General features: G+C 66.9%; 106 protein-coding genes, 3 tRNA genes, 1 pseudogene and 1 riboswitch (1 of these 111 only partly in view). Of the genes and pseudogenes, 46 read left to right on the forward strand and 64 right to left on the reverse strand.

Translation table 11 applies throughout. From position 1 onward, the window contains the following. Positions 1–186: 186 nt before the first annotated feature. From AC50X9_RS05780 to AC50X9_RS05810, 7 genes are all read right to left on the reverse strand, one after another. The gene (locus AC50X9_RS05780) at positions 187–1,128 is read right to left on the reverse strand and encodes a type IV toxin-antitoxin system AbiEi family antitoxin (protein ID WP_494891244.1); all 942 of its coding nucleotides are present in this window, start codon (positions 1,126–1,128) and stop codon (positions 187–189) included. 118 nt (positions 1,129–1,246) lie between these two features. Continuing rightward, positions 1,247–1,540: a DUF503 domain-containing protein gene (locus AC50X9_RS05785; RefSeq protein WP_494891246.1), complete on the reverse strand. Its 294-nt coding sequence runs from the start codon at positions 1,538–1,540 to the stop codon at positions 1,247–1,249. Between the two features lie 75 nt (positions 1,541–1,615). Continuing rightward, on the reverse strand, positions 1,616–1,933 hold the full coding sequence (locus AC50X9_RS05790; RefSeq protein ID WP_494891248.1) for a putative quinol monooxygenase: 318 nt from the start codon (positions 1,931–1,933) through the stop codon (positions 1,616–1,618). Between the two features lie 174 nt (positions 1,934–2,107). Beyond that, positions 2,108–2,710, reverse strand: coding sequence for a hypothetical protein (locus AC50X9_RS05795; RefSeq protein WP_494891249.1), 603 nt, complete (start codon positions 2,708–2,710; stop codon positions 2,108–2,110). A gap of 12 nt (positions 2,711–2,722) precedes the next feature. Further along, positions 2,723–3,268 carry a DUF1990 domain-containing protein gene (locus tag AC50X9_RS05800; protein WP_494891250.1) on the reverse strand — a complete coding sequence of 182 codons (546 nt, stop codon included), beginning with the start codon at positions 3,266–3,268 and terminating at the stop codon, positions 2,723–2,725. Continuing rightward, positions 3,265–3,675 carry an MmcQ/YjbR family DNA-binding protein gene (locus AC50X9_RS05805; RefSeq protein ID WP_494891251.1) on the reverse strand — a complete coding sequence of 137 codons (411 nt, stop codon included), beginning with the start codon at positions 3,673–3,675 and terminating at the stop codon, positions 3,265–3,267. The genes AC50X9_RS05800 and AC50X9_RS05805 overlap by 4 nt, the downstream gene beginning before the upstream one ends. A gap of 40 nt (positions 3,676–3,715) precedes the next feature. After that, positions 3,716–4,141, reverse strand: coding sequence for a CoA-binding protein (locus AC50X9_RS05810; RefSeq protein ID WP_494891252.1), 426 nt, complete (start codon positions 4,139–4,141; stop codon positions 3,716–3,718). Between the two features lie 313 nt (positions 4,142–4,454). On the opposite strand from AC50X9_RS05810, the gene AC50X9_RS05815 reads away from it, so the two are divergent. The 7 genes from AC50X9_RS05815 to AC50X9_RS05845 all read left to right on the forward strand — a co-directional run bounded on the left by AC50X9_RS05815 (position 4,455) and on the right by AC50X9_RS05845 (position 12,507). After that, positions 4,455–5,309 carry an ABC transporter ATP-binding protein gene (locus tag AC50X9_RS05815; RefSeq protein WP_494891254.1) on the forward strand — a complete coding sequence of 285 codons (855 nt, stop codon included), beginning with the start codon at positions 4,455–4,457 and terminating at the stop codon, positions 5,307–5,309. A gap of 128 nt (positions 5,310–5,437) precedes the next feature. After that, complete coding sequence (locus tag AC50X9_RS05820) at positions 5,438–6,481, forward strand: aliphatic sulfonate ABC transporter substrate-binding protein (protein ID WP_494891256.1); 1,044 nt, start codon at positions 5,438–5,440, stop codon at positions 6,479–6,481. Next, on the forward strand, positions 6,481–7,392 hold the full coding sequence (locus AC50X9_RS05825; protein WP_494891258.1) for an ABC transporter permease: 912 nt from the start codon (positions 6,481–6,483) through the stop codon (positions 7,390–7,392). The genes AC50X9_RS05820 and AC50X9_RS05825 overlap by 1 nt, the downstream gene beginning before the upstream one ends. Beyond that, positions 7,368–9,419 carry an acetate--CoA ligase gene (gene acs, locus AC50X9_RS05830; RefSeq protein ID WP_494891260.1) on the forward strand — a complete coding sequence of 684 codons (2,052 nt, stop codon included), beginning with the start codon at positions 7,368–7,370 and terminating at the stop codon, positions 9,417–9,419. Before AC50X9_RS05825 ends, acs begins: the two co-directional genes overlap by 25 nt. Before the next feature lie 9 nt (positions 9,420–9,428). Further along, complete coding sequence (sfnG, locus tag AC50X9_RS05835) at positions 9,429–10,658, forward strand: dimethylsulfone monooxygenase SfnG (RefSeq protein WP_494891262.1); 1,230 nt, start codon at positions 9,429–9,431, stop codon at positions 10,656–10,658. Next, positions 10,658–12,013, forward strand: coding sequence for an O-acetylhomoserine aminocarboxypropyltransferase/cysteine synthase family protein (locus AC50X9_RS05840; RefSeq protein WP_494891264.1), 1,356 nt, complete (start codon positions 10,658–10,660; stop codon positions 12,011–12,013). The genes sfnG and AC50X9_RS05840 overlap by 1 nt, the downstream gene beginning before the upstream one ends. Then, positions 12,010–12,507 carry a CoA-binding protein gene (locus tag AC50X9_RS05845; RefSeq protein ID WP_494891266.1) on the forward strand — a complete coding sequence of 166 codons (498 nt, stop codon included), beginning with the start codon at positions 12,010–12,012 and terminating at the stop codon, positions 12,505–12,507. Before AC50X9_RS05840 ends, AC50X9_RS05845 begins: the two co-directional genes overlap by 4 nt. Before the next feature lie 164 nt (positions 12,508–12,671). On the opposite strand, the gene AC50X9_RS05850 is transcribed toward AC50X9_RS05845, so the two are convergent. The 4 genes from AC50X9_RS05850 to AC50X9_RS05865 all read right to left on the reverse strand — a co-directional run bounded on the left by AC50X9_RS05850 (position 12,672) and on the right by AC50X9_RS05865 (position 16,232). Further along, positions 12,672–13,454: a serine/threonine-protein kinase gene (locus AC50X9_RS05850; RefSeq protein WP_494891268.1), complete on the reverse strand. Its 783-nt coding sequence runs from the start codon at positions 13,452–13,454 to the stop codon at positions 12,672–12,674. Beyond that, positions 13,451–13,999, reverse strand: a complete 549-nt coding sequence (locus AC50X9_RS05855) for an RNA polymerase sigma factor (RefSeq protein WP_494891270.1) — start codon at positions 13,997–13,999, stop codon at positions 13,451–13,453. Before AC50X9_RS05855 ends, AC50X9_RS05850 begins: the two co-directional genes overlap by 4 nt. Positions 14,000–14,107: 108 nt before the next feature. After that, a complete protein-coding gene (locus tag AC50X9_RS05860; RefSeq protein ID WP_494891272.1) occupies positions 14,108–14,593 on the reverse strand; it encodes a hypothetical protein in 486 nt (161 codons plus the stop codon). 349 nt (positions 14,594–14,942) lie between these two features. After that, positions 14,943–16,232, reverse strand: a complete 1,290-nt coding sequence (locus tag AC50X9_RS05865) for an adenylosuccinate synthase (protein WP_494891274.1) — start codon at positions 16,230–16,232, stop codon at positions 14,943–14,945. Positions 16,233–16,512: 280 nt separating this feature from the next. Continuing rightward, positions 16,513–16,616: riboswitch (SAM riboswitch) on the forward strand. Between the two features lie 12 nt (positions 16,617–16,628). On the opposite strand from AC50X9_RS05865, the gene AC50X9_RS05870 reads away from it, so the two are divergent. After that, positions 16,629–17,837, forward strand: a complete 1,209-nt coding sequence (locus AC50X9_RS05870) for a cobalamin-independent methionine synthase II family protein (RefSeq protein ID WP_494891276.1) — start codon at positions 16,629–16,631, stop codon at positions 17,835–17,837. A 171-nt stretch (positions 17,838–18,008) separates the two neighbouring features. After that, the gene (locus AC50X9_RS05875) at positions 18,009–18,641 is read left to right on the forward strand and encodes a uracil-DNA glycosylase family protein (protein ID WP_494891281.1); all 633 of its coding nucleotides are present in this window, start codon (positions 18,009–18,011) and stop codon (positions 18,639–18,641) included. 148 nt (positions 18,642–18,789) lie between these two features. Here the strand turns inward: AC50X9_RS05875 and AC50X9_RS05880 are convergent, their stop codons facing one another. From AC50X9_RS05880 to AC50X9_RS05890, 3 genes are all read right to left on the reverse strand, one after another. Further along, a complete protein-coding gene (locus tag AC50X9_RS05880) occupies positions 18,790–19,218 on the reverse strand; it encodes a DUF3151 domain-containing protein (protein ID WP_494891285.1) in 429 nt (142 codons plus the stop codon). Between the two features lie 2 nt (positions 19,219–19,220). Further along, complete coding sequence (gene fbaA / locus AC50X9_RS05885) at positions 19,221–20,240, reverse strand: class II fructose-bisphosphate aldolase (RefSeq protein ID WP_494891287.1); 1,020 nt, start codon at positions 20,238–20,240, stop codon at positions 19,221–19,223. A gap of 186 nt (positions 20,241–20,426) precedes the next feature. Beyond that, entirely contained in the window at positions 20,427–21,179 is a 753-nt protein-coding gene (locus tag AC50X9_RS05890; RefSeq protein WP_494891289.1) for a TrmH family RNA methyltransferase, read from the reverse strand. A gap of 52 nt (positions 21,180–21,231) precedes the next feature. Between AC50X9_RS05890 and AC50X9_RS05895 the strand changes: the two genes are divergently transcribed. Beyond that, positions 21,232–22,086, forward strand: a complete 855-nt coding sequence (locus AC50X9_RS05895; RefSeq protein WP_494891291.1) for an HAD-IIA family hydrolase — start codon at positions 21,232–21,234, stop codon at positions 22,084–22,086. A 9-nt stretch (positions 22,087–22,095) separates the two neighbouring features. On the opposite strand, the gene AC50X9_RS05900 is transcribed toward AC50X9_RS05895, so the two are convergent. The 4 genes from AC50X9_RS05900 to pyrE all read right to left on the reverse strand — a co-directional run bounded on the left by AC50X9_RS05900 (position 22,096) and on the right by pyrE (position 25,385). Further along, complete coding sequence (locus AC50X9_RS05900) at positions 22,096–23,139, reverse strand: thioesterase domain-containing protein (protein ID WP_494891293.1); 1,044 nt, start codon at positions 23,137–23,139, stop codon at positions 22,096–22,098. 68 nt (positions 23,140–23,207) lie between these two features. Then, complete coding sequence (locus AC50X9_RS05905; protein ID WP_494891295.1) at positions 23,208–23,819, reverse strand: hypothetical protein; 612 nt, start codon at positions 23,817–23,819, stop codon at positions 23,208–23,210. A 112-nt stretch (positions 23,820–23,931) separates the two neighbouring features. Continuing rightward, on the reverse strand, positions 23,932–24,705 hold the full coding sequence (locus AC50X9_RS05910) for a GAF and ANTAR domain-containing protein (RefSeq protein ID WP_494891297.1): 774 nt from the start codon (positions 24,703–24,705) through the stop codon (positions 23,932–23,934). Positions 24,706–24,800: 95 nt separating this feature from the next. Further along, positions 24,801–25,385, reverse strand: coding sequence for an orotate phosphoribosyltransferase (pyrE, locus tag AC50X9_RS05915; protein WP_494891299.1), 585 nt, complete (start codon positions 25,383–25,385; stop codon positions 24,801–24,803). 174 nt (positions 25,386–25,559) lie between these two features. On the opposite strand from pyrE, the gene acsA reads away from it, so the two are divergent. Genes acsA through AC50X9_RS05940 form a run of 5 tightly spaced genes read left to right on the forward strand, consistent with a single transcriptional unit; the run spans position 25,560 to position 31,241 of the window. Beyond that, entirely contained in the window at positions 25,560–27,467 is a 1,908-nt protein-coding gene (gene acsA / locus AC50X9_RS05920; protein WP_494891301.1) for an acetate--CoA ligase, read from the forward strand. Continuing rightward, entirely contained in the window at positions 27,464–28,501 is a 1,038-nt protein-coding gene (pdhA, locus tag AC50X9_RS05925) for a pyruvate dehydrogenase (acetyl-transferring) E1 component subunit alpha (protein ID WP_494891303.1), read from the forward strand. The genes acsA and pdhA overlap by 4 nt, the downstream gene beginning before the upstream one ends. Beyond that, positions 28,498–29,478, forward strand: coding sequence for an alpha-ketoacid dehydrogenase subunit beta (locus AC50X9_RS05930; protein WP_494891305.1), 981 nt, complete (start codon positions 28,498–28,500; stop codon positions 29,476–29,478). The genes pdhA and AC50X9_RS05930 overlap by 4 nt, the downstream gene beginning before the upstream one ends. Beyond that, on the forward strand, positions 29,471–30,967 hold the full coding sequence (locus AC50X9_RS05935) for a dihydrolipoamide acetyltransferase family protein (protein ID WP_494891307.1): 1,497 nt from the start codon (positions 29,471–29,473) through the stop codon (positions 30,965–30,967). The genes AC50X9_RS05930 and AC50X9_RS05935 overlap by 8 nt, the downstream gene beginning before the upstream one ends. A gap of 31 nt (positions 30,968–30,998) precedes the next feature. Next, positions 30,999–31,241, forward strand: a complete 243-nt coding sequence (locus AC50X9_RS05940) for an acyl carrier protein (RefSeq protein ID WP_494891309.1) — start codon at positions 30,999–31,001, stop codon at positions 31,239–31,241. An 8-nt stretch (positions 31,242–31,249) separates the two neighbouring features. Here the strand turns inward: AC50X9_RS05940 and AC50X9_RS05945 are convergent, their stop codons facing one another. Then, positions 31,250–31,837 (reverse strand): dihydrofolate reductase family protein, encoded by a 588-nt coding sequence (locus AC50X9_RS05945; RefSeq protein WP_494891311.1) that lies wholly within the window; start codon positions 31,835–31,837, stop codon positions 31,250–31,252. Positions 31,838–31,870: 33 nt separating this feature from the next. Next, positions 31,871–33,112 carry an FAD-dependent oxidoreductase gene (locus AC50X9_RS05950; protein WP_494891313.1) on the reverse strand — a complete coding sequence of 414 codons (1,242 nt, stop codon included), beginning with the start codon at positions 33,110–33,112 and terminating at the stop codon, positions 31,871–31,873. A 329-nt stretch (positions 33,113–33,441) separates the two neighbouring features. Between AC50X9_RS05950 and nadE the strand changes: the two genes are divergently transcribed. Next, positions 33,442–34,278 carry an NAD(+) synthase gene (nadE, locus tag AC50X9_RS05955; protein WP_494891315.1) on the forward strand — a complete coding sequence of 279 codons (837 nt, stop codon included), beginning with the start codon at positions 33,442–33,444 and terminating at the stop codon, positions 34,276–34,278. Here nadE and AC50X9_RS05960 read toward each other — a convergent pair. Beyond that, the gene (locus AC50X9_RS05960; RefSeq protein ID WP_494891317.1) at positions 34,235–34,744 is read right to left on the reverse strand and encodes a zinc-binding dehydrogenase; all 510 of its coding nucleotides are present in this window, start codon (positions 34,742–34,744) and stop codon (positions 34,235–34,237) included. The two genes, nadE and AC50X9_RS05960, sit on opposite strands and share 44 nt — an antisense overlap. 487 nt (positions 34,745–35,231) lie before the next feature. Then, positions 35,232–36,017: an IclR family transcriptional regulator gene (locus AC50X9_RS05965; RefSeq protein WP_494891319.1), complete on the reverse strand. Its 786-nt coding sequence runs from the start codon at positions 36,015–36,017 to the stop codon at positions 35,232–35,234. Positions 36,018–36,217: 200 nt separating this feature from the next. Between AC50X9_RS05965 and AC50X9_RS05970 the strand changes: the two genes are divergently transcribed. From AC50X9_RS05970 to AC50X9_RS05985, 4 genes are all read left to right on the forward strand, one after another. Then, positions 36,218–36,967 carry a CoA transferase subunit A gene (locus tag AC50X9_RS05970; protein ID WP_494891321.1) on the forward strand — a complete coding sequence of 250 codons (750 nt, stop codon included), beginning with the start codon at positions 36,218–36,220 and terminating at the stop codon, positions 36,965–36,967. 32 nt (positions 36,968–36,999) lie between these two features. Further along, the gene (locus AC50X9_RS05975; RefSeq protein ID WP_494891323.1) at positions 37,000–37,686 is read left to right on the forward strand and encodes a CoA transferase subunit B; all 687 of its coding nucleotides are present in this window, start codon (positions 37,000–37,002) and stop codon (positions 37,684–37,686) included. Then, on the forward strand, positions 37,683–38,867 hold the full coding sequence (locus AC50X9_RS05980) for an acetyl-CoA acetyltransferase (protein ID WP_494891325.1): 1,185 nt from the start codon (positions 37,683–37,685) through the stop codon (positions 38,865–38,867). Before AC50X9_RS05975 ends, AC50X9_RS05980 begins: the two co-directional genes overlap by 4 nt. A 165-nt stretch (positions 38,868–39,032) precedes the next feature. Then, positions 39,033–41,846, forward strand: coding sequence for a helix-turn-helix transcriptional regulator (locus AC50X9_RS05985; protein ID WP_494891327.1), 2,814 nt, complete (start codon positions 39,033–39,035; stop codon positions 41,844–41,846). A 12-nt stretch (positions 41,847–41,858) separates the two neighbouring features. Here AC50X9_RS05985 and AC50X9_RS05990 read toward each other — a convergent pair whose 3' ends face one another. From AC50X9_RS05990 to AC50X9_RS06010, 5 genes are all read right to left on the reverse strand, one after another. Beyond that, positions 41,859–42,680: a hypothetical protein gene (locus AC50X9_RS05990; protein WP_494891329.1), complete on the reverse strand. Its 822-nt coding sequence runs from the start codon at positions 42,678–42,680 to the stop codon at positions 41,859–41,861. A 124-nt stretch (positions 42,681–42,804) separates the two neighbouring features. Continuing rightward, the gene (locus tag AC50X9_RS05995; RefSeq protein ID WP_494891331.1) at positions 42,805–45,159 is read right to left on the reverse strand and encodes a hydantoinase B/oxoprolinase family protein; all 2,355 of its coding nucleotides are present in this window, start codon (positions 45,157–45,159) and stop codon (positions 42,805–42,807) included. A 63-nt stretch (positions 45,160–45,222) separates the two neighbouring features. Continuing rightward, positions 45,223–47,349, reverse strand: coding sequence for a hydantoinase/oxoprolinase family protein (locus AC50X9_RS06000; RefSeq protein ID WP_494891333.1), 2,127 nt, complete (start codon positions 47,347–47,349; stop codon positions 45,223–45,225). A 27-nt stretch (positions 47,350–47,376) separates the two neighbouring features. Continuing rightward, the gene (locus AC50X9_RS06005) at positions 47,377–47,817 is read right to left on the reverse strand and encodes an acetone carboxylase subunit gamma (protein WP_494891335.1); all 441 of its coding nucleotides are present in this window, start codon (positions 47,815–47,817) and stop codon (positions 47,377–47,379) included. 52 nt (positions 47,818–47,869) lie between these two features. Continuing rightward, positions 47,870–49,798 (reverse strand): hydantoinase/oxoprolinase family protein, encoded by a 1,929-nt coding sequence (locus AC50X9_RS06010; protein WP_494891337.1) that lies wholly within the window; start codon positions 49,796–49,798, stop codon positions 47,870–47,872. A gap of 266 nt (positions 49,799–50,064) precedes the next feature. Between AC50X9_RS06010 and AC50X9_RS06015 the strand changes: the two genes are divergently transcribed. The 6 genes from AC50X9_RS06015 to AC50X9_RS06040 all read left to right on the forward strand — a co-directional run bounded on the left by AC50X9_RS06015 (position 50,065) and on the right by AC50X9_RS06040 (position 56,907). Continuing rightward, positions 50,065–50,406, forward strand: a complete 342-nt coding sequence (locus AC50X9_RS06015) for an iron chaperone (protein WP_494891339.1) — start codon at positions 50,065–50,067, stop codon at positions 50,404–50,406. Between the two features lie 38 nt (positions 50,407–50,444). Next, the gene (locus tag AC50X9_RS06020) at positions 50,445–51,500 is read left to right on the forward strand and encodes a zinc-dependent alcohol dehydrogenase family protein (RefSeq protein ID WP_494891341.1); all 1,056 of its coding nucleotides are present in this window, start codon (positions 50,445–50,447) and stop codon (positions 51,498–51,500) included. A gap of 180 nt (positions 51,501–51,680) precedes the next feature. Further along, entirely contained in the window at positions 51,681–51,998 is a 318-nt protein-coding gene (locus tag AC50X9_RS06025; protein ID WP_494891343.1) for an NIPSNAP family protein, read from the forward strand. Between the two features lie 9 nt (positions 51,999–52,007). Beyond that, positions 52,008–54,734 (forward strand): PEP/pyruvate-binding domain-containing protein, encoded by a 2,727-nt coding sequence (locus AC50X9_RS06030; protein ID WP_494891345.1) that lies wholly within the window; start codon positions 52,008–52,010, stop codon positions 54,732–54,734. Positions 54,735–54,826: 92 nt separating this feature from the next. Then, on the forward strand, positions 54,827–55,912 hold the full coding sequence (locus tag AC50X9_RS06035; RefSeq protein WP_494891347.1) for an alpha/beta hydrolase: 1,086 nt from the start codon (positions 54,827–54,829) through the stop codon (positions 55,910–55,912). A 56-nt stretch (positions 55,913–55,968) separates the two neighbouring features. After that, a complete protein-coding gene (locus AC50X9_RS06040; RefSeq protein WP_494891349.1) occupies positions 55,969–56,907 on the forward strand; it encodes an alpha/beta fold hydrolase in 939 nt (312 codons plus the stop codon). Between the two features lie 253 nt (positions 56,908–57,160). On the opposite strand, the pseudogene AC50X9_RS06045 reads toward AC50X9_RS06040, so the two are convergent. Beyond that, a pseudogene (locus tag AC50X9_RS06045) lies at positions 57,161–57,649 on the reverse strand (glycosyltransferase family 2 protein); the annotation flags it as partial. 158 nt (positions 57,650–57,807) lie between these two features. Here AC50X9_RS06045 and AC50X9_RS06050 point away from each other — a divergent pair. Further along, the gene (locus AC50X9_RS06050; protein WP_013599688.1) at positions 57,808–58,011 is read left to right on the forward strand and encodes a cold-shock protein; all 204 of its coding nucleotides are present in this window, start codon (positions 57,808–57,810) and stop codon (positions 58,009–58,011) included. A 230-nt stretch (positions 58,012–58,241) separates the two neighbouring features. Here AC50X9_RS06050 and AC50X9_RS06055 read toward each other — a convergent pair whose 3' ends face one another. From AC50X9_RS06055 to AC50X9_RS06085, 7 genes are all read right to left on the reverse strand, one after another. Continuing rightward, positions 58,242–59,618: an MFS transporter gene (locus AC50X9_RS06055; protein ID WP_494891352.1), complete on the reverse strand. Its 1,377-nt coding sequence runs from the start codon at positions 59,616–59,618 to the stop codon at positions 58,242–58,244. A gap of 130 nt (positions 59,619–59,748) precedes the next feature. Beyond that, positions 59,749–60,201: a MaoC family dehydratase gene (locus AC50X9_RS06060; RefSeq protein ID WP_494891354.1), complete on the reverse strand. Its 453-nt coding sequence runs from the start codon at positions 60,199–60,201 to the stop codon at positions 59,749–59,751. A gap of 1 nt (position 60,202) precedes the next feature. Next, complete coding sequence (locus AC50X9_RS06065) at positions 60,203–61,402, reverse strand: thiolase family protein (protein ID WP_494891356.1); 1,200 nt, start codon at positions 61,400–61,402, stop codon at positions 60,203–60,205. After that, positions 61,402–62,178, reverse strand: a complete 777-nt coding sequence (fabG, locus tag AC50X9_RS06070; RefSeq protein ID WP_494891358.1) for a 3-oxoacyl-ACP reductase FabG — start codon at positions 62,176–62,178, stop codon at positions 61,402–61,404. Before fabG ends, AC50X9_RS06065 begins: the two co-directional genes overlap by 1 nt. 51 nt (positions 62,179–62,229) lie before the next feature. Further along, the gene (locus AC50X9_RS06075; protein WP_494891694.1) at positions 62,230–63,384 is read right to left on the reverse strand and encodes an acyl-CoA dehydrogenase family protein; all 1,155 of its coding nucleotides are present in this window, start codon (positions 63,382–63,384) and stop codon (positions 62,230–62,232) included. A 41-nt stretch (positions 63,385–63,425) separates the two neighbouring features. After that, positions 63,426–63,866 carry an acyl-CoA thioesterase gene (locus AC50X9_RS06080; protein WP_494891360.1) on the reverse strand — a complete coding sequence of 147 codons (441 nt, stop codon included), beginning with the start codon at positions 63,864–63,866 and terminating at the stop codon, positions 63,426–63,428. Next, on the reverse strand, positions 63,859–65,112 hold the full coding sequence (locus AC50X9_RS06085) for a CaiB/BaiF CoA transferase family protein (protein WP_494891362.1): 1,254 nt from the start codon (positions 65,110–65,112) through the stop codon (positions 63,859–63,861). Before AC50X9_RS06085 ends, AC50X9_RS06080 begins: the two co-directional genes overlap by 8 nt. 174 nt (positions 65,113–65,286) lie before the next feature. Here AC50X9_RS06085 and AC50X9_RS06090 point away from each other — a divergent pair, with 174 nt between their 5' ends. Together AC50X9_RS06090 and AC50X9_RS06095 are read left to right on the forward strand one after the other, a co-directional pair. Next, positions 65,287–66,198: a LysR substrate-binding domain-containing protein gene (locus AC50X9_RS06090; RefSeq protein WP_494891364.1), complete on the forward strand. Its 912-nt coding sequence runs from the start codon at positions 65,287–65,289 to the stop codon at positions 66,196–66,198. 122 nt (positions 66,199–66,320) lie between these two features. Then, positions 66,321–67,499 carry an acyl-CoA dehydrogenase family protein gene (locus AC50X9_RS06095; protein ID WP_494891366.1) on the forward strand — a complete coding sequence of 393 codons (1,179 nt, stop codon included), beginning with the start codon at positions 66,321–66,323 and terminating at the stop codon, positions 67,497–67,499. Positions 67,500–67,580: 81 nt separating this feature from the next. Here AC50X9_RS06095 and AC50X9_RS06100 read toward each other — a convergent pair whose 3' ends face one another. Next, positions 67,581–68,714, reverse strand: coding sequence for an acyl-CoA dehydrogenase family protein (locus AC50X9_RS06100; RefSeq protein WP_494891696.1), 1,134 nt, complete (start codon positions 68,712–68,714; stop codon positions 67,581–67,583). Positions 68,715–68,978: 264 nt separating this feature from the next. On the opposite strand from AC50X9_RS06100, the gene AC50X9_RS06105 reads away from it, so the two are divergent. The 3 genes from AC50X9_RS06105 to AC50X9_RS06115 all read left to right on the forward strand — a co-directional run bounded on the left by AC50X9_RS06105 (position 68,979) and on the right by AC50X9_RS06115 (position 72,227). Beyond that, positions 68,979–70,751 carry an AMP-binding protein gene (locus tag AC50X9_RS06105; protein ID WP_494891368.1) on the forward strand — a complete coding sequence of 591 codons (1,773 nt, stop codon included), beginning with the start codon at positions 68,979–68,981 and terminating at the stop codon, positions 70,749–70,751. A 36-nt stretch (positions 70,752–70,787) separates the two neighbouring features. Beyond that, positions 70,788–71,294, forward strand: a complete 507-nt coding sequence (locus AC50X9_RS06110) for a MarR family winged helix-turn-helix transcriptional regulator (RefSeq protein WP_494891370.1) — start codon at positions 70,788–70,790, stop codon at positions 71,292–71,294. Between the two features lie 78 nt (positions 71,295–71,372). Further along, complete coding sequence (locus AC50X9_RS06115) at positions 71,373–72,227, forward strand: LuxR C-terminal-related transcriptional regulator (RefSeq protein WP_494891373.1); 855 nt, start codon at positions 71,373–71,375, stop codon at positions 72,225–72,227. A 123-nt stretch (positions 72,228–72,350) separates the two neighbouring features. On the opposite strand, the gene AC50X9_RS06120 is transcribed toward AC50X9_RS06115, so the two are convergent. Continuing rightward, entirely contained in the window at positions 72,351–73,751 is a 1,401-nt protein-coding gene (locus AC50X9_RS06120; protein WP_494891375.1) for an MFS transporter, read from the reverse strand. Between the two features lie 169 nt (positions 73,752–73,920). On the opposite strand from AC50X9_RS06120, the gene AC50X9_RS06125 reads away from it, so the two are divergent. After that, the gene (locus AC50X9_RS06125) at positions 73,921–74,349 is read left to right on the forward strand and encodes a DUF1761 domain-containing protein (RefSeq protein ID WP_494891380.1); all 429 of its coding nucleotides are present in this window, start codon (positions 73,921–73,923) and stop codon (positions 74,347–74,349) included. 266 nt (positions 74,350–74,615) lie between these two features. On the opposite strand, the gene AC50X9_RS06130 is transcribed toward AC50X9_RS06125, so the two are convergent. The 4 genes from AC50X9_RS06130 to AC50X9_RS06145 all read right to left on the reverse strand — a co-directional run bounded on the left by AC50X9_RS06130 (position 74,616) and on the right by AC50X9_RS06145 (position 79,109). Then, positions 74,616–75,395: an enoyl-CoA hydratase gene (locus AC50X9_RS06130; protein WP_494891382.1), complete on the reverse strand. Its 780-nt coding sequence runs from the start codon at positions 75,393–75,395 to the stop codon at positions 74,616–74,618. A gap of 156 nt (positions 75,396–75,551) precedes the next feature. After that, positions 75,552–76,544 carry a 3-hydroxyisobutyrate dehydrogenase gene (gene mmsB / locus AC50X9_RS06135; RefSeq protein WP_494891384.1) on the reverse strand — a complete coding sequence of 331 codons (993 nt, stop codon included), beginning with the start codon at positions 76,542–76,544 and terminating at the stop codon, positions 75,552–75,554. Further along, positions 76,537–77,610 carry an enoyl-CoA hydratase/isomerase family protein gene (locus AC50X9_RS06140; protein ID WP_494891386.1) on the reverse strand — a complete coding sequence of 358 codons (1,074 nt, stop codon included), beginning with the start codon at positions 77,608–77,610 and terminating at the stop codon, positions 76,537–76,539. The genes mmsB and AC50X9_RS06140 overlap by 8 nt, the downstream gene beginning before the upstream one ends. Beyond that, a complete protein-coding gene (locus AC50X9_RS06145) occupies positions 77,610–79,109 on the reverse strand; it encodes a CoA-acylating methylmalonate-semialdehyde dehydrogenase (protein ID WP_494891388.1) in 1,500 nt (499 codons plus the stop codon). The genes AC50X9_RS06140 and AC50X9_RS06145 overlap by 1 nt, the downstream gene beginning before the upstream one ends. A gap of 196 nt (positions 79,110–79,305) precedes the next feature. Here AC50X9_RS06145 and AC50X9_RS06150 point away from each other — a divergent pair, with 196 nt between their 5' ends. Then, positions 79,306–80,112 (forward strand): exodeoxyribonuclease III, encoded by an 807-nt coding sequence (locus tag AC50X9_RS06150; protein WP_494891390.1) that lies wholly within the window; start codon positions 79,306–79,308, stop codon positions 80,110–80,112. A 25-nt stretch (positions 80,113–80,137) separates the two neighbouring features. Beyond that, complete coding sequence (locus AC50X9_RS06155) at positions 80,138–81,064, forward strand: DUF8083 family protein (protein WP_494891394.1); 927 nt, start codon at positions 80,138–80,140, stop codon at positions 81,062–81,064. A 30-nt stretch (positions 81,065–81,094) separates the two neighbouring features. On the opposite strand, the gene AC50X9_RS06160 is transcribed toward AC50X9_RS06155, so the two are convergent. From AC50X9_RS06160 to AC50X9_RS06200, 9 genes are all read right to left on the reverse strand, one after another. Further along, positions 81,095–82,144 carry a LacI family DNA-binding transcriptional regulator gene (locus tag AC50X9_RS06160; RefSeq protein ID WP_494891399.1) on the reverse strand — a complete coding sequence of 350 codons (1,050 nt, stop codon included), beginning with the start codon at positions 82,142–82,144 and terminating at the stop codon, positions 81,095–81,097. 135 nt (positions 82,145–82,279) lie between these two features. Continuing rightward, positions 82,280–83,257, reverse strand: coding sequence for a carbohydrate ABC transporter permease (locus tag AC50X9_RS06165; RefSeq protein ID WP_494891401.1), 978 nt, complete (start codon positions 83,255–83,257; stop codon positions 82,280–82,282). Then, positions 83,254–84,219, reverse strand: a complete 966-nt coding sequence (locus tag AC50X9_RS06170) for a carbohydrate ABC transporter permease (RefSeq protein ID WP_494891403.1) — start codon at positions 84,217–84,219, stop codon at positions 83,254–83,256. The genes AC50X9_RS06165 and AC50X9_RS06170 overlap by 4 nt, the downstream gene beginning before the upstream one ends. A gap of 97 nt (positions 84,220–84,316) precedes the next feature. Beyond that, on the reverse strand, positions 84,317–85,666 hold the full coding sequence (locus AC50X9_RS06175) for an ABC transporter substrate-binding protein (RefSeq protein ID WP_494891405.1): 1,350 nt from the start codon (positions 85,664–85,666) through the stop codon (positions 84,317–84,319). A gap of 245 nt (positions 85,667–85,911) precedes the next feature. Next, the gene (locus AC50X9_RS06180) at positions 85,912–86,523 is read right to left on the reverse strand and encodes a hypothetical protein (protein ID WP_494891407.1); all 612 of its coding nucleotides are present in this window, start codon (positions 86,521–86,523) and stop codon (positions 85,912–85,914) included. Then, entirely contained in the window at positions 86,520–87,083 is a 564-nt protein-coding gene (locus AC50X9_RS06185; protein ID WP_494891698.1) for a DUF6286 domain-containing protein, read from the reverse strand. Before AC50X9_RS06185 ends, AC50X9_RS06180 begins: the two co-directional genes overlap by 4 nt. Before the next feature lie 131 nt (positions 87,084–87,214). After that, positions 87,215–87,595 carry a hypothetical protein gene (locus AC50X9_RS06190; RefSeq protein WP_494891409.1) on the reverse strand — a complete coding sequence of 127 codons (381 nt, stop codon included), beginning with the start codon at positions 87,593–87,595 and terminating at the stop codon, positions 87,215–87,217. Beyond that, entirely contained in the window at positions 87,592–87,783 is a 192-nt protein-coding gene (locus AC50X9_RS06195; RefSeq protein WP_024367397.1) for a hypothetical protein, read from the reverse strand. Before AC50X9_RS06195 ends, AC50X9_RS06190 begins: the two co-directional genes overlap by 4 nt. Further along, on the reverse strand, positions 87,780–88,244 hold the full coding sequence (locus AC50X9_RS06200) for an Asp23/Gls24 family envelope stress response protein (RefSeq protein ID WP_494891411.1): 465 nt from the start codon (positions 88,242–88,244) through the stop codon (positions 87,780–87,782). Before AC50X9_RS06200 ends, AC50X9_RS06195 begins: the two co-directional genes overlap by 4 nt. A gap of 153 nt (positions 88,245–88,397) precedes the next feature. Between AC50X9_RS06200 and AC50X9_RS06205 the strand changes: the two genes are divergently transcribed. The 4 genes from AC50X9_RS06205 to AC50X9_RS06220 all read left to right on the forward strand — a co-directional run bounded on the left by AC50X9_RS06205 (position 88,398) and on the right by AC50X9_RS06220 (position 90,999). After that, positions 88,398–89,054, forward strand: a complete 657-nt coding sequence (locus tag AC50X9_RS06205) for a CG0192-related protein (RefSeq protein ID WP_494891413.1) — start codon at positions 88,398–88,400, stop codon at positions 89,052–89,054. A gap of 4 nt (positions 89,055–89,058) precedes the next feature. Next, positions 89,059–89,712, forward strand: a complete 654-nt coding sequence (locus tag AC50X9_RS06210; protein WP_494891415.1) for a class I SAM-dependent methyltransferase — start codon at positions 89,059–89,061, stop codon at positions 89,710–89,712. Positions 89,713–89,789: 77 nt separating this feature from the next. Continuing rightward, positions 89,790–90,257, forward strand: coding sequence for a hypothetical protein (locus AC50X9_RS06215; RefSeq protein WP_494891421.1), 468 nt, complete (start codon positions 89,790–89,792; stop codon positions 90,255–90,257). Positions 90,258–90,684: 427 nt separating this feature from the next. Further along, positions 90,685–90,999, forward strand: coding sequence for an alpha/beta fold hydrolase (locus tag AC50X9_RS06220; protein WP_494891424.1), 315 nt, complete (start codon positions 90,685–90,687; stop codon positions 90,997–90,999). Positions 91,000–91,200: 201 nt separating this feature from the next. Here AC50X9_RS06220 and AC50X9_RS06225 read toward each other — a convergent pair whose 3' ends face one another. From AC50X9_RS06225 to AC50X9_RS06250, 6 genes are all read right to left on the reverse strand, one after another. Further along, a complete protein-coding gene (locus AC50X9_RS06225; RefSeq protein WP_494891426.1) occupies positions 91,201–92,073 on the reverse strand; it encodes a hypothetical protein in 873 nt (290 codons plus the stop codon). Positions 92,074–92,463: 390 nt separating this feature from the next. Continuing rightward, positions 92,464–92,539, reverse strand: a tRNA-Phe gene (locus AC50X9_RS06230). 48 nt (positions 92,540–92,587) lie between these two features. After that, positions 92,588–92,661: transfer RNA gene (locus tag AC50X9_RS06235), tRNA-Asp, on the reverse strand. Positions 92,662–92,757: 96 nt separating this feature from the next. Then, positions 92,758–92,830: transfer RNA gene (locus AC50X9_RS06240), tRNA-Glu, on the reverse strand. A gap of 148 nt (positions 92,831–92,978) precedes the next feature. Next, entirely contained in the window at positions 92,979–93,617 is a 639-nt protein-coding gene (locus AC50X9_RS06245; protein WP_494891700.1) for an FMN-binding negative transcriptional regulator, read from the reverse strand. Between the two features lie 57 nt (positions 93,618–93,674). After that, positions 93,675–94,277: a LysE/ArgO family amino acid transporter gene (locus tag AC50X9_RS06250; RefSeq protein ID WP_494891428.1), complete on the reverse strand. Its 603-nt coding sequence runs from the start codon at positions 94,275–94,277 to the stop codon at positions 93,675–93,677. Positions 94,278–94,346: 69 nt separating this feature from the next. Here AC50X9_RS06250 and AC50X9_RS06255 point away from each other — a divergent pair, with 69 nt between their 5' ends. The 4 genes from AC50X9_RS06255 to AC50X9_RS06270 all read left to right on the forward strand — a co-directional run bounded on the left by AC50X9_RS06255 (position 94,347) and on the right by AC50X9_RS06270 (position 97,681). Continuing rightward, positions 94,347–95,228 carry an ArgP/LysG family DNA-binding transcriptional regulator gene (locus AC50X9_RS06255; RefSeq protein WP_494891430.1) on the forward strand — a complete coding sequence of 294 codons (882 nt, stop codon included), beginning with the start codon at positions 94,347–94,349 and terminating at the stop codon, positions 95,226–95,228. Positions 95,229–95,325: 97 nt separating this feature from the next. Continuing rightward, the gene (locus AC50X9_RS06260; RefSeq protein WP_494891432.1) at positions 95,326–96,243 is read left to right on the forward strand and encodes a DMT family transporter; all 918 of its coding nucleotides are present in this window, start codon (positions 95,326–95,328) and stop codon (positions 96,241–96,243) included. 21 nt (positions 96,244–96,264) lie between these two features. Next, positions 96,265–96,738 (forward strand): metallopeptidase family protein, encoded by a 474-nt coding sequence (locus tag AC50X9_RS06265; protein ID WP_494891434.1) that lies wholly within the window; start codon positions 96,265–96,267, stop codon positions 96,736–96,738. A gap of 10 nt (positions 96,739–96,748) precedes the next feature. Then, on the forward strand, positions 96,749–97,681 hold the full coding sequence (locus tag AC50X9_RS06270; RefSeq protein WP_494891436.1) for a cation diffusion facilitator family transporter: 933 nt from the start codon (positions 96,749–96,751) through the stop codon (positions 97,679–97,681). 15 nt (positions 97,682–97,696) lie between these two features. Here AC50X9_RS06270 and AC50X9_RS06275 read toward each other — a convergent pair whose 3' ends face one another. The 5 genes from AC50X9_RS06275 to AC50X9_RS06295 form a co-directional block, all read right to left on the reverse strand. Beyond that, positions 97,697–98,446, reverse strand: a complete 750-nt coding sequence (locus tag AC50X9_RS06275) for an ABC transporter permease (RefSeq protein ID WP_494891702.1) — start codon at positions 98,444–98,446, stop codon at positions 97,697–97,699. A 193-nt stretch (positions 98,447–98,639) separates the two neighbouring features. Continuing rightward, complete coding sequence (locus tag AC50X9_RS06280; protein WP_494891438.1) at positions 98,640–99,722, reverse strand: ABC transporter ATP-binding protein; 1,083 nt, start codon at positions 99,720–99,722, stop codon at positions 98,640–98,642. Positions 99,723–99,741: 19 nt separating this feature from the next. Continuing rightward, the gene (locus tag AC50X9_RS06285; RefSeq protein ID WP_494891440.1) at positions 99,742–100,890 is read right to left on the reverse strand and encodes a LolA family protein; all 1,149 of its coding nucleotides are present in this window, start codon (positions 100,888–100,890) and stop codon (positions 99,742–99,744) included. 32 nt (positions 100,891–100,922) lie between these two features. Next, positions 100,923–103,787 (reverse strand): PEP/pyruvate-binding domain-containing protein, encoded by a 2,865-nt coding sequence (locus tag AC50X9_RS06290; protein ID WP_494891442.1) that lies wholly within the window; start codon positions 103,785–103,787, stop codon positions 100,923–100,925. 38 nt (positions 103,788–103,825) lie between these two features. Continuing rightward, complete coding sequence (locus AC50X9_RS06295; RefSeq protein WP_494891444.1) at positions 103,826–104,863, reverse strand: universal stress protein; 1,038 nt, start codon at positions 104,861–104,863, stop codon at positions 103,826–103,828. 461 nt (positions 104,864–105,324) lie between these two features. Here AC50X9_RS06295 and AC50X9_RS06300 point away from each other — a divergent pair, with 461 nt between their 5' ends. Beyond that, the gene (locus AC50X9_RS06300; protein ID WP_494891704.1) at positions 105,325–105,951 is read left to right on the forward strand and encodes an FAD-binding protein; all 627 of its coding nucleotides are present in this window, start codon (positions 105,325–105,327) and stop codon (positions 105,949–105,951) included. Positions 105,952–106,024: 73 nt separating this feature from the next. On the opposite strand, the gene AC50X9_RS06305 is transcribed toward AC50X9_RS06300, so the two are convergent. Then, positions 106,025–106,618 (reverse strand): copper resistance CopC family protein, encoded by a 594-nt coding sequence (locus AC50X9_RS06305; protein WP_494891446.1) that lies wholly within the window; start codon positions 106,616–106,618, stop codon positions 106,025–106,027. A gap of 109 nt (positions 106,619–106,727) precedes the next feature. On the opposite strand from AC50X9_RS06305, the gene AC50X9_RS06310 reads away from it, so the two are divergent. Then, on the forward strand, positions 106,728–108,170 hold the full coding sequence (locus AC50X9_RS06310; RefSeq protein ID WP_494891448.1) for an NCS2 family permease: 1,443 nt from the start codon (positions 106,728–106,730) through the stop codon (positions 108,168–108,170). A gap of 174 nt (positions 108,171–108,344) precedes the next feature. Continuing rightward, positions 108,345–109,298 (forward strand): formimidoylglutamase, encoded by a 954-nt coding sequence (gene hutG / locus AC50X9_RS06315; RefSeq protein WP_494891450.1) that lies wholly within the window; start codon positions 108,345–108,347, stop codon positions 109,296–109,298. Positions 109,299–109,304: 6 nt separating this feature from the next. Here the strand turns inward: hutG and AC50X9_RS06320 are convergent, their stop codons facing one another. Continuing rightward, on the reverse strand, positions 109,305–110,213 hold the full coding sequence (locus AC50X9_RS06320) for an HAD family hydrolase (protein ID WP_494891452.1): 909 nt from the start codon (positions 110,211–110,213) through the stop codon (positions 109,305–109,307). Further along, positions 110,210–112,008, reverse strand: the 3' portion of a protein-coding gene (locus AC50X9_RS06325; protein WP_494891454.1) for a phosphoribosyltransferase domain-containing protein. It continues 814 nt past the right edge of the window; the window shows 1,799 of its 2,613 coding nt (coding positions 815–2,613); the start codon falls outside the window, past its right edge; the stop codon is at positions 110,210–110,212. The genes AC50X9_RS06320 and AC50X9_RS06325 overlap by 4 nt, the downstream gene beginning before the upstream one ends.

Raw genomic sequence — 112,008 nt, forward strand, 5'->3', positions numbered from 1 at the left:
CAACAGGCCCCGCCCGCACGCCCAAAACCGCAGAATCAGCCGGAACGGGAATTAGCCCCTGACCCGACCGCCAACCCGGCCATCATGAAAAATCCGGGCTAGCGTCCGCTTCTCCCCTCCCATCGGCTGCTCCGTAACTGCCCTTTTGAACCCTCAGAACGGCAGTTACGGAGCAGTCGCTTTGGGTCACCGGCCCGGACGCCAGCCCGCCTGGACCAGCGCGGCGCGCACCTTGGCCACGGCGGCCTTGGCGTCGTTGGGCATGTGCCGCTTCGAGATCCGGATCTCTGTCCAGCCGAGGGCCGCGTAGCGCTCGGAACGGGCGATGTCCCGGATAATCTGGCCCTCATCGCCGTGGAGTTCCCCCTCGTACTCGATGCCAATCCGGTATTTCCGATAGGACAGGTCTGGCTGGTGGTGCCGCGTTCCGTTGTCATCGATAATCGGCACGTTCAGCTCCGGTTCCGGCAGGCCGGCCCGAACCATGGCCAGCCTCAGCAGCGATTCCTGCGGCGAATCTGAACCCACTCGAATGAGTTTGAGTGCCTCCCGTGCCCGACGGATTCCCCGCTTTCCCTTATGGCGGTCGATCATCCGCTGCAGATCACCGAGGCTGCAGAGCGGCAGCTCCCTGCCCTCCAGCTCGCGCCGGGGTACCCGGACGCAGCTGTCGCCGGCCACGACGAGTTCATCCACGGTCAGCATTTCGGCAAGATCCAGCCAGGTTCGCTCCGGGGTGGTGACCGGAACCCCCTCATGGATCGTGATTTCGTCGTCGTAGAGCTTCATCCGATGAACGATCACATGCGGCCGGTTAAGATGGGCTGCACCCTCGGGCCTGATCAGGTGGTACATCTGCGGTCCCTCCTTCGCTAGCCGCGCCGGTAGCGAACCAAGCTCCGCCGCGGTGAGGTGCGACGCGGCGCATCGCTCATTGACCTCGATGAATGGCCGCACTCTCACGCTCAAGGGAAGCCCCGGCGTCGGAGGCAGGGATCGGATCCCTCTGCCCAGCACTGCGAGGGACGGGTGGCGGAGCCGCTTGGACGACACTCCCGCCCTCGCCGCTTCGGCAACGGTGAAGGGGCGTCCCGTGAGATTTTCCGGCAGCGGGCGTGCGGTTTTCATGGCTTTATCAGAGCAGAACCACGTGATCGCCGCAGAAGTTATCCACACCGCCCAACCGCTGCTCCACAAGTGCCGTTATGAGGCCTCATAAGGGCGTCAGCGGAGCAGTCGATGGGGTTCAGTCGTCGCTGCGGAGTTCACGCTGGCGGGCGCTGAGCAGCTCCAGTTCCGGGCGCGCCGCTACGAAGCGTTCGACGGCGGCCAGCACCTCGACCAGGTGCGCACGGTCCGCCGCGACCAGTCCGACGCCGATGACGGTCCGCCGGTACTGGTCATGGAGTCCGGCTTCGGCGACGGATACCTCGAAGCGGCGCTTAAGCTCTGCGAGCACCGGGCGAACCACCGAGCGCTTCTCCTTCAGGCTGTGGACATCGCCGAGGAGGACATCGAATTCAATCCAGCCGATCCACATGCCCCAAGCGTATCGGTTGCTCCGTAACGGCCCTTCTGGGGCCTCAAAAGGGCAGCTACGGAGCAACCGACGGGGTTAGACGGTGAGTTCGCCCATCCGGTCCCAGCTCTCGCCGTCGAGCTGGCGGCTGATGATCCGCGGCGTCTCGAGCAGCGCCTGCGGCATGTCCGCCATGGCCTGCTTGAAATGCGCGCTGTTGACATGGTCCCCGGCCGCGTTGTCCTTGAACGCCTCGACCAGGACGAATTCGTTGGGATCGTCCAGGCTGCGGGACCAGTCGAACCAGAGGTTTCCCGGCTCCTGGCGGGTGGCCTGGGTGAAGTCCTTCACCAGACCGGGCCACCGTTCGGACCAGTCGGGCTTGACCTTGAATTTGACGACTATGAAGATCACGGGAGTGTGCCTTTCGGTCCGGGGGTGTGCGGGTGCAGCGGCTTGGGCGGGAGTAGCGGGTTGGGATGGTTCGCCTACCATTCTCGCAACTGGCCAACGCGGGGTCACACCGCGCCCCATGGCGGGCCTTTTATGGGCCGCAAGTGACCCCGCGTTGGAGTTGGGAGGGCGGGGTCAGCAGCCCCGGATCGCCTGCCTTGCCTGCTCCTGCTGCTGCGGGGTGCCGACGCGTTCGGCCCACTGCTCGGCGAGCTGGAACTCCACCATCGCCTCGGCGCAGCGGCCGGCGCCGTGCAGCGTCCGGCCCAGGTTGTTGTGCAGTGCCACCAGCCAGCGTTTGGTACGTTGGTCATGCACCGTGGAGGCGTACTCCAGGGCGCTCCGGGTCCAGGTTTCGGCGTGGGCAGGGTCGGCGATGGCGAGCATGTGCAGGGCATCCACGGCCAGGAATTCCTCGCCGAGGTGGTCCGCGAGTTCCGCGGCCTGTTCGAACAGCGGCACAGCCATTTCCGCGTGGCCGCCGGAGTTCAGCACCCGCCCGCGCTCCAGCAGCACCCGGACAGCCACGGTGGGCTCGTCGCCGTCGACCTCGTCCAGTAGCGCGTCGGCTTCCTCGTACCGGCCCTGCAGGCCGATGGCCCGGCCCAGCTGGGTGGTGAGCTCCGCACGCTCGTCGGCGTCGTAGGACGGATCCCGGGACGCTGCCCGGAAGCGCGCTTCAGACAGCGCGGGGTCATCGAAGTTCCATAGTTGGTCTAGGGTCTGTTGATCCAGCATTGCTGCCTGCTCTCAGTTCACACCTGCGGCCAGTTCCTGGGCACTCCTAATGTAGCGGGAAGTCAGGTGGGCACGCGCCCGTTTCGTTACTGGGCCGCCCGCCCTGTAGAACCAGTTGGACGGCGCCCCGAAGGCGGTGATCCGGATATGGACCTGGCCCCGGGCGTCGATGGAAACCTCGAAGGCCTCCTCGCCGCGGACCGGATGCCCCGGGAGGGTCCCGTAGCCGAAACCGGCGGACTGCGCAGCGTCGCCCGGAACCGGACGGCGGACCCAGATGACTTCGCAGGGCGCGTTGATCCGGAACGGCCCGACGCCGAACCCGCTCACCACGCGCACGCCGGAGGCCACGACGCCGGATTCCGCGCGGACCCTCAGGCCGGCCCGTTTCTGCAGCTGCCAGGTCAGCATTCCCTGCGCCACACGCCGGTAGGTGGCCACGCCCTCGCCCAGATAGGCGTGTGTGACCAGGCATTCGGCGTCCGCGGGCGGCGGGCCATACTCCGTGGACCCGACCCCGTCATAGTTGAGCTCACCGGCAGCGATCCGCGGATTCATGAGCGCCGGCCGCCGGCAAGCCGCGCCCAGCCCAGTTGCTCCTGCTGCCGCCGGCTGAGCGAAGCGACCACGAGGTCGTAAGAATCCTCCACCATGTCGCGCACCATCGAATCGGGCAGCAAGCCATCGAGGCGCACGCCGTTCCAGTGCTTTTTGTTCATGTGCCACGCTCCGGTGATCTCCGGGTGGGCGGCGCGCAGGTGCTCAGCCAGGGCAGGTTCGCACTTGAGGCTGACGGAGAGGTCGGCCCCGTCCAGGGCGGAGAGGGCGAACATCTTGGCTCCGTGGCGGGGCCTGCCGGACACGGCAGCCCGCACCTTGAAGACAGACGTCTCCGGCCCGAACGGGAAGTCTTCGAAGGTACCGGGAAAGTCGAGGCAGATTTTGCGGAGTGCGGCTGCATCCATGATCCGAGCCTACTGGCCGGCACGGACATTTTGCAGTCGGTCAGAGGCCGAAGCGCCTGGCGTCCTGTGCCGGGCAGGCGTTCATGATGACGTCGAGACCGGCGGCTTTCGCCCGGGCCGCCGCGGCCTCATCGATGACGCCCAACTGCATCCAGACAGCCTTCGCCCCCACGGCGATTGCCTGGTCCACCACGGCCCCGACCTTCTGGGAATTCACGAAGCAATCCACGACGTCGATCGGCTGCTGCCCGGTGGGAATGTCCGCCAGGGTGGCGTAGCCGGTTTCCCCGTGCACGGGATCGCCGGGCAGGTTCACCGGGATGATCTCCATCCCGAGCCGGTCGCGGATAAACAGGGACGTGTCATAGGCGGCACGCCATTGGTTCCTGGTCAGGCCGACAATGGCCCACCGGCCCTTGGTGCGCATGAGCTTCTCGAGGACTGCCGGATCGTTAACGTGGGCCATGAGCACAGCCTAACCGCCCCGGCGCCGGCGCCGAACAATTGACCGGCCCTCGGCACGCCAGCACGGAAAGGCCGAATATTACGTCGCAAAACACCCCCATTTGGGAAAAAGCTCCGATTCCGTTTTAGTTAGAAGCGACCATCCCGAGCGGCCGAGAGACCTGGATCGATGAAGCCGCAGCAACCCTGGTCGCCGTCGTCCGCCCCTGGATGCCTGCGATAGCTAGGTATGGAGCCAAGGGACAACCGGACTGACCACCCGGTTCAAAGGCTCATTCCGTAGGGTGCTACTGCCAGGACCGATGGAGTAACTTATGACTGCTGTCCTGTCCTCCTCCGCGCCGGAGTCCTTTTTGGACGCCCCCGCCGGAGCCGCCACCCGCACCCCGGCCCTGCCGGTTGCCTTCCGCTCCCTGCGCCGCACCTTCGGCACCGGCGCAGAGGCCCACACCGTCCTGCGCGACGTCGACTTCGAGATCCGCGCCGGGGAAGTCCTGGCGATCCTCGGCACCTCCGGCTGCGGCAAGTCCACGTTGCTCCGTGCCACTGCCGGACTCGACTCCCCCACCTCAGGCAGCGTCGACATCGACGGCACTCCGGTGCAGGGCATTGATTCCCGCTGCGCCTTCGCCTTTCAGGAACCGCGCCTCCTGCCGTGGCACACCCTGCAGGCCAACATCGCGATCGGCCTGCCCGCCGGCATCAGCGCCCGGGACGGCAAAGCGAAGGTGGCCCGGCTGCTCGAACTCGTGGGCCTCACGAACTTCGCCAAGCACCGCCCGCGCGAGATCTCCGGCGGCATGGCCCAGCGCGCCTCACTGGCCCGGGCGCTCGCCCGCAATCCCGCCGTCCTGCTCCTCGATGAGCCGTTCGGCGCGCTCGACGCGCTGACCCGCATCAAGATGCAGGACCTGCTGCTGGACATCCACCAGGCCGAACCCACCACTGTGCTCCTGGTGACGCACGACGTCGACGAGGCCCTCCAGCTTGCCGACCGCATCATCGTCCTGGGCAAGGAACCCGGCGCACGGGAAGCATCCGCGGCGCCCGGCGCGACAATCGTGCGCACCGTAGCTGTGCCTGGCAACCGCCCCCGGGACCGCGGTTCCGTGGAACTCGCCCGAATGCGGGCCTCACTCCTGGCGACCCTCGGCGTCGACGGCCACTGACCGCAACTCCCGGGTTCCCCACCTCGTTCCCAGCCGGAAGCGCCGCAGCCACTGCTGCGCCGCCTGCTCCACCGTTTTCACGCCCATTCGCCTTTCGCTTCACTCGCTTCATACCTCAGAGGATTGCCATGTCATTCGCCCGCAAAGTCACCCGCCGCTCTGTAATCGGCGCCGCCGCCGTCTCCGCCGCCCTCGTCCTCACGGGCTGCGTCGCAGGAGAGGGCTCCGGCGGGTCCCCCGCCTCGAACGCCGCCGTCGAAACCGGCACGCTCAACATCGACTTCGCCACCTACAACCCGCTCAGCCTGGTCATCAAGAACAACGGCTGGCTGGAGGCCTCCCTTAAGGACCAGGGCGTCACCGTCAACTGGGTCCAGTCGGCCGGCTCCAACAAGGCCAACGAGGCGCTGCGCTCCGGCGCGATCGACGTCGGCTCCACCGCCGGATCCGCTGCCCTGCTGGCCCGCGCCAACGGGTCCCCGATCAAAACGATCGACATCTACTCCCAGCCCGAATGGGCAGCCCTCGTGGCGAAGGAGTCCTCCGGCATCACCAGTGTCGCCGACCTCAAGGGCAAGTCCGTGGCCGCGACCAAGGGCACCGACCCCTACTTCTTCCTGCTGCAGTCCCTCTCCGAAGCCGGGATCTCCGCCAAGGACGTCACGGTGCAGAACCTGCAGCACGCGGACGGCCGTGCCGCCCTGGAAAACGGCTCGGTGGATGCCTGGTCGGGGCTGGACCCGATCATGGCTGGCGCGGAGCAGAAGGGCGCCAAGCTCTTCTACCGGAACCTTTCCTTCAACACCTACGGCTTCCTGAACGCCACGGAATCCTTCCTGAAGAACAAGCCGAAGCAGGCGCAGGCCGTCGTCAACGCCTACGAGAAGGCACGCGCCTGGGCCGCTGCGAACCCGGACGAGACGGCACAGATCCTCGCCGACGTCGCCGGCCTGGACCTCGCCGTCGCGAAGACCGTGGTGCTGGAGCGCAGCAACCTGGACGTGGATCCGGCACCCGGCGAGGCGCAGCGCAAGGTCCTGGCGAAGATCGGCCCCACGTTCGTGGAAACCGGCGACGTCGCCAGCCAGAAGCAGATCGACGACGCCGTCGCCACCATTCTTGATGACTCGCTGGTGAAGAAGGCGGATGCGTCCGCCATTAAGGACTCCTGATGCCTCAGCTCAGGAATCCCGCCGTCACCGGCACTAATGTTGCGGACGGGCGCGCTGCAGCCGTCCCCGCAACTCCGGCAGACGCCGCCCAGCCGAACCCGCCCCTCAAGGGGGCGGGTGGCTCCCCGGCGAACGGATGGTCCCCCGCCGGGATCCTGGCCAACGGCTGGGCGCGTCTGCTCCTTGGATTGATCATTCCCGCGGCGGTGCTTGCCGCCTGGCACCTCTCCACGGCTGCCGGAGTGTTCAGCGTCGTCCAGCTCCCGCCGCCTTCGATGGTGCTGGAAGCGGGCAGCGACCTGCTCCAGCGCGGTCAGCTCGGACAGCACATTGCGATCTCCACCCAGCGGGTGCTGATCGGCTTCGCCGCCGGTGCGGCGCTGGGCCTGGTTTTCGGGTCCCTGGTGGGCCTGTCCCGGTTCGCCGATGCCCTGCTCGCACCGACCATTGGCGCCCTCCGCGCCGTCCCGTCGCTGGCGTGGGTGCCGCTGCTCATTCTCTGGATGAAGATCGGCGAGGATTCCAAGATCACCCTGATCCTGATCGGCGCGTTCTTCCCGGTCTTCACCACCGTCTCCCTGGCGCTGCGCCATGTGGACCGGAACCTGGTGGAAGCCGCGCGCGCCTTTGGGCTTAGGGGCGTGAAGCTGCTGACCACGGTGCAGCTCCCGGCGGTGGTTCCTGCGGTCTTCTCCGGGCTCCGGCTGGCGCTGGCCCAGGCCTGGCTGTTCCTGGTGGCCGCCGAACTCATCGCCTCCTCGATGGGGCTTGGCTTCCTCCTCACCGACTCGCAGAACAACGGCCGCACGGACCGGCTCCTGCTGGCGATCGTGCTGCTTGCCGTGATCGGAAAAATTACCGACGCCCTGTTGGGCCTGGCAGAGAAATGGGCAGTGAAACGATGGGCGTAAATACCGAGACCGCCCCGGTCAGTCTTCCGGCCACCGAAGCGGAGCGCCTCTCCTTCTGGGAGGCAGCTGCCCTCCGGCTCGACTGGGAGGACGTGCCCGGGCAGGACAGGCCATGGCACACCACGCACCGCCGCGTCCCGGCCGACGTCGACGCCGGCATCGGCCCGGACATCACCTGGTTCGAAGGCGGCCGGCTCAACGTCGCCTACAACTGCGTCGACCGCCATGTGGCGGCGGGGCGCGGGGACAAGGTGGCCCTGCACTTCGAGGGCGAGCCGGGCGACCGCCGCACCATCAGCTACGCCGAACTGCAGCGCGAGGTCTCCCGGGCCGCCAACGCCCTGCTGGACCTCGGCATCACCAAGGGCGACCGGGTGGTCATCTACCTCCCGGTCATCCCCGAAACGGTGATCATCACCCTGGCCGTGGCCCGCATCGGCGCGATCCACTCGCTGGTCTTCGGCGGCTTCTCCGCCGAGGCGCTCAAGTTCCGGGTGGAGGACACCGGCGCCAAACTGCTCGTCACCACCGACGGCCAGTTCCGCCGCGGCGTCGCCGTGCCGGTCAAGGACAACGCGGACACGGCCGTCGCCGGCGACAACGCGATCGAGCACGTCCTGGTGGTCAACCGCACCACCGCACCGGACCTCCTGGACACCGTCCCGATGACCGCCGGCCGCGACGTCTGGTGGCATGACGCCGTCGGGCAGGCGTCACCGCAGCACACGCCGGAAGCCTTCGACGCCGAGACGCCGCTCTTCATCATGTACACCTCCGGCACCACCGGGAAGCCCAAGGGCCTGGTCCACACCTCCGGCGGGTACCTCACGCAGGCGTCCTGGAGCTTTGAGCACCTCTTCAGCAACCCGGACCCGGCCCTCCGGGACCTGGACGTCCACTGGTGCACGGCAGACCTCGCCTGGGTCACGGCCCACACCTACGAGCTGTACGGCCCGCTCTCCAACGGAGCCACCCAGGTGATCTTCGAGGGCACGCCCAACACCCCGCATCCCGGCCGGCACTTCGAAATCATCGAACGCTACGGTGTCACGCAGTACTACACTGCACCCACCCTGGTCCGGTCCCTGATGGGCTGGTTCCCGGACGGCGTACCGGCCAGCTACGACCTCTCCTCCATCCGCCTGCTCGGCACCGTGGGCGAGGCCGTCAACCCGGAGGCCTGGCGCTGGTTTCGGGCCAACATTGGAGCGGGTACCGCCCCCGTGGTGGACACCTGGTGGCAGTCCGAAACCGGCGCCACCATCCTCTCCCCCGCCCCCACCGACACGGAGTTCAAGCCCGGCTGCGCGGCCCGGCCGCTGCCCGGCGTCGGCACCCGGATCGTGGACGACGCCGGCGACACTGTACCCCCGGGGGTCCAGGGCTTCATCGTGGTCGATGCCCCCGGTCCCGCCATCGCCCGGACCGTGTGGGGGAACCCGCAGCGCTATTTCGATTCGTACTGGCGCAAGTACGCCGAACAGGGCTGGTTCCTCGCCGGCGACGGCGCCAAGTACGACGACGACGGCGACATCTGGATCCTCGGGCGCGTGGACGACACGCTCAACGTCTCCGGCCACCTGCTCTCCACGATCGAGATCGAATCGGCGCTCGTCTCCCACCCGGACGTCGTGGAGGCCGGCGTCTGCCCCGTCGCGGACCCGAAGACCGGCCACGCCATCGTCGCGTTCGTGGTGCTGAAGGGTTCGGACGCGACGTCCTCGCGCCGCTTAGACACACTCGCTCGTTCCTCGCTCGCGCGATGCGCGGCTACCGAGGACATCGCGTCCGAATTGAAGGCCCACGTCGCGAAGGAGATCGGGCCGATCGCTAAGCCGCGCGACGTCGTCGTCGTTCCTGATGTGCCGAAGACGCGCAGCGGCAAGATCATGCGCCGGCTGCTGACCCAGCTGTTCGAAGGAACCACGCTCGGCGACACGACCTCGCTCCAGAACGAGCCGTCGATCGCCGGCATCCAATCCGTCCTGCGTGAACGCAATGACACCCCCAGAAATACCCAGAAGTAAGGACCCCTCATGACTGACATCAGCACCGTCGCCCGTCTTTCCGAACCGCTCAAGTTCGCCTACTGGGTTCCCAACGTCTCCGGCGGCCTCGTAGTCTCCACCATCGAACAGCGCACCGGCTGGGACTTCGACTACAACAAGAAGCTCGCCCGGATCGCGGAGGACTCGGGCTTCGAATACGCCCTGACCCAAACCCGCTACGCAGCCTCCTACGGCGCGGACAAGCAGCACGAGGCCACCTCGTTCAGCCTCGCGCTGCTGGCCGCCACCGAGCGGCTCAAGGTCATCTCCGCCGTCCACCCGGGCATGTGGCACCCCGGTGTGCTGGCGAAGTTCATCATCACGGCCGACCACATCTCCAACGGCCGCGCCGCCGTGAACATCGTCTCCGGCTGGCTCAAGGACGAGTTCACCAACTTCGGCCTCGAATGGCTTGAGCACGACGAGCGCTACGTCCGGACCGAGGAGTTCATCAAGGTCCTCCGCGGGCTGTGGACCGAGCAGGAGTACAGCCAGTCCGGCAAGTACTACAACATCAACAACTTCACCCTGCAGCCGGCCCCGGTGGACGTGCCGGGCCGCGCGCACCCGGAGATCTTCTTCGGCGGAAACTCCACGGCGGCGCAGGCCACGGCCGGCCGGGTGGCGGACTGGTACTTCTCCAACGGCAAGGACCTGGAGGGCTTCAAGGAGAACATCGCCGGCGTCGTCGCCTCCGCAGGAGAAAGCGGGCGAGTGACCCGCCGCGGCTCCGAGGGCGCCCTCCCCGGGCTCCCCTCCCCGCGCTTCGGCCTGAACGGCTTCGTGATCGCCCGCGATTCCGAGAAGGAAGCCCGCGACACCCTTCGCGAGATCGTCGAGAAGGCGCACAAGCCCGCCGTCGAGGGTTTCCGCGACGCCGTCCAGGAGGCCGGCGCGTCCACCAGGGACGGCAAGGGCATGTGGGCCGATTCAAGCTTCGAGGACCTGGTCCAGTACAACGACGGCTTCAAGACCCAGCTGATCGGCACCCCCGAGCAGATCGCGGAACGGATCGTGGAATACAAGAAGATAGGCGTGAACCTGTTCCTCACCGGCTACCTGCACTTCCAGGAGGAAGTCGCCGCGTTCGGCCAGGACATCCTGCCGATTGTCCGCGAACTGGAAGCGGACCTCGCCCGCAAGAACGGCACGGAACTGGACCTGTCCGGCACTCCGGTGGCTTCAACCGCCGCAACCAGCGGGCTGGTGAACGCGTAATGGCTGACCGCAAGTTTGGTTTCCGCACCCGCGCCCTGCACGCCGGCGGCACGCCCGACGCCGAGCACGGCGCCCGCGCCGTCCCGATCTACCAGACCACGTCCTTCGTGTTCAAGGACACCCAGGACGCCGCCAACCTCTTCGCGCTGCAGAAGTACGGCAACATCTACTCCCGGATCGGCAACCCCACGGTCGCCGCGTTCGAGGAACGCATCGCGTCCCTCGAGGGCGGCATCGGCGCGGTCGCCACATCCTCGGGCATGGCCGCGGAGTTCATCACCTTCGCCGCACTCACCCAGTCCGGTGACCACATCGTGGCCGCCTCCCAGCTCTACGGCGGCACTGTCACGCAGCTGGACGTCACGCTGCGCCGCTTCGGCGTGGACACCACTTTCGTTCCCGGCACCGACCCGGCGGACTACGCCGCCGCAGTCCGGGAGAACACCAAGGCGATCTTCGTCGAGGTGGTGGCCAACCCGTCGTCGGAGGTCCAGGACCTGGAGGGGCTGGCCAAGGTAGCGCACGACGCCGGCATCCCCCTCGTCGTCGACGCCACCCTGAGCACGCCGTACCTCGTGCGGCCGATCGAGCACGGGGCCGACATCGTGATCCACTCGGCCACGAAGTTCCTCGGCGGGCACGGCACCACCCTCGGCGGCGTCATCGTCGAGAGCGGACGCTTCAACTGGGGCAACGGCAAGTTCCCCACCATGACCGAACCGGTGGCCTCCTACGGGAACGTCTCCTGGTGGGGGAACTTCGGCGAGTACGGTTTCCTGACCAAGCTGCGCTGCGAGCAGCTGCGCGACATCGGACCCGCCCTGTCGCCGATGTCCGCGTTCCAGCTGCTGCAGGGCGTGGAGACCCTGCCGCAGCGCCTGGACGAGCACCTCAAGAACGCCCAGGCCGTGGCGGAATGGCTTGAAGCGGATGAGCGCGTGGCCTATGTGAACTTCTCCGGCCTGCCTTCGCACCCGCACTTCGAGCGGGCCAAAAAGTACCTGCCGCTCGGACCCGGCTCGGTGTTCTCCTTCGGTGTGAAGGGAGGCCGCGCCGCAGGGCAGAAGTTCATCGAGTCCCTGCAGCTGGCCTCGCATCTGGCCAACGTCGGCGACTCACGGACCCTCGTGATCCACCCGGGTTCCACGACCCACCAGCAGCTCAGCCCCGAACAGCTCGAGTCCGCCGGAATCCCTGAGGACCTGGTCCGGATCTCGATCGGGCTGGAAGACATCGAGGACATCCTCTGGGACCTGGACCAGGCCCTGGCTGTGGCAACAAACGCGGCGGCCGGGTCGGTGTCCGTCCCGGACGCCCTTGCGGCCGACGCCTGCACGATTGGAGCACTGTCATGAGCAGCGAAGAAACCCGTACCTGGACCGGCCCGTCCGCCCCGGAGCGGCTGAACCTGCTGCGGCAGGCGAAATCGATCGCGATCGTGGGCGCTTCGGACAAGCCGTCCCGGGCGAGCTACTTCGTGGCGACCTACCTGCAGTCGTCCACGCGCTACAAGGTGTATTTCGTGAACCCGGTGGTGAAGGAAATCCTGGGCGAACCGACGTACGCCTCACTGGCGGACCTGCCGGAGAGCCCGGACATCGTGGACGTTTTCCGCAAGCACGATGACCTGCCGGGTGTCCTGGAAGAGGCCATCGCGGCCGGCGCCAAGACGCTGTGGCTTCAGCTGGGCTCGTGGCACGAGGATGTGGCGAAGGAAGCCGAGACTGCCGGGCTCGACGTCGTGATGGACCGCTGCGTGAAGATTGAGCATGCCCGGTTCCACGGCGGCCTACACCTGGCCGGCTTCGACACCGGCGTCATTTCCTCCAAGCGGCAGGTCCTCGCCTAACCCGTCCCGCGCGTTCGGCTGCCGAACTCGCGGGAAACGTGCCGGGTCGCTGTAACAGCGAACCGGCACGTTACCGGCGACTGGGGCGACCGCCGCCGGGCCAGGGGCGGACCAGGGCTGGCCGCGACCGGGACCGCGACGCCCAACGCCGGGCTCGGGGCGGATTAGGGCTTGCCGGGGAGCTCCGGGAGCACGCCCGGAAGGGTCGGCACCGGCAGCGGAGCCTTGGGAAGACTGCGGTCCTCGCCCGGACCCTGGAGACCGGGGATCCCCGGTGTGACAGGGCGGTGTGGCGGCGTCGGAAGAACCCCGTCCCGTCCAATAGCGGACGGAGTGGCCGCCGCGCCGGGCGTAGCAGGAACCTCAGCAGCGGATCCGGGAGCCGCAGCCGCGCCATCGGCAGTCGGCGGGGTGGTGGCAGCCGGAATCGACGGCACGGGAGCTGCCGGGATATGCGCCGGTGAGGGTCCGACCGGTTGCGGAGCCGAATCCGGTGCACCGCCGGACGGCTGGAAGACGACGCCCACGGCGTGGCTGACACTGGCCCGGAAGTCCTCGCCGGAGGCTGCCACGGCGCCGGCCCCGAGGGTCATGGCACCTACGACAGCGCCGCCGACGATCGCCAGCCGGCGCTTCCGGCCGCGGCGCTCGGCCAGGCTCGAAACGCCTGCCGGCAGCGCCTCCTCGGCGGAACCCGGCGCCGACGCGAGGGTGGACTTCGCCGTCGTCGTGTCAGTGGAAGTACCGGCTGCGGTGGCGCCAGATCCCGCGGAAGAACCCACGGCCAGCAGCGCCGCGAGGTCGGCGCGGGGCGCAGGGGCCCGGTCGGGGACCATGGAGCGGAGCTCTTCGAGCGAACTGCGGAGCTCGGTGGCTGCTTCGAGGCCGGAATCACGGAGCATTGTCTGGATGCTGCCATCCTGCTGGGGTTCGTGGGATCCGGTCATGATGCTGCGTGGTCCTTTTCGGTGACGAGTTCGCGCAGGGCACTGAGCCCGCGTCGTTGAAGCTGCTTGATGGCACCCGGCGACTTGTCCATGATACGGGCGACCTGTTCGATCGAGAGGTCCGCGACGATCCGCAGGACCAGGACTTCCCGTTGCTCATCGTTGAGCCGGGAGAGAGAAGCTGTAATGCCGCCCAGCGAACCCAGGACCTCGTCCTCGGCGGAAGGGGCGTACCGGGTGTCATCCAGGGGGTCGTATTCGGCCAGGTACGGCGTGCGTTCGGCCCGCCGGTGGTGGTCCACCAGCCGGGCGTGGGCGACGGAGAAAATGAAGGTCCGCAGGCCGTTCCGGCCCCCGGTCACCTTGGCCAGTTTCGGCAGGACATCGACGAAGACATCCTGGGTCAGCGCCTCGGCGTCGTCCACCCCGCGGGCCCGGAAGTAACCGAACACCGCAGGTGAAATGCTCGCGTAGACAGCGCTGAATCCTGATGGCTCGCCCGCCAAGGCGGCTGACAATTCGTCATCGCTGAGCTGTCCTGCCAAGTGGCTGTCCTTCCGGTTGCTGCTGGGGTGCGGCCCTGCAAGTGTAGCGGCCGCACCCCCGGGCGCCTCCGTAGAGGCGCCCAGTCCCTGCTTTGTTGAGCTCAGTGCCTACTTGTTGAGCTCAGGCAGCTTGTCCGACGGCAGGGCCGGCACGGCCGGGGTGGCGGGAACAGCCGGCACACCTTCCGCACCGGGAACAGCCGGAACCGCGACGGTCACGCCGGCGTGGGCCTTGGCCTGGGCAGCACCCGTGGCGTTGGCCGCAGCTTCGGCGGAGACGCCGTCCTGGTCGGCGTCGACGGTACCCTCGACGGATCCTTCGGTGCCCTCGGCGCCAGCGTCGCCCTCGGCGGAACCATCAACGGACGGGGCGGCCGGAACGGCGGGGACGGCCGGAACCGCCGGCGCGGCGGGAAGCTCGGGAGTCGCCGGAACCGTCGGGGTTGCCGGGACGGCGGGCGTAGCGGGGGTCACTTCAGCCTGCTGGGTGCTCGAAACCTGGGCCGCGTTGGCCAGGCCGACGCCGGAAAAACCGCCGACGGCGATAATGGCGGCGCTGACAGCAATCTTGGTGGTCTTGCTAACACTCTGCATAAGAAACGTACATCCTTTGTTTTTTGTGTGTAGCCGGCTGAAGCCGTATAGGGGCAGTCAACAGCCCGCGCTATCTGTGGAGGGCCGGCCGGCGCCGCACGGGGGCGAGGCGCCGGCCTGCACTTACAGTGGAAGGCCGGCCGGATTCCTGGTGGGGGGTCCATCATCCGGCGACGCTTACAAAGGAGTAATCGCCGGCCGGCCCCGAAAGGTTACGCACCACCCGGAACTTTCTTCGGAGGCGCCTTCGCGGAGCGGGAACAGCGGCTTAACGGCGACGGCGGCGGGCCACCCTTTCAGGTGACCCGCCGCCGTCGCGCGCCGGAATGAGCATCCGCCCCGGGCAGTACTAGTCGTTGATCAGGTCGTTGATCACGATGGTCTGGTCGCGGTCCGGGCCAACGCCGATCGCGGAGAAGCGTGTGCCGGAAAGCTTCTCAAGCGCCAGCACGTAGTTCCGGGCGTTCTCCGGGAGGTCGTCCAGGGTGCGGGCCCCGGTGATGTCCTCGGCCCAGCCCTCGAAGTGCTCGAAGATCGGTTTGGCGTGGTGGAACTCGGTCTGCGTCATCGGCATTTCATCGTGCCGGACGCCGTCGACGTCGTAGGCCACGCAGACCGGGATCTGTTCGATGCCGGTGAGCACGTCGAGCTTGGTGACGAAGTAGTCCGTGAAGCCGTTGACCCGCGAGGCGTGCCGCGCCAGCACGGCGTCGTACCAGCCGCAGCGGCGCGGCCGGCCGGTGTTGACGCCGAACTCGCCGCCGGTCTTCTGCAGGTACATGCCCATCTCATCAAAGAGTTCCGTGGGGAACGGGCCGGCGCCGACACGGGTGGTGTACGCCTTGATGATGCCGATGGACCGCGAGATCCGGGTGGGGCCGATGCCGGAGCCCACGGAGGCGCCGCCGGCGGTCGGGTTCGAGGAGGTCACGAACGGGTAGGTGCCGTGGTCGACGTCCAGGAACGTGGCCTGGCCGCCCTCCATCAGGACCACCTTGCCCTCGTCCAGTGCCGTGTTCAGCACAAAGGTGCTGTCGATGACCAGCGGACGGAGACGCTCGGCGAAGGACAGGAAGTACTCCACGATCTCATCCACCTCGATGTCGCGGCGGTTGTAGACCTTGACCAGGAGTTCGTTCTTCTGCCGCAGCGACCCTTCAACCTTCTGGCGCAGGATGGAGGCGTCGAAGACGTCCTGGACGCGGATGCCGAGGCGGGCCACCTTGTCCATGTAGGCCGGGCCGATGCCGCGGCCGGTGGTGCCGATGGCGCGGCTGCCGAGGAACCGCTCGGTGACCTTGTCCAGGACCTGGTGGTAGGGCGCCACGAGGTGGGCGTTGGCGGAGATGCGCAGCCTGGAGGTGTCCGCGCCGCGGGCTTCCAGTCCGTCGATCTCCTGGAACAGCGCCTCGAGGTTCACCACGCAGCCGTTGCCGATGATCGGAATGGCGTTGGGGCTCAGGATGCCGGCCGGAAGGAGCTTGAGCTCATACTTCTCACCGCCTACGACGACGGTGTGCCCGGCATTGTTGCCACCGTTGGGCTTGACGACGTAGTCGACTCGGCCACCAAGCAGGTCAGTGGCTTTTCCTTTGCCTTCGTCGCCCCATTGGGCTCCGACGATCACGATTGCTGGCATGGGATCCTCCCCCATTCGTTCGGGCCGGGTTCCGGATTCACCTGAGTGATCCGGAGCCGGGCGCCGTTCATGAGAATGCCCCGAATCTACCGCTGTGCTCTTACCATCAACGCCAGAGTCCGGGGCTCTTACCACCCAAGTTTAGCCGATAGCCGTGGCGGCAACCCATTTGGCCATCCAATGGACTTTGCGGGCCGCTACGGTGATGACCCGGTGTCCAGCCAGCGAAACTTCGGCGCGCGGACTTGCGTGGGTCTCCGTGGTGGAATTTAGTAAGAGTTGACCATCCCGAGCGGCCGAGGGACCTGGACCATTGACGCCGCAGCAACCTGCCGGACACTCCCCCTGTGACGGCAACGGTGCTACCGCCAGGACCGATGGAAAGGAACCACCCCCATGCAGCAGAACACCGACCATATCCGCGCCACCCACGCCGGCTCTTTGCCCCGCACCCCTGAGCTGATCGCGGCGAACGAGGCCAAGGAAGTGGACGGCATCACCCCCGAATTCCTGGACCTGCTGGAAACCTCCGTGGTGGACATCGTGCAGCGCCAGAAAGACCTCGGCATCGAGATCGCCAACGACGGCGAATACGGGCACACAATGTCCAGCTCGGTGGACTACGGCGCGTGGTGGAACTACTCCTTCAGCCGGCTCGGCGGGCTTGAGCCCACGGAGGTGGACCGCTGGGCAGACGCCGCGGTGCACCGCTCCACCCCCGGCAACATCGTCCTGACCACTTTCCCGGACCGGCGGGACCGGCAGAAGTTCAACGACGCCTACACCGATCCGTCCTCCGGGATCCTGGCGCACCGCAAGAGCGTCACGCAGCCGAAGATCGCCGGACCGCTGACTTACACCGGCCAGGCCCTCGTAGGCTCGGACATCGCCAACCTCAAGACGGGTATGGCCGCGGCCGGGCTGTCCGAGGGCTTCGTCGCCTCCCTGTCCCCCGGCTCCTGCGCCCGCGTCGCCAACGAGTACTACAAGACGGATGAGGAGCTGCTCTACGCCTGCGCCGACGCCATGCGGGAGGAATACAAGGCGATCATCGACGCCGGGCTCACGGTCCAGCTCGACGATCCCTCGCTGGCCGAGAGCTGGGACCAGATCAACCCGGAACCAAGCCTGGCCGACTACCTCAACTTCATCCAGCTCCGGGTCGAGGCCACCAACTGGGCCCTGCGCGACCTCCCGCAAGACCAGATCCGGCTGCACGTCTGCTGGGGCTCCTGGCACGGCCCGCACACCACGGATATCCCCTTCGCCGACATCATCGACTCGGTGCTGCAGGTCGATGCGGGCGGCTACTCCTTCGAGGCCGCCAACGTCCGCCACGAGCATGAATGGCGCGTCTGGGAGGACACCAGGCTCCCGGACGGAAAAGTCATCATCCCCGGCGTGGTCTCCCACGCCACCAACGTCGTTGAACACCCGGACCTCGTCGCTGACCGGATCGTCCGCTTCGCCCAATTGGTGGGCCGGGAAAATGTGATTGCATCCACAGACTGCGGTCTCGGCGGCCGGGTGCACCCCCAAATTGCCTTTGCCAAGCTGGAATCTTTGGGGGAAGGCGCCCGCCGCGCCTCGGCGCGGCTCTGGTAGCAAGCCCTCGCGCGGGAACGGCATTTCGCAGGGCTTGATAGACTAGTAAGGATCGACCAGGAATCGGTCCACACCACATTTTCAAACCACACCGTACTTAAGTACCCGGTGCTTGGCGTGCCCACGTACGGTCTGGCAGCTTCACCAAACCCGCAGGAGACTCAGCAACATATGACAGCCTTGGCCACTGAAAATTCCCGCGAACAGCTTCTGAGCCGCCGCTATGAACCTAGCGTCGCAGCCGTCAACGAGCTGTGCGACACGCTGCAGGCAACCAAAGCTGGCATGAATGTCCCCTACGTGGATCCGATGCACGACATCGACGAGTGCCGCATCATCAGCCTCTTCTCCAACATCGGGACCGAGGATGAGTCAGGCTTCATCACCGCCGGGGACGACGAAGCCGCCACCCGCCTGCTCGGCGTCCACTGGAAGCTGGGCCTGCGCCCCGAGTACGTCATGCCGTGGAACGTCCACCCCTGGTACGTCCCGGGCGAGCCGAACGGCAAGTTCACGCCCGACCAGATTTCCGCGGGCCTGAAGCCGCTGCTGAAGTTCCTCGCCGTGGTGCCCCGCGCCTCTGTGATCGTGGCTCACGGCACCGAGGCCAACCGCCTCGCGAACCTGCTCCTCAAGACCGAGGTGCCGATGATCTGGCGCCGCGGCCTCAAGACCTACAAGGTCCGCTCGCTCAGCGGCCGCGCCTTCGCCGGCACCCCTGCCCGCCAGGAGCAGTACCTCGACGAAATGGGCACCGTCTACGCGGACGCGATGGCCCGCACCGGTCTGGCCAAGACCAGCTGACTTTTCCCGCACCGACGACGGCGGGCGCCCACCTTCTGGTGGACGCCCGCCGTCGAACTTAACCAACAACGCGGGGTCACTTCCGGCCCATCCCAGGGCGTGGAATGGGCCGGAAGTGACCCCGCGTTGGTTCCTGGTGCCGTGGCGGTTAGCGCTTTTCCGCTTCGATGGCGGCCTTGGCGGTGGGGTCGGAGTCCTTGAGGAACTTCTCGATCCGCTCCGGCTCCTCGGCCTCACCGATCGCCGCGGAGGCGCGTCCCAGCGAATACAGCGCGCGCAGGAAACCGCGGTTGGGCTCGTGCTCCCACGGGATGGGCCCGACGCCGCGCCAGCCGTTGCGGCGCAGCGAGTCCAGGCCGCGGTGGTAGCCGACGCGGGAGTAGGCGTACGAGTCGATGGTCCGGCCCTCTTTCCACGCTTCCTCGGCCAGGACGGCCCAGAGCAGCGAGGACGTCGGGTGCTTTTCCACCAGGTCCAGGGCTTCCTGGCCGGCCTCCAGCGCCGCGCAGACCTCGGTCTCGGCGGGCAGCAGCGTGGGCTCAGGGCCCATCAGGTTCTTGCGGAATTCGTCCGACATGCTTAGAACGTCTTGCCGGTGGAGCCGAGCTGCTGGGCAGCTTCCACGACGCGGGCCGCGAGGCCGGCCTCGGCAGAGGCGCCCCAGACTCGGGGGTCGTACAGTTTCTTGTTGCCGACCTCGCCGTCGACCTTCAGCACGCCATCGTAGTTGCGGAACATGTGGTCGGCAACGGGACGGGTGTAGGCGTACTGGGTGTCGGTGTCGATGTTCATCTTGATCACACCGTAGGAGACGGCGTCGGCGATCTCCTTCTCGGAGGAGCCGGAGCCGCCGTGGAAGACCAGGTCGAACGGGTTGGCCTTGCCGATCTTGGCGCCGACCTGCTCCTGGATGTCCTTGAGGATTTCCGGGCGGAGCTTGACGCCGCCGGGCTTGTAGACGCCGTGCACGTTGCCGAAGGTCAGCGCCGTGATGTAGCGGCCGTTCTCGCCGGAGCCGAGGGCCTCGATGGTCGCGAGGGCGTCCTCGACGGTGGTGTAGAGCTTGTCGTTGATGGCGTTCTCGACGCCGTCTTCCTCGCCGCCGACGGTGCCGATCTCGACTTCGAGGATCATCTTCGCAGCAGCGGTGCGCGCGAGCAGTTCGCGGGCGATGCGCAGGTTCTCGGGGAGGGTCTCGGCCGAGCCGTCCCACATGTGGGAGCTGAAGAGCGGGTTGCGGCCGGCCTTGACCTCGGCTTCGGAGGCTGCCAGCAGCGGCAGGACAAAGCCGTCGAGCTTGTCTTTGGGGCAGTGGTCGGTGTGCAGGGCGATGTTGACGCCGTAGTTCTTGGCGACTTCGCGGGCAAACGCGGCGAAGCCGAGCGAACCGGCAACCATGTCCTTGGTGGAGGCGCCGGACCAGTACGCGGCGCCGCCGGTGGAGACCTGGACGATGCCGTCGGACTCGGCCTCGGCGAAGCCGCGGAGGGCTGCGTTAAGGGTCTGGGAGGAGGTGACGTTGACGGCGGGGAACGCGAAGCCGCCCGTCTTAGCGCGGTCGATCATCTCGGAGTAGATCTCTGGGGTTGCAATGGGCATGCTGACTCCTAAAGTGAATTTCGTCTGCGGGCTGGGTTGACCCTGGAGTGAACCTCGTCGGCTACGAACCATCCTAGCCATTCCCGGCGCCGGGCAGTGTTTCCGGTCACGCCGGACCTGTAATATCGCACGCTTACGCGCTGCTGGCCCCCTGGGCGCCTCCGCTCCGGCGGCTGGCCCGGCCCGCTACCCCGGGAGCTGGTTGAAGCCGTGCCGGCGGATCCAGGCGTGCATAGCGATGGCCGCGGCCGAGGCGGCGTTGATCGAGCGGGTGGAGCCGAACTGCTCGATCGACAGGGTGTCCACGGCCGCTTCATGGACCTCGGGGGACAGTCCCGGGCCCTCCTGGCCGAACACCAGCACGCAGTCCTTGGGCAGTTCGTAGGTTTCCAGCGGAACCGAGTCCGGGAAGATGTCGATGCCGATGATCGCCAGCCCCTCCCCGTCCGCCCAGCTAACGAAGTCCGCGACGGTCGGGTGGTGGCGGATGTGCTGGTAGCGGTCGGTGACCATGGCCCCGCGGCGGTTCCACCGGCGTCGCCCGATGATGTGCACTTCCTTGGCCAGGAACGCGTTGGCGCTGCGCACGACGGTGCCGATGTTCATGTCGTGCTGCCAGTTTTCGATCGCGATGTGGAAGTTGTGGCGCTGGGAGTCCAGATCCGCCACGATCGCTTCATGCTTCCAGTAGCGGTACTTGTCCACCACGTTGCGCCGGTCCCCGTCCGCCAGCAGGTCCGGGTCCCAGTGGTCGCCCACCGGCAGTTCGCCTTCCCAGGGGCCGACGCCGACCTCCGGCTTGGGCTCGGCCCCCGCCTCGGCCCCCGCTCCCGCCTCCGGCTCCGGCTCCGCCTCGGCCACGGCTCCGTCGGCGTTCCCGGTCCCTTCCGCGGTCAAAGCGCCGGTACGGGTTTCGCTGGGCATCTCGGGTTCAGTCACGACTCAACATTAGACTGGGACTGGCATCGGCACCTTATCGGCGGAGGACAGCATGGCGGAGCAGCAGGCAGACCACAGGCACGACCCGGACCAGGTGCGCTCATCGAAGTCGGTGTACCGCAGCGGCCAGGAGATCGAATGCTGGCTGACCGACATGGACGGGGTCCTGGTGCACGAAAACCAGCCCATCCCGGGCGCCGCCGACCTCATTCAGCGCTGGGTGGATACCTCCAAGCGCTTCCTTGTCCTGACCAACAATTCCATTTTCACTCCCCGGGACCTCGCGGCACGGCTGAAGAGCTCGGGCCTGGAAATCCCCGAGGAGAATATCTGGACCTCGGCCCTGGCCACCGCCCAGTTCCTCAAGGACCAGGTCCAAGGCTCGGATTCGGGCAACCGCGCGTACACGATCGGTGAGGCGGGCCTCACGACGGCGCTGCACGAGGCCGGTTTTATCCTCACCGACCAGGACCCGGACTTTGTGGTGCTCGGCGAAACCCGGACCTACTCCTTCGAAGCCATCACAATGGCCATCCGGCTGATTCTGGGCGGCGCGAGGTTCATCGCCACCAACCCGGACGCCACTGGCCCCTCAAAGGACGGTCCGATGCCTGCCACCGGCGCCATTGCGGCGCTGATCACCAAGGCGACCGGCCGGGAGCCGTACATTGTGGGCAAGCCAAACCCGATGATGTTCCGCTCGGCGATGAACCAGATCGACGCGCACTCGGAAACCACGGCCATGATCGGTGACCGGATGGACACCGACATCATCGCAGGCATGGAAGCGGGGCTGCACACCGTCCTGGTGCTCAGCGGCATCACGCATAAGGACGACATCGCCGCGTACCCGTTCCGGCCCAACCAGATCCTGAACTCCGTGGCCGACCTGAAGAACCAGATCTAGGACACCACCCTAGAAGGCGGTCTTCCTGCCTCCGCCAGAGGGCAGCGGGAAGAGTTCGTCCTGCAGTTCCTCAATCACCGGCCGGTAGACGAACGGGTTCCAGCCCGGGCTGGCGTGCGCCGGACGGGCACCATCGGTCCGCAGTGAGCCGGATGCCATATTGTCCTGGAAGGTCAAAGTCCAGGAGTCCCGGGCGCTCTCGTAGTCCACGGTCCGGTCGCGGGGGTTGCCGATAAAGGCCATCCGCGTCCCGCCGAGCTTTCCCGCGAAGCGGGTGCCATCGAAGTGGTAGATGTAGGCGGACTCGGACTGGATGAGCACGCTGGAGGGCGCGATCGGCGAGAGCTGTTCCAGCGTCTGGTCCAGGACCTGGCTCCAGCTGCGCTCGTCCTTGTGCAGCACCCGTTCGCCGAGTTCGTAGCCGCCGCGCAGCACCGAGGGGAACCGGTAGCCACTCTCGTAGAGGAACACCACCCCCTCAAACCAGCTCTGGTCCAGCACGTCGAATTTGCTGTACGGGCTGGAATCCAACAGGATGAACGCCACCTCGATGCCATGAAGCTCCCGGATCCGGGCGGCGACCTGGGTTGCCACCATGCCGCCGAAGCTGTGGCCGTAGAAGTAAAGCTTGCTGAGCTGATGGGCCCGCGCATGCTCGACCACGGCGATCACGATCTGGTCAATGTCGATGCCCTCATTGGAATATCCGACGGCGGCGAGCTGGCCACGCTTGTTCAGCGCCCCGCGGAGCGCGTTCAGGATCCACAGGGCCTCCTCCCAGCTTGTCTTGTAGCCGGGGAAAAGGAACCAGCTGGCGTTGGGGAAATACTTCTCCGCTGTCTCGTCAGGCACCGTGAGGATCTTGTGGACCCGCCGCTCGGCCTGCACGCGCCGGGTTAGCAGCATGTCGCCCGCCAGGACCGAGGCGGCGCCTGCGCCGATCAGGAAGGCGCGCCGGGAGAATCTCTTCAGTTCGGCGGCATGCTGAAGTACGCGGGTGGCGTCGGCATCGCCGACGCCGCCTGCATCCTCAACTTCCGGCTCACGGGGCACATCTCTACCGTAGCCACCGGCCAACCCTGACAGAAAACGCCGCCGGATAACGGCTTGGCCACAGGGCGTTAGACCGGTTCCGGCTCCCGGCCTGCTACGGAGCGGAGGCCGGTTGCAGGCTGGGCCGCTTCGAGTTCCGCCGCGCCCGGGCCGGATTCGACGCCATGTTCGCGGCGGCTGATCTCAAGGCCGATTTCGTCATAGGTCGCGCGGAGCTGCGAGCGGGCCATGTCCGCCGGATTGTCCAGCAGCCCGAACACGGAGTCGCTGGCAGCCAGCAGTTCGTCGTGGGAGTAGACGGCCAGCGGCCGGGTTCCGGAGGGGTCAAGGGACGCGGTGAATTCCGCCGAGAGATCAAGCGGCGGCAGCGCGGAGCCGGCCTGTTCCACGAAGGGGTTCAGCTCCAGCGAGACGCCGGCGGAGCTGGGCAAAGCGCCTGCCGTGTCGACGAGCGCTGCGGCGCCGTCCAGCGCGTTGAGGTCGTTGCGGAGCCCTGCGAGGGCCGCGGATTCAATGAAGGACGCGCTGCCCAGGTTAACTCGAATGTGTGATGTGATGCCCAACCGGCGGATGCGCTGGAACAGCTGCATCAGGGTAGGGCGGGAGTGCTGGGTGAGACTCCCCCGGACATCGATCCGGACGAGATCCGTGGCGATGTCGAGTTTGACTTGAGCATTCAACGATTGGTCCATAGGTACTCCAAAAGAGGGTGTCTATGGCCGACGGCTCAACCTCAGACAGCGTAGCGGCCGCCGGGTATGCGCACAAGCCCGCCGGTCCGTCGCTGCGGATTCAGCCGAGCTGTCGCCGGTCCGGTTCCTCGAAGTGCGTCCGGGACGCGGCGCCGCCCACGGACTGGACCAGGGAGGCGGCGATCTCCCGCAGCTTGACGTTGCCATTGTTGGACGCTTCCGTAAGGATCCTGACCGCCGTCTCCTGGTTGCAGCGGTTCTGCGCCATGACAATCCCGACAGCCATGTCGATCACGGTTCGGGACTCGAGCGTGGCCCGGAGATTGCTGGCACTGTCGGCGTGCAGCGAAAAGCGGACGGCGAGCCGCAGTGCCTGCGAGATTTCCCGGGTGTAGCCGCGCGCCCGGGCGGCCACGTCGCCGTCGAACTTGTGCGGCACATCTGAATACAGGTTCAGCGCCGCCTGCGCCTCACCCTGCAGATGAAAGGGCACGGACAGCACGGAGCGCAGGCCGTGCGCGGCGACCGCACTGGCATAGTCCGGTCCCCAGCGCTCCTCGTCAAACAGATCCGGAACGTAGACCTCGCGCTCCTCCTGCGCCGCCGTCAGGCACGGGCCCTGCGAAAGCCGGTACTGGATTTCATCCACTTCCCGGGCGGAGTCGCTGCTCCAGCCGATGGTCGCGGCCTTGCGGTCCCGGAGCAGCGTGATGCCGCACAACGCGTCGTCGCCGGCACCTGCCACTTGGTGGGCCGAGAACCGGGCCAGTTCATTGAGAAAGTCCTCAAAATCAGCGCTGTCCAAAATAAGGTTCTGGATCTGGTCAAGAGTGCCGACGGGTTCAGTACCGAGGATTTCTTCAGGAAGGAGCATGGCGCTTAGTCTCCGGAGGGGTCAGACGGATATTCAAGAAATCATAATTGACGGGCAATCCACGGTCCACCCGCGTCCGCTCAAGGACGAATCGACTAGTTGAGGCCGAGTTCGTCCTTGCCGAAAGCAAAGAGGTAGGGGACACCGGCTTCTGCTTCGATCTTTTCCTTGGCGCCGGTGTCGCGGTCCACGATCACGGCGACGGCGACGACGTTGCCTCCGGCCTTGCGGACGCCCTCGACGGCGGTCAACGCGGAGCCGCCGGTTGTGGACGTATCCTCCAGCACCAGCACCCTGCGGCCCTCGACCGAGGGGCCTTCAACCTGGCGGCCCATGCCGTAGGACTTCTGCGCCTTGCGGACCACGAAGGCGTCCACGGTGCGTCCGGCGTCCACAGCGGCATGCATTACCGCGGTGCCCACCGGGTCGGCACCCATCGTGAGCCCGCCAGCACACTCGAAGTCGATCCCGGCGTCGTCCAGCAGGGAAAGCATGACCTGGCCGACAAGCTTGGACGCCTCGTGGTGCAGTGTGATCCGGCGCAGGTCGATGTAGTAGTCGGCCTCGGCACCGCTGGAGAGGATCACCTTGCCGCGGACGACTGCCAGCTCCTTAATCAGTTCAAGCAGGCGGGCTCGGGCGGCAGCGGTGTCAGCTGCAGGGGCGCTGTTGGCAGTCATGGGACCCAGTTTAGTGGCTTCGCGGTACCGGTTCCCCAGCCGGCCCGTTTGATGTCGGGACGCCAGCCTGCGTGTGCCCGCAGGGGCCCGCGGCCCCCTGCGGGCCCTGCGCCGGCAAACCCCTCGGGTCTTTGTCCTCTAGGAACCCCTGCCGGGCAGGAGTCCGATGGAATCATGACGGCAGGAACGGAATCCTCCACCCGCTGGCCGGCCATCCGCAAAGACGTCGGCAGCTTCCGGGTCCGGCCGAACCTGGTGGACTATGACGCTGCGTGTGCCGCGTTTTCCTGGGACGAAGCCCGCCACCAACTGTCCGGGCTGCCCGGGGGCCGCGGCGTCAACATCGCCTATGAGGCGGTGGACCGGCACGCGGCCGGCGGTCGCGCCGGGCATGAGGCACTGCGGTTCGTCCGGGCCGACGGCAGCAGCCATTCGCTGACTTTCGCCGAACTCGCAGAGCAAACCAGCCGTTTTGCCGGCGTGTTGCGCGGCCTCGGTATCGGCCGCGGCGAGCGTGTCTTCTCGCTCACCGGCCGTGGCCCGGCGCTTTACATCGCGGTGCTCGGGACCCTCAAGAACGGCAGCGTCTTCTGTCCGCTGTTCTCCGCCTTCGGTCCCGAACCGGTCCGCCAGCGGCTGCAACTCGGGTCCGGCCGGGCCCTGGTGACCACCCGGGCCCTCTACCGCAAAAAGATTGCCCACCTCCGCGACGCACTCCCGGAGCTCCGGCACGTCCTGCTGACGGACGCCGACGGCCACCCGGAGCCGGGGACACTGGACCTCGCCGCACTGATGCGCGCGGCGCCGGCCAACGGCGAGATCGCCGCAACGCAGGCCGAAGACATGGCCCTGCTGCACTTCACCTCCGGCACCACCGGAACCCCGAAGGGCGCCATCCATGTGCACGACGCCGTGACCGCCCACCACGCGACCGGCACCTCCGCGCTGGATCTGCACCCGGAGGACGTCTACTGGTGCACGGCCGATCCCGGATGGGTCACCGGAACCTCGTATGGCGTGATCGCGCCCTTGACCCACGGGGTCACGACGATCGTGGACGAGGAGGAGATGGACGCGGACCGCTGGTACCGGATCCTCGCAGAACAGCACGTGACCGTCTGGTACACCGCCCCCACGGCGCTGCGGATGCTGATGAAGGCCGGCGCGGACCGCGCCCGGGGCCATGACCTGTCCGCCCTGCGCTTCGTCGCCAGCGTGGGCGAACCACTCAACCCCGAGGTCGTCGTCTGGGGCCAGCAGGCCTTCGGCCAGCCCGTGCACGACAACTGGTGGCAGACCGAAACCGGCGGCATCATGATCTCCAACTTCGCGGCCACCGAGATCCGCCCCGGCTCGATGGGCCGGCCGCTGCCCGGCGTCGGGGCGGGCATCGTGGCCCGGGACGCCCAGGACAAACCGATTATCCGCGACGGTGAGGCGGTCCTCGTGGCAGAGCCGGACACCGTGGGCGAACTGGCCCTGCGGCCGGGCTGGCCGTCGATGTTCCGCGGCTACCTGCACGAGGAGGAGCGCTACCGCCGCTGCTTCGCGGGCGGCTGGTACCTCACGGGCGACCTCGCCAAGCGCGACGCCGACGGGTACTACTGGTTCGTCGGACGCGGCGACGACGTCATCAAGTCCTCGGGACATTTGATCGGCCCGTTCGAGGTGGAGAGCTCGCTGATGGAACACGAGGCCGTGGCCGAAGCCGGTGTGATCGGGGTACCCGACCCGGTGGCCGGCGAGGTGGTGAAGGCCTTCGTGGAACTGCGGCCCGGCTGGGAGCCGTCCGAGCAGCTGCAGCTGGACATCATCGGGTTCGCCCGCAAACGGCTCGGCCCGGCAGTGGCGCCCCGGCTCCTGGACTTCACCCCGAGCCTGCCCCGGACCCGCAGCGGCAAGATACTCCGGCGGCTGCTCAAGGCCCGCGAACTCGGCCTGCCGGAGGGAGACACGTCCACCATCGAGACCCCTTCGGCGACGGCGGGCGCGCCGCCGGTGTCGGAACCGGCGGTCCCCACCCCGGGTGGCTTTCCCCAGGCGGTCCCACCGGACGACCAACCTCCGGGGGCGCAGCCATGACGGGCCCGCTCGACCCGCCGGCCCGTACCCTGGACCCGGCCCACGGCCGCCACCTGCTGCTGCAGATGCTCCGCGTCCGCCGGCTCGAGGAAAAGTGCGTCGAACTGTACAGCGCCGCCAAGATCCGAGGTTTCCTGCACGTCTACATCGGCGAGGAAGCAGTTGCGGCTGGCGTCTTGGAAACGCTGGCTCCGGAGGACGCCGTCCTCGCCACGTACCGGGAACACGGCCACGCCCTGCTCCGCGGGGTCTCCGCCGGGTCGATCCTGGCTGAGATGTATGGCCATGTCGAGGGCTGTTGCCGGGGCCGGGGAGGGTCCATGCACCTGTTCGACGCCGCCACCCGCTTCTACGGCGGGAACGCGATCGTCGCCGGCGGCCTGCCGCTCGCGGTCGGAATGGCGCTCGCGGACAAGATGTTGGGTCGTTCCCGCGTCACGGTGTGTTTCTTCGGCGAGGGTGCCGTCGCGGAAGGTGAATTCCACGAAAGCCTCAATCTCGCCGCGCTCTGGCAGTTGCCTGTGCTGTTCTGCTGCGAAAACAACCTTTATGCCATGGGGACGGCGCTGGGCCGCTCGGAATCCCAGACGGACATTGCGCTCAAGGCCGCCAGTTACGAGATCGCGGCGTGGGCCGTGGACGGCATGGACGTCGTCGCCGTCGAAGACGCCGCCCGCCACGCCGTCGAGGCGGTCCGCGCCGGCGGCGGACCGCATTTCCTGGAGCTGCGCACCTACCGTTTCCGGGCCCACTCAATGTTCGACCCGGAACGGTACCGTGACAAAGCCGAAGTCGCCCGCTGGGTCCAGCGCGACCCCATCAACCTGCTGCGCGCCACGTTGGAGGCCGCCGGCCAGCTCACCGCCCAGGAGTGGGAACAACTGCAGTCCGACGCCGACGCGGAGGTTGCCGCCGCCGTGGAGTTCGCCGAGGCGGGGACGCTCGAACCATTGGAGGACCTCACCCGGTTTGTCTACAGCGAGCGCGGCGGGGACGGCGGACCGACCACGGAAAGCGGGCGGAACGCGCGATGAAATCCAGCTACCGCGAGGCGCTCCGGGCCGGGATCCGGGACGCGATGCTCCGCGATGAACGGGTCTTCCTGATGGGCGAGGACGTCGGGTCCTACGGCGGGTCCTTCGCCGTGAGCCTCGGGCTGCTGGAGGAGTTCGGCCCGGAACGCGTCCGCGACACGCCGCTCTCCGAGTCCGGCTTCGTTGGCGCGGGAATCGGGGCGGCCCTGGCGGGAATGCGTCCCATCGTGGAGATCATGACCGTCAATTTCAGCCTGCTGGCGCTGGACCAGATCGTCAACAACGCGGCGAGCCTGCTGCACATGTCCGGCGGACAGTTCAATGTCCCGATCGTGATCCGGATGACCACCGGCGCCGGCCGCCAGCTCGGCGCCCAGCACTCGCACAGCCTGGAAGGATGGTTTGCCCACATCCCCGGCCTGCGCATCCTCGCCCCCGCCACCCTGGCCGACGCCCGCGGCATGATGTGGACCGCGCTGCAGGATCCCGACCCTGTGCTGATCTTCGAGCACGGCTCGCTCTACAACGTGACCGGGGAACTCGACGACGACGCCGGCCCCGTGGACATCGATACCGCCGCGATCCGGCGGACCGGCAACGACCTTTCACTCATTACCTACGGCGGAACGCTTCCCGCGGTGCTCGACGCCGCCGACCAGCTGGCAGCCGAGGGCATCGACGCCGAGGTGCTGGACCTGCGCACCCTGCGGCCGCTCGACGAGGCCGCCATCCTCGCCTCCGTCCGCCGGACCCACCGCGCCGTCGTAGTTGACGAAGGGTGGCGCAGCGGCAGCATCTCCGCCGAAATCAGCGCCCGGATCACCGAGCACGCCTTTTATGACCTGGACGCGCCGGTGGGCCGGGTCTGCAGCGCCGAAGTGCCGATCCCCTACTCCAAGCATCTGGAACTCGCGGCCCTCCCGTCGGTTGACCGGATCATCACCGCGGCCGGGCAGGCGGTCGGGGCCGGTGGCTGATTTCCTGATGCCCTCCCTCGGCGCCGACATGGAGCACGGCAAGATCGTCGAATGGCTGATCAAGCCCGGCGACTACGTCCGCCGCGGCGACCTCGTGGCGGTCGTGGACACGGACAAGACCGTGATGGATGTTGAGTCGTTCCAGGAAGGGGTGGTCGCGGAACTGCTCGTTGACCTCGGCGAAACGGTGCCAATCGGGACCCCGCTGGCCCGCATCACCCAGACACCGGCGGAGGTCGGGGTACCGCTGCAGGAGGCTCCCGCTCCCCCGGTCCGGGCCGGGGCCGCCGTGGGGGCGGCCGGATCCGGGTCCGGGTCCGCCCAGGCCGCCGTCGTAGGCGAAGCCCCGCCGGTCGCCCCTCCGGTGCGGCACCTGGCACACCGGCTGGGCGTCGATCCGGCCAAAATCCGCGGCACCGGCAAGGGCGGCGCCATCACACGGGCCGATGTGGAGCACGCCGTGGCTGCCGCCCCGTCCCCAGCCGGCCGGGTGCGGGCCACCCCGAGGGCCCGGCGGCTCGCCGCCGAAGTCGGCGTCGACCTTTCCAACGTCAGCGGAACCGGACCTGACGGCGCCGTGACCGTGCCGGACGTGCAGCGCGCCCGGGGCAGCGCGCTGGCAGGTCCACGGGACAACCCAGCGGAGGCGGCGGTCCCCGGGGCCGGCGCCCCAGCGGCGACGGCCCCGGCAACGGCCTCCGCAGCAGCAGCGGCCACCACACCAGCAGAGCCGGTGGCCGGTACCGCCGGAACGGCACCCGCGCGGGAGGAACCCTCTCCGGCGGCGCCGTCCGCCGGGAAAACCACAGAAGCCGGCGAGCGCGTCGCGAGCCTGCGCCGTGCCATCGGCGCCCTGATGTCACGTTCGAAGAAGACCATCCCGCACTACTACCTCAGCACCACCCTTGACCTGCGTGCCGCCGTCGAGTGGATGCAGTCCGTCAACGCGCAACGGCCGGTGGCCTCCCGGCTGGTCCCTTCCGCGCTCCTGCTCAAGGCCGCGGCGCTCGCGGCCAGGGAAGTACCGGAGGTCAACGGCTTTTTCGATGACGACGGCGGCTTCCGGCCCAGCGCGTCCGTGCACCTCGGGGTCGCCGTCGCACTGCGCCGGGGCGGCCTCGTGGCCCCCGCCATCCATGACGCGGACACCCTGGCCGTGGACGAGCTGATGGAACAGCTCCGCGACCTCGTCAGCCGCGCCCGGGCCGGGCGGCTGCAGCGGGCCGAGATGGCGGATCCCACCATCACGGTGACCAATCTTGGGGATCTGGGCGTGGAGAGCGTTTTCGGTGTGATCTATCCCCCGCAGGTCGCGATGGTGGGCTTCGGCCGGGTGATGGAACAACCGTGGGCGCGGAACGGGTTGCTGGGGGTCCGGCCTGCCGTGATCGCCACCCTCTCCGCGGACCACCGGGTCAGCGACGGGCTGCGCGGCGGCCGCTACTTGACCCGAATCGACGAGCTGCTGCAGAAGCCGGAGGAACTGTGAACCAGGCGGGATTGTGCAACGGGAGGAAATCATGAATGAACAGGACGCCCGGGCTGCGGTGCAGGCCGCGCTCGGCAAAGTGGCACCGGACGTGGACCTGGCCGGGCTGGACGAGGGCGCCCGGCTTCGGCAGGACCTCGAACTCGATTCGCTGGATTTCCTCCGTCTGGTCGAAACGATCGACACGGCCACCGGCGTCGACATCCCGGAGCGGGACTACCCCGAAGTGGCAACCGTCAAGGGGCTGATCGGCTACCTCGCCGTGCACGGTTAGGAGCGGTTCTATCCGCCGGCATGCCCGGGGCCGTGCGCATATTCCAGCTCGACCAACCCGGCGTCGCAGGTTTTAGAGCTCTGCAGCCTCAGCAGCGTCGGATCCTGGCCGGCGGGGAACACGCCGCGCCCGGCGCCGATCGCGACGGGCATCACAACGAGCCGAACGCCGTCCACCTCGCCGGCTGCGAAGAACGCCTCGCTCAACGTCAGGCTGCCCCAGAGCACAATCGTGCCCTCGACGTCGCGCTTGATCCGGCGGATCGCCTCGACCGCGTCTCCGGATTCAATCGTTGCCGCAGGCAGGTCACCCCACGGGGCGTTCTTGAGCCGGCGGGAAAACACAAAGCGGCGGAGACCGTTCAGCGCAGGCGCAATCACCTCCCCCGCCGATGCCGGAGTGGGCCAGAAGTCGACGAACATGCGGTACGTGTTTGCACCGAGCACCATGGCGTCCACGGTGTCGAGCCATGCCAGCTGGTTTCGGTCGAATTCCGCTGTGCCGCCTTCGAGCATCTCGTAGGCGGTGAATTCGTTGTTGGCGTTGGCCGCGAATCCGTCCGCGGTCACGAATTCCTGGACAACCAGTTGCCCCATGATCAGCTCCTCGACTCTGCTGGGTACGCTGCGCTACGATCGCTGCGGGGTGCGCCGGGCAAAGGCGGGCGCGTGTTCGGGCCGCGGGCCGAAGGCGACGAAACGCGGCAGCAGCTTGCCTATGGCCGGGATGTGCCTCCCGACAGACAGCAGGACGGCCGGCGCCCCGGACCTCTTGCCGGTCATGATTGGTCCGAACACCAGGCGGTGCATGACCCGCTGCACGGCTTGGACAATGACGGTGGGCAGCTGCCGCCGTCGTTGCACCTTCGCCAGGTCCTCGCGGGAGACCCGGCCCCGAAGCAGCGCCGGGGCCAGGCAGTCCGCGGCGGCGACGGCGTCCTGGATGGCAAGGTTGATCCCGACGCCGCCGGCTGGCGACATGGCGTGCGCGGCGTCGCCGATGCAGAGCAGTCCGTTGATATGCCACTGGCGCAGCCGGTCCAGGCGCACGTCCAGCCAGTGCAGATCCGCCAGCGAAGCGATGGCGTCCACCCGGTCCGCAAGGTCCGGGCGGAGCGCCGCGACCCGACGTCGGAAGCCCTCGACACCCTCGGCCCGAATCCGTGCGTCCGTGCCTTTCGGTGCCAGATATCCCATCTGGTAGTAGTCGGTCCGGTTAAGCGCGATCATGGCCTCACCCCGACCGAACGCGGGGATGATGCCCGCCACCGCACCCTGCTCGGCGGCATGGCGCGGCAGGCGGAACCACCAGGTGTCGAAGGGCACCGGGTACTCCCGCGGCGCCAGCCCGGCCTCGCGGCGAAGGGTGGAATGGCGCCCGTCCGTAGCGACCACCAGGTCAGCCCGGAATTCGCCCTCCGCCCCCTCCGTAGTCCGGTAGCGCACGCCGGTCACCCGGCCACCGTTGCGGACCAGCGCCGTGGCCGCGTGATTCATTCGCAGCGTAAAGGACGGTTCCGCAGCGGCGGCGTCGGCCAAGAAGGTCAGGAAGTCCCACTGCGGCATCATGGCGACGTAGTTGTAGGGCGGCGGCAGCGCATCGAAGTTGCCCATCGTCACCGGTGGCCCGCCCGGCACCGGGAAGGCGACGCTGTTCAGCTTGCTTTGCGGGAGCTGGCGGAATTTCTCGCCCAGGCCCAGCTCGTCGATCAGCCTGATTGTCGAGGCGTGGACGGTGTCGCCGCGGAAGTCCCGGAAGAAGTCGGCGTGCTTCTCCAGCACCGTCACATCTACGCCTGCCCGGGCCAGCAGCAGGCCCAGCATCATCCCGGCCGGCCCGCCGCCGACCACCACGCACCCGGTCGTCTCCATGGCCATACGCTACGCCTGCACCGGGCACCGCGGGAGAGGTTTTCGCAGCGGAACCGGGCCCACGCGGCGGAACCGGGCGTGCGCGGCGCATCCGGGCGTGCGCGGCGGAACCGGGCCCGCGCGGCGCATCCGGGCCCACGCGGCGGAACCGGGCCCACGCGGCGGAACCGGGCCCGCGCGGCGCATCCGGGCGTGCGCGGCGCGATCTACCCTGCGCGTGGGGTATTCGGGCCACGCACGCAAAATCGCGCCGCGCGGGACCATACCCGCAGCGCCGGCCGGCCGGACATAGTTGAGCCCGGTTGACACGGCTGGCTAGGCTTTGAGGCATGCGCGAACTCCAGGCGAAAATCATTGAAGAAATGGGCGTCCAGCCCACGATCGACCCAGCCGAGGAGGTGCGCAAACGCGTCGCGTTTCTCAAGGACTACCTCAAAACGACCCACACCAAGGGCTTTGTCCTGGGAATATCCGGCGGGCTAGACTCGTCGCTCGCCGGTCGGCTGGCCCAGCTTGCCGTCGACGAACTGACCGCCGAAGGGGTGGACGCGAACTTCGTTGCCGTCCGCCTGCCCTATGGCGTGCAGCATGATGAGCACGATGCCCAGGCTGCCCTGGACTTCATCCAGGCCAAGACCGAGTGGACGTTCAACATCTCCGCCGCAGTGGACGGCTTCGAGGACGAGTTCGAAAAAACCGTGGGCAACGGAATCTCCGACTTCCACAAGGGCAACACCAAGGCCCGCACCCGGATGATCGCCCAATACGCCCTCGCCGGCGAGCACAACTACCTGGTCATCGGGACGGACCACGGCGCGGAATCGGTCACCGGCTTCTTCACCAAATACGGCGACGGCGGCGCCGACATCCTGCCGCTGTTCGGCCTGAACAAGCGCCAGAACCGCGCGTTGCTCGCCGAGCTCGGCGCGGAGGCCCGGATCTGGGAGAAGGTCCCCACGGCGGACCTCCTCGACGGCCAGCCCGGCCGGACCGACGAGGACGAACTGGGACTCAGCTACGACACCATCGATGACTACCTCGAGGGCCACGACATCCCCGTGGCCGCAGCCGAGCTGATCGAACAGAAGTACCTCCGCACCCGGCACAAGCGCACCGTACCCGTCACCATCTTCGACACCTGGTGGAAGGAACCGGGCCGAGGATAGCGGCCGGCCGGGGGCACTTTGAACCCTCACGGGCCCGTCTCGGTCCCACCGGGCGGCGGTTCCGTGTCAATGTGCCCCGGGACGGCAACTCCGGTGCACAGCCAGGGTCTCGGCTACCGAAACCCTGCGGGATCAGAACGATCTTGCCCCGGAGGTGACCTGAGCGGCTGATGCCCAGCGCCCGCGCCGCCTCGACGAGTGCGACGCGCTCCTGGATCGCGAAGCGGAGCCGTCCCTCGGCAGCCAGCCTGGCAGCTTCCGCCACCCGCCCATCCAGCAGCCGGACCGGCGCTATTCCGGCGGCGTTCGCTTCCTGCCCGGGTACGGTGGTGACTGCCTTGACGTGTCCGCCCAGCAGGGCGACGGCGGCCGCCGTCATTTCTTCCCCGCCGACGGCGTCCACGACGGCGGTGACGCCACCACCCAGGGAGCGGACCCGCTCCACGAGCCCCTCGCCATAGGCCACGGGTTCGCGCCGAGCCCGCGCAGACAGTCATGGTTGGGCTCTGAAGCGATGCCAATGACCCGGGCGCCGAGGTCCCGCGCGATCTGGACGCTTGCCGAGCCGACGCCACCTGCCGCACCGTGGATCAGGACCGTGTCCCCCGGTCCAACCCCCAGCGGGGCCAGGATGGAATACATTCCCGGCGCGGTTTGGGCCCGCTGGCTGCCAGCGCAGCAGAGGCCGGTCGGACGCAGGGGCTGGCGGTGGCCAGCGTCAACGATCCCCTGCGGGACCCCAGTCCCATTTCAAGAAGCGACGCTGGACTCCTGGCCGGCAATGCAGCCGACCGGGGGCACTTTGGAACCCCGGTGGGCTGTGCCGGACCCAAATGCTGGCGTGTCAGTGTCAAAATGCCCCGTGACGGTCGTCTCCGCCGCACCCACACGCCCGAAGTGCCCTGCGAGGAGGTCAGGCGCCGCTGGACATGCCGGACCGCCCCGCGAGGAGGTCAGGCGCCGGTGGGCGAACGGGTCAGCAGCGTCGAGATCCGGTGTGCCTCCTCCATCAGCAGGCGGCCCAGCAGTTCCTGCCGCTCGCCCTTGAACCGTGGTTCGATTCCGGTCAGCGACAGGGCCCAGGCGGGGCGGCCGCGCTGGTCGAAGACCGCGGCCCCCATCCCCCAGCTGCCCTCCAGCACCAGCCCGGGGTTGACCGAGTAACCGGTCTGGCGCGTCGTTGCCAGGTTCTCCCGGACCAGGGCCTCGGTGTGGGCCGCCGCGAAATGGCCGGCATGCGCAGCCCAGTCCCCCAGGAGTTCCTCCTGCTCCGGCTCCGGGAGGAAGGCCATGATGGCGGTGCCGGCGGAGGCGACCCCGAGCGGGAACCGGACTCCCTCGTGCAGCACGAAGGACCGCACCGGGAAGCTGCCCTCCTCCCGGAGCAGGCACACCGTTTCGGCGCCGCGGCGGATGGAGAAGAACGCGCTTTCCCCGGTTTCCTCGGCGAGCCGGCGGAGGCTGGGCCGGGCAATGTCCTCAAGGGGGAAGCGGGCTGAAGCCACGGAACCCATCAGCAGGATCTCCGGACCCAGCACCCAGTTGCCGCTGACCGGATCCTGGTCCAGCAGCCCCTCGGAGGCCAGCGAGGAAAGCAGCCGGTGCACGGTGGGGCGGGTGAGCCCGGATTCCCGGACGAGTTCCACGAGCGGCGAACCCTCCGGTTTCCGTCCGACAATGCGCAGCAGGGCCGCGACACGGCTGACGACTTGTGCGCCCTGGACCGGTAATGAAGCCATCTTTTTCCTCGGACTTTGCGTTAGATGCACCCAGGCAATCCATATTATGGACACTCGCCAGTATACAGTCCACACTGTAAAAACGGCACTGTTGAGGCGGAAATCGTCCATTGACAGCCGCTATTTCGGCACCGTAGGCTCCAACAGCAGAGGAACAGTCCACAAAGTGGATTGGGTCAAGAACTCAATGAGGAGATGCGATGTCAAAGCTGAAATCGGGTGCGGCCGCCGCGCTGCAGGACGTACTGCGGGACGGTATGACACTCGCCGTCGGGGGCTTTGGCCTCAGCGGCATCCCGGCTGATCTGATCGAGGCCGTGCGCGACTCCGGCGTCAAAGACCTCACGGTGGTGTCCAACAACATGGGCGTGGACGGCAAGGGCCTCGGCATCCTGATCGAAGCCGGACAGGTCCGCAAGGTCATCGCCTCCTACGTGGGCGAGAACAAACTCTTTGCCGAGCAGTACCTTGCCGGCAAGCTGGAGGTGGAATTCACCCCGCAGGGCACGCTCGCAGAGCGCCTCCGCGCCGGCGGCGCCGGCATCCCGGCGTTCTACACCAAGACCGGCGTCGGCACCCTCGTCGCTGAAGGCAAACCGCTCGCGGAGTTCGACGGCGAGACCTATGTCCAGGAACGCGCCATCAAGGCCGACGTCGCCCTGGTGCACGCGCACACCGCCGACACCGACGGCAACCTGATCTACCGCTATACCGCGCAGAACTTCAACCCCGTCGTCGCCGCCGCGGGCGCCGTGACGGTGGCCGAAGCCGAAGTGATCGTGGAACCCGGCCTGCTGGACCCGAACCACATCATCACCCCCGGCGTCTTCATCCAGCGCCTCGTCCAGGCCACCGACCGAGTCAAGGACATCGAGCAGCGGACGGTTCGCCCCCGCGCCGAGTCGGCGAAAGCAGCCGAAACCGCCGACGCCGCATCCGTTCCGGCCTGAGCGCCGCCCCTACTTTCTTCAGGAGAATCATCATGGCTTGGACCCGGAATGAAATGGCCGCCATCGCGGCCGAAGAACTGAACGACGGCGACTACGTCAACCTTGGCATCGGCATCCCCACGCTGGTCGCCAACAACCTGCGCGACGGCGTCCGCGTCGTCCTGCAGAGCGAGAACGGCCTGCTCGGCATGGGACCGTTCCCCTACGAGGGCGAGGAGGACGCCGACCTCATCAACGCCGGCAAGCAGACCGTCACGGTCCTGCCCGGCGGCAGTATCTTCGACTCCGCCGCCTCCTTCGGCATGATCCGCGGCGGGCACGTCAAGGTCGCCATCCTGGGCGCCATGCAGGTTGCCGGGAACGGTGACCTCGCCAACTGGACCATCCCCGGCAAAATGGTCAAGGGCATGGGCGGCGCCATGGATCTCGTCGCCGGCACGCCGCGTGTCGTGGTCCTCACCGAGCACAACGCCAAGGACGGCACCGCCAAGATCGTGAAGGAATGCACCCTGCCCCTCACCGGGCTGAGCTGCGTTGACCGGATCATCAGCGACCTCGCAGTCTTTGACCTCGACAAGGTCGACGGCGTCCGGCAGCTCACGCTGACCCGCCTCGCCCCGGGCGTCACCGTGGAGGAACTCCGCGGGAAAACCGAAGCCCGCTTCGACGTCGCCCCATCCCTCGCCGCAACCCCCACCCTTGAAGGAGCCACAGCATGAGCCTGCGCGAACAGTTCGGTAAAGATGTCCTGCTGACCGGCTGGGGCCACAGCCGCTTCGGCAAACTCACGGACGAGACCCTGGAGTCCCTGATCGTCCAGGTCGCCACGGAGGCGATCGGCAATGCCGGGATCGAGCCGGGCCGGATCGATGAGATCTACCTGGGCCAGTTCAACTCCGGCATGATGCCGCTGGCCTTCCCGTCCTCGCTGGCCCTGCAGGTCTCGGAGCAGCTGGCCAACGTCCCCTCCACCCGGGTCGAGAACGCCTGCGCCTCCGGGTCGGCCGCGTTCCAGCAGGGCACCAAGTCGCTGCTGGCCGGGACCGCGAAGACTGTGCTCGTGATCGGCGCCGAGAAGATGACGCACGCCGGCGCCGACGTCGTCGGGGCGGCACTGCTCGGCGCGGACTACGACATGGCCGGCAAGGCCTCCAGCACCGGCTTCACCGGGCTCTTTGCCGAGGTGGCCAAGCATTACGAAAAGCGCTACGGACCGGTCTCCGATGTCCTGGGCACCATCGCCGCGAAGAACCACCGCAACGGTGTGGACAACCCGTACGCCCAGCTTCGCAAGGACCTTGGCGAGGAGTTCTGCCGGACCGTCTCGGACAAGAACCCGATGGTCGCCGACCCGCTGCGCCGTACCGACTGCTCGCCCGTGTCCGACGGCGCCGCCGCCGTCGTGCTGTCGGTCTCGCCCACGGGCGGTGCCACTGCCCCGGTGCGGCTCGCCGGCTTCGGCCAGGCGAACGATTTCTTCCCGGCTGAGCGACGCGACCCCACTGCTTTCAGCGCCACCCGGGCCTCCTGGCAGCGCGCGCTGGGGATGGCCGGCGTCGGGCTTGAGGACCTGGACTTCGCCGAGGTGCACGACTGCTTCACCATCGCCGAGCTGCTCATGTACGAGGCCATGGGGCTGACCGAACCGGGCCAGGGGGCGCGCGCCATCGAGGAAGGCTGGGTCTTCAAGGACGGCAAGCTGCCCATCAACGTCTCGGGCGGACTCAAGGCCAAGGGCCACCCGGTCGGAGCCACCGGCGTCTCGCAGCACGTCATCGCCGCGATGCAGCTCACCGGCACCGCCGGCGGCATGCAGCTGCCCACCGCCCGCCGCGCGGCCGTGCAGAACATGGGCGGGGTTGGCATCGCCAACTACGTCAGCGTCCTCGAAGCCGTCTAGCCACACCAACGCGGGGTCAGATACGGCCGATGCCGGGCGCATTGATGGACCGTATCTGACCCCGCGTTGGCCGTGTGCCCCCTGTCTTTGGTGCCGCGGTTCCCATAGGATTCCAGAGGGCCAAAATGCGTTACCGGCGGCCGCCGGACCACAAGGAGGTGGCGGATGCCCACAGGACCACCCAGTGCATCAAGCAAGTTCCGGGCGCCCGAGCCCGTCGGCCAGTGGGTTCACCGTACGAGGCTGACGGAGATGCTCCACTCGGACCGGAAACGGCGGCTCGCGTTGATCCATGCCCCGGCCGGATTTGGCAAGTCGACCCTGGCCGCCCAATGGATGGAGATCCTCGCCGCCCAGGGCCTCGTCACGGTCTGGTTGTCCGTGGACCGGGATGACAACAACACCATCTGGTTCCTGTCACATCTGCTTCAGGCAATCCGCAAAGCCCGTCCCGGACTTGACGAGGAACTGCAGCAGTTGCTGGAGGAGCGGCCCGACGACGCTGAGCAATACGTGGTTCCCGCTCTCATCAACGCCATCGATGAGGGCGGCCAGGACATCGTCATAACCCTGGATGACTGGCATCTGGTCACGGAGCCCAGAACCAGGGCGGTCGTGGAACGGCTGCTGGAAGCCGGCGGCTCACATTTGTCCTTTATCATCACCAGCCGCAACCGGTCGGGCCTGCCCCTGGGCCGGCTGATGGTGCGGGACCAGCTGATCGAAGTGGACGCCGTCGCGCTGCGTTTCGATGAAAACGAGTCCCAGGACTTCCTGGTCGGCATCAACCGGCTCGATCTGGATGCGGGGGACGTGGCCAGCCTCCACCGGACGACGGAGGGCTGGATCGCTGCGCTGCAACTGGTCTCGCTGTCCCTCAGGGACCACCGCGAGGCCTCAGACCTGATCGAGCGGCTCTCCGGCAGGCACGCGTCCATCGGTGAGTATCTCGCCGAAAACGTCCTCGACACCCTGGACCCCGAAACACTGGATTTCCTCCTGATGACGTCGGTTCCGGAACGCCTCTGCGCGGGGCTGGCGTCCGCGCTCTCAGGAGTGGAACTGGGCCAGGCCATGCTGGAGAAGATCCAGGCGCAGGATCTTTTCCTGCAACCGCTCGACGACGACGGTACGTGGTACCGCTATCACCACCTGTTTGAGGACTACCTGCGCCGCCGTCTGGAGCGCGACTTCCCGGGCCGGACCAGGGAACTGAACCTGGTCGCTGCCCGCTGGTATTCGGAAAACGGATTCCCCAGCGACGCGGTGGACCATGCCCTCGCTGCCGGGGACGTGGAGCTCGCGGTGGAGATCGTCGAACTCCGCGCGATGTGGCTGGTGGAGCACTCGAGCATGTCGACCCTGCTGGCACTTGTCGGCAAGATCCCGGCCGACCATGCGGCCGGGCAGGCCCGGCTCCAGACGGCAATAGCCTGGGCCCATACACTGCTGAACCAAGCCGGGGCGGCGCAGAGAGCCTTGAACCTGGCCGAAGCCGTGATGCCCGCGGATGCGACGCTGACCGAACACGACCGTTTTGAACTGGGCGTCGAAGGGCTCGTGGTTCAGAGCTGCATCGACATGTACGGCGACAGGGTAAATCATGTGGATGAACTGGACGGGAAGTGCTTCGCCCAGGCCGAGCTGCTCAGGCCCTGGATCGTCTCGGTGGCGGCGAACGTGTCAACGTTCAAGAAGATCCACGACAGCGAATACAGTCTCGCCTTGGAACAACAGCGCTGGGCGTCGAAGTTCCACGGCCTGACTTCGGGTCCTTTCAGCGGCGTGTACGGACACTGTTTTGCTGGTCTTGCCGCCTACGCCCTGCTCGATCTGGAACGGGTGGACGAGCACTTCACCGCGGCTGTGGAACTCGGCCGGGGCAAGGCCGGACGATACTCGCATGCGGCCCGGCTGGCGGGGGCGATGATGGGCCAGCTCCTTTATGAACGCGGCGAACTCGATAAGGCCGAGAAGTTACTGGAGGAAACCCGCGAGCTGGGTTCCGAAGGCGGGGTGGTGGACTTCATGGTGTCCACGTACGCCACGCTGGCAAGAATAAAGGCACTCCGGGGGGACACTCCACGGGCCCGGGAAATACTCGATGAAGGCGATCTGGTGGCCGACAGCCTCGGCCTGGACCGGCTCAAACTGGTCATGAATCTGGAACGCGTGCAGTTGGGAATCGGCCCGCGGTCTACCAACGAAGAACCGCGCGGTGACTTCCTGGGCGCCGCAGTGGCCCAGGAAGCGGCGGACACCATCGGACCGCGGCTGGAAGGGCTGGCGGAAACCAAGCACCAGATCCGGCTGGCCACGCAGCTGCGGTCCGCCCTGGCTGACGCCGGGCACGAGGGCCCGGCTTCCCCCAGGCAACTGGCCACGGTGGAAGGCGCCCGCCGCTTGCTGTCGCGGGCGACAGCCTATTTGGGACCGAGGGCGGAGCTTAATGCCCGTATCCTGCTGGCGGCGGCGCTGGAGCGGGCGGGGAACCGGGAGGAAGCCGAAACGACACTCTGGCCGGCCCTGGAGACGTGTTCGAGGCTGGGCCTGGTCCGGCCCGTGCTCGATGGCGGCGCAGGCTGCCTGGAGCTGGTGCGCGCGATCTCAGCCAGGCTGCGGCGCGAACCCGCCCCGGAGCAGGTCAGCCATGAGTTGCCGCGGTTCCTCAGTATCCTCGTCCGGCTGGATTCCCAGGCCAAGACCAGCCGGGATTCCGGCTGGTCTGCAGAGCCGGTCCGTCCGGTCACCGGCGCGGGCAGCATCTCCGTGCCGGAGCCGGGCCTGTCGCAACGCGAACAGACCATCCTACGTCTGGTCGAGGAGGACAGGTCCAACCGCGAAATCGCCCAGGAGCTGCATCTGGGCATCAATACAGTCAAGTGGTATCTGAAGAGCCTGTTCAACACGCTCGGCGTCAGTGACCGCCGGGCCTGTGTCATAGAGGCCCGGCGCCGGCACCTGCTCCCACCTAAGTGACCACCACGGCAGTTAGCCCAGAGTCTCCAGTCGGGCCAGCACGCCCTCCGGTGATGCGGCGCTGGGGAGCTCGCCCAGGTAGAAGTCCCCGGCAGGGAGTTCCATGTCCGGCTCCAGCCAGAACCGCGCAGGGATGTAGGCGCCGACCGCAGCCTCGCCCTGCAGACGCACCCGGTCGTCGTCGAGCTGCCCCAGCGTCCAACGGTAGTTGCCGGCAAGGTTCGCAATCGGGGTGTAGGCCTCCAGCGGGACGTGCACGCTGCAGGCGGCGCCGGCAGGCGTCCTGTTGTCCAGTAGGAGTCCGGCGATGGGCAGCCCGGCGAACGCCCGCAACCAGTCGCTGACATACATGGAGGCATTCTCGGCGTTGTCGGCGTCGAGGTCGCTGCTGTCCCCGGCGCCCGAGAAGTGGTGCGTGCCCGTTAGCCAGACCATCGGCGACGGGATGCGCAGCACCACCGGCTGGCGGGCCGTCTTGGCGAACACGTTAACGAAGTCCAGCACCGCCCGGTTGAGGTCATCGTTTGCCAGCAATGTCCTCAGCGCGAAACCTGTCCGGGATCGGGCCGCCATCTCAGTTTCGAGTCCGGTGTTGCCGGCCGTTAAATGACCGTACAGCCGGTTCAGGTCCAAGAGCGCGGCGTCGGGCCGGAGCAACCCCTGTGCCTGGGCGAAGAAAGCCGCGTAAGCAGTGGGGTTGTCCCAGGGGACGGGCCCGCCCCGAAGAATCACGGACGCTGCGTACTCGTGGTGGTCGAACAGCACCGCCTTCGGCCTTCCCGACGGAGGGGAGGCAACAACGTTGGCGAGGGTGGTGGCAGTGGAAGTGGTCATGACGTCTTTCTCCAAACATTGGCTGCTAGCGGCCTTCAGCGCCGCACCGTCCTGGCTGGGGAGGATGCGGCGCTGAAGGCTTCTTGAGGTGGGGCGTCCCAGGCCGGGACGTACCCCTGACGGGCTAGGACTTACGGTGGACAACTTCCCCGTGCTTCAATTCGAGCTCCCGGATGCGGTCCTCCAGTGCGCTGATTTTGACTTCCCTGCGGTCCGGAAGCATGATCAGCGGCAGCTTGTCGATGGTGGCTTTGACCCGTTCCGGTCCGTTGTTGGTGAAGTGGGTGGCCGTGAGCTCCTCGGTGTCGTCGCCCCAGGACCCGTAGTAGAGCAGGTCCTTCGGGGGCTCGGCTTTGACGTAGCCCTCAAGGAACTCCTTGTACGGCTTGCCGCGGGCGATCCGGGCCTGCCGTGAGTCGTGGCGCAACTGGGTGGTGGCCTCCTGGTCCACCACGAAGGTTTCAGGATCCCAGACGACGCCGTAGATGCTGGTGGCGACCTTCGGTGAAATGCGGCCGAGTTCCAGGTCCTTGGCCACCGCTTCCGGATCACGTTCCAGGACGTCGCCGTACCCGCCGCCGGAGCCCTGGGCGATCATGTACATCTCGCCGTCCTTGGCGACGTCGAACTGCAGGCCCATATGGGAGGTGGTGTACTTACCGCCCTCGTAGGGCTGCTCGTTCATGATCCGTTCCATGGACAAATCGAATTTGCTGGAGTCCTTGCGGATCACGTCGTAGATGTTGATGCCCTTGACCATGGCCAGCGGTGTCGTGCTGCAGCCGTAGCCGCCGAACATTCCGGTGACCGAGGAGAATTTCGACCCCGAGGTAACGGTCATGAAGCCCCACATCGGTGTTCCCTCGGCAGCGACGATCATCTCGTAGCCCATGCCGCCGCTGTTCTTGCCGAAGCCCTGGTTGTCGCGGACGATCCGCTTGCTGACCAGCTGCATGAAAGGAACTTCCTCTTCCATGACTTCCTGTTCAGCAGTGTCAGCCATGGCACAGAACAACGGTGAGACGGCGTCCTCACCGTCGCGGAATGCCTTGGCGCCGCCGCCCATGCCGTTGAGGTCTGCACACAGGTTTCCCACTTGGTCGCCGTGCTGGGTCAGGCCGCCCCACAGGAAGGTGTTGATCTGGTTGAACCAGGGAGCCAGGACATTGGAGAACTTCTCCGGGTTGGAGAACTGCATCTTGGCAAAGGCTGTCTGCAGGGCCGAGAATCCGCGGAATGAGGCCTGCAGCGACTGCCCCATCGGCGCATCGTAACCAGCGTCGGCCCACGTGTGCTCGTCCGAGATGATGTCGATGGGCGACATCGCCGAGGTACAGCGCGGCAGGTCTGGCCACCAGAACGCCAGGATCGCCTGCATCATCATCGATTTGACCGAGCACAGCGGGGAGTTGATGGCCCTGTTGAGGATTTCAGGTCCCGTTCCCCGCAGGTCCACGGTCATTTTGTCACCCTTGACCGTCACCTTGCAGGCGAATTTGATCAGGATGTTCTCCTTGAGCGTGGAGTCCATGAACTGGTTGAAGGACACCGTTCCGTCCGGCAGTTCGCTGATGCGGCGCTTGACTTCCTGTTCCACGTCTTCCACGGTGACGCGCAGGGCAGCGACGAAGGTCTCGACCCCGACTTCGTCGATGATGCTGTCGACGCGTTCCTGGATGCGCTGGACGGCGCCGATCTTGACCTTGAGGTCGGCCAGCTGCAGCTTGGGGTCCCGAACCGAGTGCTGCAGGAACGTCAGCAGGTCCCGGCGCAGGTCACCTTTCTCCACGATCTTGAACGGCGACATCCGGAGCCCGTCGTCGAACGGGGTCTCGGAGCCTGACGGCATTCCGCCCGGTTCGCAGGCCCCGTTTTCGCCTTCGTGAATGGTTGCGGCGACCCAGGCGATGATCTTTCCCTCGCGGAAGATCGGCATGATCATCGATTGGTCAGTGTTGTGGACGTTTCCATACCGGGCATCGTTGTGGATGAAACCGTCGCCGGGGTTGATCCCCACCGTCGGCTCGTCCTTCCAGTACTTCATGATGTAGCGGATCGGGTGGTGCAGGATCGCCGAGAACGCGATCACTCCGTGGCAGGACAGGTAGGTGACGTCCCCTTCGGCGGTGTAGATCGCCGTCGTCAGGTCCCCCCACTTGGCTCCGGGAGCGGCACCCATGGCCTCGCACATTTCGTAGCCCTCATCCAGGGCGCCGGCGAGGCGCTTGCGGATGCGGTCGACCTTGATCGGGTCCACGCCCTTGGAGATGCACTCGTCCTCGTAGGCGGAGCGGGAGGTGATCTGGTGGCTGCGCATGATGGCCGGGTCGGGGCCGAGGAAGAGGGTTGTTTCGTCCATAAACTGGTCCACCCACTGCTGCTCCTGGGCAGTCAGCGGCTGGGAAGCGTCTCCGGCCTTGTCTCCGGCTGTATCTCCGGCTCTGCCGGCTGTGCTGTTTTCATTTGCTGTAAGCGTCATTGCTGTCGAGCTCCTTCAATGGGAATAGCTGGAAGGTCTGGTGTGGATCCGTGCGGCACGGGATCAGTCTTTGAGGAACCACACGGCTCCCTGGGATGTCGGCTCCAGGCGCCAGCCCGGTTCAACCAAATACGTGGTGTTTTCCGTGGTGACGATGGCCGGTCCGTGGATGACGTGCTGGTGGTGGAGGGCCTCGGCGTCGTACACCGGGGTATCCACGGCTCCGTGGATCTTCACGAAGTGGACCTGCCGGGTGCCGACCGGGCTGGGCATGGTCCTGTCGTGTCCGGAGTCGATTGAATCAAACTTGACCACGTCCCCGTCCACATACGACGACACCCGCACGGTCTGGGCCCGGATGCCGGCCTCGGGGGCCTGGCTGCCGGCGCCGTAGCGCTTCCCGTAGATATCCGAGAACGTCCGGATCAGGTGCAGCACGTCGGCGACGCCGTTTACACGGTTGATGTCGAAGACGACGGCCGTGGTCACCAGCTGGTTGCCGTAGCGCATGTCCATTTCGAGGCTGTAGCGGATGTCGGCGGCGTCGTATCCCTGACGGATCAGGTCTTCCTTGCCCTTGGCTTCCAGCTCCTGGATGACGTTGTTCAGTTCGTCGTAGCTCTGGTAGAGGCTGCGGTCCGTGGGGTTGTACAGGACCACATGGGAGCCGCGCTCATGGATGTGGAGGGGTTTCATGTTGCCGGCGCCGCAGGCCGAAAATACCGAGGAAAAGGGCGGCGCGAGGATCCTGCGGATGCCTGCGTGATCGGCGATGCCGCAGGCGTGCAGGGGTCCGTTGCCGCCATAGGCCAGCATGGTGAAGTCTTCCGGGAGGTATCCCCGGACCCGCAACTCCTTGGCCATTCCGATCGCCATCTGCTCGTCGACCGCATTCTTGATGATCTTGGCGACCTGGATGGTGCCCATGTTCAGGTCGTCAGCGAGAACCTCGTCGATTGCGTAGACGGAACGCTTTTTGTTCAGCTTGATGTAGCCGTTGGCATAGTTGTCCGGATCCAGGTATCCCAGGACCAGGTCAGCGTCCGTGACCGTGGGGCGGAGACCGCCGCGGTCGTAGCAGGCGGGGCCGGGATCTGAGCCCGCCGATTCCGGCCCGATCTGAACCGCATGGTGGATGCGGTCATAACTGGCAATCGAACCGCCTCCCGCACCCAGGGTCAACAGGTGGATCATCGGTACCGATACCAGCCAGCGCCCGATGGTCGGCTGGAAGTCGTAGTGCTTGACTCCGCCTTCCGGGACCAGGCCGATATCGAAGGACGTGCCGCCCATGTCCGTCGAAATCACGTTTCCCAGCCCGGTGCTGTCGGCCAGGTGCTGGGCAGCACCCACGCCGGCGATGGGTCCGGAGTGGATGGTCTGCAGGGCATCCGTCGAGTTGGACTGCGCCATACCGCCCGAGTTGTGGATCACCAGCATGGGTTTGTCGTAACCGGAGGAACGCAGGTTGTTGGACAACTGCCCCAGCGCGTGGAACATGATCTCGTGCAGGAACGCGTCGACGATCGTCGACGTCGCACGGACATACTCGCCTTTTCGGCCCGATACCTGGCTTCCCAGCAGGACCGGGATGGCCCCGAGCTCGTGCGCCGGGTACTCATCCAGGATGATCTCCAGGATCTGCTGCTCATGGACCGGGTTCTCGGTCGAGTTAACCAGGGAGACCACGATCGCTTCGGCCCCGGCGTCCACGAGTTCGCGCACCTGGGTGCGGACATCGTCTTCCATCAGCGAAACGACCACCTTGCCGGCAGAGTTGATTCGCTCCTTCACCGACCGGATCAGGGCGCGGGGCACGAGCGGATCCGGGCGGGTGGCGTCAGGCATGTTCTGCTGTTTGGAAGGGTCCAGTCCTTCGCCGTAGCCGCGGCCGCGGGAGAGCGGGATGGTGTCCTCGAAGCCGTGGGTGACCAGCGCCCCCACCCGTGGGCCTTTGCCTTCGATCAGGGCGTTGGTGCCGAGCGTCGTGGCATAGCGGACGGAATCGACTTCCTTCAGGACGAGGTCCCGGTCCAGTCCGGCACGCGAGCAGGCGAGGTCGAGTGCTTCGTTGAAGCCTTGGGCCAGATTGTGGTGCGTTGTGAGCGCCTTTGCTTCAACGTACTGGTCTTCCCAGGCAAAAAAACAGTCGGTAAATGTGCCGCCGATGTCGACGGAAATTCGTTTCATGACCAGTGGTCTCCTTTATTCCAAGTACTAGCTGAACGAATGGGGGGAATGGTTGTGGGTGTTGTAGGAGCCGAGCGCCGGGGTGAAATCGGCAACCGCCTCTTCGCCGGGTCCATAGTTGATGACGACCTCAGGCTTGGTGCCCCGCTTGAGCCATGTTTCGCGGAGCGAGTCGATGTCCCACAGCATGTCCACCGTGGGCGGGTGTCCCGGGGGTACGTACTCTGTTTCCAGCTGCGTCCCGCATCCCGGGCAGTAGAACTCGAGAATCCGGCAGAACGTGGGGTCCGGAGCGAACGTGAATTCGTACTTCTCCGGGTCCAGGATGGACTGGTGGATTTCCGTGGGGTCCCGGTCGTAGACCAGTGTCCCCTCCTTGTAGTTGCCTCTTGCGTCGCCGAGGTCGTGGTTGCATACCTTGCAGTTCCACCGCTCGGAGTCGAGATCGATGATCAGATATTCCGTCATTGGAATTCGCATAACGTGTCTCACCTGTTTTCTTGCTGATGGGTGTGTGGGGTCACTTCTGGAGGGTGTCTGTGAGCATGAGGTCACCGGAGACCGTCACATCGAAGACCCATCCATGCGGCACGCGGGCCGTGAAGTAGGGGCCTTCAACGATTGCGGGACCCGCCGCCGAGGCTCCGGCCGTTTGGTTGTCCAGGTCGAAGACCTGAACCTCGTCGACTTTGTCCACGGCGGAGCGGACCTTTCGGGTGGAAGCGGCGACGGCGGGCGTCTTCGCCACCGATTCGGCCCGCCTGATCGATGCGTGCGGCAGCGCGTACCGGGCGGTCAGGGTCAGCATGGTGTTGTGGTCGCTCGTGCCGGGCTGCGGGTCGGAAGCCAGGTACGGCAGCTCGGAAACCAGTTGCCCTTCGGCGTCTTCCAGCACCACGTTCCATTCGAGCCGGCATTCGTCAATTTCGTGGCCCTCCTGGAACATGTCCCTTGTGGCCCGGGCCAGCAGGCTCGCCTTGGCCGCACCGAAGTTTTCCTCGTCCATTCCCGCGACGTTGGCCTCGTAGGTCTGCGCAATGTCGGAGAAGCCAATTCCGAAGGCTGAGAAGACCGCGGCCATCTTCGGCACCAGGACGCGGCGGACACCGGCGATCCGAGCGGCACCACACGCGCTCATCGGTCCGGCACCTCCGAACGCAGCAACTGTGGTGGCGTCCGCAGCCTCGACGTCGGCGGCGAAGGACTGCGACATGCGTGCGAAGTATGCGGCCTCCATCCGGATCAGGGCGTCATTCAGGGTGATCCCCAAAGGTTCCGCGATGACTTCGGTGATGACGGCGCGGGAGCGTTCGGCATCAAGACTGAAACCACCATCGAGGTAGGTGTCCGGATCGAGCACCCCGAGCAGCAGGTTTACATCCGTGATCGTGGCCTGCTTGCCGCCAAAACCAAAACAAGCGGGACCCGGTGCGGCGCCGACGCTCTCGGGGCCGACGGTGATGACGCCGCCGCGGACGGCGATGACGGAACTGCCTCCCACGCCGCTGGAGTGGACGTTGCTCATCTCGAATGACACCGGAACCCCCTGGATCGAGCCCCTGCGGTCCGTCGAGATGGTCGAGTTCTTGACCGAGCCGACGTCCGTGGTGGTGCCGCCGACGTCGATCATAAGAACGTGCGCGAGTCCATAGGCCTCCGAGAGGGCCTTGGTTCCTTCCAGGCCACCGCGGGGACCGGACGAGTAGGTCTTCAACGCGACGGACTTGGCGACCCGGGACGATGCTCCGTCATTGCGGTAGATGAGGAGCGGGTTCTTGACCTTGTGGTCCCGCAGCCGGTGCTCGGTGCTGTAGAGAAACCGTTCCATGGTCGGGTGCAGGAAGGAGTTGATGATTCCGGACCACACCCGCCGGGCCTGGACGGTGTCGGGCGTGAATTCCCAGGAGAACAACATGGGGACCGAGCCCAGCAGATGCCGGGGGAACTTCCGGAGAAGGACGCCTTTGACTGCCTTTTCCTTGTTGCGGTCCGCCATGGCGATGACAAGCCGTGCGGCGCCGTCGGTCGTCAGCCGGTTGACGTGCTTCACAATTTCCTGGGCGAGCTCCTCCACGTCCTGTCCAGCGTTGATGACAGCCACCCGCGTGCCGACGAGGTCTTCAAACAGCTCAGCTGCGGCCCCGCCAGTGCGGAGTTCGCCGGCCAGCGACGGGCTGTCTGTGAGGATGCCGATCCGGGGACCCTTGCGCTCCACCAGAGCGTTGGTTCCCTGGGTGGTGGAGTACCGGATGTGACGGGTGGAGTGCAGGAGCCCGGGGAGGTCCTCTTCGCCGAAGATTTCCCTGGAGGCTTTGGCCATGCCGTCGAAGAGACACTGGGAGAGGTCAAATGGCGTCGTGAGAGTCTTCGTGAACGAAAAATTCTCACCGTCCCAGACACAAATATCGGTCAGTGTCCCACCGTTGTCGATGTTAATGAGCCGTTCCATTGATACTCCTTTGTATGTTGAGGCGCGGTGACACCAGCGGCGTATTCCTCACTTGCGACTGTGATCCAAGCCACATTGAGGACTGGTTTCAGTGTCGCTCAGCAGCCGGAGTGGCCCGCAACCACCTGACCGGGTGGACTATTCGGGGCGTGGGCGGCTACCCGGGTGGCCGGAGGCCTGCGAAACCCAACGCGGAGTCACATACGGCCCATGCCGCGCGGCTTAATGGGCCGTATCTGACCCCGCGTTGGCAGTAGACTCCCGGCATGGGATCCGTCGATGACGCGCTGGCCGCCCTGCCCGAACCGGCCCGTGATGCCCTGCAACGGGTCATCGCGGTTGCGCGGGCAGCAGGCCCCGACGCCGTGGATGGCGTCAGCTACGGGATGCCCGCACTGAAGGTTCGGGGAAAGCCCCTCATCGGTGTCACGGCGAGCGCCAAACACCTCTCGGTCTTCCCGTTCTCGGCCGAGGTGGTGCAGGCAGTCGCGCACCGGCTTGAGGGTTACTCGGTGTCCAAAGGGACCATCCGGTTCACGGCGGACCACCCCGTCCCGCCGGAAATCGTGGCGGAGATCGTCCGGCTCCGCCTCCTGGAAATCCCCTAGACTCGACTCAATCCGCGACCGCAATCTGAGGAGCCCCCATGCGCGCCACGATCATCCACGCCCCCGGTGACATCCGCGTCGAAGACCGCGACTACCCCACCGTCGAGTTGCCCACCGACGTCGTCGTGAAGGTCACCGCGTCCTGCGTCTGCGGCTCGGACCTGTGGCCCTACCGAGGCGTACGGCCCACGCGCAAGCCCACCGCGATCGGCCACGAGTTCATTGGGACCGTGGAGAGCATCGGCTCCGGGATCACCAGCCTGGCGGTCGGTGACCTCGTAATCGCGCCGTTCGTGATCAGTTGCGGCGCCTGCCCCCAGTGCCTCAACGGTGTCACCGTGGCCTGCGCGCATCTGGCCGGCTGGGGCGGCAGGGACGATAGCGGTCACAAAATCGACGGCGGCCAGGGCCATGCGGTCCGCGTCCCGCTGGCCGACGCCACCCTGGTCAAGGTCCCCGGGATCAGCGAACCCGATGATGCCCTCCGGAACAGCCTGTTGACGCTGTCCGATGTGATGGCGACAGGGCACCACGCGGCCCTCGCCGCGAAGGTCGGCCCGGGCCGGACGGTCGTGGTGGTCGGCGACGGCGCCGTCGGGCTCTGCGGAGTGCTGGCCGCCAAGCGGCTCGGCGCGGAACGGATCATCGCGATGTCCCGCCACGCCGACCGGCAGGCGATCGCCCGCGAGTTCGGGGCCACCGACATCGTGGAGGAGCGCGGGGACGACGGCGTCGCCCGGGTCCGCGAACTCCTCGGCGGAGTGCTCGCCGATTCCGTGCTCGAGTGCGTCGGGACCCAGGAATCCATGGATCAGGCGCTGCACAGCACGCGCCCGGGCGGGGCGCTGGGCTTTGTCGGCGTCCCCACCGGCGGCGGTGGAGTGCCGCTGCGCTATCTCTTCGACACGAACATCTCCATCGGCGGCGGCATGGCCCCCGCGCGGACCTACATCCCGGAACTGCTGGCAGACGTCCTCGCCGGTACGATCAATCCGGGCCGCGTGTTCGACGTTGTGATGCCGCTGGAGGAAGCCGCCGAGGCCTACCGCGCCATGGACGAACGACGCGCCATCAAGGTCCTGCTGACCCCCTGACGGCACGCCCGACGGCGGCGGGCCGGGAAACGGCGCGGGTCCCCGTAACACCCTGGCACGCCGGCCTGTACCGGCCTTTGCCCAAGCCCTTGTCCTGGCCCGAGCGTTGGCTCTTGTAGTCCCAGATCACGGGGTCTAGCGTGAAGCGCATCAGCATCCGCCGCCCGTCGAGGAGCCGTCATGGCAAGGTTCGTGCAGATCATCGAATTCCAGACCTCGCGCATCGAGGAAATTGAAGCGCTCGGCCAGCCGTCCAGGACCGAGGGAAGCACCCCGCCCACCTTCCGCCGGATCCTTGCCACCGCGGACCGGGACCGCCCCGGAACGTATCTCACCATTGTCGAATTCGATTCCTACGATTCGGCCATGGAGAATTCCGCACGGCCCGAGACCTCGGACTTCGCGGCACAGATGGCGGCACTCTGCGACGGGCCACCGGTGTTCCGCAACCTTGACGTGATGTGGGAGGACAACGGCAGTCCAGTGGACCTTCCGTAGCTGCCGGCCATGGACACTGCACCTTCTGCCCCATCGGTAGACGTATCCGCGGAAGAACACCTGGTGCTGGATCTCGGCGGCACGGGCGATGCGCCTCTACGGCTGATAGGAGGCAAGGCCCTGAATCTGGGCAAACTGATCGCGGCTGGATTGCCAGTGCCGCGCGGGTTCTGCCTGACCACCGTCGCCTACGAACTCGCGGCACCGCCAGGACTGGATGCCGTCGCGGCCGAGCTCGACACCCTGGGATCCGCGGCCGGAACCGACGCCCTGGTGGCCGGGGCAGCGGCAGGCACTCTGACGCTGCGCGCGGTTGCCGCGCGGGCCCGGGCACTGATCGCGGAGGCGCCGATCCCGCACGCGGTGGATGCCGCCGTCCGCGCCGCCTACGCCGGACTGGGGGGAACCCTGCCGGTGGCGGTCCGTTCCTCGGCCACGGCGGAGGACCTGCCCTTCGCCAGTTTCGCCGGCCAGCAGGACTCCTTCCTGGATGTCGTCGGCGCCGATGGCGTGGTCGAGGCGGTCCGGCGCTGCTGGGCGTCCCTGTGGAGCGACCGGGCGGTGGCCTACCGGTCCGCGAACGGGATCAGCAACCGAGAGGTCGGGCTCGCCGTCGTCGTCCAGGCCATGGTCGACGCCGCCACGGCCGGGGTGCTGTTCACCGCCAATCCGGTCACCGGGACCCGGACGGAGACTGTCATCAACGCGAGCGCGGGCTCTGGGCAGGCCGTGGTCTCCGGAGCGGTCAACCCGGACCAGTTCGTGCTGGAGACAACCTCGGGACGGGTCAAGCGGCGGACCCCGGGAGGGACGGAGCCCGGACGAAGCCCTGGCCTGGACGACCCCCGGCTGCAGGCACTCACGGCGCTGGGCGACACCGTCCAGCGCCTGTTCGGGTCGCCGCAGGACATTGAGTGGGTGATCGACGCCGGCGGCAAGGTGTGGCTCACCCAGTCGCGCCCGATCACCACGCTGTATCCGCTGCCCGACCCCGCGCCCGAAGACGCCGCAGCGGGCGCCGCGGCCCCAACCCGGGTGTATTTGTGCGGCACCCTGTTCCAGGGCCTGACCCGGCCGATCACGCCGATGGGGCTGGCCGTCCTTGAGGTGATGCGGAACAGCAAGGGGCCCTGGCGGTATGTCAACCCCGGGCTGCGGATGTTCGTGGACCTCACGGCCGTGGTCCGCAACCAGTCCGGCCGCGCCTATCTGCTGCGGATGCTCCCACTTGCGGACGGCAGGTCCGGCGCCGTGCTGCCCGCGCTGCTCGAGGATCCGAGGTTCGGCATTATCGAACACTCGCTCCTGCGTTCCCTCCGCAAAACCGGGGCCAGGCGAAGCCTCCCGCAACCGCCCCGGCGCACCGGCAGCACCGAAAATTCAGCCAGCCTTGGTCTTATCCTGCGGCTCTTTCCCGCCATGATCCGGTCCGCTGTCCAGCCGGCCGCGGAGCTCCGACGGGCAAAGTCGTTCGGGAAACAGCTCGAATCCGGGCTCCACCTGGCGGAGCCTGCCAGCCCCGCCCAGCGGCTCGACTACACCGAGCAGATCATGGCCCGGACGGTTAACGGGCTGATCCAGGCCACGCTGCCGGGCCCGTCCCTTGGCTACATCATGCTGGCCGTGGCCCGCAGGCTGTTGCGCGGCATCGCGCCAGCCCGGGAGCTGGAGGCTGTCCTGCGCGGACTCCCGCACAACATCACGACCGAGATGGACCTGGAACTCTGGCACCTGGCCGTCTCCATCGGCGACGACCCCGTGTCGCGGGAGGAATTCCTGACAAAACGTCCGGAGGAGTTGTCCGAAGACTACCTCGCCGGCAGACTGCCGCCCCAGGCGCAGGCAGGAGTCCGCGGTTTCCTGGCCCGCTACGGCCACCGTGCCGTGGCGGAAATAGATCTGGGCATGCCCCGCTGGTCCGAGCAGCCCGCCCACATCCTGGGCATGATCTCCAACTACCTCCGCGTCGAGGATCCGGAGCAGGCACCTGACCGGCAGTTTTCCCGGGCAGCCGAACATGCCGAGGAGCGGATCCGCAGCCTGGTGGACCAAACGCGGGTCCGGAGCCCCCTGCGCGCCCGGGCCCTGGAGCTGAGCCTGCGCCGGGTGCGGCAACTGGCGGGACTGCGCGAACTGCCCAAGTTCTACATCGTGCTGGTGCTCGGCGAAATGCACCGGCAACTGCTGCGGATCGGTGCCCACCTGGCCTCCACCGGCACCATCGCGGCCGCCGACGACGTGTTCTTCCTCGACTTTGACGAGGTCCGGGTCGGCCTGCGCGGCGCGGACCTGCACGGCATCGTCGCGGACCGCCGCCGGCTGTACAACGTTGAACTCCGACGCCGGCACATCCCCCGGCTGCTGCTGTCCGACGGCACCGACGTCGAGGCCGCAATGATGGCCAAGGCACCGGCGCCCGGCGGCCTGACCGGAACACCCGCCTCGGCAGGCACCGCAACCGGACGTGTCCGGGTAATCCTGGACCCCGTGGGCGCCCACCTGGAACCCGGCGAAATTCTAGTGGCCCCCTCAACCGACCCCGGCTGGACCCCGCTGTTCCTGACAGCCGGCGCGCTCGTTATGGAAATGGGCGGGGTGATCTCCCACGGAGCCGTGGTGGCCCGCGAGTACGGCATCCCGGCAGTGGTGGGCGTTCCGGACGCCACCACGCGGCTGCGTACCGGCCAGACGGTCACGGTCGACGGCGCGTCCGGCACCATCCGCGTGGAGCCGTAATCCCGCATTTGCGCCGCCGCCGGCGGCCGGGTTCGAGCCAGGCCAGGCTGCCCTCACAGTTGTGGCACAGGTGTGCCAGATAGAATCAGTCCATGACCATACCGGCCCGCCAGCCAACGCGGCACGAGTCGTCCATTCGGTTGTCGGGGCCACGGCCGCCGCACCAGTCCGGCGGGACTTTCACGCTGGCCCGGAAGGCCAGGGGCGTCCTGCGCCGGGTCCCGGTGTGGACCTGGCGGGTGCTGATGCACTCGGTGAAGGCCAGCGAGAACTCCCGCTTCAATGTCGACCCGATTACCGGCGTGGAGTACTGCCACGACATCGATTTTGTCGGCGACGGCATCCGGGCGCACCGCCTCGATGTCATCACCCCGCTTCCCGCCGGCACCGCAGTCACCGGCACCGGCCCGGCGGCGGAGTTGCTGCCGGTTTACGTGTACTTTCACGGCGGCGGCTGGACGTCCGGGGACAAGGCTTCGCTGACCAAGTACTGCGCGAGCCAGGCCGAGGGCGGCATGGTGGTGGTCAACGTGAACTACCGGAAGGCGCCGCGTTTCCAGATGGCGCACGTCCTGGCGGATGCCAATGCCGCACTGGCCTGGGTCCGGCAGAATATCGCCGGTTTTGGCGGCGACGCGTCACGGATCGTGCTGGGCGGCGACTCCGCAGGAGGGCAGATCGCGGCCCTCCTGACCGCGGCCAGTTTCCGGCCGGAACTGGCACGGCACCACGGCCTGACGCCGGCGGTGCCGGCGTCGGATTTCAAGGGCCTGGTCCAGCACTGCAGCGTAGTGGACTTCTCCATCTTCTTCGAAAAGGGCTTCGTGCTGAGCCTGAACTTCATCCGCATGCTGGTGCCCGGCCGGAACCGCGGCATCGGCCGGCTTGCTGCGCTCCGCCAGGGGGCGGGTTTCCTCTCGCCGATCGAATGGCTGGATTCCCGCTTCCCGCCGGTCTTTGTGACCACCTCGGAACGGGACTTCTTCTACGCCGCCAATCTGAATTTCATGTCCCGGCTGCGCGAACACTCCGTCCCCGTGGACAGCCTCATCTACGGCTGGGACAGCCCCAACACCGAACACACCTGGCAGCAGGACTTCCGCTACCCGGAATCCCAGGAAGTGTACCGGCGGCTCCATGCGTTCGTTCGCAAAGTAGCCCCGGCACCGGCAGCCTAGGCACCGCCACTCGTGCCGGATCCGCCCCGGCCAGCCCACGGGGCTATGTTTAGTCCATGGTGTCTGCCGGCAGCAACGCACGGAACAATCCGGAATCTGAAGGTTTCGGATCGGCGCTGGTGGACGAAGCCGCCCGCCGGGATGCCGCGCTGGGTGACGTGGACTGGGCGGCCCTGCCCGACGGCGCCGTGCGGGGCACCTTCGATGCCCCCAGCGGAAAACTGGCCACCCTCTCCATGGGCACCCCGGGAAACCCGCGGGTGTTCCTCATCCCCGGGGCCACCGGATCCAAGGAAGACTTTGTGCTGATGCTTCCCGAGCTCGCCGCGGCCGGGTATTTCGTGCTGAGCTGTGACATTGCCGGCCAATACGAATCCGCCGCGGCTGGCCCGGAAAACCTCGTGCCGCCCCGCGCCCACTACGACTACGATCTGTTCACCAATGACCTGATCGCCATGCTCGACGCCGAAGAAGGCGCCGCGCACGTCGTCGGATATTCCTTTGCCGCGATCGTCGCCCAGTTGGCCTTCTCCCGGCGCCCGGAAAAGTTCCGCAGCCTCACGCTTCTGAGCTGCCCGCCCGAACCCGGCCAGGCCTTCCGGGGAGTCCAGCGCATCGGCCGGTTCAGCGCCTGGGCCAGTCCCCGGGTCGGCGCTGCCCTGATGATCTGGGGCATCCGCATCAACGTCGTGCACGTCCCGCCCAACCGGATCCGGTTCGTGAAATACCGGTTCCGCTTCACCCGTCGTAAATCCGTGAGTGACATTTTCGGACTGATGCAGCGTGCGCCCGATCTGCGAGCGGCCCTGGCCGCCGCGTCGCTGCCGAAGTTCGTCGCGGTCGGCGAGCACGATCTCTGGCCGCTGGTGTTGCACCGCCGCTTCGCACAGTCGATTGGGGCGCGGATCGCGGTCTACCGGGGCGGGCACAGCCCAAGTGAGACCTCGCCGCACCAGATGAGCCGGGACCTGATCGCGCTCTACGGGTCCGTCTAACGCGGGTGGTCGCGTTCCCACTGGCGACGGCGGCGGCGGCGCCGGAACGGGCCCTCTTGCTGAAACTCGACCCGGAATGTTGTCCACGCCATCGCCAGCCTCCGGCCGACGGAGTGCCGGTTCGCCAGCGGCCGCACGGAGAGACCTGCACCCGCAGCGAGAGGTCGCCGATCACCGTGACTTCCGGCGGGATCTGGTAGGAAATGTCCAAATCATCGTGGACGAGCGGGAAGCCCCGGTGGACGGAGCCGCGGATGCGGTCCCAGACGTCCGACCGCATGGCGAAGTTCGAGCCAAACAACGGCGGATGCCCCAGCAGCCAGCCAATGGCCCAGAAATATCCGGCGATGTAGACGCTCCGGCCCACCCAGCGGGCGAAGCTGCTTTCCCCATAAAAATCCCCCGGGCCGGATACCGCGGACAGCGGGCCGGCCTCCTCCAAGATGCATGCGACCCGTTCGAGCCAGTCCGCGGGTGGAACCGAGTCCGTGTCCAGCCTGGCAATCAGTTCGAAGCGGGCTTCATCGAAACCGTGCGCCGTGCAGGCGGCGATCCCCGGGAGATCGACGGCGATCCGCCGGGCGCCCAAGGCGGCGCAGATCTGAGCGGTATCGTCCGTGCTGCCGTTGTCCACGACCACGATTTCGTCGGCCGGACGGGTCTGTCGGGCGAGTGCGGCAAGGCAGACGGCGAGCATGTCGGCATCGTTCCGGGTGGGGATAACCACCGAGATTGTTGTCATGTTGCCCCGACTCTAGTCCCGTGACACGAGGAAATGCCCCCGTTGGCCTCTTGCACCGCGGCCCCCGGCCCCGTAGGTTGGGCAACAGCGGACGAATGTCTCCGCAGCCGTTGGCCTCCGGGCCGCCGGAGATCAGCAGCATTTCAGAAGGATATGGCATGGCTACAGGCACAGTTAAATGGTTCAACGCCGAAAAGGGTTTTGGCTTCATTGCCCCGGATGACGGGTCAGCCGACGTTTTCGCCCACTACTCGGCAATCGCCAGCAGCGGCTACCGCTCGCTGGATGAGAACCAGAAGGTAGAGTTCGACGTCACCCAGGGCCCGAAGGGCCCGCAGGCCGAGAACATCCGCCCGCTCTAAGTACTCCGGATAGCAGCACCGGCCAGCCGGCCGCCATGCTTTCCCCAAAACCACAAACGCCCCCCTCGAGGATTCCTCGGGAGGGGCGTTTGTCGTTGCTGGCGTGGCGGGTCCCGCCGACGTGGACCCGCGGCTGCCGGGTCACATCGGGGTTTACCGCGAAGAAGCAGCCGATGTGTACAGGTCGGTGGATAAACGCCGTGCCATCAAGGTGCACGCCGTGGACGGCCTCAGCAGGCGTCCGCTTCCGAGTTGAGGTCTCTCCCCCTGGTTTCCGGTGCAAAGTACCCGGATATCCAGCCGATTGCCGCGTAACTCATAAGTATGGCGGCAACCGGAATCCAACCGGGGCCGGTGGCAGCCACCACAGCAGCGGCAATGATGGGACCCAGCCCGCCGGACAGCACCGATCCCACTTCCTTGACGGTGGTCATAAAAGAGAACCTGCGCTTGGAACCGAACATTTCCACCAGCCAAGTGGACTCCACGCCGTACATATTGGGGATGGGGCCGCCAATGTAGATCACGAACACCAGTGCCACCAGTACCGGGTTCCGGGTTTCGATGAGGAGCATGGCCGGAATCGTGAAGGCAAACTGGAACGCTGAAAGCCACAGCCATACTATTCTGCGGCCGAACCTGTCCGTGAGCCTGCCTGTCAAAAGGACTGTGGCGATTCCCATTACCGAACCGAGCATGACGCCCGTGGTGACCACGTTGGCGTCCATCTTGACCACGGACACGGTCCATCCGATAAGGAAGCCCTTCACCAGGTACACCGAGCCGTTCTCCCCCAGCTTGATGCCCAGAGAGACGAGGAACGGCTTCCTGGCATCTGCTACATCCCGCCACACGCCCTGCTGCTTCACTTCCGTACGCAACGCCGCCCGGCGTTCCTTGATTTTCTCGAAGACCGGGGATTCGCTGATGGAGCGCCTCAGGTACAAGGCCACCAGGGTGGTGACGATGCTCAGCAGGAACGGAATGCGCCAGCCCCAGCTCAGGAACTGGTCTTTGGGAAGTTGTGAAAGCAGCAGCCACATGGTGCTGGCCAGTAGGACGCCCGTCGCCGTCCCCATCGCCACCACCGCGCCGTAAAAGCCACGGCGTCCGTTGGGCGCGGACTCCACCAACAGCAGCGAAGCGCCCGATAGCTCCGCGCCGGCGCCGAACCCCTGTATCAACCGCAGCAGCACCAGCATGATCGGCGCCCCCACGCCGATCTGGGCGTACGTTGGCAGTAGGCCCATGCCCAGGGTGGCCACCCCCATCATGGCCAGAGTGATGATCAGGACAGACTTCCGGCCGTACCTGTCACCCAGATAGCCAAAGTAGATACCGCCCAGGGGACGGACTAAGAAACCTGAGCCGTAGGCTGCGAAACTGGCCAGTAGTGCCATGGCCGGGTCCGCGTTCGGAAAGAACAGCGGCCCGAAAACCAGGGCGGCCGCCAGGGTATAGAGCGTGAAATCCATATATTCCAGCGCCGAGCCAAGCCACGACGAGATGGAGGTGCGGCGGAGTTCAGCCGGAGAAACGTTCGGCTCCGGGGCGGTAGTCCGCGTTGTTGAGACCGTATTTCTTAGCTGCATATTTTCTGTAACCACGGAGGATCTCCCTAGTGACGAGCCAGTTAGCAGGCTCTGCCGTAACGTCATTGTTCGGATGTTGCCCGTACGAGATAGGGATCCACCTCGGGGGCGGTACTGTGTTGCTGCCTTGCGTCCTGCCGTCGGGTCACTCCCGCAGCAGCGCCACCGTCTCCGCGATGCAGGCAGGTTTGGCCGAGCCTTCCAGATCGATCTCGTGCAAGAAGACCAGTTGCCGCCCGTGTGCCGTGGCGGTCACGGATTTAAGGGTGAGCCGGTCCCGGATGCACGAATTGACCGTGGCCGGAGCCGGGAACCTGACTTTGTTCAGCCCGTAGTTGATCAGCATCGCCGCACCTTGGACCCTGTACACCTGTGCCGCAAGGTACGGCAGCATGGACAGGCTCAGGTATCCGTGCGCCACCGTGGCGCCGAACGGTCCGCGGGCTGCCCGCGCCGAATCAAGGTGTATCCACTGATGATCCAGCGTGGCGTCCGCAAACGCCTGGATCTGTTCTTGCTGCAGCTGGTGCCAGCCGCTCACCCCGAGCTCCTGGCCCACGGCACCCTCAAGCTCCGCGGCGTTTTCAAAAACCCTCATCTCACACCCTTTCCATTAGCATCGCGACGCCCTGGCCAAGGCCCACACACATCGTGGCCAGGCCCCGGGAGGCGTTTTCTCGTTCCATCCGGCCCAGTAGCGTGACCACGATCCGTGATCCCGAGGAACCCAGCGGGTGCCCCAAAGCGATCGCGCCGCCGTCGCTATTTACTGTGCCTTCATCCAGTCCCAGCAAACGCATGCAGGCCAGCGACTGGGAGGCAAAAGCCTCGTTAAGTTCGACGGCGCCAATACCGTCAAGCGTCCAGCCCGCCTTCGCAAGTGCTTTCTGCGTTGCCGGTACCGGCCCAAGGCCCATCACTTCCGGGGCAACGCCGGCCGCCTGGCTGGTGACTATCCTTGCCCGCGGCGTCAGCCCCCAGCGCGCAACGGCCTCGCCGCTGGCCACCACAACGGCCGACGAGCCATCGTTGAGGGAACTCGAATTTCCGGCCGTTACAATGCCGCCAGGCTTAACAATGGGCCGCAGGGCGGCTAGCGCTTCCAGATCGGAACCGCGCCGCGGCCCCTCATCCGTGTCAACGAGCGTCTGCTCACCCCGGCGGCCGGGGACGGGCACCGGCACAATCTCATCCCGGAACCGGCCGGCGTCGATCGCGGCAAGCGCCCGGTCATGGGAGCGCAACGCAAAGGCGTCCGCCTCCGCACGGGAGACGCTCTCCCGTTCCGCAACTTCCTCAGCTGTTTCAGGCATGCTCAACGTGGCCTTGGGCCGGTCCTTCATCCGCGGATTGACGAACCGTGCGCCGATGGAGGTATCCGCGAATTCGCCGGGTTTGGCGAAGGGCCTGTCTGGTTTGGCCATCACCCAGGGCGCCCGGGTCATGGATTCCACCCCTCCGGCCACCACGATGTCTGCGTCACCGTTACGCACAGCCTGGGCCGCCATGCTGATAGCGGTCAGCCCGGAGGCACAGAGGCGATTGACGGTGACGGCGGGGACCGTATCGGGAAATCCAGCCAGCAGTACCGCCATCCGCGCGACGTTCCTGTTGTCCTCGCCCGCCTGATTCACGCAACCCAGGATCACTTCGTCGACGCAGGATGCATCCAATCCGGCCCTGGCCACGGCCGCCCGAAGCACCAGGGCGGCCAGATCGTCCGGCCGGACTCCGGAGAGGACGCCTCCGTAGCGGCCGACGGGGGTGCGGACGCCGCCGACGAGAAATGCTTCCGTCATCAGCGGGCGCCGCCATTGATATAGAGCGTCTGGCCCGAAACGTAAGAGGAGTCATCGCTGGCGAAGAAGGCGACGGCAGCGGCGATCTCCTCAGGCTGGCCGACGCGTCCCAGCGGGGTCCGGGCCGCCACTGCTTCCTGGTGCTGGGACGGGCTGCTGCCAACGCGCTCCGCTGTTGCCGCCGTCATGGACGTGGCAATGTAGCCGGGTGCCACGGCGTTGACATTGATGTTGAACGGGCCCAGCTCAATGGCAAGCGTGGACGTCAGGCCCTGGATGCCGGCTTTGGCGGCGGCATAGTTGGCCTGGCCGCGGTTTCCCAGCGCGCTGCGGCTGCTCAGGCACACGATTTTGCCGTACTTGGCCGGCACCATGTACCGCTGCGCAGCCCGGGAGCACAGGTAGGCGCTGGTCAGGTTTGTGGTGAGCACGGTCTCCCATTCCGGGAGGTTCATCTTGAAGAAGAGATTGTCGCGGGTGATGCCGGCATTATTCACCAGGATGTCCAGGCGGTCGAACTCGCTGTGGATTTCTTCGAATACCCGGTCAACGGCGGGCTCGTCCGTCACGTCGCAGGTGGCGGCAACGGCCTGGCCGCCGGCTGCCACCACCTCCTGGTGGGCGGAAATCTGCTGCGCTGTTGCCTTGGCGCCGTCCGCGTTGAGGTCCAGCACCACTACGGTTGCGCCCTCGGTGGCGAGTCTCAGTGCGGTGGCGGCGCCGATTCCCTGCGCGCCGCCGGTGACAATTGCCACCCTGTCCTTGAATCTGCTCATGGCTATTCCTTCGTTTGCGTTTGCGTTCGGGTTTTGTGTTTGGGTCCGGGTCTAGCTGAAAGCCGAGATCCCGGTGATTTCACGGCCCACCAGGAGGGACTGGATGGAATCGGTGCCCTCGTAGGTGGAGACCACTTCCATGTCCGTCATGTGCCTTGCCACGTGGTTTTCCAGCAGCACGCCGTTTCCGCCGAGCATGTCCCTTGCTTCGGAACAGATCCAGCGTGCCTTCTGTGCAGTGTGCATCTTGGCCAGGGAGGCCATAGGACCGGTCATGCGGCCGTCCTCGGCCAGCACCGCCAGCCGGTGGCAGATCAGCTGCATGGCGGTCAGCTCGGCCAGCATGTTGGCTAGTTTGTTCTGCACGAGCTGGAAGCTGGCAATCGGCCGGCCGAACTGGTGGCGGGATTTTGAGTACCCCACTGCCGCTTCGTAGGCCGCGATTGCGTGACCCAGCGATTCCCAGGAGGCACCACTGCGGGTGGACGTCAGCACCCGGGTCACGTCCTTGAAGGAGTGGCATTCAGTGAGCCGGTTCTGTGCGGGAATCCTGACATTTTCCAGGGTGATGTCCGGCTGCAGGATGGCGCGCTTGCCGATCTTGCCGGTGATCACCTCGGTGCTGTATCCCGCCGGGTACGTGTCGTCCTCGTTCTTTTCCATCACAAAGGCCTTGACCTTCGAGTCGTCCTCATCCCGGGCAAAAATAATCACGACGTCGGCCATGCTGGCATTGCCGATCCAACGCTTGCGTCCGCAGATGATGTAGCTGTCACCCTCGCGCCGGGCGCTCGTTTCCAGCGCCACCGAATCGGACCCATGGTCCGGTTCGGTCAGCGCGAAGGCGCCGATCTTTCCCAGTGCAGCCATGTCCGGGAGCCAGCGCTCCTTCTGTTCCTGGCTGCCCAGCATATTGATGGTGCCCATGGCCAGACCGGACTGGACGCCCAGGAAGGTGTTGACTGACCCGTCACCACGGGAAATTTCGGTGGCCACCATCCCGGCGGCGAGCCGGCTCAGTCCTGGGCAGCCGAAGCCCTGGATGGTGGATCCGATGATTCCGAGCGCCGCCAACTTGGGAATGAGTTCGAATGGGAACTCTGCCCGTTCCCAGTAGCCATTAATGACGGGCCATAGATCCTTGTCCACGAAATTCCGGACTCTGCCCCTCAGTTCACGCTCCTCAGCGGTGAGGAACTCGTCCATCAGGTAGAAATCCGTGCCGATTTCGGCTTGGTCCGGTGTGATCACGTCTGCTCCATTGGATTGCGGGTGGAAAGTTGGTGCACTTGTGTTTGGAAGCCTTCAAGCCAACGCCGGACAGGTTCCCCAAGCGGCCGCGGAGCTCCGGTTTCCGGACTGACCGAAACGAGTACCGTACGTCCGTCCACAGCAGGCAGGCCGCATTGTGTGGCCGCGCAGTTGAGGGTGAAGGAAGACGAACCAATCCTGGTAACCCAAAGGTCCACGGTCAGGTCCTCGCCATGGGTCACCGGTCTTCGGTAGTTCAGCTCGAGCGCTGCCACCACTGTGGGAGCGCCCGCTGGCCATGGATGCCCCGGCATGCCGGACCGCCAACGGATCCTCGATTCCTCCAGGAGCGTGACAACGGCGGCGTGGTTAACATGCCCGTTGAGATCCTGGTCAGCCCAGCGCGGGGAGACGTTGGTTCGAAACGGTTCAGGCATTGGCCATGGCTTTCTGCTGCTGGAGCCAGCCGCGGACCAGTTCCGAGCCGTTGTTCAACTCCGGCGGAGCCAGCTCATAGTCAACGGGCGTTCGGGAATAGGCCACTGGATGCCGGACCGTTGGAATCTTTCGCGATCCGGTGCCCGCGAGAACCACCGGCTGCAGGCCGAGCCGCTCCGCAAATTCGATGCCCCCGCGGACGTCCTGAATGGGGGCACACGGCAGTCCTGCCTCGGAGAGCTGCGTGAACCATTGATCGGCAGACTGGGTGGCCAGCCGGTTGTGGAGCATCTCGCGGAGCTCGTCCCGGTTGGCATTGCGCTTAAGCGTCTTGGCGAACTTCGGGTCCTTGGCCACTTCCGGCATTGCCAACGCTTCACAGAGTCTCGCGAACTGGGCATCGTTGCCGGTGGCAATGATGATCATGCCGTCACCCGTCTGCATGGGGGCGTAGGGGTACATGCTGGGGTGCTCGTTTCCCATCCGGGTTGGCACCACGCCCCCAGTGACGTAGGCCGCGGACTGGTTCACCATGCCGGAAAGGGCGGAGTTCAGGAGGTTCAGTTCCACCAGCTGACCTTCGCCGGTCTGGTCCTTGTGGTGCAGGGCGCCGAGAATCCCGATGGCTGCGTGCAGGCCCGTGATGACGTCGAAGAGGGCCATTCCGGCCCGAAACGGTTGGGTGTCCCGATCCCCGGTGAGGCTCATCATGCCCGAGGCCGCCTGCACCAGCAGGTCGTAGCCTGGAATATGGGCTCCGCCGCCGGTCCCGAACCCGGTAATCGACGCGTAGATGATCTCCGGGTTCAGCTTCGCCGCGGTGGGGTAGTCCAGCCCAAGCCGTTCCATGTTGCCCGGCTTGAAGTTTTCAATCATCACATCGGCGGCTTTCACCAGATCCCGGGCGACCTCAAGGTCTTCGGGGTCCTTCAGATCAAGGGCAATGGAGTGCTTATTGCGGTTCACGGACAGGAAGAAGGTGGCTTCGCCGTCGCGTACCGGCGGCATGTAGGTACGGGTGTCATCCCCCTCCGGACCCTCTACTTTGATCACTGTGGCCCCCATGTCTGCCAGGAGCATAGTGGCGTAGGGGCCCGCCAGCACGCGGCTGAAATCTGCTATGACGATCCCGCTGAGCGGGCCGGAACCAGAGCGGCCGAAAACCTCATCAACTTCCCGTCTGCGTCGCGAACCGCCAGGGTTTGCCCCCGTGCGGCTCGTTGGGTCGGTGCTCGGCTGTTTCATCCATTTCCTCCGGTGTGTGGTCTGCGTCACCCACCTTTGCAAGACTATTGATACAAGTCCAATGCATTTTGGGTGTGGAATTGATACCCTAAGGTCACTAACGGCGACTGCCGACTCTTCGGTATGTTGGGCATATGAACAACGTCGGTTTACGGGTCCGGAGCTAGCCAAACAGTGGAACTACACCAAATCCGGGCTTTCCTGGCTGTCGCGGAGGAACTGCACTTTGGCAGGGCCGCCGAGAAACTGCACATGGCCCAGCCACCCCTGAGCCGGGCAATCCAGCGGTTGGAGCACGAGCTCAAAGCTCCACTTTTTGTCCGCAGCACCCGGACCGTCCGGTTGACGCCAGCAGGAGAGGCGCTGCTGGTACCTGCGCGGGACATCCTGGATGCGTGCCGGAGGTCCGCCCTGGCGGTGGCGTCCGTGGGCAAGGGTGAAACGGGACTCGTGCGGGTGGCGTTCGCAGGCGTCTCCTCGCACGTTATGGTCGGCAAACTCGCCAAGCGCGTCCGGGAAACGCATCCCGGAATCGAAATTCAGCTTTACAGTTCAAATTTCGCCTTGCCAGCCATGGACAAGGTGAACAGCGGCGCCATGGAAGTAGGACTCGGCCGGTGGAACTTCATCCCGGCATCCCTCAAGTCCCGTATCGTCGCCAACGAGAGGCTGGTCATTGCCCTTCACGAGGGGCACCCGCTGAGCCAGCGCCCTTCGCTTCTGATGTCCGACCTGGAGGGACAGCCGTTCGTCACGCTGCCCCGGCACCCGGGAGCCATCCTGCACGACTTTCTGCACCGTCTGGCGAACAGCGCCGGCTACGCTCCGGAAATCGTGCAGGTGGCCCCGGATTCCCAGACCCTGATGGCGCTAGTGGCCGCTGAAATCGGAGTGGCGTTGACGGTCTCCTCCGTTCCTGACAATTTCCAATACCCGGGGGTAGTCTTTCTGCCGCTGGACGATCCCGCAGAACCCATCCAGCTGAGGCTGGTCTGGCACAAGGACAACAGCAGCCCCGCGCTGCGGGAAGTGCTCCAGCTTTCAGAAACAGTTCTGCCGACACCCGGCTTCTCAGTTGATCCATGACTTTTCGGTACCAGATAATGTCGTATTTAGTATTGGATCTGCAGTAATTTGGCTGGCACAGTTGTGAGCACTCGCTGGCCACCCGGAGTCAACGGAGTTGCCCCCAACCCCAGGAGAAACCTGTGACTGCAGCCGCTACCGCACTGAACGATGACGTCCTCAACCTGGACAGCCTGCTGACCCCTGACGAGTTGCTTCTCCGCAGCAAAGTCCGTCGTTTTGTGACAGAGCGCATCAGGCCCAACATCGACGCCTGGTATGAGGACGCCCATTTTCCCCTGGAGCTTGTGCCCGAGCTGGGAGAACTCGGCCTCCTTGGCATGCACCTGAAAGGGTACGGATGTCCCGGCCGAACCGCCGTCGAATACGGCCTCGCCGCAATGGAGCTCGAAGCCGGCGATTCCGGTCTGCGAACCTTCGTCAGCGTCCAGGGATCCCTGGCTATGACAGCCATCCATAAGTGGGGATCCGAGGAACAGAAGAACGAGCACCTGCCGGCGATGGCCCGGGGCGAAATGATTGGCTGCTTCGGACTCACCGAACCCACTGCGGGTTCGGATCCTTCCAGCATGGCAACCGTGGCCAGGCCGGACGGTCACGGCGGATGGATCATCAACGGCGCGAAGCGCTGGATTGGCCTTGCGTCCGTGGCCCGGATTGCAATCATCTGGGCCAATACCGATGACGGGATCCGCGGGTTCATCGTACCTACGGACACTCCCGGGTTTAGCGCCACAACCATTGGGTCGAAGCTCTCCATGCGGGCCTCGATCCAATGCGACATCACGCTCGAAGACGTCCAGTTGCCGGGAACGGCAATACTGCCGGGAGCCAAGGGGCTCAGGGGGCCGTTTTCCTGCCTCAACGAGGCGCGCTATGGAATAATCTGGGGCGCCATGGGCGCTGCGCGTGATGCCTACGAAGTCGCATTGGAGTACTCGAAGGAACGAATGCAGTTCGGCAAGCCCCTTGCGGGCTACCAGCTCACGCAGGAGAAACTGGTTAACATGCTGCTGGAGATTCAGAAAGGCACCCTGCTGGCCATTCACACCGGGCGGCTGAAAGATACGGGAGCGCTGGAGCCGGTTCAGGTCTCCGTAGGGAAGCTGAACAACGTCCGCGAGGCCATCGCCATCTGCCGGGAAGCGCGGACCATTCTTGGCGGCAACGGCATCACCCTGGACTATTCACCGCTGCGGCATGCCAATAATCTCGAATCCGTCCGCACCTACGAGGGAACCGACGAAGTGCACACCCTGATTCTTGGAAACCACATCACCGGCGTGTCAGCGTTCCGATAGGTGGATGGCGCCACCTGCGCCCGTCACCCGTATCCCCAACAGCAGACACTCATGCCTTGACCCGCCGCCATAGAAGGGTCCCTAAACGAACGCGGACCTACCGGTCACGGCCCTGGCCACGATCAGCGAGTTGATTTCATAACTGCCCTCGTAGGTGTAGAGAATTTCGGCGTCGCCAAACAGCTTGCCCATCTCGTAGTCACTGCTGATCCCGTTGCCGCCCAGCAGCGAGCGCCCCATCGCGACCGATGCCCGGGCCAGCCGGGTGGTGGTGGACTTGGCCATCGCGGACTGGACCATCTCGAGTTTGCCGTCTTCCTGGATTTTGGCCAGCTGCGCCATCAGCGACAGCGAGGCGGACGCGTTGCCCAGGATCTCGGCCAGCTGCTGCTGGACCAGCTGGAAGCGGGCCAGCTCCTTGCCGAACTGCTTCCGCTTCAGCGCGTAGGACCGTGCGACGTCGAACGCGGCCAGCTGGATGCCGGCGGCCTGCCAGCCCACCCAGGCACGGGAATCGCGCAGCAGCTCGTTGGCCTTGGAGAAGTCAGTGGCGCCCGGAAGCAGGTTCGCCGCCGGGATGCGGACTTCATCGAGCACGATATCCGCGTTTTGCATGATCCGCAGCCCGATCTTGTTCGCGATCTTTGTGGCGGTGTAGCCGGGGCGGTCCGTCTCCACGATGAAGCCCTTGATCTGCTGGTCAGCGACATCCCGCGCCCAGACCAGGGCAAAATCTGCGATGGTGCCGGCGCCGATCCAGCGTTTGGCGCCGTTGATCACCCATTCGTCCCCCTCGCGCCGAGCCGTGGTGGCCAATCCGCCGGCGATGTCCGATCCGTGATCCGGCTCGGTCAGGGCGAAGGCGCCGATCTGTGTCAGGGCGGTGAGCCCCGGCAGCCAGCGCGCCTTGTGTTCCTCGGAGCCGAGCTGGTCGATCATGCCGACGATCAGCTCGTTGTGGATCCCCACGAGGGCAGAGAGGGACACATCGGCACGGGCCACCTCGACATACATCAGGCCCTTGAACAGCTTGGACGTGCCGTCCGTCTGCAGCCCGCCTAGGCCGTACTTTCCCAGTTCGGCGAGCAGCCCGAAGGGAAATTCCTCGCGGTTCCAGTAATCGATCGAGGCCGCCCGGATCCGGGACTGGAGGAAGTCACGGATTTCCAGGTACCGGGACTGTTCGGCCGGGGGCAACAGGTCCACGATGTACATCAGATCAGCGTCCGGGAAGGGCGGCGCCGCCGCGCCTTCCAGCGCTGCTTCTTCCTCGGTGACCCTCGGTCCGCTGGCACGTCCTTGTGGCTGCACGGGCGTGTATCCCTTCGTCGTGATCCAGTCATGAACCGGGTCGGCTCTTCCAAACCCTTGGATGTCCTAGTATATTGCACAGTGATGGGGATCACCAGAAAACCTGCGATCCCCGGCAACGGCGCCGGGCCTCCAACGGCTGCGCCGCCAGACTTTCGAAAGGGCACCATGACCGTCACTGAGGAATTCCGCGCAGCACGCGACCGCATGCTTGAGCTCCGCATGGATTACGAGGCGGCCCGCAGCGACTTCCAGTGGCCTCGCTTTGAACACTTCAACTTCGCCCTTGACTGGTTCGACCAGATCGCGGCGGACCCGGCCAAGGCCAACAATCCGGCGCTCGTGATCGTCGAACAGGATGGCTCTGCCACCCGGCGCAGCTTCGCCGACCTTTCCCGCCGCTCCGCCGAGGTGGCCAACTGGCTACGCGGCCAGGGAGTGCGGCGCGGGGACCGGATGATCATCATGCTCGGCAACCAGGTCGAACTCTGGGAACTGATGCTCGCCGGGATCAAGCTGGGCATCGTGATGATCCCGACTACTACCCTGATGGGGCCGGCGGACCTCAGGGACCGGGTGGAACGTGGCGGGGCGAACTGGGCCGCCGTCGGAAGCGCCAACATCGCGAAGTTCGACGATGTCCCGGGCGACTACACGCTGATCGAAATCGGCGGCGCCGAAGGCGACACCGGCAGAGACGACACCGGCGAAGGCGCCACCGGCAGGGCTGCCCGGCAGTACACCGAATCCGCCGGCGCGGGGGAAGATTTCACCCCTGACGCGCCGACCCTGGCCGACGAAACCCTGCTGCTGTACTTCACCTCGGGCACCACTTCCAAGGCCAAGCTGGTCGAGCACACGCACACCTCCTACCCGGTGGGACACCTGTCCACCATGTTCTGGATCGGGATGGAACCCGGCGATGTGCACCTCAACGTGGCCTCCCCCGGCTGGGCCAAACACGCCTGGTCCAACGTGTTCACGCCCTGGATCGCCGAAGCCTGCGTCTTTATCTACAACTACGAGCGCTTCGACGCCAAGGCGCTTATGGAGCAGATGGACCGCGAGTCCGTGACCAGCTTCTGCGCCCCTCCCACGGTCTGGCGGATGCTTATCCAGGCCGACCTGACCCTGCTGAAGAACCCGCCCACCAAGGTGGTGTCCGCCGGCGAACCGCTGAACGCCGAAGTGATCGACCAGGTCCAGCGCGCCTGGGGCCAGACCATCCGCGACGGCTTCGGCCAGACCGAATCCACCGTGCAGATCGCGAACACCCCCGGCCAGCCGATCAAGATCGGCGCCATGGGCAAACCGCTGCCCGGCTACGACGTCGTCCTGGTGGACCCTGCGACCGGCGCGGAGGGCGACGACGGCGAGCTCTGCCTGCGCCTGGACCCCCGGCCCGCCGGGCTGATGAAGGCCTACTACGGGGATCCCGAAAAGACAGCAGAGGCATTCCGGGACGGCTACTACCACACGGGCGACATGGCCAGCCGGGACGAGCGCGGCATCATCACGTACGTGGGGCGCGGCGACGACGTCTTCAAATCCTCGGACTACCGGTTGTCCCCGTTCGAGCTGGAAAGCGTGCTGATCGAGCACCCGGCGGTGGCCGAGGCCGCCGTCGTACCCTCCCCCGACCCGCTCAAGCTCTCTGTCCCCAAGGCCTTTGTCGTCCTGGCCGCCGGGCACGAGCCCGGCCCGGAACTCGCCGAGGATATCCTGCGCTATTGCCGCGACCATCTGGCCCCGTTCAAGCGGATCCGCCGGCTGGAATTCGCCGAACTGCCCAAAACCATCTCGGGCAAGATCCGGCGCGTGGAGCTGCGGCACAGCGAGGAAGTGCGCCACGGCGGCGGGGCGGTCCCGGCCGGGCTCGGCACGGAGTACTCCGAGGCCGACTTCCCCGGGCTGAAGAGCGCGGCCGAAAAGCTAGGCTGAGTACCATGAGATTGAAAGCAAGATGCGGGAGGTGCCGTGGCATCGCCGCTGCCGCGTGATCCGATCGCCGACGCCCGGGCGAACTGGGAGCGGCACGGCTGGTCCGACGTCGCGGCGCCGATGGCTGCCATCACGGCCATCATGCGCACCCAGCAGATCCTGCTGGCCCGGATCGAGGGTGTCCTGAAGCCGTTCGGCCTGACGTTTGCCCGGTACGAACTGCTCGCCCTGCTGAGCTTCGCCCGCAGCGGCGCCCTGCCCATGAACAAGGCAAGCGCGCTGCTGCAGGTCCACCCCACCTCGGTGACGAACGCCGTCGACCGGCTGCAGAGTGCGGGGTTGGTCATCCGCTCGGCGCATCCCACCGACGGGCGCACCACCCTCATTGAACTCACCACGGAGGGGCGGACGCTGGCCAAGCGTGCGACGGCGGCACTAAACTCCGAGGTGTTCGCCCGGTCCGGATTCGCGGAACAGGACGTTGACCAGCTGATCGGAATCCTGGGCACCTTCCGCCGCAACGCCGGCGACTTCAGCGAGTGACCCGGCCCCCACGCCTGACCAAGATTGACGGCCCGCCACAATGCGGTGACGGGCTTCCGCGGTACCAGGAGACGACTCATGCAGCCGAACGCCTATTCCCGCCCCGATGACCGGGAGCTGCTTCGGGCCTCCCTCCGCCTGCTCTCCGGCAGGTTCCGCCCCGCCGTGCTCTTCGCCGGACTGGCCAGCGGCGAGCTGCTGCAGCTGACGGATTTCCTTGGCACCGCCACGTCCAGCCTGCACCAGGTCGTCGTCGTTCCCGGCGCGGGCCTCGGCGGCCGGGTCTTTACCCAGCGCCGGCCCTTCCTCGTGGAGGACTACGTCGCCTCAGAGGGCATCACCCATGAATACGACCTCGCTGTCAGGCGGGAGCGGCTGACCTCGATGGCGGCCGTCCCCGTCGTGGTCCGGGGCCAGTCGCGGGCGGTGCTGTACATCGCAAGCCGGGACAGCGAGCCTCTGGGGGGAAACGCGGTGAGCGAGGCGATGGAGGCGGCCTTCGATATTGCCGCGGAGCTCCGGATCCGGGACGAGGTGGACCGTCGGGTCTCGATCATCGACGCCGCCAAGTCCGCGCCCTCCCTGGCCCTGGACCGGGGGTGGCTGGAGCATGTCCGGGAAGCGCATGCCGAGCTGAGGTCCCTGGCCGGCACCGTCACAGACCCCCAGCTGGCGCGGCAGCTGGATCTCATCGGCAGCCACCTGGCGCCGCCGCCGGCCGACGGAGTCCATCCGACGGCCAAGCTGGCCCGCCGAGAGCTTGACGTCCTGGCGCAGGTGGCGCTTGGCTGCTCGTACCAGGAGACCGCGGAGCGGCTTGGCCTGAAAGCGGTAACCGTCAAGAGTTACCTGCAGAACGCGATGGGCAAGTTGTCCGCGCACAACCGTCTCGAGGCCGTATCCGCGGCACGCCGGCTGGGGCTGATCCCGTAGAGCGGGGCCGCCGGTTGGGCCTGATCCAGTGGAGCGGGGCCGCCGGTTTCGCCGGCAGCCCCGCTCCCGCTGTGGGATCGGCCAGGTCAGGATCTGCAGTCCCGCTCGCCTCGGCTCAGATCCCTAGGGCAGCGACATTGGACTGGCGACAGCTTCGCCGGCTGCGTGCTCCGTCGCGGGGTTCGGCTTGCCGTCTTCCAGGCCGTGCTTTTCTCGGTTGGGCAGTGCCAGGGTGCAGAGCACACTGAACACGCCAATCCCGGCCAGCAGCAGCCCGATGGACCACGCCCCGGATGTGCCGGCCAGCTGGGCCGCCACCAGAGGAACAATGCCTCCGCCGACGACCCCGGCGAGGTTGTAACCCATACCGGCGCCGGTGTAGCGGTACCGGGTCTCGAAGAGCTCCGGAAGCAGGGCCCCGGCGGGGCCGTATGCGATGGCGAAGATCACCAGGGTGACGGTAAGGCCGAGACCGAAGGCGAAAACGGTGTTGGCGCTGAGGATCGGGAACAGCACGAGGGACCACGGCACGGCGAGGATGCACGAGGTGGCGATGACCTTCTTGCGGCCGAAGCGGTCCGAGAGGACACCGGAGGCCAGGGTGGCGGCGGCGACAAACAGTGAGGCGACCATGCCGGTGCTCAGCACTTCCACCCGGCTCAGCTGCATACCAGTGGGGCTCGTGGCGTAGCTGGTGAGGTAGGCGGTGCCGATGTAGAAGAAGGCGAACAGGAGCGTCAGGGAGCCGCCGGCGAGGAGGATTTCGCGGGGCTGGCGCTTGATTGACTCAAGGATTGGCAGCTTCGTGGTGGCGGCGGCGGGGACCGTGGCGGCGTTCTTGAAGACCGGGGTTTCCTCGATGCTCAGCCGCACCCACAGGCCCACGAGGACCAGCACGGCGCTGAGAATGAACGGCACCCGCCAGCCGATCGTAATGAAGGCCTCGGACTTGTCCCCCAGCGTGAGGTTGGTGATGAGGAAGGTGCCGCTGGCCAGGGCGAAGGCAACGGACGGGCCGAGCTGCGGGAAGGAGCCGAACAGACCGCGCTTTCCCTTGGGGGCGTATTCGGCCACGAGGAGGGTGGCGCCGGCCCATTCGCCGCCGACGGCGAGGCCCTGCACGAAGCGGAGCACCACCAGCAGGATGGGGGCGGCCACACCGATGGTGCTGGCATCCGGAATGAGGCCGATCATCACCGTGGCGATGCCCATCATCAGCAGTGTCGTGATGAGCGTTTTCTTCCGGCCGATCCGGTCTCCGAAGTGGCCGAAGATGATGGCGCCGACGGGACGGGCGAAGAAGGCGACGGCGAAGGTGCCGAAGGAGGCGATGGTGCCGGCCGCGGCGCCGAGCGCCGGGAAGAAGACGACCGGGAAGACCAGGGCGGCGGCGGTGCCGTAGATGAAGAAGTCGTAGAACTCGATGGTGGTTCCGGCGGCGCTCGCGAAGGCCACCTTGCGCAAAGTCTTGCGGCTGGGCGGCGCTTGCAGCCCGGCCGGCGAAGTCGGTGAAACTGAAGTCATGGCAATCTCCTTTGATGTCAGCCTCGATACACGGCTTGTGACTTAGCTCACCGTAGCGAAAAGCGTGGACATCCAACTACCTCCTAAAAGAGGTAGTCGGAAGCCGGGGACCGCCCGGGAGGTCCCCTAGACTTCGTGGAGAACCAACCGCGCACCTGAGGAGAACGCTATGATTCCGGAAATCAATATTTGGGCGGTACTGCTGGCCACGCTGTCCAGCATGGTCGTCGGCTCGGTCTGGTACACGCCGAAGGTGTTCGGCAACTACTGGATGCGCGTCGCCAAGGTCAGCCCGAGCGGGGACGCCAAGGACGCCGTCAAGCCGATCCTGGTCACCCTGGTGGTCAGCTTCATCAGCGCCTGGGTCCTCGCCGGGTCCGCGGCCATCTCACAGCACTTTTACGGCGGCAATTTTCTGGTCAACACTCTGGTCACCGCGTTGATCCTGTGGGCCGGGTTTACGGCGGCACGGTTCATCACGCACGACGCCTTTGAGGGCCGCCCGGCAGGACTGACGGTGCTGAACTGCGCCCACGAACTCGTGACCCTTGTCATCATGGCCCTGATCATCGGACTGTTCGGAATCAGCGCGGCCTGATGGTCTGACGGGCCCGGACGGCTCTGGCGCGGCGCATCCAGCTTGGTGTGACGCTGCGGATACGGTCTCGTGACGCGCAAAAGCCCTGTCGCTACCGGAATTCGGCAGCGACAGGGCTTTTGCGCGTCACAGGACAGTCCGCGCGTCACCGGATGGATTGCGCGTCACAGGACAGTCGGCGCGTCGCCGGATGAATGGCGCGTCACAGGAGTTGGCGCATCGCCTCATGGCTCACGCGTCGCCTGATGGACGCCGCACCGTGCCGGTCAGCGGTGCGTGAAGTCCGGCTGGCGCTTCTCGGTGAAAGCCGCCATGCCTTCCTTCTGGTCCTCGGTGGCGAACAGCGAGTGGAAGACGCGCCGTTCGAAGAGCACCCCCTGGGCCAGTCCGGTTTCGAACGCGGCGTTGACGGCTTCCTTGGCCACCATCGCCACCGGCTTGGACTTGGAGGCAATCACCTCGGCGGCCTTGAGAGCCTCGGCAACGACGTCCGCGGCCGGCACCACACGGGAGACGAGGCCGGCGCGTTCGGCTTCCTCGGCGTCCATAAAGCGCCCGGTCAGGATCATGTCCATCGCCTTGGACTTGCCGACGGCGCGCGTGAGGCGCTGCGAGCCGCCCATTCCGGGCAGCACACCCAGGTTGATTTCCGGCTGGCCGAACTTGGCGTTGTCCCCGGCAATGATGAAGTCGCACATCATGGCGAGCTCACAGCCGCCGCCCAGCGCGAACCCCGACACGGCCGCGACCACCGGAATCCGCAGCCGGGTGAAGTCTTCCCAGCCCCGGAACCAGTCCGCGGCGTACATGTCCATGTAGCCCTTGGACTGCATCTCCTTGATGTCGGCGCCGGCGGCGAAGGCCTTTGCCGAGCCGGTCAGCACCACCGCCCCCACCTCGGGGTCCGTGTCCATGACCGAGACCGCGGCCACGAGTTCGTCCATGGTGGCCTTGTTGAGGGCGTTCAGCGCCTCGGGCCGGTTGAGCGTCACGAGGCCCACCCGGCCGCGCCGCTCCACCAGAATGTTTGTGTATTGCTCTGTCATGCCTGTCCCCTCGGCCGCTGTTCAGCAAATGTTTGGTGCCGGACGCGCCCGGGTCGGACGTGTCCGTGTTCGGATATGTCCGTGCCGGACGTGTCCGTGTTCGGATATGTCCGTGCCGGACTTGTCAGTGTTCGGATCTGTCCGAACACGGACGCCTCAGTGTTCGGATTTGTCCCGGATGTCGGTGATGATGCCGGAGAAGTCCCGGCCCGCCCCGCCTTCCGCGGCAAAGGTATCGTAGATTTCCGAAGCCAGCGGCCCCAGCCGGGCGGCAACGCCGGTGCTTTCCAGTGCGTTCAGCGCCAGCTTGAGGTCCTTCGCCATCAAGGCTCCGGCGAAGCCGGGCTGGTAGTCGCGGTTGGCTGGGCTCGTGGGCACCGGTCCCGGCACCGGGCAGTTCGTGGTCAGCGCCCAGCACTGGCCCGAGGCCGCCGAGGCGACGTCGAACAACGCCTGGTGCGTCAGGCCCAGCTTCTCACCGAGCACAAAGGCTTCGCTGACGGCGATCATCGAGACGCCGAGGATCATGTTGTTGCAGATCTTCGCGGCCTGCCCTGCGCCGTGCTGCCCGCAATGGACCACACGCTTGCCCATCACTTCGAGCATCGGCTTGACCGCCTCGAAGTCCTCCGGCAGGGCCCCCACCATAAAGGTCAGGGAGCCCGCTTCGGCACCGACGACGCCGCCGGAAACCGGCGCGTCCACCGCGCGGTGGCCAGCCGCGACGGCGAGTTCGGCGGCCTCGCGTGCCTCGTCGACGTTGATGGTGGAGCAGTCCAGGAAAAGCGTGCCGGGCGTGGCGACGTCCAGCAGCCCCGGTTGCCCGCCGGTGCCGCGGTAGGCGTCCAGCAGGTGCTTGCCGCTGGGGAGCATGGTCAGCACGACGGCGGCACCGGTCACAGCCTCGGACGCGGTGTCCGCGGTGGCGATGCCGTGCGCCCGGGCGGTTTCCAGCGCGGCCGGCACCAGGTCGAAGCCGGTCACGGAGTAGCCGGCCTTGACCAGGTTGATGGCCATCGGCCCGCCCATGTGGCCCAGGCCCAGGAAGGCGATCGGGCCGGTGGGCGCCCCGGGCTGGCCCGGTTCAGACGTTGCCGCGTCAGTCGACGCTGCAGACGGCGTTGGTTCAGACAAGGTGGGTTCAGGCATTGTCGCGCTCCTTCGAAAGGATCAGTTCACGGTCGCCCAGCGGCGCAAAATACGATTCGACGTCGTCGCGGCTGACCTCCGCGAGCGTGCCGGGCCGCCAGTGCGGGTTGCGGTCCTTATCGACCACCTGGGCGCGGATGCCTTCGCGGAAGTCGGGCCCGGCGAGGAACCGCAGCCCCACCCGGTACTCCTGTTCGAGGGCATCCTCAAGGCTGAGCCCCCTGACCCGGCGCAGGGAGGCCAGCGTCACCTTCACGGCGGTCGGTGACTTGGCCTCGATGGTGTCCGCGACTTCCGCGGCCTCGCCGCCAATGGCGCGCAGCCGGCGAACGATCTCCTCAGCGTCGTCGCTCGAGTAGCAGGCGTCAATCCATTCCTGCTGCCCCGCGAGAACCGACGGCGGGGCGTCCTCGACGAAGCGCGCGACGGCGGCGTCCGGCGTCTCGCCCTCCAGCGCCTCGGCCAGTTCGGCGAGCCTCACGGACGGAACGAAATGGTCCGCGAGACCCAGGAACAGCGCGTCGGAGCCGCTCAGGTGCGCACCGGTGAGTGCCGCGTGGGTGCCCGACTCCCCCGGTGAGCGCGAGAGCAGCAGCGTTCCGCCGACGTCGGGCACAAAACCGATTGTGGTCTCCGGCATGCCCATCCGGGTGCGTTCGGTGACGATCCGGACCGAGCCGTGCGCGGATATCCCCACGCCTCCACCGAGAACCAGTCCGTCCATGAAGGCAACGTACGGCTTGGGGTAGCCGGAGATGAGGGCGTTCAGCTTGTATTCCTCGGCCCAGAAGTCCGCGGTCGCGTCGCCGCCGTCGAGCATGTCGCGGTAGATCGCCACGATGTCGCCGCCGGCGCAGAGCCCCCGTTCGCCGGCGCCGCGGACCAGCACCGCGGCTACGGCGTCGTCATCAGCCCAGAGCGTGAGCTGCTCCAGCATGGCCGAGGCCATGCCCGCGGTGAGCGCATTGACGGCCTCGGGCCGGTTGAGCGTAACCACGCCCAGCCGGCCGCGCCGTTCAAACAGCACCTCGGCGGACGGGCTGTCCCCGGTGTGCTTCCCCGCCATCAGCTGCCTTCCGGCATCACGAAGCTTGCACCGCTGCGGATCCCGGAGGGCCAGCGGGTGGTAACCGTTTTGGTCTTGGTGTAGAAGCGGAAGGCGTCCGCGCCGTGCTGGTTGAGGTCGCCGAAACCGGAAGCCTTCCAGCCGCCGAAGGTGTAGTACGCGATCGGCACCGGGATCGGGACGTTGATGCCGACCATGCCCACCTGGACCCGGCTGGCGAAGTCGCGGGCGGAGTCGCCGTCGCGCGTGAAAATGGCCACGCCGTTGCCGAACTCGTGCTCGCTGCACAGGCGCAGGGCCTCGTCGTAGTCCTCCGCGCGGAGCACACTCAGTACCGGGCCGAAGATCTCTTCCTTGTAAATCGTCATGTCCTTGGTGACGTTGTCGAACAGGGTGGGGCCGACCCAGAAGCCGCCCTCGTATCCCTCGACCTTGAGCCCGCGCCCGTCGGTGAGCAGGGTGGCGCCCTCGTCGACGCCGGCCTGGATGTAGCCCTCGATCCGCTCCTTGGCGGAAGCCGCCACCACGGGGCCGAAGTCGGAGTCCTTGGCGAGGCTGTGGCCGACCTTGAGGTCCGCGATCCGCTCCTCCAGCTTGGCAATGAGCGCGTCGCCGGTGGCCTTGCCGACCGGCACGGCCACCGAGATGGCCATGCAGCGTTCACCGGCGGAGCCGAACCCGGCGCCCATCAGCGCATCGGCGGCCATGTCCAGGTCGGCGTCCGGCATGATCACCATGTGGTTCTTGGCGCCGCCGAAGCACTGGGCGCGCTTTCCGTTGGCGGCGGCGGTGGCGTAGATGTACTGCGCAATCGGGGTGGAGCCGACGAAGCCGATGGCCTGGACCCGGGGGTCCTCCAGCAGCGCGTCCACCGCTTCCTTGTCGCCGTTGACGACGTTGAAGACGCCGGCCGGCAGCCCGGCTTCGGTGAAGAGCTCGGCGAGCCGCAGCGGCACGGAGGGGTCCCGTTCGGAGGGCTTGAGGATGAAGGAATTGCCCGCGGCGAGGGCGGGGCCGGACTTCCAGAGCGGGATCATGGCCGGGAAGTTGAACGGTGTGATGCCCGCGACGACGCCAAGCGGCTGGCGCATCGAGTGGACATCAACACCGGTTCCGGCGCTGTCCGAGAATTCCCCCTTGAGCAGGTGCGGGGCGCCGGCGGCGAATTCCACAACCTCGATGCCGCGCTGGATGTCGCCCTTGGCGTCCAGGAAAGTCTTGCCGTGCTCGGAGGACAGCAGCGTGGCGAGTTCGTCCAGGTTCTGGTTGACCAGATCCACAAACTTCAGCAGGATCCGGCCCCGGCGCTGGGGGTTCATGGCCGCCCATTCCAGCTGGCCCTTCTCCGCGTTGGAGATCACGTTACGGACTTCCTCGGTACTGGCCAGCGGCACCCTGGCCTGGACCTCGCCGGTGCACGGATCGTAGACATCGCTGAAGCGCCCCGAGGTGCCTTCAACATGCTGACCGTCAATGTAGTGGGATAGCTCGCGAACCATGATGGAATGCTCCTTTGCACCGTGTGATTACCCGAAGTGACGGCGGGGCCGCGTGTGACCCACGCCATCTTCTGCTCCGAATATACTCGGACTTCCTACTAAATTCCAGAGGCCACGTCCGGACGACAGCCGTTCGGCGGCCGGACGGCGGACGGACGACAGCCGTTCGGCGGCCAAGTTCGGTAAGTTAGGGAGTGTGAAGATAGCTACCTGGAATGTGAACTCGCTCCGCGCCCGTGCCGACCGCGTTGAAGCCTGGCTTCAGCGCACCGCCTGTGATGTCCTGGCCATCCAGGAAACCAAGTGCAAGGACGACAACTTCCCGTGGGAGCTGTTCGAGAGCATGGGGTACGAAGTGGCGCACTACGGCGTGAGCCAGTGGAACGGCGTCGCCATCGCCTCGCGGGTGGGGCTCGACGACGTCGAGCGCACCTTCCTGGACCAGCCCGTCTTCGGCAAGAACGGCAAGGACGCCGTGCAGGAGGCCCGCGCCATTGGCGCCACCTGCGGCGGCATCAGGGTCTGGAGCCTTTACGTCCCCAACGGCCGGGCACTCGACGACGAGCACATGCCGTACAAGCTGGGCTGGCTGAACGCACTGAAGACGCACGCCGAGGGCAGGCTCCGGGCGGATCCGGAAGCCCAGATCGCCCTGATGGGCGACTGGAACATCGCCCCTCAGGACGACGACGTCTGGGACATCGACTACTTCCGCTCCGCGGGCCTCACCCACGTCAGCGAGCCGGAACGGGCAGCGTTCCATGCCTTTGAGGACGCCGGCTTCCGGGACGTGGTCCGGCCCTACACCCCCGGCCCCGGCGTCTACACGTACTGGGACTACACGCAGCTGCGTTTCCCGAAGAAGGAGGGCATGCGGATCGACTTTGCCCTCGCCTCCCCCGCCCTGGCTGCCCGGGTCACCGGCGCCACGATCGACCGCGAGGAACGCAAGGGCAAGGGCGCTTCCGACCATGCCCCGGTAATCGTGAAGTTGAGCGACTGATGAGCGTCCCCCAGCCGGTGATCCTGTGACAGGCAACCTCTACCGCGGACAGGCCGGGCTGCCGTTCTCCTCCGCCCTGCGGATTTACGAACCCCTGGGGGCGTTTCCGGAGGAGCAGCAGGCGGCCCTGCGCGCGGCCGCGGCCGGGAGCCCGTCCCGCGCGGCGGTCGAAAACGCCGAACTGCTCGCCTCCCTGGGCCGCATCACCCGCCCGGGCGGCGACCCGTTCCCCACCGGGGCAACGGACCTGGTCCGGGTTGTCGCTGCGCGCCCGAACAGCACGCCCCATGCGGCGCCCGCTGACGACGGCGGCGCCGCGGCTCCCGCTGCCGGGACCGCTGCCACCGGGGAACCGGACGGACTTCTCTACTGCCCGAGCCAGCTGGTGCTCCGGGCCGGACTGGCCGCCAACGCCTTAATGGAGGGCATCCATGGGCCGCTGGCCCAGCTGCTGATCCCGGAAGAACAGCGTGACAGGCACCAGGAGCGCATCAATGACGTGCGGGCGCATGCCGGGCTGGGCCGGGTGCACACGCGGGCCTCCACGTGGGGCATCCCGTTCAGCTGGTTCTGCTTGTTCCAGGAATCGGACCCCACGGACGTGGTGGAATCCGACGGGCACATTGTCACTGTGCGCATCCGCGCGAACATTGCCCAAGCCCTGGAGCGGGTCCGCTATGCGGTGGCCCACCTGGCCCTTGCCGCGCCGGATCTGGACATGCTGGAGGACCTGACCCAGCTTACCGAGTGGCTGGAGCTCTTCCACACGGGCTCGGTGGTGGAACTGGATTATGGCGCGGTGGCGGACAAGGTTTACCCGGACGACTCACCCATGGATGTGCGGCTTGGCATTGAGTGCCTGGCCGAGGGGGACATGACCGGCGCCGCCGCGGCCTACCGACGGCTGGCGTCCCGCTGGGTCCCGATCCGGCAACTGGCCCGCGCTTCCTGACTGCTGGTTTTCCGGAGCAGCTTGTCAGAGCTACCGGGGTGGCGCCGTCGTGGTCCGGACGATCAGCTGGTGCGGGGCAACCGTGGAACGCACCGCCCCGGCGATCCCGTCGAGCTCGTCCAGGAGCATCTTCGTGCCCAGTTCGGCCTGCTCATCCGGGCGCTGTCTGACCGTGGTGAGACCCATGGCCTCCGAGAAGTCGTGGTCGTCGATCCCGATCACGGACAGGTCATCGGGGATCCGCACTCCGGCCCGGTTGGCTTCGAAGATAACGCCCATGGCCATCTCGTCCGAGGCGCAGAAGATTGCCGTTGGCTTCGACCCGGACCTGTCCCAAAGCCGGAGGAAGGCGTCCTGGCCGCTGCGGACCGTGAAATCCCCCCACTCGTCCCACTCCTCCCGGACGTTCAGCCCGGCTTCGGCCATCACGTCCTGGAAGGCCTGGATCCGGACCCGCGGTACGTCAAAGTTGAGGTCGGTTTCGTCGTCGCCGTGCAGCAAGGCGATGTTGGTGTGGCCGAGGTCAATCAGGTGCCGCACAGCGGTTGCGGCGGCGGCGTAGTCATCAATCCCGATGTACGGACATTCCTCGACATGGCCACCGACCACGACCAGCGGGATGTCAATCTTCTGGAGGTGTTGGATCTCCTCATGCGTCAGCGCCATACAAAGCACCAGCAGCGCGTCGATCTGCTTATAGACCATGGTCTTACTGAACAGCCGTTCACGGTTGCTGCCGTGGCCGCCCAGATTGAACAGCGAGAGGTTGTACTGCCGGGCGTGCAGTTCCCGGTCCGCTCCTTCAATGGCCTTGGAGAAATACCAGCGGCTGACGAACGGTGCCAGAACGCCGATGGTCCTGGTTCGCCCGGTGGCCAGCCCGGACGCAGAGGAGGAGGCCACGTAGCCCAGGGCTTCGGCAATTCCCAGGATCTTCTCCCGGGTGGCCGGCGAGACCCTGGGCAGGCCGCGGACCGCCCGGGACACGGTGGCGGTTGACACTCCGGCGGCAGCGGCCACATCCTCAATGCTGACGCCGGAGTGGCCGCCGCGCTGCGCTCTGTCTGTTGTTTTTGCCACCGTATCCCCTTGTCGACTCGCTGCGGAGGCACCTCGCGGCCCTCGGAAGGCCTCCATCAGCTGCGCCCCCCACAGCAACAGGAGTCACTCTCACGGATTCAGTTGCTGCCGGTGCCGCCCTGTTGAACAGCCCGGTTAGCCCTTGAGCCCACCAGCGAGCAGGCCGCGGACAAAGTACCGCTGCAGCCCGAAGAAGACCGCCAGCGGGACAATGATTGATACGAACGCCGCGGCGGGATTCAGGAAGTCTTTGTTGCCGCGGGTGCCGGAGATCTCCGCCAGCCGCTGGGTGATGGGTGCAACATCAGCGGTGCCGCCGGAGAACACGAGGGCCACCAGCAGGTCGTTCCAGACCCAGAGGAACTGGAAGATAGCCAGCGACGCCAGCGCCGGCACGGACAGGGGCAGGATGATTCGCCAGAAAATGGTGGTGTGCCCGGCACCGTCGACCCTGGCAGCCTCGATCATTTCGCCGGGGATCTCCGAGATGAAGTTGTGAAGCAGGAAGATACCCAGAGGCAGTCCGAACATCGTGTGGGCAATCCACAGTTGCGCGTAGGAGCCGGAAGGCAGCTGCAGGACCTGGGTGAACAGCTGGAGCAGCGGGATCAGGGACATCTGCAGCGGGATGATCTGCAGGGCGAAGACGAAAATGAACAGACCGTCTTTGCCCTTGAACTTTCCCCAGGCGAAGATGTAGGCCGCCATGGACGCCAGGACCAGAATGAACAGGGTGACGGGTATAACAATGGCGAGGGAGTTCACGAAGTACTGAGACAAATTCGGGGACTGGGAACCCGCCGATGCGGTCACGTCGATATAGTGCTGGAACGTGAATTGCCAGTCCCCAAAGAAGTTCCACCACCCGTCCGAGCGCGGTCCGACCTGTTTCGGTGCCGGGCGGAACGACGAGACAAACAGGCCGAACGTCGGCACCGTCCAGACGACGGCGATCAGCAGAGCCGCCGCCGTGGCCCAGCGTGACGTTAGTTTCTGCCTGACCCTTCGCATGATCGGAGGGCCATCCTCGGGCGATCCGGTGATGCCCGGCTCGGTGCGGGGTCGGGTACGGGTCGCTTCGGAGGCCTCGTCCGGAACTGGGGTGGCGGTCATCGAATCTCCCTTTGCTGACGAAGGACGCGGGCGTTGTACACCACGATGGGCAGGACCAGCAGGAACAGCACAAGGGCGAGAGCCGCACCGCGGCCTGGTTCACCGGCCCGGAAGGCCTGCGTGTACATCTCATTGGCGATGACGGAGGTATCGTAATTTCCGGCTGTCATCGTCCGGACGATGTCGAAGACCTTCAGCGTCGCGATCGTGATGGTGGTCAGCACCACGACCAGTGCCCCGCGGATTCCGGGAACGGTTACGTTGCGGAACTGCTGCCACGGGTTCGCCCCGTCCAAACGGGCGGCCTCAACCAGTTCCGTGGGGACACCCTTAATAGCGGCCGACAAAATGACCATGGCGAACCCGGTCTGAATCCAGACCATCACAATAATCAGGAAGATCGTGTTTTCCGGCGCATCCAGCAGGAACTGCTTAGGCTGCAGCCCCATGGCAACGCGGAGGAAATTCAGTACGCCTGTTTGCTCAATAGCGGGACCCCGGTAGTCGTAGACAAGTTTCCATATGATGCCTGCTCCAACGAAGGAGATGGCCATCGGCATGAACACCAAGGCCTTCAGCACTTTTTCGCCCCGCGCCTTGTCGATGAACACGGCGTAAGCAAGGCCAAATCCTGTCGACAACAATGGCACAAGGACAGTCCAGACGATGGTGTTCCTGAGCGTCACCAGCGCTTCCGGCTGAGTAAACATCCAGACAAAGTTGTCGACGCCGTTCGGCTGGCCCTTGGCATCAGTAAAAGCGAAGAACGAGGTCTGAATGGCCGGATACACAAGACCCACCAGCATCAGGATCGCCGCCGGTGCCAGAAAGCCGATGACGGTCAGTTTGTCTTTTGACGATTTTGGGGCCTTGTCCACCACAAGCATGATGAGCCCAATAATGGCGGCAAAGACCGCCAGGGCAATCACGACTTGTAGAAGTTTCCCTCCGATAAATTCCATAGCCCATCCTCCGAGGTGTCCGTGGATCTGTGAGTGCGAGAGAATACGCTGCCTTCCTGCTTAAGGAGTCTTACGCAGGAAGGCAGCGCACTTTGCGTCAGCTCTTGGGCCAGCTGGATTCGATGGTGTCGGCCACCTGCTGGGAGGGCGTGCCGTTAATCCAGGTGACAATTCCCTTCCAGAAGGAGTTCGAGCCGACTGCACCGGGCATCAGGTCAGACCCATCAAAGCGGAATACCGTCTTGGGGTCCTGAAGGAGCTTGACAGACTGCTTGTCCAGTTCGGACTGGGCGTTGTTCGGATCGAGTCCCTTGTTGGCACTGATGACGCCGCCCAGTTTCACGCGATTGTTGGCGAAGTCTGCACTGGCCATGTAGGCCAGGTACGCCTGGACCTCGGGGGTGTCCTTGTACGCGCCTACCATTTCGCCGCCACCGGTGATGGATTCGCCCCTGCTGGCGTCGATCGGCGGGGTCATGAACGCCCAGACATCGCCTTCCGGAGCGACAACGGTCCCTGCCGGCCAGTTGGCGGCCTGGAAGTTGGCCTGGTGGTGCATGGCGCACTGCCCGTCCAGCACGGGCTGCCCGGCCTGCGCAAAGCCGGTTGTCAGAATGGACCGTACGTCGCCGAAGCCGCCGTTGACGAAGTCCTGGTTGAGCAGGATTTCACCCGTCTTGTCGAAGGCGCTGACGATCTTGGGATCATTGAAGGGAATCTGGTGGCTGACCCACTGGTCGTAGACTTCGGGGCCCTCGGCCCGGAGGACCACATCTTCAATCCAGTCCGTGCCCGGCCAGCCGGTAGCTTCGCCGGACTCGAATCCCGCACACCACGCCTTCATCGTCTTGTCGTCCGTGATCTTCTTGCTGAGAGTCAGCATCTCATCCCAGGTCTTGGGGACTTCCCAGCCCTTGTCCTTGAATGTTTTAGGTGCGTACCAGACATAGCCCTTGACGTTGGCCAGCATGGGGGCCGTGTAGAACTTGCCGTCGACGGTTCCGTACTTCTTCCAGTCGGCCGACCAGTTCTTGTCGACAAGGTCGGAAACGGCTTTCGGGGCTTCCTTCAGGTTGCCGGCCCTCGCCTGGTCAGCCATGAGTCCGGGCTGCGGGAAAATGGCGACGTCCGGGGCGTTCCCGGCCTTGGCGCGCACACCGATCTGGGTCTCGAATTCCTTGCTGCCTTCATATTTCACAGTGATGCCGGTGCACTTCTCAAAGGGTTCCCAGGCGGCTTCAAGATTGGTCGCTTCAATATCGACAATCGTCGAGTAAACGGAAACCGTCTTGCCGTCGTGCTTGCCGTAGCTGGAATATGCAGCGCAGTCTGTGCCCGTTGCAGAGCCGGTGGTGCCGGAGCCGCCGTTGGATCCGCTACAGGCGGTCAGGGATAAGGCCAAAACCCCGAACGTGGCGACGGGCAGCAAATAGTTGCGGTTCTTCATGCGGAAAACTCCTCATTGACTGGGTAGAGATCGGCGTTGGAGCAGCGGTGCGTTCGTGTGGTGCCCATCACGGTAATCATCATCCGGTGAGGAATGCAAGCGTTTACACACAACCTTTACGTAAAGGAGACCGTTGCCCTGCCGACAGAATTACCCGCCGTTCCGTGCCATTCCAGCGGAGGCGGCCCTCCTGGCGCCCTCAAGAAGCCGCCCCGGGCGTGTTGCCGAAAGCTCACACCGCAGGGTCAGCGGACCCGCTCGGCCCGCCCGAACCTCGACCGCGCACCGGCGGCGATATGGATGAGCACCGGCGTGCGTTTGCCGAGCGCCGCGTCGAGGGCCTCCATCAGGCCGGACACCTCGGCCGCGAGCCGGTGCGGGGCGACACCCTGGCGCGGCTGGATCCTGATTTTCAGGGCAGGCTGGCCGCGGAACTCGTAGGTTGCCACAGTGGTGCCGGCCAGGTCCGGCCGGTCGGCCAGGGCAGCCCGGAGCGCCTGTTCGGCCACGCCGCTGCCGATCCGGACGTTTCCGGGCACTTCGCCGGGATCCTCTTCAGACACGAGCAGGCTGGCGCGGCCCTTGCCCTGCTGGGCGGCCCAGGCCACCATGGCGGCAATGACCAGAAGCAGGGCCAGGACGATCACAATCCAGAGCCAGCTCTCCGCACGCCCCGGAAACCGCGTGCGTTCGAAGAGGTCACGCCAGATGCTCCACACTCCGGCGGACCAGCCCTGCCACCAGCGCCCGACGGCGGGAACGCCCGCGAGCAGGATGAGCAGGATCCCGATGGCGAGGAGCTTGAGCCCGAGGACGCCGATCAGGATCCGGTTGAGGATCCGGGGGGTGCCGTTCATGCGCCGATCACCCCTGCCGACGTGACGTTGACCCGCACGTCCGGTGCGGGGGTGGGGCCCATGTCCCGGAGTTCGTCCTCGACGGCAGCGCGGACGGCATCCGGGCTCAGCGGCACGCCGGAGGTCGGCCGGACGTTGACTTCTACCTGCTGCCGGGACACCGTCACCATCACCTGTTCCTGACTCAAATTAGCCGCCACCCGGGCCCTGCGCGCCAGAGCAGAGGCAATCACCTCGTCATCCACGACGACGGCGGCGCGCCGGTCCCAGAGAAGGTGACGGGCCCGGCGGCCGGGCAGTACCGCGTTGAGGAAAAAGAACAGCCCTGCCATCACCAACACCGCGCCAATGACACCAAGCAGAAGCGGCGGGACCCCGCTAGGGAGCGCCACCACCCGGTCGGCCGCCGTCTGCGGATCCACGAGCCAGGGCGGCTGTCCAATGGCCCGGACCGCGGTTTCCAGGAGGGCGTAGACACAAAAAGCAATCACCAGAACGGCGGCGATGATCGAGGCCACGGCCCGTGAGGAGTGGGTCTCACGTTTGAGGATTTCTTCCATGCCCGCGACACCGGTTTCCGCAGGGGCCGAACTGCCGGCGGGGCTGCCAGTCGACGGTGCCGCCGAAGGTGCGGCCTCCGGAGCAGGCGGAACGTGGCGGCCGTGGGTGGAATCATGGTCGGTGGGGTGGCTCAATGGACCCGTCCTCCTTCACTCATGCTGGCGCCGCTGATGCGGATATCCACCCGGCTCAGACGGGAACCGCTCAGCTCGGACACGCGTTGCAGGATCTCAGCTTTGGCGGCCACGGCCCGGTCCCAGATGGAGCCGCCGAAGACCCCAACGCGTCCGGGGTCACGCAGGACTGCTGTCAACGAGGGGACAGCAATGGGTGAGACAAGCGACAGCGCCAGCAGGCCGTCGTCATCGGACCACTCGGCCCGAATCTCGTGCGGCGTGACGCCGAGGGCTTCCGCCGCGGCAGCCCGCGCCACACTGGTGAGTGCCTGGGTGCTGATCCTGGTGTGTCCTGCCCTCGCGGTCGCGGCAACAGCACCAGCCGTGCCGCTCATGAGGAGGAACGCCGGCCTGTGAGGGCGTCAAGCACGCTGCGCAGGTCCAGTTTCCCTTCCGCGGCACGGCCCAGCAGGGCTCCGATCCCCATGAAAAGCAGGGCGCCGAGGAAACCCCAGACGCCGAATTGGAAGGACATGAACGCCACGAAGGCGCCCATGGCGATCCCTACAACCGTGAGATTCACTGGATGGCCTCCCTTGCAGTCCGGGTTTCAGCCGCGGCGCCTGACTTCGGCGGGCCGGGCACGTAGACGTCGGTGATTTCGATGTTGACCTCGATGACCTGGAGCCCAACAAGCTCCTCGACCGCCGCATACACTGCGGCCCGGATCTGGTCCGCGAGGGCGTGCAGGGGTGTTCCGTAGAGCGCCACCAGGTCAATATCGACGGCCACCTGGGTTTCGCCGACCTCGGCGCGGACGCCGGCGGCGTGGTCCGAGCTGCCGACGGCGTCACGGAAGGCGCCGAGCGCGCGGGACGGGCCGGTCCCCAGGGAGTAGACGCCGGGGACCGCGCGGGCGGCGATGCCCGCGACCTTAGCGACGGCGGCTTCGGAAATGACGGTCCTGCCCCCGCCGGGCATCGGCGCGGTGACGGGCGGCTCGGGCACGCGGGCAGCCGCGGGCTGAGAATTCTGGTATTCCATGAGGCACTCCCCCTTCTCTTTGTGACCACCCTAGTACCTGCCCCGGACAAGGGCGCCGCTTCCTGCAGGAATCGCTTAGTGCATCAAGACAGTGGAGTCGGGGCACGGGCCCGGTCGGCGGCGGCTCCCGCCTCCCCGGCTATGCTTGCGGCCATGGCGATCATCCACGCGGCCGACCTGCAGCCGACGAAACTCGAACTCCTTGAAGCATGGCTGCCCCACCAGTCCTGGTTTCCGCAGCCCGGCACGGCCGCACTGCGCAGAACGGCCGAACTGAGCAAAGTGGGCTCGTACCGGTTCGATGACCCTGCCGGCGAGGTCGGGATGGAGACGATGATCGTCTCCGCCGGGGGCGCCACCGTTCAGGTACCCCTTTCGTACCGGGCCGAGCCCCTGGCCGGCGCGGAGGCGTGGTTGATTGGAACAATGCAGCACTCAGTGCTCGGCACCCGGTGGGTTTATGATGCCTGCGCCGATCCCGTCTACATGGCAGCATTGGCGGCCGGCATCATGCTGTGCCAGCCCCAGGCGGAGCAGTACCTCGAAGTAGAGGGCCCACAAAACCTGCTGCCCCGGTCGGTCTCCGTGCAGAGCACCGGGCCGAAGCAGGATGAAGTTCCCGATATCTCTTCGGCCACGCCACGCATCACGGCCGCCGGCACCCTGATCGAAACCGCAACCCTGCACTTGCTCGTTGTCCGGCTGCTGGACCTGGTGGAGCAGCCCGGCGTCGATCTGGAGCTGACCGGCACCTGGGAAGGACAAGTGGACAACGTCAGACTCGCCGCCATAACCAAAAAGGCCTCCTGAAGGTATGAATGCTGGCAGCGCCACCGATTCCGTGCGCGAGGCTTACAACACGGTTGCCGCCTCGTACGCGCGCCTGCTCGCCGACGCATCCTTCGAGTCGGCGCTGGAGCTGGCCATGGTTCAGCAGTTCGCTGACGCCGTGTCAGCCGGTACTCCGGACGCAGGCATCCTCGATGCAGGTTGCGGTGCCGGCCGGATGATCTCCCACCTCGAGACGCTGGGGCTTTCGGACATTGAAGGAGTGGACCTGTCGGAAGGCATGATCGAGCAGGCCCGCAACGCCCACCCTCACCGTCGCTTCAAAATCGGCGACCTCTCCGCCCTCCCCTATCCTGACCGGCACTTCCGCGGTGTCTTGGGCTGGTACTCGGTCATTCACACACCGCCGCACCAGCTGCCCGATGTCATCACAGAGCTGGCCCGGGTGACACGCCCCGGCGGCCACGTCCTCCTGGGCTTCCAGGCGGGCACCGGCCACCGAACGCTCGACCGCGCCTACGGCCACGATGTGGCCCTCACCGCCCATCTGCACGATCCCGCCGCGACTGCCGGACACTTAGTTCGCCGAGGGTTCGCGATCGCCGCCGAGCTGACGCGGGAAGCGCGGCCAACCGAAGCCCAGGCGCAGGCATTCATCCTCGCAAGGCGTTCGGGCTGAACGCTGGCGGGACGAATTGTGCCCGGGCGGCTCCGTCAGGCGGGCGACGCGCAGCAGAGCCGAACTACACTCCGTAGATGGGGTTCTCACCGATCGGGCTCGCAGTCAGCGTTGCGGTACTCGCACCGAACATGCTGATGCTGATCTTCCCGCCGCGGGATGCGCAGCCCCTCGTTCGTGTCCCGGGACCGGTTTCGTGGCTGGAACGCGCAGGGCAGGCGCTGTGCCTCGTCGTTCCCGCGGTCACGGCGCCAACCGAAATCATCTGGCCTTGGCTCGCTTTGGTCCTGGCGGCGCTGACCGGCTACTACGCGCTCTGGTGGCGCTACCTCACCCGGGGCCGAACCTGGTCATTGCTGTACCAGCCGCTGAGTGCCGTGCCCGTTCCCATGGCCGTCCTTCCCGTCGTGGCCTTCTTCGCCGCCGCGGGCTGGCTCGGCAATTGGTGGACCGCCCTCGCGGCAGCAATCCTCGCCCTCGGCCACATCCCCGCGGCCATCGTCGTCGCCCGGTCGCTTCACGAGAATATTCGCGGCCATGGCTGACCGGCCACCGCAGCGTTTCGGCCGGTAACGCATCGGGTTGCCGTGGCCGGAAGCGGCGGCGTAGTCTGCCCGACCGAATACGCCGACGTAGTCGGACGATTCCTCGACGGACGTCCTCCCGCGGGACCGAGCGACACCGCTGCCGCCCGTCCGGCGTCGAACAGCAGACCGGCAGACCGGTCAGCCGGGCCACCCTCCACACTGGACGCCAGGCTTGCCACTTTCCGTGCCAGCCACCGGTATCGAACGCTCGACGTCGGCGGGCTGCGCTGGCGCTATCTGGCCGGCGGCGCTGGAGAACAGACGGTACTGCTGCCCTCCCGAGGGACAAGGCTGCCGGACATGTACCTGCTGCTGATCGAAGCGCTGGAACGGGATTTCCGCGTCATCGCGCCGGCTTACCCCGCCGGCGCAGGCATCGCCGGACTTGCCGACGGCCGCCGCGGTCCTCGACGCCGAGGGCGTCAGCCTGGCAGATGTGCTGGGTTCCTCCTTCGGCGGCTTTGCGGCCCAGACGTTCGCCCGCCGGCATCCCGACCGTGTGCGGCGCCTGGTGCTCGCGAACACCGGGAGCCCGGCCGCAACCCCGCTTCCGTTGCTTCCGTTCCTCATCCGGTTCCTGGCTGTCCTTCCGGAAACCGCGGTGCGCTCGTTGACCGGATGGAATTGGCTCCGCTGGTTTGTCCCGGAATCACAGGCGGACGCGATTTTCTGGAAGTCGCTCAGCCAACTGGTTCATTAGTGCAACTCACGTCGGCCACTCAGCCGCGTGATCGTCCAGCCCGACGGGACTGCCGCGCGACACATCGCATTCTCTGCCAGCCCGTCGACCCGTCGGAGGCCATGCTGGCGGTCGTTCGCTAACTGTGCGAGCAGCTGCGCGCCGCTCACGACTCAGGTTCGTATCCAATGGGGCGGGGCAGCGCTAGCGCGTCGTGGCGGGTCAGCACGCCGGGAAACTGGCGAGGATTCCCCTCGACTGATCCAGAAGCGACGCCGCCTGCTCGTCCGCAATCTTGCCCGAGCGTTGCCCTGCGTCGACAAGTCTGATGTAGGCCCCGAGAGCGTCGGCCGCCTTCTTCTCATTAGCACCGGTCTGGTTCTGCAGGAAGTTTGCCGCCCTGTCCAGCTGGGCGAGCATGCCGGGACGTACGTCTGCATCCAGGGATGCGGTGACCTCCCTCAGGTTCGACAGCGGCGCGAGGGGATCGTAGTCACCAACCCCGAAGTTCGCGTCCTCGTTGTACAACAGCACTGGTTTGCCGCCACCATCGGACGCGGGGCCGAGCGCCACCGCCCTTTGGAGGGTGTTGGCGGCGTCGGCAAACGACGAGTCCGAGGGCAGCGACGTGGAATTGAACATCGTTCTCTCCGGGTCGATGAGAACCAGGTGTACTTGCTCCACCGGCCGTCCGAACAGCGTGGAAGCCGCGGTTGCGGAGGCTTCGGCCGTAACCGTATAGCTGTCTTCAACAATTGTGGTCCCCGCATCATTGAAAACACCGATGGAGGTGCCGGAGCCTGTAAACGACACACACTGGTCTCCAACCTCTACGACCAGACGGTTCAACGGCCCGTATAAGGCGTGCGTGGCCGATGAGTCGAAAGGGGTCAGGCCAGGGTCGTAGAAATAGGTGAGTCTCACCGGTTCGTCGGCAGCGCCCCCGACCCGGGTGGCGTCGATCGTAGTATCGAGCCTGTAGGCTTCCTGGGTTGCGGCCGGTGCCGGGGCTGCGTAGCCCGTGAACGGCAGAACGGCGAGCGCCAAAGAGAGGACTGCAGCAGCCGCGATGGTACGCGGCATGTAGGTAGTCATGGCGTTTGCTCCCATGGTGAAAGGATGTCCCGCCTTGGCGGTGCCTGCGGCAGCGAAGGCGCAAATGATTCCGGGCAGATGCCCTGACTGCGGCCTTAACGTGTCGGCCGCCGTAGCCCAAAAGCCTGCGTGTCCCATAGGAGGGGAGCGGCGTGCCCCCTATGCTAAACCCGGGGGAGAGCGCCACGCTAGGATTCCGGAAATGATCTACTCAATTGGGCCTGTCTCAGCGCCGGAGCTTTTGCGAATGAGACTTCTACCAGGGGGATACCGGAGGTCTGTACCCGTACTTGGCTGATTCCACCTGATTGAGACTGAATCGCCGGTCTCACGAGCAACGAAAAAACCCCGCCGTTCCCGTGTAAACACGGGAAACAGCGGGGTTCTAGCTGGTGGCTCCGACCGGCGTCGATCCGGTGACCTTTCGATTTTCAGTCGAACGCTCTACCAACTGAGCTACAGAGCCTAGGTGACATGTCACCATGAGAGCCGGAATTTCTTCTGGCAATCAGAGCGACCCTGACGGGACTTGAACCCGCGACCTCCGCCGTGACAGGGCGGCGCGCTAACCAACTGCGCTACAGGGCCTTGCTATTTTCTTGCTTCTCTGCAGTATCGCTACCGCAATTTTTCAAGGCCTTTAGCCTACCAGACTTTCACGCCCGGCCCGACCAGTTCCTTGCGTACCCCCAACGGGATTCGAACCCGTGCCGCCGCCGTGAAAGGGCGGTGTCCTAGGCCGCTAGACGATGGGGGCCAGAACGCCATCCGGTTGAACCAGGGCAAAAATTAAGGGCCGGAGCCGTTCATTTTTATCCTTTCGGGTTCCTCCGAACTGGACTATAAAACTATAAGGGCAGACCCCCGGATTATCCAAAATCGGCGGTCGCCGGCCTGTCCGGCGCTCATCGCCGCCGGTTCGGGTCCGGCTGCGCCCGCTCGACGTCGTCGGCCGCCGCCTGCTCGCCCTTGGCCCGCAAACCCGCGATGACGCCGTCGACGTCGGCGGCCGGCCGGTTCTGGCTGAGCTTCCGTTTCGCTTCCACCCGGGTGATGACAAGTTCGACGCCGACAATCGCCCGGAGCTGACCGGCGACGAACCGCGCCGGCGCGTCGTCCACCGACCAGGGCCGCTCCGAAGACGCTTCGTGCAGCGTCGTCAGCCGCCGGACCAGGGCTTCAACCCAGGCCGGGTCGTCATGGATCACGAGCCGGCCATAGACGTGCGCGGTGGTGTAGTTCCAGGTGGGGACCACCCGGCCGTGTTCAGCCTTGGACGGGTACCAGGACGGCGAGATGTACGCATCGGACCGCTGCAGGATGACGAGGGATTCGCCCAGCGCCGGCAGCAGCCACTGCTCATTGTTGCGGGCAACATGGCCCAGCAGCGCCCCGTGATCGCCGGCCGCCGGGTCGTAAACAAACGGCAGCAGAGTGGCGAGCAGGCCGCGCTCCGTCGAGGTCACCAGGTTTGCTGCGCCATGGTTCGACAGCAGCTCCGCGATGGCATCCTGGTCGACGGCGAAATGCGAGGGGACGTACATGATCGGTTCCTTCTTCGAGGTGATTTCTTCCACGCGCTGCGGGCAGGGCTGACAAGATCAGGCTACGAGCATGACAGCCAGTATGACCATGACCAACGCAATCCCGCCGTCGAGCACACGCCAGCTGCCCGGGCGGGCGAACAGCGGCGCGAGGTACCGGGCTCCGGTGCCGAGCGCAACGAACCAGACGACGCTGCCGAACCCCGCACCGGCAGCGAACCACCACCGCCCGTCCGCCCCGTGGGTCCCGGCCAGGGAACCCAGCAGCAGAACGGTGTCCAGGTAGACGTGCGGATTCAGCCAGGTCAACGCCAGGCAGGTCCCCAGCGCCGCCGCCCATGTCCCCTTGCACCCGGCAGCCGGCTGGGCCAGCTGCTCTCCGCGGATCGCCCGCAGGGCAGCCCTGCCGCCGTAGACCAGCAGGAAGATGGCCCCGGCCCAGCGCACCAGCTCCAGAACCGCGGGTGCCCGCTCAATCACGACGCCGACCCCGGCAACGCCCAGCACAATCAGCACCAGGTCGGAGATGGCGCACACGGCAACAACCAGCGCGACGTGCGCCCGCTGGACCCCCTGCCGGAGCACGAAGGCGTTCTGGGCGCCGATGGCCACGATGAGGGACAGCCCGCTTGCCAGGCCCGATACGAGAGAGAAGATCACACCACCCACGGTAGAGGCCGCCACAGGATGAAACCAGTTAACAATTCTGCAGCAACATAAGATAAGCTAATGATCGATGTCTCTCCGGAACAGGCCCGCACCCTGGCTACCATTGTGGCGAACGGCAGCTTTGAGGCCGCCGCCACACACCTCTCGGTCACGGCGTCGGCGGTAAGCCAGCGGGTCCGCGCCCTCGAGGTGGCGGTCGGCCGGCCGGTGTTGACCCGGACCCGCCCGGTCGAACTCACCGCGTCGGGCCAGGCGGTGGTGCGCTTCGCCCGGCAGCTGGAGATGCTCTCCGCCGACCTCGCCGAAGAACTGCAGCCGGGCGCCCAGCCCGCCAGCGTCCGGCTCACCCTGGTGATCAACAGCGATTCCCTGCACACCTGGGCGCTGCCCGGGCTCGCGGCGGTGGCGGACAAGGTCCAGCTGGAGATCCTGCGCGAGGACCAGGACTACTCGCTGGAACTCCTCCGCAGCGGCGCCGCAGCCGCCGCCATCACCACCACCGCAAAAGCCGCCCCGGGCTGCTCCTCCCGGCGCCTGGGTGTGATGCGCTACCTCCCGGTCTGCACCCCGGACTTCGCCGCCCGCTTTTTTCTGCAGGGGGCGACGGCGGAAGCGCTCGCCACCGCCCCCGTCATCACCTTCGACCGCAAGGACGATCTGCAGGACCGCTACCTCCGGGGCGCCAGCCGCAAGGCCCTCCAGCCGCCGCGGCATTACGTCCCGGCCGCCCACGAGTTCGGCGAAGCCATCCGCTGGGGAATGGGCTGGGGGCTGCTGCCGGAAATCGAGGTCTCGGAGGAACTGGCGCGGCGCACGCTGGTCGCCCTGGACCCGGAGGCACACGTGGATGTGCCGCTCCACTGGCAGCAATGGCGGCACGGCTCGGCCGCCCTCGAGGAGGTCGCGGCGGCAATCCAGGCTGCTGCCCGCCCGCTGCGCTGAACCCGCCGGGACGGCGCCACGCGCCATGGCAGGAACTTGACTAGACGTGGCCGATTTCCGCCAGTCTTCGGGACGCGGCACGGACTAGATTGGCAGCATGGCAACAACTACCCAGCCCGCCAAGACGCCCTTGCCGCCGGGCCAGATCAGCAGGCTCGGCATCGCCGCCGTCGTCGTCACGGTGGTGCTCTGGGCCTCCGCCTTTGTGGGCATCCGCGCGGTCGGGCCCAGCTTCTCCCCCGGTTCACTGACCCTGGGCCGGCTGGCGATTGCCGCCGTCGTGCTGGGCCTTGTGGTGTTGCCCCAACTCCTGAAGAACAAGAACGTCCCCCGGGGCCGCGAATGGTGGCCCATCCTGGCCTACGGCGTGATGTGGTTCGGCGGCTACAACGTCGCGCTGAACGCCGCCGAGCACCTCCTCGACGCCGGCACGGCCGCCCTGCTGATCAACGTCAACCCGATCCTGGTCGCCATCATGGCCGGCTTGATCCTCAAGGAGGGCTTCCCGCGCTGGCTGATCATCGGCAGCCTCGTGGCCTTTGGCGGCGTCGCGGTGATCGCGCTCGGTTCCGGCCAGCGGTCGACGGCGGACGTCGCCGGGGTGCTGCTCTGCCTGCTGGCGGCGGCCCTTGCCGCGGTGAGCGTCATTGTGCAGAAACCGGTGCTGCGGAAGTTCCCTGCCGCCCAGGCCACCTGGTTCGGCATCATGGTCGGCGCCATCTGCTGCCTGCCGTTCAGCGGCCAGCTGGTCGGCGAGCTGCAGGCGGCCCCGCTGCCCGCAACCCTGGGACTCGTCTATCTCGGTGTCTTCCCGACCGCGATCGCGTTCACCACCTGGGCTTATGCGCTGTCGCTGATCGACGCCGGACGGCTGGCCGCCACCACGTATCTGGTGCCGGGCACCACGATTCTGATCTCCTGGCTGGTGCTCGGCGAAATCCCCACCGTCTGGGGCCTGGTCGGCGGCGCCATCTGCCTCGTGGGCGTCGGACTGACCCGGCGCCGGTCGCGCTGATTCGGCGCTAGAGTTTCAGCTATGCCCGCCTTCCTGCCGCCTGGCCTTCCCATCATTCCGGACGGACCTCACACACCGGGCGACCCGGGCGAACCGGACGACGGCGGGAACGGCCACGATCACGCGCCGTTCCCGATGTCCGACGACGACTTCGAGGCCGCAGTCAACGACGCCCTCGACCGGATCCCGCCGGACCTCGCCAAGACCATGAACAACGTGGCCATTTTCATCGAGGACGACTACACGCCGCAGCCCGGCGAGGATCCGGACACCGTGCTGCTGGGCCTCTACGAGGGTGTGCCGCTGACCGAGCGGGACTCGTGGTGGGACGCCGGCTCGCTGCCGGACCGCATCACCATCTACCGCGAGCCGATCCTGGAGATCTGCGAATCCCGCGAGGACGTGATCGAGGAGGTCACGGTCACCGTGGTCCACGAGATCGCACACCACTTTGGCATCAGCGACGACCGCCTGCACGAGCTCGGCTGGGGCTAGCCTTGTAGGCATGGGACACGACCACAGCCACGCGCACGGCATCTCGGGCTCTGTCACGGGCACTGCTAAGCACCGCAAGCGGCTGGTCGCCGTGCTGGCCATCACCCTCGCCGTCGTCCTGATCCAGATCGTCGGCGCGCTGGTTTCCGGGTCCCTGGCACTGCTGGCCGACGCCGGGCACATGCTCTCGGACGCTGCAGGAGTCTTCATCGCCCTGCTGGCCGCCTGGATCGCCTCCCGGCCAGCCAGCGACCAGCGCACCTACGGCTACCAGCGCGCCGAAGTCCTCGCCGCCCTGGCTAACGCCCTGGTGCTGATCGTGATCTCGGTGGTCATCTTCACGGAGGCCATCCGGCGCCTGGGCTCAGCCCCCGAGGTGCAGACCGACGTCATGCTTTACGCAGCCGTCCTGGGCGCCGTCGCCAACCTCATCTCCCTGCTGATCCTCCGCGGCGCGCAGAAGGAAAGCCTGAACGTCCGCGGTGCCTACCTCGAGGTCCTGGGCGACCTGCTCGGCTCCTTCGCCGTGATCGCCGCCGCAGTGGTCATCATGGTCACCGGCTATCAGACGGCCGACACGATCGCCTCGATCGTGATTGCGCTGATGATCCTGCCGCGGGCCTGGCACCTGCTCCGCGACGTGGTGGATGTGCTGCTGGAGGCAACCCCCAAGGGCGTGGAAGTGCAGCTGATCCGCGAGCACATCCTCGCCGTGGAGGGGGTGGTGTCGGTGCACGACATCCACATCTGGACCATCACCTCCGGGGTACCCGTATTTTCCGCCCATGTGGTGGTGGAGGACGCGGCCCTGGGTGCCCGCGGCGCGGACCAGGTGCTGGACAAGCTGGTCAGCTGCCTTGGCTCGCACTTCGACACGGAGCACTGCACCTTCCAGCTGGAACCTGTCTCCCACGCGGAGCACGAATCACACCAGCACGCCTGAGCCCGGAACTGCACGCTAGGAGAGCACGTCCTTCGTGACGAACCTGCCGTAGGCGAGCGCACCGAAAACGGCGACGTAGCCGCCCTGCAGCAGCGCGTTTGTGAGGAAGGAATCCCAAACCACCGGCTGGCGGAGCAGGTCCGCGAAGTCCAGCCAGTAGTGGCTGAACAGCCACGGGTGCAGCCATTCCAGCTGCGGCAGCGCGTCCAGGACCTGCGAGACCACCGCGAGCACCACCGTGGACGCCATCGCGCCCACGGGAACGTCCGTGAGCGTGGACATAAAGAGCCCGATCGCCGACAAGCCCAGCAACGAGACGGCAAGGTACGCGGCGATCAGCAGCAGCCGCAGCAGCGCCTCCGCTGCCCCGATGGAGTCCCCGGAGAGCAGCGTGACCGGCCCCACCGGGAAGAGGGCAGCGCCGATTCCGGCCCCGACCAGCGCCACCACGAGCGGCGCCGCAGCAGCGAAGACCAGCGCCCCGGCATATTTCACCAGCAACAGCCGGACCCGGCCCGCCGGCGCCACCAGCAGGTACCGCAGGGTTCCCAGCCCGGCCTCGCCGGCCACGGTGTCCCCCGCCACCACCCCCACGGTCAGCGGCAGGAACAGCGGAACGGAAACCAGCATGGCGGTCACGCCGACGAACAAACCGTTCTGGGAAATCCGGTCCAGAAACGCCGGACCCCGGCCGGCCGGCACCGCGGAGGACAGCCGGACGGCCAGGGCAATCAGGATTGGAATGGCCGCCAGCGCACCGAGCATGGCCCAGGTCCTGCGGCGGCGGAACAGCACGCCGAGTTCGGACGCCAGCAGACCGTGCCACCGCAGACCGTGCCTCCGCTGGCCCTGCCGGGCGGCGGCGGGGCCGCCCGGGCTGGAGCTGCGGGGGCTGGTGCGGCCGGGACTGGAGCCGGGGCGTTCGGCAGAAACGGGCCCTTCTTCGGTGCCGGATTTTTCACTGGACAACGTCGAAGCCCTCCCCCGTCAGTGCCACGAAGCGCTCTTCCAGGCTGACCTGTTCGGTCGCGAAGCCGCGGACCCGGACACCGGCCGCCACCAGGGCGGCCACGACCGCTTCCGGAGCCGCGGCGTCCGTGCCCGCCGTCGCGGGCAGTGGCGCGTAGAGGACTTCACCGCCGGGATCTGTGCCGCTGGAATAGTTGCTGGCGGCGTCTGTGCCGGCGGAACGCGCCGTGTCAGGAACTGCCCTGTCAGAGCCGGCCGCGCCAGCCGTCCTGGCCGCAGCCTTGCCATCCGCGGCGACGCTCAGTCCCAGCCGGGCCAGCACTTCGATGGCGGCCCCGGCGTCGGGCGTCAGGACCCGGATGCGGGCCTGCCCGGCCTGCCGCAGCTCCGCAAGGGTCCCCTGCGCCACCAGCCGGCCGGCGCTCATGATGGCCGCGTGTGTGCAGATCTGTTCCACTTCGGCCAGCAGGTGGCTGGAGACGAAGACCGTGGCGCCGTCGGCCGCGAGCGATCGCACCAGGCTGCGGACCTCGCGGGTGCCCTGCGGATCCAGGCCGTTGGTCGGTTCGTCCAGGACCAGGAGTTCGCGGGGTGCCAGCAGGGCGTTGGCGATGCCCAGCCGCTGTTTCATGCCCAGCGAATAGGCGCGGACTTTCTTGTCGGCGGCATGCGAGAGTCCCACCCGCTCCAGCGCCGACTGCACCCGGGCTTTCCGGGTGGCTGCGGGAACGTGTGGGTCAGCGGCGTCGAAGCGGTGCAGGTTGGCCGCGCCGGAGAGGAAAGGGTAGAAGGCCGGCCCCTCCACCAAGGCACCCACGCGGGGCAGCACTCCGTGCAGCTGCCCGGGCATCTCCTGGCCGAGGAGCCGGACGGATCCGCTCGTGGCCGCGGCGAGGCCAAGCAGGAGCCGGATCGTGGTGGTCTTGCCTGAGCCGTTGGGACCCAGGAAGCCGAAAACCGAGCCTTTCGGCACGGCCAGGTCGACGCCGTCGACGGCCAGCTGGTGGCCGAAGCGCTTGCTGAGACCGGAAGTCTCGATGCTGAGTTCCGTCGCCGGCCCGACGGCGGTCACGCGGCTGTCACCCGGCGGTTCACCGCGGCGTGGCGGCGGCCTGCAACCGCTCCAAGGGCACGGATCCGGCGAGGATACGGCCGTCGTCAAGGATCAGCACGTTCACCAGGGACGTGGACACCAGCCGGCCGCCCGGGACGGCCACCGCGGCCTGCTCCAGCAGCGCGGCGGCGCCGGAGCCGTTTCCTTCCGCGTCAGCGTGGCCGGGCCGCAGCGGGTTGGTGGTCGAGAGGTCCGGCGCTTCGGTCTGCGGCGTGCCGCCCGGAGGCTGGGCGGTCCCGGCGGGGAACTCGAGAACCGTTTCCCATCCGGTTCCGATGACCGCGGGCCGCTTCGCAGCCTTCGCTGTGCCCAAGTCCTGCGGTGTGGCGGCGCCGGCCTGGCGCTCCGGCACCGGGATTTCCTGAACGGTGGCCCCGGCCGGCGCTGTGAAGTTGAAGATGGAGGAATCCGGGGCACCGAGCGTGAGGCTCGTAAAGGCGACGCTGAAGGCCGGCTCGGACTGTCCCCGGGCCTTCAGCTCGACGCTGAGCGGCAGGCCGCTTTCGCCGTCGACCGCAATGGAGACGGATTCCAGCAGGGTGACGCCGGACTTCGGGGTGAGCACCAGTTTGTAGGCTGCCCGCCCGGCCACCTGGGAATCCGCGCCGACGGACACCTCAGTGCTCGCGTCGAGCTTGGCGAGCAGCTTGTCAGCCAGCTCCTCGGGCGTCGGAGTTCCGGGACGGACCGAGTGGCGGTCGGCGGTTCCGGCCGGCAGCTGGGCGTGCGCTGCGGTGTTGTCCTTGGAGTTGTAGAACCAGAGGTCATTCCCGTTCCGGACCGCGTTCCGTTCGGCCATCCGGTCCAGGATCTGCACCCGGGCTTTTTCGGCTCCGTCCAGGTAGACGCGGGCTGTGTGGGGCCCGGTCAGCAGCTCCAGCCACGCGGTCTCCGGGGCGCCGGCCCCGGACTCCGGCAGGTCCGGCAAACCGATCTCGGAGTTCTGTTCCAGCGTCCCCGAGAGGGATTTCTCGCCGTGCCGGGCGATCATCTGCAGCACCTGCTGCGGAGTTTTGTCCGGTAATGAGTCTCCGGCGCTGGCGGGGAGGGAACCGGACAGGACGCCGGCCGCGATCACGGCCGGCACCGCCACGGCGGGGATCCAACGCAGCCATTTGCGCGTCATCGTGACAGCGCTCCAACCTTGCAGCTCATGTTTCAACAGTACGCCCGGGCATGGCCCGTTTCACCCTTCACCGCCAGATTGGTCAGGGCGGGCGGCCTGGTCCGGCCGGAGGCCTGGTAGGGCGGGCGGCCTGGTCCGGCCGGAGGCCTGGTAGGGCGGGCGGCCTGGTCCGGCCGGGCGGCGGGCACGACGGTGCCGGCGGCGCCGTCGACCGTGATGCTGTGCCCGGTGCGGATCAGCGAGGTGGCGTCGGGGACGCCGACCACTGCCGGGATCCCGTACTCGCGGGCGACGACGGCTCCGTGCGAGTTGGGTCCGCCCATCTCCATCACCAGTCCGCCGGCGGTAAGGAACAGCGGCGTCCAGCCCGGGTCCGTGGAGGGTGCCACCAGGATCTCCCCGGGCTCCAGCTGCGCACCCTGCGGCTCCAGGATGACGCGGGCCGCGGCGGTTACCGTGCCGGCCGATGCCGGGGTGCCCGTCAGCACCCCGGGGGTTCCGGCATCCGCCCCGGCGGCGCTGGCCTGCAGCGCTTCCGGTTCCGTCCCGTCCGAGAGCAGCACCCGCGGGATGTGCCGGCGTCCCAGTTCCCGGGCGTAGGCGGTGCGACGCTCCGCCACGACCGGATGCAGCGGGGTCCCCGCAAGGGCCTTGCGGGTCTCGACCAGGTCCAGGAAGAAGACGTCGTCCGCCTCATCGATGCGGCCGGCCGCGGCCAGCTCGGCCCCGATGTGCTGCAGTTGCCCGCGCACCACGGCCAGCGCCTCGACGATGTGGTATTTCGGTAGTTCGCGCAGCCCGGCAAACATCCGGGTACGTTTCAGTGCCGCCCGCACCAGGACTGCCCGCAGTCTGCTCTGCTCCCCTGCGGCGGCGGCAAGCCTGTCGATCTGCGACTCGGCATCCCGCGCTGCCCTGCTGAACTGCCGGTCCGGAGCCTGGTCGGTGTCCTCCAGCCGCAGGTAGTTGGCCAGGACGCCGAGGATATGGGCCGGGTCGTCGGACCAGCGGGGCATGCCGACGTCGATTTCCGCGACAGCCCGGTGCCCGTAGCGGCCCAGGAATCCGGCGAGCCCCGACTGCACAACGGCGGGAAGCTCGTGGGCGCGGTAGCGGCGGACCAGCTCCGGGACCGCCACGTCGTCGAACACGGCAGCGGATCCGGCGTCGGCCCGGATGGCGGAGGCGAGCCGCCAGAGCGCCAGGTCCATCTCGGTGGTCACGTTGTTGGGCAGCCCGCGCAGGACCTGCTGCAGCGACCCCGGACCGGCCGCAGGCCCCAACAGCTTGCCGGCGGCCGCCAGCAGGGCAAAACCCAGCGCCGGCAGCGGCAGGATGTTCGGGACCACCGGGAACAGCTCCCGTCCCAGGATGCGCTCCACGTGGTCCAGGCGCTGCCCCGTTGTGGCGCCGGCCGGCACGATGAGGGCGGCCCGGAACCGCTCGCCGAATCGTTCCGCCCGGCGCAGCGCGGCTTCGGGCCGGAACACGGCGCGGATCAGCGACTCCGGGACCCGGGCCCGCGCTGCCACCGGGCCGACGTGCCGCAGCACATGCCACGGGGACTTGCTGGTGACGGAAAAGCGGGGGTCCGCGAACAGCTTCCGCATCACCATTGCGGAGCGGGCTTCCATCACGTCGAAGACCCGGGGAACGACCGACCGCCCGACGGCGCTCCGCAGCACGGGAGTCAGGTCGAAGAAGAGGCGCTGGCCGGCCTCGACGTAGGGTGGCGGCCCCTCGTGCGGCTCGGGGACGTCGAAGTGCGCCGCGCGCGCCACGGACGAGGCAATCAGCCGGAAGGCTGCGAGCCCCATCGGGGTCAGCGGGCGGGTCAGGCCCTGGGCCAGGCTGAAGCACAGGTAGACGCGTGTCCCGTCCCGGACCCGCTGCCGCTCCGGCATCGGATAGAGGGTGGTGATGGGCCGCGACTGTGTCAGCCACAGCTCGCCGCCGCTGGCGACGGCCCATTCGAGGTCCTGCGGCGCGCCGAAGTGAATTTCGGCGCGGCGGCCCAGACGCTCCAGCGCCGCAATCTGGGCGTCGTCCAGGCAAGGCTGTGACCCTGACCCGGACCGTTCGATCCGTTCGGTCCCCCCGCCCGGAAGCGGCCGGATCACCACCTGCTTGCTGCCGATCCGGCGCTCCAGAATCCTTTGCGTGGCGCTGTCGACGACGAAGTGGTCCGGGTTGACTGCCCCGGACACCACGGCTTCGCCGAGCCCTGGACTGGCGTCAATAACCGCCTCGTGCCGTCTTCCGGTCACCGGATTCGCGGTGAACAGCACCCCCGCCACCGCTGCGTCGACCATCCGCTGGACGACCACGGCGAGCGCCACCGTCGAGGGACTGATCCCGTGCGTGGCACGGTAGCTCACGGCACGGTCGGTCCAGAGCGAGGCCCAGCACTGCCGGACCGCGGCCAGGACCGCGTCGGCGCCCACGACGTTCAGGAAGGTGTCCTGCTGGCCGGCGAAGCTGGCGAAGGGCAGGTCCTCGGCGGTCGCGGAGGAGCGCACGGCAACCGGGGCGTCGGTTCCCAGTGCGGTGTAGGCGTCCCGGACGGCCTCGGCAATGTCAGCGGGAACCGCCGCGGCCAGGACCAGCTGGCGGGCTGCGGCGGCCAGGCCGGCGAGCCGCGGAAGATCCTCCGGGGCGGTCCCGGCCAGGTCCGCCTGGACGGCGTCCAGCCCGGCCGGGGCGGTGGCACGCCGGTAGGCCTGCGTGGTGAGGCAGAAACCGGCCGGGACCGGCAGCCCGGCCCGCATCAGTTCACCGAGGTTGGCCGCCTTGCCGCCGACGTCGGGGAGCAGTTCCGCGCCGGCCTGCTCCAGTGCGATCACCAGCGCCTGCCGCGGTTCCTGCCCCAGCGCGCCGGGTCCGGGGAGCTGCTCCACCTGCCGGTCCTCCGTTCAGCGGCTTGAGCCGTTCGGGGCTACGAGGTCCCCAGAATGGGTCCGAAGTTCACCCGGTCAGCCAGCCGGGGGTCGTCCCGGTCCGGGACCACCATGACGGGGCCCTTGGTGTGGTGCAGGATGCCGTCCGAGGTGGACCCGAGCAGCATCCCGGCGAACCCGCCGCGGCCGCGGGTGCCGACGACCACCAGTTCCACGTGCCGGCTGGCCTCGACGAGGATGTCCACGGGCGAGCCGTCCACCAGCTGGGTCTCGACGGTGAGGCGGGGAAAGTGGCTTCGGATCCAGGCGGCGCCGGCGTCGAGCTGGGTCCTGATGTCGGCGAAGAGTGCTTCCCGGTCCATCGGCGCCGGGACCCAGGCGAGCGATCCGCTGTACTGCGGGACGGCGCACACCACCCGCAGCGGCGCCGAAAGACGCTCGGCCTGGGCTGCGGCCTCCAGGACCGCCACGCGGGCCTGTTCGGAGCCGTCGACCCCCACCACCACAACGTTTTCGACCGGGGCCTGCCCGGACTTGGCCCGCTCGGCCAGGACGCGCTTGTCATCGGTGGTTTCGCCCAGCCGGTCGGCGCAAATCAGTGGCACGGTGACGGTGGGGCATTTGGAGTGCGCAGGGAGGGCACTGCTGACCGAGCCGAGCAGGCGCCCGACGAAGCCGCCCCGGCCCCGGGTTCCGAAGACCAGCAGCTCGGCGGTTTCGGACATTTCCAGCAGGACGCCGGAGGCGTCGCCGTTCTCGACGGAAGCCTCGACGTCGATGCTGTATCCCGCGACCTTGTTCAAGGCCTGCTGCAGGATGGCCTCCGCGCCCTCGCGGATCACCGAATCGTCGACGGTGGCGTAACCGCCGTCGAGCCCTGACGCGGCGAAAATCGGAACGGAATAGGCGGTCACGATATGCAGGGGGCGGCGGCGGCGCTCGGCCTCACGGGCGGCCCAGACCAGGGCGCATTTGCTGTGGTCTGAACCGTCGACGCCGACCACAATTCCCCGGGGAGTCGCGGACCTTCCGGGGGTATCCCCAGCCGGATCCGGATGCACCTGTTCTCGGCCCATGGGGTCCGCCTCCTTGCGATTCATGCCTGATGTTGCGGCTATTCTGCCAGACGTGCCCGCGTGCAGCGTCCACCGGCAACGCGCCCGAAGAATCTGCGGCCAGAAGCCCTGGTTTTCTTCACTATTCTCGGTTTGCCGGGAACAAGCAAGAAGGCGGCCGGGGCGGCCCAACTGACCAGCGTCGCGAAGGTTTTACCCAGTGTTTACACGGCTTCCGGTGACCCCGAATGACGGCGGATTTCGGCCCCCGAGTCTCCGAAAAGCGCGAATTTCCCCGGAACAGCTAATGTTGCAACTGCTCTATCCAAGGGTGGAAATGTTGGGTATTCTTCGAGCGTTACGAAAACGAGACTCTAGTTTCAGAACGCAGTTCACTTGAGTGGGCTGGTTTGGAGCGGTCACATTTTCGGGGCATCGGCCCAGCAACCGCATCATTCTAGGAGGGACCTGCAGTGGCGAGCATGACTACGTCCGGCGGCATCGAACGGACCGCCGCCGTCGTGATCGGCACCGGCCTGTCCGGGCTGGCGGTTGCCAGCGAGCTGCAACGGCGCGGCGTCAACTCCATCATTGTGGACGGCCTCGATCTGCTGGGCGCCGGGAATCCGGCCAACACGTCTTCCCTGCAGCGCTGCGACGCGGCAGACGCCGGCAGCCTGCGGGAACGAAATGAGATCCTCCGGCATCTGAGGAACTACGCCGCCAGCCACAAGCTGGACGTCCGCAACAACATCCGTGCCCTGCAGCTGGAACACCTCGACGCCGCCGTCACGGGTTCCACCCACCAGTGGGCCGTCCGCACACCCGGCGGTGTCCTCCTGGCGGACCACCTCGTCCTGACCCGTTGCGCCCACAGCCAGCTGCGCCGGATGCTTTCCGAGCTGGGGATGGCAGCGGGGCACAACCTGATGGCCGCCATGCACGCCCTGGGGATGTACCTCGTGGGCGTGGGCGAGCTGATCACGCCCACGCCGAAGGAAGTGCTGCGCCAGGCCAAGGTAGTCGGCCAGGCGATCTCGGCCAAGGTCTACCCGGACGGCTTTCCCGCCGCGTTGCCCGGAGGTTATGCCCTCGCCGAGCCCGCCTGACTGCAACGCGGGGTCAGACACGGCCCATCAGGGGGCTCCGGATGGGCGCGACGTGACCCCGCGTTGGTAGTGGTCAGCTTTCGGTGTCGCTACCCGAACCCGGCTTGAGGCGGCTTTTCGCCATCAGCCCCAGAACAACGAGGATACCGATCGCTGTCCCGACGAAGATCACGATGCTCCACGGGAACGGCTCCGCTGAGCTGGCCTGCGGCTCCGGCGCTGTCGTGATACCCGGCTGGGGGGTTCCCATCGTGGGAACCGCGGCAACCGCCGTCGAGCCGGTGGCCCCGGCGGTGGCGGTAAACGTGAAGCTGCCCTCAATGGGGTGGCCGTCGGAGCTGGCCACCCGCCAGGCAACGGTGAGCAGGCCGGCGGGCGCGCCGGGCTTGAGCCGCTCGGAGGCGACGTTATCCACGATTTCCACCGGGCCGTCGGCCCAGCTGGTCCCCGCCGCGTCCGTCACCGCGATCTGCGCCCCTATCGCCAGCGGGTTCTTGTTGAAGGTGATGGAAACCTTCTCCGGGGGCGCCGCCACGGTGGCGCCGGAGGCCGGGCTGGTGGACTCTGCGGCGTCGTGGGCCGAGGCCGGAGCGACCGCACCCAGCAGGGCGGCGGCAAGGAGTGCCGTGCCCAGCAGGGCACTCAGAAACTGTCGGATGACGCGCATGGGAAAAGCTGCTCCTAGTGTTGGCTTCCTTACAGACTATGGGAATCTGGCCGGGCGCCGCTGGTGCGCCCCATAGGATTCAAGGAACACCCACTCTCCCGGAGGACTAATGCTCAAGCAGGGCTCTGCACTCGATCGGTACTTCATGATCTCCGAGCGGGGGTCGAACTTCTCCCGCGAGATCCGCGGAGGCTTCGCCACGTTCTTCGCGATGAGCTACATCGTCGTACTGAACCCGCTGATCCTCTCCGGTCCCGATTCCACCGGCGCCACCCTGGGCTTCCCCGCCGTCGCCGCCGTCACCGCTTTCGCGGCCGGCATCCTGACCATCCTGATGGGGGCGTGGGCCAAGCACCCTTTCGCGCTGGCAACGGGGCTGGGCGTCAACGCCTTCGTCGCCGTCACGGTGGCCACCAACCCGGGCCTGACCTGGCCCGACATGATGGGCCTCGTGGTCCTCTCGGGCGTCACCATGCTGATCCTGGTCCTCACCGGATTCCGTACCGCCGTGTTCAAGGCGGTCCCTGAAGGGCTGAAAACCGCGATTGTGGTGGGCATCGGGCTGTTCATCGCCCTGATCGGCCTGGTCAACGCGGGTTTCGTGCGCCGGATCCCGGACGTCGCCGGCACCACCGTTCCGGTCGGCCTGGGCTTCGACGGCAAGCTCCTGGGCTGGCCCACCCTGGTCTTTGTCCTGGGCCTGATCCTGACCATCGCACTGGTGGTCCGCAAGGTCAAGGGCGCTATCCTGATCGGCATCATCGCCTCGACCATCCTGTCCGTGATCCTGGAATTCACCCTGCACATCGGCCCCAGCTTCGACGGCAAGACCTACAACCCGGCAGGCTGGTCCCTCGTGGCCCCGAAGTTCACCGAATGGGCCGCCCCGGACCTGTCGCTGATCGGCAAGGCCAACCCGCTCGGCGCCTTCGAGCACCTGGGCTTCATCGCCGCGACCCTGCTCGCGTTTGTCATCCTGCTGAGCATCTTCTTCGATGCCATGGGCACCATGGTCGGCCTGGCCACCGAGGCCGGGACCATCGACAAGGACGGCAACATCCCCAACGTTGACCGCGTCCTCCAGATTGATGCGCTCGGCGCGATCGTGGGCGGCGGCGCGTCGGTCTCCTCCAACCAGATCTTCGTCGAGTCCGGTGCCGGCATCGGCGAAGGCGCCCGGACCGGTCTGGCCTCGATCGTCACCGGCCTGCTGTTTCTGGTGGCCATGTTCTTCACTCCGCTGATCAACCTCGTGCCGTTCGAGGCAGTGGCGCCGGCGCTCGTCGTCGTGGGCTTCATGATGGTTTCCCAGGTCGGCAAGATCGACTGGACGGACATGGGCATCGCGATCCCGGCCTTCCTGACCTTTACCCTGATGCCGTTCACCTACTCGATCGCCAACGGCCTGGGCGCCGGTTTCATCAGCTTCGTCCTGATCCGCACCTTCCAGGGCCGCGCCCGCGAGGTCCACCCGCTGATGTGGGCCGTGGCCGCGGCCTTCCTGCTCTTCTTCGCGATCGGCCCGATCGAAGCGGCGCTGGGGATGCACTAAGCACCAACCATCCCGCCGAGGTGACACTTCGCGCCCATGTTCCTCCACGGGCTGGACGCGAAATGCCACCTCGGCGGTGCTTTTGGGGGTGTTGCAGGCGTGAAATCCGGAATTCCGGACGGCACGACGGCGGCGCGGCTGGTTTTCCGGCACGGGCTGCGGTGAGCTAGGGGCATGGTTTCCCCCGCGCCCGTCATCGATGTCCCCCCGCAGCCCTGGACCGGCCGGTTCGACGGCGACGGCGCCGAACACCGCCGCTGGTGGCAGGCCGTCACGCCGTACGCCCCGCGCCGGGCCCGGGACGCGTCCGCCCGGCCGGCGGTCCTTCTCGGGTTCGGCAGCGATGCCGGGGTGCGCCGCAACAAGGGCCGCACCGGTGCCGCCGCCGCGCCCGCCGCGATCCGCGCCGCCCTCGGTCCGCTCGCCTTCCACCTTCGCAGGGACGTGCACGACGCCGGCGACGTCACCGTGGCCGGGGATGCCCTGGAAGCGGGCCAGGCCCGTGCCGGGCTCGCCATCACCAGCCTGCTCGACGCCGGGCAGCTGCCGGTGGTGCTGGGCGGCGGGCACGAGACCGCGTTCGCGAGCTACCTGGGCGTGGCCGGTTCGGCGGCGGTCCGCGACGGCCTGCGGGTGGGCGTGCTGAACCTGGACGCCCACTTCGACCTCCGCGACGAACCCTTGCCCAGTTCCGGCACACCGTTCCTGCAGATGGCCCGCGCCGAAGCCGCCGCGGGCCGCGAACTGAAGTACGCCGTCGTCGGCATCTCCGAGCCGAACAACACCCGGGCGCTGTTCCGCACCGCCGAGGATCTCGGTGCCGACTTCCTCCTCGACGAGGACTGCTCGGCGGAGGCCGCGCGGGCCTTCGTTGCAGCGTTCCTGGCGCAGGTGGACGCCCTCTACCTGACCATCGACCTGGACGTGCTGCCGGCCTCGGTGGCGCCCGGGGTGAGCGCGCCGGCGGCGTACGGGGTGCCGCTGCCGGTGATCAGCGCGGTATGCCGCCAGGTGGCGGCGAGCGGAAAGCTGCTGCACGTGGACGTCGCCGAACTCAACCCGGAGTTCGATATCGACCAGCGCACCGCCAAGGTGGCTGCGCGGCTCATCAACACGCTGCTGGCGTAGGCCTGGTCAGCGCGGGACTGCCGCCACTGGACCGGACCACGGTCCGGCCAGTGCTGTTTCCGGGAGTCGCGTCAGCGCGGCGGGGTCTGCCGCCTGCGCCAGGACGTCGCTGACGAACCGCAGGATCTCCTCGCCGGCCATCACCCCGGAAGCCGAGGTCACCGTCAGGTTTGGCCGGGTGAACGAGTCGCTGTCGAGTTCGCCGTGCGATGGGCGGATGGCGATGTCGGCCAACTCGAGGATGCCTGCGTCCAGGCGCGAGTCGCCCGCGGCCACCAGGAGGCCTGAACCGCTGCGGCGCCGGACTTCCTGCACGGCGGCTTCCTTGGTGATCGGAGCCGGCACGCAGTAGAGCTTGCGACCCTGCAGGGACGTCGTCCAGCCGCGGGCGGCACACCAGTCGTTGAGCCCGTCCAGGTACGCATCGGTCAGCGCCTGCCGGTCAACGATCGAGTAGACAAAGTAGTCTTCGGCGGTCCGGACCCTCAGCACCGCGGGGTCTGCGGCGCTGCCGGTGAGATGGTCCAGCACGTCCGCCAGGGGCGCGCAACCGCCCAACGACCGCCGGATGTGCCGGGACCAGCCGGCGTCGGGCTCGCCGTCGTGCAGCAGAACTGCGCCGTTGGTGGTGACGGCGTACCCGCGGCCAAAGCCCGGGAGCCGCACGCGGGAGAACTGGGCCTGGGTGCGGGTGGTGACGGGCACGAAGACGCTCCGCTCCACGATCCCTTCCAGCAGCTCTTCCGCGGCCCGGGTCATGAAGGACAGCGGCGCCGCGTCATAGACCTCGGCGACGACCATCCGCGGCGCCTGGTGGTCGCTCCCCACGAGAGCCATGGAGTTCGAAGAGTAGATCAAGGTACGGTCCAGGTCGCTGGCCACCATGACGGGTGCGGCGCTTGATGTAACGCTCATACGTCGACCACTGCCTTGCCGTCGGCGCCGGTTGCTCCCGGCGTGTGGAGCGGATGGATCAGTCCGACACAGCTGTAGGCCAGGTCCGGGACCTCCAGCACTTCGACGCCGCGCTGTTCGGCCAGGTGCAGCACGTGGGCGAGCTCCGGGACGGCCTCGGGGCGCACCAGCACCTTCCATGGCACGCGCCGCAGGAGGACCCTGGTGGTTTCGCCGACCCCCGGTTTGACCAGGTTCACGTTGTTGATGCCGAAGCCGCGGCTGATCGCCTCGACGGCGGCCCAGCCGGACCAGTCCGCCTCCGGGAGCCCGGCGATGTCCGAGGGGCCGTGGGCTGCCGCCCGCAGGACCTCGTCCCGGACGCCGTCGAACTGGGCCGTGACGGCCGCCAGGAAGTCGCGGGAGACGTCGCTGCCGGCGAGCTCCGAGTAGAACTTGGCCCCGTGGAAATCGCCGGGGCCGATCAGGGCCTTGTTGAAGACGGTGCGGGAGACAAGGCCGGACACGGTCGAGTTCAGGCAGGCCGACGGGACAAGATAGTCCTCCCGGGTGCCGAAGATCCGGACGCTGCGCCCGGGATCCGCGAGGACCGCAAGGTCCGGCCGGAACGCCGGCCCGTCGGTCTTACGGAAGAGTTCGACGGCGGCGGCCAGTTCGCGTGCGATGGCTCCCTTGCCGGTCCAGCCGTCGACGAACATAACGTCCTCTGGGCGGTGCCGGGAGGCGAGATAGCCGAGCGCGGTCTGGTCAATGCCGAGCCCGCGGACGATGCTGATGGCATAGTGCGGCAGCGTCAGTCCGTGGACTTCCCGGGCCCAGCGCTTCATCAGGATGCCCACGGGGGTTCCGGCGCGGGCGAGGGACACCAGCACGGGCGCGTCGCCGCGCAGCTTCAGGACCTGCTCGGTGAGCGTTCCGACGGCGTGCGCGATCCGGACGGCGGTGCTCTCCAGTGCGGCCTGGAACAAGGCGCCGTACTCGGGTGAGGGTTCGAACTCCTGCGGCAGCGATTCGGCGTAGCTGGCCTTGCCGGACTGGATCGCCGCTTCACGCTCTGCCTTCGGCGCTTCCAGCTGCGCAAAGCTCAGGTCCTTCAGCAGCCACTCCACGTCCTCCGGCAGATAGGAGCCAAAGGCGGGGCCGACCAGCGGCGTCGGGAACGGTGACTGGACCGGCAGCACAACAAGCCGGACGTCGTCGGCGCTGCCGGCGACCGCCTCGGCGATCCTGCCGGGGGCCAGGAGTCCGGGCACCGGGGTGCCGGGTTCCGCCATGATCACCACCGTATCGAAGCGCCCTTCGGCGTGCGTGAAGTTGTAAGCAAACCGCGGTCCGGGCCCGTCCGGGGCGTCGTCGTCGCTGTCAAAGGCGATCGCGGAACGGATCGCGTAGCCCGGTTGGTCCAGTGCGGCGATCGGTGAGCGGGTGCTGGTGGAATAGCGGATGTCGGCGTCGGGGCGCAGGTCCTGGAGCCGGGCGGCGACCGCCAGCGGCAGGGCCATGAATTCCTCCGTGGCGAGGATAAGCACGCGGGTCCCCGCCGCGGCGCTGCTGCCGAGGTCGGCGGCAAGGGCGTCCGCGATGCGTGCCGCCTGGTCCGGATCCGGACGCCCGGCTACGCCGAATCGTGCGCTGCGGATGGGCGGCACGATTCCGGTCAGGTCCAACAGCTGGATCCGGCCCGGGCCGGGGACCGCTTCGGGCGGGAGCGGAAGGCGGCCGATCAGCTCCGCTGCGTCCGCGGCGAGGGTGTCCGGCAATTGGATGCTTCCCTGCGCCAGCGCCACGGCGCTGA

It is taken from the genome of Pseudarthrobacter sp. HLT1-3, assembly GCF_059383535.1.

Bases quoted from the DNA above. Each gene is read 5' to 3' on its own strand.
- AC50X9_RS06165 (WP_494891401.1), bottom strand. From the start codon at position 83,257: ATGACCGCCACCCCAGTTCCGGACGAGGCCTCCGAAGCGACCCGTACC.
- AC50X9_RS06025 (WP_494891343.1), top strand. From the start codon at position 51,681: ATGGCAAGGTTCGTGCAGATCATCGAATTCCAGACCTCGCGCATCGAG.
- AC50X9_RS05820 (WP_494891256.1), top strand. From the start codon at position 5,438: ATGTCATTCGCCCGCAAAGTCACCCGCCGCTCTGTAATCGGCGCCGCC.
- AC50X9_RS06185 (WP_494891698.1), bottom strand. From the start codon at position 87,083: ATGGAAGAAATCCTCAAACGTGAGACCCACTCCTCACGGGCCGTGGCC.
- AC50X9_RS06130 (WP_494891382.1), bottom strand. From the start codon at position 75,395: ATGACAGAGCAATACACAAACATTCTGGTGGAGCGGCGCGGCCGGGTG.
- pyrE (WP_494891299.1), bottom strand. From the start codon at position 25,385: ATGACTGCCAACAGCGCCCCTGCAGCTGACACCGCTGCCGCCCGAGCC.
- AC50X9_RS06275 (WP_494891702.1), bottom strand. From the start codon at position 98,446: ATGCTCGGTGCGCTGGCGGCCATTCCAATCCTGATTGCCCTGGCCGTC.
- AC50X9_RS06270 (WP_494891436.1), top strand. From the start codon at position 96,749: ATGGGACACGACCACAGCCACGCGCACGGCATCTCGGGCTCTGTCACG.
- AC50X9_RS05985 (WP_494891327.1), top strand. From the start codon at position 39,033: ATGCCCACAGGACCACCCAGTGCATCAAGCAAGTTCCGGGCGCCCGAG.
- AC50X9_RS05975 (WP_494891323.1), top strand. From the start codon at position 37,000: ATGGCTTGGACCCGGAATGAAATGGCCGCCATCGCGGCCGAAGAACTG.
- AC50X9_RS05845 (WP_494891266.1), top strand. From the start codon at position 12,010: ATGAGCAGCGAAGAAACCCGTACCTGGACCGGCCCGTCCGCCCCGGAG.
- AC50X9_RS06080 (WP_494891360.1), bottom strand. From the start codon at position 63,866: ATGCCTGAACCGTTTCGAACCAACGTCTCCCCGCGCTGGGCTGACCAG.
- AC50X9_RS06180 (WP_494891407.1), bottom strand. From the start codon at position 86,523: ATGAACGGCACCCCCCGGATCCTCAACCGGATCCTGATCGGCGTCCTC.
- AC50X9_RS06145 (WP_494891388.1), bottom strand. From the start codon at position 79,109: ATGGTTCGCGAGCTATCCCACTACATTGACGGTCAGCATGTTGAAGGC.
- AC50X9_RS06210 (WP_494891415.1), top strand. From the start codon at position 89,059: ATGAATGCTGGCAGCGCCACCGATTCCGTGCGCGAGGCTTACAACACG.
- AC50X9_RS06310 (WP_494891448.1), top strand. From the start codon at position 106,728: ATGCTCAAGCAGGGCTCTGCACTCGATCGGTACTTCATGATCTCCGAG.
- AC50X9_RS06085 (WP_494891362.1), bottom strand. From the start codon at position 65,112: ATGAAACAGCCGAGCACCGACCCAACGAGCCGCACGGGGGCAAACCCT.
- AC50X9_RS05880 (WP_494891285.1), bottom strand. From the start codon at position 19,218: ATGTCGGACGAATTCCGCAAGAACCTGATGGGCCCTGAGCCCACGCTG.
- AC50X9_RS06175 (WP_494891405.1), bottom strand. From the start codon at position 85,666: ATGAAGAACCGCAACTATTTGCTGCCCGTCGCCACGTTCGGGGTTTTG.
- AC50X9_RS05850 (WP_494891268.1), bottom strand. From the start codon at position 13,454: ATGACCGGATCCCACGAACCCCAGCAGGATGGCAGCATCCAGACAATG.
- AC50X9_RS06190 (WP_494891409.1), bottom strand. From the start codon at position 87,595: ATGAGCGGCACGGCTGGTGCTGTTGCCGCGACCGCGAGGGCAGGACAC.
- AC50X9_RS05825 (WP_494891258.1), top strand. From the start codon at position 6,481: ATGCCTCAGCTCAGGAATCCCGCCGTCACCGGCACTAATGTTGCGGAC.
- AC50X9_RS05780 (WP_494891244.1), bottom strand. From the start codon at position 1,128: ATGAAAACCGCACGCCCGCTGCCGGAAAATCTCACGGGACGCCCCTTC.
- fbaA (WP_494891287.1), bottom strand. From the start codon at position 20,240: ATGCCCATTGCAACCCCAGAGATCTACTCCGAGATGATCGACCGCGCT.
- AC50X9_RS06000 (WP_494891333.1), bottom strand. From the start codon at position 47,349: ATGAAACGAATTTCCGTCGACATCGGCGGCACATTTACCGACTGTTTT.
- sfnG (WP_494891262.1), top strand. From the start codon at position 9,429: ATGACTGACATCAGCACCGTCGCCCGTCTTTCCGAACCGCTCAAGTTC.
- AC50X9_RS06265 (WP_494891434.1), top strand. From the start codon at position 96,265: ATGCCCGCCTTCCTGCCGCCTGGCCTTCCCATCATTCCGGACGGACCT.
- AC50X9_RS05870 (WP_494891276.1), top strand. From the start codon at position 16,629: ATGCAGCAGAACACCGACCATATCCGCGCCACCCACGCCGGCTCTTTG.
- AC50X9_RS06255 (WP_494891430.1), top strand. From the start codon at position 94,347: ATGATCGATGTCTCTCCGGAACAGGCCCGCACCCTGGCTACCATTGTG.
- AC50X9_RS05965 (WP_494891319.1), bottom strand. From the start codon at position 36,017: ATGGCTTCATTACCGGTCCAGGGCGCACAAGTCGTCAGCCGTGTCGCG.
- AC50X9_RS05805 (WP_494891251.1), bottom strand. From the start codon at position 3,675: ATGGATGCAGCCGCACTCCGCAAAATCTGCCTCGACTTTCCCGGTACC.
- AC50X9_RS05950 (WP_494891313.1), bottom strand. From the start codon at position 33,112: ATGGAGACGACCGGGTGCGTGGTGGTCGGCGGCGGGCCGGCCGGGATG.
- AC50X9_RS06035 (WP_494891347.1), top strand. From the start codon at position 54,827: ATGACCATACCGGCCCGCCAGCCAACGCGGCACGAGTCGTCCATTCGG.
- AC50X9_RS06295 (WP_494891444.1), bottom strand. From the start codon at position 104,863: ATGGGCCGAGAACAGGTGCATCCGGATCCGGCTGGGGATACCCCCGGA.
- AC50X9_RS06140 (WP_494891386.1), bottom strand. From the start codon at position 77,610: ATGGCGGGGAAGCACACCGGGGACAGCCCGTCCGCCGAGGTGCTGTTT.
- AC50X9_RS06170 (WP_494891403.1), bottom strand. From the start codon at position 84,219: ATGGAATTTATCGGAGGGAAACTTCTACAAGTCGTGATTGCCCTGGCG.
- AC50X9_RS06015 (WP_494891339.1), top strand. From the start codon at position 50,065: ATGGGATCCGTCGATGACGCGCTGGCCGCCCTGCCCGAACCGGCCCGT.
- AC50X9_RS05810 (WP_494891252.1), bottom strand. From the start codon at position 4,141: ATGGCCCACGTTAACGATCCGGCAGTCCTCGAGAAGCTCATGCGCACC.
- AC50X9_RS06125 (WP_494891380.1), top strand. From the start codon at position 73,921: ATGATTCCGGAAATCAATATTTGGGCGGTACTGCTGGCCACGCTGTCC.
- AC50X9_RS05800 (WP_494891250.1), bottom strand. From the start codon at position 3,268: ATGAATCCGCGGATCGCTGCCGGTGAGCTCAACTATGACGGGGTCGGG.
- AC50X9_RS06120 (WP_494891375.1), bottom strand. From the start codon at position 73,751: ATGACTTCAGTTTCACCGACTTCGCCGGCCGGGCTGCAAGCGCCGCCC.
- acsA (WP_494891301.1), top strand. From the start codon at position 25,560: ATGACGGCAGGAACGGAATCCTCCACCCGCTGGCCGGCCATCCGCAAA.
- AC50X9_RS05970 (WP_494891321.1), top strand. From the start codon at position 36,218: ATGTCAAAGCTGAAATCGGGTGCGGCCGCCGCGCTGCAGGACGTACTG.
- AC50X9_RS06215 (WP_494891421.1), top strand. From the start codon at position 89,790: ATGGGGTTCTCACCGATCGGGCTCGCAGTCAGCGTTGCGGTACTCGCA.
- AC50X9_RS06105 (WP_494891368.1), top strand. From the start codon at position 68,979: ATGACCGTCACTGAGGAATTCCGCGCAGCACGCGACCGCATGCTTGAG.
- AC50X9_RS05995 (WP_494891331.1), bottom strand. From the start codon at position 45,159: ATGACGCTTACAGCAAATGAAAACAGCACAGCCGGCAGAGCCGGAGAT.
- AC50X9_RS05940 (WP_494891309.1), top strand. From the start codon at position 30,999: ATGAATGAACAGGACGCCCGGGCTGCGGTGCAGGCCGCGCTCGGCAAA.
- AC50X9_RS05945 (WP_494891311.1), bottom strand. From the start codon at position 31,837: ATGGGGCAACTGGTTGTCCAGGAATTCGTGACCGCGGACGGATTCGCG.
- AC50X9_RS06205 (WP_494891413.1), top strand. From the start codon at position 88,398: ATGGCGATCATCCACGCGGCCGACCTGCAGCCGACGAAACTCGAACTC.
- acs (WP_494891260.1), top strand. From the start codon at position 7,368: ATGGGCAGTGAAACGATGGGCGTAAATACCGAGACCGCCCCGGTCAGT.
- fabG (WP_494891358.1), bottom strand. From the start codon at position 62,178: ATGAGCAGATTCAAGGACAGGGTGGCAATTGTCACCGGCGGCGCGCAG.
- AC50X9_RS05990 (WP_494891329.1), bottom strand. From the start codon at position 42,680: ATGACCACTTCCACTGCCACCACCCTCGCCAACGTTGTTGCCTCCCCT.
- AC50X9_RS05815 (WP_494891254.1), top strand. From the start codon at position 4,455: ATGACTGCTGTCCTGTCCTCCTCCGCGCCGGAGTCCTTTTTGGACGCC.
- AC50X9_RS05875 (WP_494891281.1), top strand. From the start codon at position 18,009: ATGACAGCCTTGGCCACTGAAAATTCCCGCGAACAGCTTCTGAGCCGC.
- AC50X9_RS06200 (WP_494891411.1), bottom strand. From the start codon at position 88,244: ATGGAATACCAGAATTCTCAGCCCGCGGCTGCCCGCGTGCCCGAGCCG.
- AC50X9_RS06020 (WP_494891341.1), top strand. From the start codon at position 50,445: ATGCGCGCCACGATCATCCACGCCCCCGGTGACATCCGCGTCGAAGAC.
- AC50X9_RS06030 (WP_494891345.1), top strand. From the start codon at position 52,008: ATGGACACTGCACCTTCTGCCCCATCGGTAGACGTATCCGCGGAAGAA.
- AC50X9_RS06040 (WP_494891349.1), top strand. From the start codon at position 55,969: ATGGTGTCTGCCGGCAGCAACGCACGGAACAATCCGGAATCTGAAGGT.
- hutG (WP_494891450.1), top strand. From the start codon at position 108,345: ATGGTTTCCCCCGCGCCCGTCATCGATGTCCCCCCGCAGCCCTGGACC.
- AC50X9_RS06305 (WP_494891446.1), bottom strand. From the start codon at position 106,618: ATGCGCGTCATCCGACAGTTTCTGAGTGCCCTGCTGGGCACGGCACTC.
- AC50X9_RS05980 (WP_494891325.1), top strand. From the start codon at position 37,683: ATGAGCCTGCGCGAACAGTTCGGTAAAGATGTCCTGCTGACCGGCTGG.
- AC50X9_RS06010 (WP_494891337.1), bottom strand. From the start codon at position 49,798: ATGGAACGGCTCATTAACATCGACAACGGTGGGACACTGACCGATATT.
- AC50X9_RS06260 (WP_494891432.1), top strand. From the start codon at position 95,326: ATGGCAACAACTACCCAGCCCGCCAAGACGCCCTTGCCGCCGGGCCAG.
- mmsB (WP_494891384.1), bottom strand. From the start codon at position 76,544: ATGCCTGAACCCACCTTGTCTGAACCAACGCCGTCTGCAGCGTCGACT.
- AC50X9_RS05860 (WP_494891272.1), bottom strand. From the start codon at position 14,593: ATGCAGAGTGTTAGCAAGACCACCAAGATTGCTGTCAGCGCCGCCATT.
- AC50X9_RS05895 (WP_494891291.1), top strand. From the start codon at position 21,232: ATGGCGGAGCAGCAGGCAGACCACAGGCACGACCCGGACCAGGTGCGC.
- AC50X9_RS05910 (WP_494891297.1), bottom strand. From the start codon at position 24,705: ATGCTCCTTCCTGAAGAAATCCTCGGTACTGAACCCGTCGGCACTCTT.
- AC50X9_RS06320 (WP_494891452.1), bottom strand. From the start codon at position 110,213: ATGAGCGTTACATCAAGCGCCGCACCCGTCATGGTGGCCAGCGACCTG.
- AC50X9_RS05840 (WP_494891264.1), top strand. From the start codon at position 10,658: ATGGCTGACCGCAAGTTTGGTTTCCGCACCCGCGCCCTGCACGCCGGC.
- AC50X9_RS05785 (WP_494891246.1), bottom strand. From the start codon at position 1,540: ATGTGGATCGGCTGGATTGAATTCGATGTCCTCCTCGGCGATGTCCAC.
- AC50X9_RS05865 (WP_494891274.1), bottom strand. From the start codon at position 16,232: ATGCCAGCAATCGTGATCGTCGGAGCCCAATGGGGCGACGAAGGCAAA.
- AC50X9_RS06300 (WP_494891704.1), top strand. From the start codon at position 105,325: ATGACTACGTCCGGCGGCATCGAACGGACCGCCGCCGTCGTGATCGGC.
- AC50X9_RS06075 (WP_494891694.1), bottom strand. From the start codon at position 63,384: ATGGACGAGTTCCTCACCGCTGAGGAGCGTGAACTGAGGGGCAGAGTC.
- AC50X9_RS05930 (WP_494891305.1), top strand. From the start codon at position 28,498: ATGAAATCCAGCTACCGCGAGGCGCTCCGGGCCGGGATCCGGGACGCG.
- AC50X9_RS06005 (WP_494891335.1), bottom strand. From the start codon at position 47,817: ATGACGGAATATCTGATCATCGATCTCGACTCCGAGCGGTGGAACTGC.
- nadE (WP_494891315.1), top strand. From the start codon at position 33,442: ATGCGCGAACTCCAGGCGAAAATCATTGAAGAAATGGGCGTCCAGCCC.
- AC50X9_RS06060 (WP_494891354.1), bottom strand. From the start codon at position 60,201: ATGAGGGTTTTTGAAAACGCCGCGGAGCTTGAGGGTGCCGTGGGCCAG.
- AC50X9_RS06050 (WP_013599688.1), top strand. From the start codon at position 57,808: ATGGCTACAGGCACAGTTAAATGGTTCAACGCCGAAAAGGGTTTTGGC.
- AC50X9_RS06245 (WP_494891700.1), bottom strand. From the start codon at position 93,617: ATGTACGTCCCCTCGCATTTCGCCGTCGACCAGGATGCCATCGCGGAG.
- AC50X9_RS06100 (WP_494891696.1), bottom strand. From the start codon at position 68,714: ATGTACATCGTGGACCTGTTGCCCCCGGCCGAACAGTCCCGGTACCTG.
- pdhA (WP_494891303.1), top strand. From the start codon at position 27,464: ATGACGGGCCCGCTCGACCCGCCGGCCCGTACCCTGGACCCGGCCCAC.
- AC50X9_RS06225 (WP_494891426.1), bottom strand. From the start codon at position 92,073: ATGACTACCTACATGCCGCGTACCATCGCGGCTGCTGCAGTCCTCTCT.
- AC50X9_RS06285 (WP_494891440.1), bottom strand. From the start codon at position 100,890: ATGACGCGCAAATGGCTGCGTTGGATCCCCGCCGTGGCGGTGCCGGCC.
- AC50X9_RS06065 (WP_494891356.1), bottom strand. From the start codon at position 61,402: ATGACGGAAGCATTTCTCGTCGGCGGCGTCCGCACCCCCGTCGGCCGC.
- AC50X9_RS05795 (WP_494891249.1), bottom strand. From the start codon at position 2,710: ATGCTGGATCAACAGACCCTAGACCAACTATGGAACTTCGATGACCCC.
- AC50X9_RS06115 (WP_494891373.1), top strand. From the start codon at position 71,373: ATGCAGCCGAACGCCTATTCCCGCCCCGATGACCGGGAGCTGCTTCGG.